At 58.0% G+C, this 111,497-nt stretch carries 115 protein-coding genes and 1 pseudogene (1 of these 116 running past the window's edge); 46 read left to right on the forward strand and 70 right to left on the reverse strand.

The window, feature by feature from the left end:
* The 4 genes from pta to AC2FLU_RS14245 all read left to right on the forward strand — a co-directional run.
* Positions 1 to 993 (forward strand): phosphate acetyltransferase (gene pta, locus AC2FLU_RS14230; protein ID WP_496809464.1); only part of this gene is annotated, 993 nt, incomplete at its 5' end.
* Between the two features lie 90 nt (positions 994 to 1,083).
* Positions 1,084 to 3,903 carry a molybdopterin oxidoreductase family protein gene (locus AC2FLU_RS14235; protein ID WP_496809465.1) on the forward strand — a complete coding sequence of 940 codons (2,820 nt, stop codon included), beginning with the start codon at positions 1,084 to 1,086 and terminating at the stop codon, positions 3,901 to 3,903.
* A 109-nt stretch (positions 3,904 to 4,012) separates the two neighbouring features.
* The gene (locus tag AC2FLU_RS14240; RefSeq protein ID WP_496809466.1) at positions 4,013 to 4,762 is read left to right on the forward strand and encodes a 4Fe-4S dicluster domain-containing protein; all 750 of its coding nucleotides are present in this window, start codon (positions 4,013 to 4,015) and stop codon (positions 4,760 to 4,762) included.
* Positions 4,762 to 5,634, forward strand: coding sequence for a dimethyl sulfoxide reductase anchor subunit family protein (locus tag AC2FLU_RS14245; protein ID WP_496809467.1), 873 nt, complete (start codon positions 4,762 to 4,764; stop codon positions 5,632 to 5,634). The genes AC2FLU_RS14240 and AC2FLU_RS14245 overlap by 1 nt, the downstream gene beginning before the upstream one ends.
* Positions 5,635 to 5,767: 133 nt before the next feature.
* Here the strand turns inward: AC2FLU_RS14245 and dapA are convergent, their stop codons facing one another.
* A complete protein-coding gene (gene dapA, locus AC2FLU_RS14250; protein ID WP_496809468.1) occupies positions 5,768 to 6,640 on the reverse strand; it encodes a 4-hydroxy-tetrahydrodipicolinate synthase in 873 nt (290 codons plus the stop codon).
* A 133-nt stretch (positions 6,641 to 6,773) separates the two neighbouring features.
* Between dapA and AC2FLU_RS14255 the strand changes: the two genes are divergently transcribed.
* Positions 6,774 to 8,747, forward strand: a complete 1,974-nt coding sequence (locus AC2FLU_RS14255) for a lytic transglycosylase domain-containing protein (protein WP_480474110.1) — start codon at positions 6,774 to 6,776, stop codon at positions 8,745 to 8,747.
* Here the strand turns inward: AC2FLU_RS14255 and AC2FLU_RS14260 are convergent.
* Positions 8,721 to 9,590, reverse strand: coding sequence for a DMT family transporter (locus AC2FLU_RS14260; RefSeq protein WP_496809469.1), 870 nt, complete (start codon positions 9,588 to 9,590; stop codon positions 8,721 to 8,723). The two genes, AC2FLU_RS14255 and AC2FLU_RS14260, sit on opposite strands and share 27 nt — an antisense overlap.
* Positions 9,587 to 10,252 carry a tRNA (5-methylaminomethyl-2-thiouridine)(34)-methyltransferase MnmC2 gene (gene mnmC2, locus AC2FLU_RS14265; protein WP_480517800.1) on the reverse strand — a complete coding sequence of 222 codons (666 nt, stop codon included), beginning with the start codon at positions 10,250 to 10,252 and terminating at the stop codon, positions 9,587 to 9,589. The genes AC2FLU_RS14260 and mnmC2 overlap by 4 nt, the downstream gene beginning before the upstream one ends.
* 55 nt (positions 10,253 to 10,307) lie before the next feature.
* Here mnmC2 and AC2FLU_RS14270 point away from each other — a divergent pair, with 55 nt between their 5' ends.
* The gene (locus tag AC2FLU_RS14270; protein WP_480517802.1) at positions 10,308 to 11,342 is read left to right on the forward strand and encodes an NAD(P)/FAD-dependent oxidoreductase; all 1,035 of its coding nucleotides are present in this window, start codon (positions 10,308 to 10,310) and stop codon (positions 11,340 to 11,342) included.
* Here AC2FLU_RS14270 and AC2FLU_RS14275 read toward each other — a convergent pair.
* The 4 genes and pseudogenes from AC2FLU_RS14275 to AC2FLU_RS14290 all read right to left on the reverse strand — a co-directional run bounded on the left by AC2FLU_RS14275 (position 11,334) and on the right by AC2FLU_RS14290 (position 14,294).
* On the reverse strand, positions 11,334 to 12,125 hold the full coding sequence (locus tag AC2FLU_RS14275) for an HTD2 family dehydratase (protein ID WP_496809470.1): 792 nt from the start codon (positions 12,123 to 12,125) through the stop codon (positions 11,334 to 11,336). The genes AC2FLU_RS14270 and AC2FLU_RS14275 overlap by 9 nt on opposite strands.
* 15 nt (positions 12,126 to 12,140) lie before the next feature.
* Positions 12,141 to 12,683 carry an NADPH-dependent FMN reductase gene (locus AC2FLU_RS14280; RefSeq protein ID WP_496809471.1) on the reverse strand — a complete coding sequence of 181 codons (543 nt, stop codon included), beginning with the start codon at positions 12,681 to 12,683 and terminating at the stop codon, positions 12,141 to 12,143.
* 122 nt (positions 12,684 to 12,805) lie between these two features.
* Entirely contained in the window at positions 12,806 to 13,477 is a 672-nt protein-coding gene (locus AC2FLU_RS14285; RefSeq protein ID WP_209505259.1) for a YiaD family glycine zipper/OmpA-like lipoprotein, read from the reverse strand.
* 125 nt (positions 13,478 to 13,602) lie between these two features.
* Positions 13,603 to 14,294, reverse strand: a pseudogene (locus AC2FLU_RS14290) (helix-turn-helix transcriptional regulator).
* Positions 14,295 to 14,398: 104 nt separating this feature from the next.
* Between AC2FLU_RS14290 and AC2FLU_RS14295 the strand changes: the two are divergent.
* Positions 14,399 to 14,590, forward strand: a complete 192-nt coding sequence (locus AC2FLU_RS14295; protein ID WP_480484088.1) for a hypothetical protein — start codon at positions 14,399 to 14,401, stop codon at positions 14,588 to 14,590.
* A 2-nt stretch (positions 14,591 to 14,592) separates the two neighbouring features.
* Here AC2FLU_RS14295 and AC2FLU_RS14300 read toward each other — a convergent pair whose 3' ends face one another.
* Positions 14,593 to 15,240 (reverse strand): RluA family pseudouridine synthase, encoded by a 648-nt coding sequence (locus AC2FLU_RS14300; RefSeq protein ID WP_496812020.1) that lies wholly within the window; start codon positions 15,238 to 15,240, stop codon positions 14,593 to 14,595.
* A 92-nt stretch (positions 15,241 to 15,332) separates the two neighbouring features.
* Between AC2FLU_RS14300 and AC2FLU_RS14305 the strand changes: the two genes are divergently transcribed.
* A complete protein-coding gene (locus AC2FLU_RS14305) occupies positions 15,333 to 15,743 on the forward strand; it encodes a nuclear transport factor 2 family protein (RefSeq protein ID WP_480474118.1) in 411 nt (136 codons plus the stop codon).
* A 4-nt stretch (positions 15,744 to 15,747) separates the two neighbouring features.
* Entirely contained in the window at positions 15,748 to 16,455 is a 708-nt protein-coding gene (locus tag AC2FLU_RS14310; RefSeq protein WP_480555052.1) for an SGNH/GDSL hydrolase family protein, read from the forward strand.
* Here AC2FLU_RS14310 and rarD read toward each other — a convergent pair.
* From rarD to AC2FLU_RS14370, 12 genes are all read right to left on the reverse strand, one after another.
* Positions 16,452 to 17,357 (reverse strand): EamA family transporter RarD, encoded by a 906-nt coding sequence (gene rarD / locus AC2FLU_RS14315; RefSeq protein WP_496809472.1) that lies wholly within the window; start codon positions 17,355 to 17,357, stop codon positions 16,452 to 16,454. The genes AC2FLU_RS14310 and rarD overlap by 4 nt on opposite strands.
* A gap of 259 nt (positions 17,358 to 17,616) precedes the next feature.
* On the reverse strand, positions 17,617 to 20,070 hold the full coding sequence (locus AC2FLU_RS14320; protein WP_496715717.1) for a GcvT family protein: 2,454 nt from the start codon (positions 20,068 to 20,070) through the stop codon (positions 17,617 to 17,619).
* An 89-nt stretch (positions 20,071 to 20,159) separates the two neighbouring features.
* Entirely contained in the window at positions 20,160 to 21,134 is a 975-nt protein-coding gene (locus tag AC2FLU_RS14325) for a GlxA family transcriptional regulator (RefSeq protein WP_480606243.1), read from the reverse strand.
* A gap of 10 nt (positions 21,135 to 21,144) precedes the next feature.
* Entirely contained in the window at positions 21,145 to 22,038 is an 894-nt protein-coding gene (locus tag AC2FLU_RS14330) for a homocysteine S-methyltransferase family protein (protein ID WP_480606246.1), read from the reverse strand.
* A gap of 11 nt (positions 22,039 to 22,049) precedes the next feature.
* On the reverse strand, positions 22,050 to 23,084 hold the full coding sequence (locus AC2FLU_RS14335) for an alcohol dehydrogenase catalytic domain-containing protein (RefSeq protein ID WP_496809473.1): 1,035 nt from the start codon (positions 23,082 to 23,084) through the stop codon (positions 22,050 to 22,052).
* Between the two features lie 14 nt (positions 23,085 to 23,098).
* Entirely contained in the window at positions 23,099 to 25,546 is a 2,448-nt protein-coding gene (locus AC2FLU_RS14340) for a GcvT family protein (protein ID WP_496715719.1), read from the reverse strand.
* Between the two features lie 15 nt (positions 25,547 to 25,561).
* Entirely contained in the window at positions 25,562 to 25,942 is a 381-nt protein-coding gene (locus AC2FLU_RS14345) for a GFA family protein (RefSeq protein WP_480555047.1), read from the reverse strand.
* 4 nt (positions 25,943 to 25,946) lie between these two features.
* Complete coding sequence (locus AC2FLU_RS14350; RefSeq protein WP_496715720.1) at positions 25,947 to 26,570, reverse strand: LysE family translocator; 624 nt, start codon at positions 26,568 to 26,570, stop codon at positions 25,947 to 25,949.
* A complete protein-coding gene (locus AC2FLU_RS14355) occupies positions 26,570 to 27,139 on the reverse strand; it encodes a helix-turn-helix domain-containing protein (RefSeq protein WP_480474127.1) in 570 nt (189 codons plus the stop codon). Before AC2FLU_RS14355 ends, AC2FLU_RS14350 begins: the two co-directional genes overlap by 1 nt.
* A 125-nt stretch (positions 27,140 to 27,264) precedes the next feature.
* The gene (locus AC2FLU_RS14360) at positions 27,265 to 27,783 is read right to left on the reverse strand and encodes a GNAT family N-acetyltransferase (RefSeq protein ID WP_480555044.1); all 519 of its coding nucleotides are present in this window, start codon (positions 27,781 to 27,783) and stop codon (positions 27,265 to 27,267) included.
* A gap of 100 nt (positions 27,784 to 27,883) precedes the next feature.
* On the reverse strand, positions 27,884 to 28,339 hold the full coding sequence (locus tag AC2FLU_RS14365) for a GAF domain-containing protein (RefSeq protein ID WP_496715722.1): 456 nt from the start codon (positions 28,337 to 28,339) through the stop codon (positions 27,884 to 27,886).
* A gap of 76 nt (positions 28,340 to 28,415) precedes the next feature.
* Complete coding sequence (locus AC2FLU_RS14370; protein WP_496715723.1) at positions 28,416 to 29,588, reverse strand: thiolase family protein; 1,173 nt, start codon at positions 29,586 to 29,588, stop codon at positions 28,416 to 28,418.
* Between the two features lie 102 nt (positions 29,589 to 29,690).
* Here AC2FLU_RS14370 and AC2FLU_RS14375 point away from each other — a divergent pair, with 102 nt between their 5' ends.
* From AC2FLU_RS14375 to AC2FLU_RS14385, 3 genes are all read left to right on the forward strand, one after another.
* Positions 29,691 to 30,029 (forward strand): STAS domain-containing protein, encoded by a 339-nt coding sequence (locus tag AC2FLU_RS14375; RefSeq protein WP_496809474.1) that lies wholly within the window; start codon positions 29,691 to 29,693, stop codon positions 30,027 to 30,029.
* 21 nt (positions 30,030 to 30,050) lie between these two features.
* A complete protein-coding gene (locus AC2FLU_RS14380; protein WP_480555038.1) occupies positions 30,051 to 30,500 on the forward strand; it encodes an ATP-binding protein in 450 nt (149 codons plus the stop codon).
* 217 nt (positions 30,501 to 30,717) lie between these two features.
* Entirely contained in the window at positions 30,718 to 32,295 is a 1,578-nt protein-coding gene (locus AC2FLU_RS14385; RefSeq protein WP_496809475.1) for a gamma-glutamyltransferase family protein, read from the forward strand.
* A 35-nt stretch (positions 32,296 to 32,330) separates the two neighbouring features.
* On the opposite strand, the gene hspQ is transcribed toward AC2FLU_RS14385, so the two are convergent.
* On the reverse strand, positions 32,331 to 32,657 hold the full coding sequence (gene hspQ, locus AC2FLU_RS14390) for a heat shock protein HspQ (protein ID WP_209504966.1): 327 nt from the start codon (positions 32,655 to 32,657) through the stop codon (positions 32,331 to 32,333).
* A gap of 80 nt (positions 32,658 to 32,737) precedes the next feature.
* On the opposite strand from hspQ, the gene AC2FLU_RS14395 reads away from it, so the two are divergent.
* Together AC2FLU_RS14395 and AC2FLU_RS14400 are read left to right on the forward strand one after the other, a co-directional pair.
* Entirely contained in the window at positions 32,738 to 33,619 is an 882-nt protein-coding gene (locus AC2FLU_RS14395; RefSeq protein ID WP_496812021.1) for an AEC family transporter, read from the forward strand.
* A 61-nt stretch (positions 33,620 to 33,680) separates the two neighbouring features.
* The gene (locus AC2FLU_RS14400; RefSeq protein WP_209504968.1) at positions 33,681 to 34,262 is read left to right on the forward strand and encodes a transglycosylase SLT domain-containing protein; all 582 of its coding nucleotides are present in this window, start codon (positions 33,681 to 33,683) and stop codon (positions 34,260 to 34,262) included.
* Between the two features lie 15 nt (positions 34,263 to 34,277).
* Here AC2FLU_RS14400 and AC2FLU_RS14405 read toward each other — a convergent pair whose 3' ends face one another.
* From AC2FLU_RS14405 to AC2FLU_RS14420, 4 genes are all read right to left on the reverse strand, one after another.
* Positions 34,278 to 34,874, reverse strand: a complete 597-nt coding sequence (locus tag AC2FLU_RS14405; RefSeq protein WP_496809476.1) for a LolA family protein — start codon at positions 34,872 to 34,874, stop codon at positions 34,278 to 34,280.
* 39 nt (positions 34,875 to 34,913) lie between these two features.
* Complete coding sequence (locus tag AC2FLU_RS14410) at positions 34,914 to 37,838, reverse strand: DNA translocase FtsK (protein ID WP_480517832.1); 2,925 nt, start codon at positions 37,836 to 37,838, stop codon at positions 34,914 to 34,916.
* 14 nt (positions 37,839 to 37,852) lie between these two features.
* The gene (locus tag AC2FLU_RS14415) at positions 37,853 to 39,034 is read right to left on the reverse strand and encodes an aminotransferase class I/II-fold pyridoxal phosphate-dependent enzyme (RefSeq protein WP_480517834.1); all 1,182 of its coding nucleotides are present in this window, start codon (positions 39,032 to 39,034) and stop codon (positions 37,853 to 37,855) included.
* Between the two features lie 108 nt (positions 39,035 to 39,142).
* Positions 39,143 to 40,471, reverse strand: a complete 1,329-nt coding sequence (locus AC2FLU_RS14420) for an amidase (protein ID WP_480539611.1) — start codon at positions 40,469 to 40,471, stop codon at positions 39,143 to 39,145.
* Between the two features lie 52 nt (positions 40,472 to 40,523).
* On the opposite strand from AC2FLU_RS14420, the gene AC2FLU_RS14425 reads away from it, so the two are divergent.
* On the forward strand, positions 40,524 to 41,786 hold the full coding sequence (locus AC2FLU_RS14425; RefSeq protein WP_480517838.1) for an FAD-dependent monooxygenase: 1,263 nt from the start codon (positions 40,524 to 40,526) through the stop codon (positions 41,784 to 41,786).
* On the opposite strand, the gene AC2FLU_RS14430 is transcribed toward AC2FLU_RS14425, so the two are convergent.
* The 6 genes from AC2FLU_RS14430 to AC2FLU_RS14455 all read right to left on the reverse strand — a co-directional run bounded on the left by AC2FLU_RS14430 (position 41,783) and on the right by AC2FLU_RS14455 (position 45,802).
* The gene (locus AC2FLU_RS14430) at positions 41,783 to 41,968 is read right to left on the reverse strand and encodes a Trm112 family protein (protein ID WP_209504973.1); all 186 of its coding nucleotides are present in this window, start codon (positions 41,966 to 41,968) and stop codon (positions 41,783 to 41,785) included. The two genes, AC2FLU_RS14425 and AC2FLU_RS14430, sit on opposite strands and share 4 nt — an antisense overlap.
* A complete protein-coding gene (locus AC2FLU_RS14435; protein WP_209504974.1) occupies positions 41,965 to 42,606 on the reverse strand; it encodes an LON peptidase substrate-binding domain-containing protein in 642 nt (213 codons plus the stop codon). The genes AC2FLU_RS14430 and AC2FLU_RS14435 overlap by 4 nt, the downstream gene beginning before the upstream one ends.
* A 26-nt stretch (positions 42,607 to 42,632) precedes the next feature.
* A complete protein-coding gene (trxA, locus tag AC2FLU_RS14440) occupies positions 42,633 to 43,547 on the reverse strand; it encodes a thioredoxin (protein ID WP_496809478.1) in 915 nt (304 codons plus the stop codon).
* Between the two features lie 75 nt (positions 43,548 to 43,622).
* Positions 43,623 to 44,411, reverse strand: coding sequence for an exodeoxyribonuclease III (locus AC2FLU_RS14445; RefSeq protein WP_496809479.1), 789 nt, complete (start codon positions 44,409 to 44,411; stop codon positions 43,623 to 43,625).
* 73 nt (positions 44,412 to 44,484) lie between these two features.
* Entirely contained in the window at positions 44,485 to 44,877 is a 393-nt protein-coding gene (locus tag AC2FLU_RS14450; RefSeq protein ID WP_480517840.1) for a GFA family protein, read from the reverse strand.
* Positions 44,878 to 45,115: 238 nt separating this feature from the next.
* Positions 45,116 to 45,802 carry a response regulator transcription factor gene (locus AC2FLU_RS14455; RefSeq protein WP_171724917.1) on the reverse strand — a complete coding sequence of 229 codons (687 nt, stop codon included), beginning with the start codon at positions 45,800 to 45,802 and terminating at the stop codon, positions 45,116 to 45,118.
* Positions 45,803 to 45,964: 162 nt separating this feature from the next.
* On the opposite strand from AC2FLU_RS14455, the gene ribA reads away from it, so the two are divergent.
* Both ribA and AC2FLU_RS14465 read left to right on the forward strand, forming a co-directional pair.
* Positions 45,965 to 47,056 carry a GTP cyclohydrolase II gene (gene ribA / locus AC2FLU_RS14460; protein WP_480474143.1) on the forward strand — a complete coding sequence of 364 codons (1,092 nt, stop codon included), beginning with the start codon at positions 45,965 to 45,967 and terminating at the stop codon, positions 47,054 to 47,056.
* A complete protein-coding gene (locus tag AC2FLU_RS14465) occupies positions 47,053 to 47,553 on the forward strand; it encodes a L,D-transpeptidase family protein (protein WP_496809480.1) in 501 nt (166 codons plus the stop codon). Before ribA ends, AC2FLU_RS14465 begins: the two co-directional genes overlap by 4 nt.
* Here AC2FLU_RS14465 and AC2FLU_RS14470 read toward each other — a convergent pair.
* Entirely contained in the window at positions 47,537 to 48,196 is a 660-nt protein-coding gene (locus AC2FLU_RS14470; RefSeq protein WP_496715302.1) for a YggS family pyridoxal phosphate-dependent enzyme, read from the reverse strand. The two genes, AC2FLU_RS14465 and AC2FLU_RS14470, sit on opposite strands and share 17 nt — an antisense overlap.
* Positions 48,197 to 48,295: 99 nt before the next feature.
* Positions 48,296 to 49,315 carry a porin gene (locus AC2FLU_RS14475; RefSeq protein WP_496809481.1) on the reverse strand — a complete coding sequence of 340 codons (1,020 nt, stop codon included), beginning with the start codon at positions 49,313 to 49,315 and terminating at the stop codon, positions 48,296 to 48,298.
* A 281-nt stretch (positions 49,316 to 49,596) separates the two neighbouring features.
* Here AC2FLU_RS14475 and AC2FLU_RS14480 point away from each other — a divergent pair, with 281 nt between their 5' ends.
* From AC2FLU_RS14480 to holA, 4 genes are all read left to right on the forward strand, one after another.
* Entirely contained in the window at positions 49,597 to 50,082 is a 486-nt protein-coding gene (locus AC2FLU_RS14480) for a DUF3576 domain-containing protein (RefSeq protein ID WP_480555066.1), read from the forward strand.
* A gap of 72 nt (positions 50,083 to 50,154) precedes the next feature.
* On the forward strand, positions 50,155 to 52,743 hold the full coding sequence (gene leuS / locus AC2FLU_RS14485) for a leucine--tRNA ligase (RefSeq protein ID WP_496809482.1): 2,589 nt from the start codon (positions 50,155 to 50,157) through the stop codon (positions 52,741 to 52,743).
* A complete protein-coding gene (gene lptE / locus AC2FLU_RS14490; protein WP_496715306.1) occupies positions 52,730 to 53,221 on the forward strand; it encodes an LPS assembly lipoprotein LptE in 492 nt (163 codons plus the stop codon). The genes leuS and lptE overlap by 14 nt, the downstream gene beginning before the upstream one ends.
* Positions 53,218 to 54,246 (forward strand): DNA polymerase III subunit delta, encoded by a 1,029-nt coding sequence (holA, locus tag AC2FLU_RS14495; protein WP_480474149.1) that lies wholly within the window; start codon positions 53,218 to 53,220, stop codon positions 54,244 to 54,246. The genes lptE and holA overlap by 4 nt, the downstream gene beginning before the upstream one ends.
* 4 nt (positions 54,247 to 54,250) lie before the next feature.
* Here the strand turns inward: holA and AC2FLU_RS14500 are convergent, their stop codons facing one another.
* Positions 54,251 to 55,432 (reverse strand): TIGR03862 family flavoprotein, encoded by a 1,182-nt coding sequence (locus tag AC2FLU_RS14500; protein ID WP_496809483.1) that lies wholly within the window; start codon positions 55,430 to 55,432, stop codon positions 54,251 to 54,253.
* A 48-nt stretch (positions 55,433 to 55,480) separates the two neighbouring features.
* Here AC2FLU_RS14500 and AC2FLU_RS14505 point away from each other — a divergent pair, with 48 nt between their 5' ends.
* Positions 55,481 to 55,777, forward strand: coding sequence for an HNH endonuclease (locus AC2FLU_RS14505; protein WP_496809484.1), 297 nt, complete (start codon positions 55,481 to 55,483; stop codon positions 55,775 to 55,777).
* On the opposite strand, the gene AC2FLU_RS14510 is transcribed toward AC2FLU_RS14505, so the two are convergent.
* From AC2FLU_RS14510 to AC2FLU_RS14520, 3 genes are read right to left on the reverse strand one after another with little or no spacing between them, the layout of a single operon-like run.
* Positions 55,778 to 56,515, reverse strand: coding sequence for a VOC family protein (locus AC2FLU_RS14510; protein ID WP_496809485.1), 738 nt, complete (start codon positions 56,513 to 56,515; stop codon positions 55,778 to 55,780).
* Complete coding sequence (locus AC2FLU_RS14515) at positions 56,512 to 57,120, reverse strand: enoyl-CoA hydratase/isomerase family protein (protein ID WP_496809486.1); 609 nt, start codon at positions 57,118 to 57,120, stop codon at positions 56,512 to 56,514. Before AC2FLU_RS14515 ends, AC2FLU_RS14510 begins: the two co-directional genes overlap by 4 nt.
* Positions 57,117 to 57,860, reverse strand: coding sequence for an SDR family oxidoreductase (locus tag AC2FLU_RS14520; RefSeq protein WP_496809487.1), 744 nt, complete (start codon positions 57,858 to 57,860; stop codon positions 57,117 to 57,119). Before AC2FLU_RS14520 ends, AC2FLU_RS14515 begins: the two co-directional genes overlap by 4 nt.
* Positions 57,861 to 58,000: 140 nt before the next feature.
* On the opposite strand from AC2FLU_RS14520, the gene AC2FLU_RS14525 reads away from it, so the two are divergent.
* From AC2FLU_RS14525 to lpxK, 5 genes are all read left to right on the forward strand, one after another.
* Positions 58,001 to 59,515, forward strand: coding sequence for a DUF2125 domain-containing protein (locus AC2FLU_RS14525; protein ID WP_496812022.1), 1,515 nt, complete (start codon positions 58,001 to 58,003; stop codon positions 59,513 to 59,515).
* Positions 59,516 to 59,683: 168 nt separating this feature from the next.
* A complete protein-coding gene (locus AC2FLU_RS14530; RefSeq protein WP_496809489.1) occupies positions 59,684 to 61,030 on the forward strand; it encodes a TldD/PmbA family protein in 1,347 nt (448 codons plus the stop codon).
* Positions 61,017 to 61,817 (forward strand): inositol monophosphatase family protein, encoded by an 801-nt coding sequence (locus AC2FLU_RS14535; protein ID WP_480517865.1) that lies wholly within the window; start codon positions 61,017 to 61,019, stop codon positions 61,815 to 61,817. The genes AC2FLU_RS14530 and AC2FLU_RS14535 overlap by 14 nt, the downstream gene beginning before the upstream one ends.
* Entirely contained in the window at positions 61,814 to 63,052 is a 1,239-nt protein-coding gene (locus AC2FLU_RS14540; protein ID WP_480474159.1) for a 3-deoxy-D-manno-octulosonic acid transferase, read from the forward strand. The genes AC2FLU_RS14535 and AC2FLU_RS14540 overlap by 4 nt, the downstream gene beginning before the upstream one ends.
* Positions 63,039 to 64,040: a tetraacyldisaccharide 4'-kinase gene (lpxK, locus tag AC2FLU_RS14545; protein WP_480474160.1), complete on the forward strand. Its 1,002-nt coding sequence runs from the start codon at positions 63,039 to 63,041 to the stop codon at positions 64,038 to 64,040. Before AC2FLU_RS14540 ends, lpxK begins: the two co-directional genes overlap by 14 nt.
* 37 nt (positions 64,041 to 64,077) lie before the next feature.
* On the opposite strand, the gene AC2FLU_RS14550 is transcribed toward lpxK, so the two are convergent.
* On the reverse strand, positions 64,078 to 64,740 hold the full coding sequence (locus tag AC2FLU_RS14550) for a DsbA family protein (protein ID WP_267365070.1): 663 nt from the start codon (positions 64,738 to 64,740) through the stop codon (positions 64,078 to 64,080).
* Between the two features lie 13 nt (positions 64,741 to 64,753).
* Positions 64,754 to 65,260 carry a DUF721 domain-containing protein gene (locus tag AC2FLU_RS14555; RefSeq protein WP_496715317.1) on the reverse strand — a complete coding sequence of 169 codons (507 nt, stop codon included), beginning with the start codon at positions 65,258 to 65,260 and terminating at the stop codon, positions 64,754 to 64,756.
* A gap of 81 nt (positions 65,261 to 65,341) precedes the next feature.
* Between AC2FLU_RS14555 and mutY the strand changes: the two genes are divergently transcribed.
* Both mutY and AC2FLU_RS14565 read left to right on the forward strand, forming a co-directional pair.
* Positions 65,342 to 66,397: an A/G-specific adenine glycosylase gene (gene mutY, locus AC2FLU_RS14560; protein WP_496809490.1), complete on the forward strand. Its 1,056-nt coding sequence runs from the start codon at positions 65,342 to 65,344 to the stop codon at positions 66,395 to 66,397.
* 61 nt (positions 66,398 to 66,458) lie between these two features.
* Positions 66,459 to 67,595 carry an alkane 1-monooxygenase gene (locus AC2FLU_RS14565; protein WP_496715320.1) on the forward strand — a complete coding sequence of 379 codons (1,137 nt, stop codon included), beginning with the start codon at positions 66,459 to 66,461 and terminating at the stop codon, positions 67,593 to 67,595.
* Positions 67,596 to 67,660: 65 nt separating this feature from the next.
* Here the strand turns inward: AC2FLU_RS14565 and AC2FLU_RS14570 are convergent, their stop codons facing one another.
* The 4 genes from AC2FLU_RS14570 to AC2FLU_RS14585 form a co-directional block, all read right to left on the reverse strand.
* A complete protein-coding gene (locus tag AC2FLU_RS14570) occupies positions 67,661 to 69,043 on the reverse strand; it encodes an adenylate/guanylate cyclase domain-containing protein (protein ID WP_480555015.1) in 1,383 nt (460 codons plus the stop codon).
* Positions 69,044 to 69,182: 139 nt separating this feature from the next.
* Entirely contained in the window at positions 69,183 to 70,286 is a 1,104-nt protein-coding gene (locus AC2FLU_RS14575) for a site-specific DNA-methyltransferase (protein WP_496809491.1), read from the reverse strand.
* A 107-nt stretch (positions 70,287 to 70,393) separates the two neighbouring features.
* Entirely contained in the window at positions 70,394 to 71,011 is a 618-nt protein-coding gene (rnhB, locus tag AC2FLU_RS14580) for a ribonuclease HII (protein WP_496715324.1), read from the reverse strand.
* Between the two features lie 110 nt (positions 71,012 to 71,121).
* A complete protein-coding gene (locus tag AC2FLU_RS14585; RefSeq protein ID WP_480474168.1) occupies positions 71,122 to 71,580 on the reverse strand; it encodes a hypothetical protein in 459 nt (152 codons plus the stop codon).
* Positions 71,581 to 71,756: 176 nt separating this feature from the next.
* Here AC2FLU_RS14585 and AC2FLU_RS14590 point away from each other — a divergent pair, with 176 nt between their 5' ends.
* From AC2FLU_RS14590 to AC2FLU_RS14600, 3 genes are all read left to right on the forward strand, one after another.
* Positions 71,757 to 72,044: a hypothetical protein gene (locus AC2FLU_RS14590; protein ID WP_209505003.1), complete on the forward strand. Its 288-nt coding sequence runs from the start codon at positions 71,757 to 71,759 to the stop codon at positions 72,042 to 72,044.
* The gene (locus AC2FLU_RS14595; RefSeq protein ID WP_267365085.1) at positions 72,016 to 72,717 is read left to right on the forward strand and encodes a winged helix-turn-helix domain-containing protein; all 702 of its coding nucleotides are present in this window, start codon (positions 72,016 to 72,018) and stop codon (positions 72,715 to 72,717) included. Before AC2FLU_RS14590 ends, AC2FLU_RS14595 begins: the two co-directional genes overlap by 29 nt.
* Positions 72,718 to 72,821: 104 nt before the next feature.
* Positions 72,822 to 74,396 carry a DUF427 domain-containing protein gene (locus AC2FLU_RS14600; RefSeq protein WP_496715325.1) on the forward strand — a complete coding sequence of 525 codons (1,575 nt, stop codon included), beginning with the start codon at positions 72,822 to 72,824 and terminating at the stop codon, positions 74,394 to 74,396.
* 76 nt (positions 74,397 to 74,472) lie between these two features.
* Here the strand turns inward: AC2FLU_RS14600 and AC2FLU_RS14605 are convergent, their stop codons facing one another.
* The 6 genes from AC2FLU_RS14605 to AC2FLU_RS14630 form a co-directional block, all read right to left on the reverse strand.
* Positions 74,473 to 75,267 (reverse strand): DUF1217 domain-containing protein, encoded by a 795-nt coding sequence (locus AC2FLU_RS14605; RefSeq protein WP_480606330.1) that lies wholly within the window; start codon positions 75,265 to 75,267, stop codon positions 74,473 to 74,475.
* Positions 75,264 to 75,665, reverse strand: coding sequence for a flagellar biosynthesis repressor FlbT (gene flbT, locus AC2FLU_RS14610; RefSeq protein ID WP_480606333.1), 402 nt, complete (start codon positions 75,663 to 75,665; stop codon positions 75,264 to 75,266). The genes AC2FLU_RS14605 and flbT overlap by 4 nt, the downstream gene beginning before the upstream one ends.
* The gene (gene flaF, locus AC2FLU_RS14615; RefSeq protein ID WP_480555010.1) at positions 75,665 to 76,039 is read right to left on the reverse strand and encodes a flagellar biosynthesis regulator FlaF; all 375 of its coding nucleotides are present in this window, start codon (positions 76,037 to 76,039) and stop codon (positions 75,665 to 75,667) included. Before flaF ends, flbT begins: the two co-directional genes overlap by 1 nt.
* Before the next feature lie 77 nt (positions 76,040 to 76,116).
* Positions 76,117 to 77,328 carry a flagellin N-terminal helical domain-containing protein gene (locus AC2FLU_RS14620; RefSeq protein ID WP_209505009.1) on the reverse strand — a complete coding sequence of 404 codons (1,212 nt, stop codon included), beginning with the start codon at positions 77,326 to 77,328 and terminating at the stop codon, positions 76,117 to 76,119.
* A gap of 210 nt (positions 77,329 to 77,538) precedes the next feature.
* A complete protein-coding gene (locus tag AC2FLU_RS14625; RefSeq protein ID WP_480622558.1) occupies positions 77,539 to 77,898 on the reverse strand; it encodes a flagellar biosynthesis protein FlgN in 360 nt (119 codons plus the stop codon).
* Positions 77,888 to 78,163: a rod-binding protein gene (locus tag AC2FLU_RS14630; protein ID WP_480474173.1), complete on the reverse strand. Its 276-nt coding sequence runs from the start codon at positions 78,161 to 78,163 to the stop codon at positions 77,888 to 77,890. Before AC2FLU_RS14630 ends, AC2FLU_RS14625 begins: the two co-directional genes overlap by 11 nt.
* A gap of 110 nt (positions 78,164 to 78,273) precedes the next feature.
* Here AC2FLU_RS14630 and AC2FLU_RS14635 point away from each other — a divergent pair, with 110 nt between their 5' ends.
* From AC2FLU_RS14635 to AC2FLU_RS14645, 3 genes are read left to right on the forward strand one after another with little or no spacing between them, the layout of a single operon-like run.
* Positions 78,274 to 79,518, forward strand: a complete 1,245-nt coding sequence (locus AC2FLU_RS14635) for a flagellar hook-length control protein FliK (RefSeq protein ID WP_496809492.1) — start codon at positions 78,274 to 78,276, stop codon at positions 79,516 to 79,518.
* 3 nt (positions 79,519 to 79,521) lie between these two features.
* Positions 79,522 to 80,184 (forward strand): flagellar hook capping FlgD N-terminal domain-containing protein, encoded by a 663-nt coding sequence (locus tag AC2FLU_RS14640; protein ID WP_496809493.1) that lies wholly within the window; start codon positions 79,522 to 79,524, stop codon positions 80,182 to 80,184.
* Between the two features lie 50 nt (positions 80,185 to 80,234).
* Positions 80,235 to 81,122 (forward strand): phosphotransferase, encoded by an 888-nt coding sequence (locus AC2FLU_RS14645; RefSeq protein ID WP_480474176.1) that lies wholly within the window; start codon positions 80,235 to 80,237, stop codon positions 81,120 to 81,122.
* Here the strand turns inward: AC2FLU_RS14645 and AC2FLU_RS14650 are convergent.
* The 5 genes from AC2FLU_RS14650 to AC2FLU_RS14670 form a co-directional block, all read right to left on the reverse strand.
* Complete coding sequence (locus AC2FLU_RS14650) at positions 81,115 to 82,419, reverse strand: NAD(P)/FAD-dependent oxidoreductase (RefSeq protein WP_480517897.1); 1,305 nt, start codon at positions 82,417 to 82,419, stop codon at positions 81,115 to 81,117. The two genes, AC2FLU_RS14645 and AC2FLU_RS14650, sit on opposite strands and share 8 nt — an antisense overlap.
* Complete coding sequence (locus tag AC2FLU_RS14655; RefSeq protein ID WP_480474178.1) at positions 82,416 to 83,234, reverse strand: ABC transporter permease; 819 nt, start codon at positions 83,232 to 83,234, stop codon at positions 82,416 to 82,418. Before AC2FLU_RS14655 ends, AC2FLU_RS14650 begins: the two co-directional genes overlap by 4 nt.
* A complete protein-coding gene (locus AC2FLU_RS14660; protein ID WP_496812023.1) occupies positions 83,231 to 84,121 on the reverse strand; it encodes an ABC transporter permease subunit in 891 nt (296 codons plus the stop codon). Before AC2FLU_RS14660 ends, AC2FLU_RS14655 begins: the two co-directional genes overlap by 4 nt.
* Positions 84,121 to 85,248, reverse strand: coding sequence for an ABC transporter ATP-binding protein (locus tag AC2FLU_RS14665; protein ID WP_480474180.1), 1,128 nt, complete (start codon positions 85,246 to 85,248; stop codon positions 84,121 to 84,123). Before AC2FLU_RS14665 ends, AC2FLU_RS14660 begins: the two co-directional genes overlap by 1 nt.
* A gap of 69 nt (positions 85,249 to 85,317) precedes the next feature.
* Positions 85,318 to 86,403, reverse strand: a complete 1,086-nt coding sequence (locus AC2FLU_RS14670; protein ID WP_480474181.1) for a polyamine ABC transporter substrate-binding protein — start codon at positions 86,401 to 86,403, stop codon at positions 85,318 to 85,320.
* Positions 86,404 to 86,543: 140 nt separating this feature from the next.
* Between AC2FLU_RS14670 and AC2FLU_RS14675 the strand changes: the two genes are divergently transcribed.
* Together AC2FLU_RS14675 and AC2FLU_RS14680 are read left to right on the forward strand one after the other, a co-directional pair.
* Positions 86,544 to 87,227 carry a GntR family transcriptional regulator gene (locus AC2FLU_RS14675; RefSeq protein WP_496812024.1) on the forward strand — a complete coding sequence of 228 codons (684 nt, stop codon included), beginning with the start codon at positions 86,544 to 86,546 and terminating at the stop codon, positions 87,225 to 87,227.
* Positions 87,228 to 87,304: 77 nt separating this feature from the next.
* Complete coding sequence (locus tag AC2FLU_RS14680; protein WP_480517901.1) at positions 87,305 to 88,702, forward strand: aspartate aminotransferase family protein; 1,398 nt, start codon at positions 87,305 to 87,307, stop codon at positions 88,700 to 88,702.
* Between the two features lie 52 nt (positions 88,703 to 88,754).
* Here the strand turns inward: AC2FLU_RS14680 and AC2FLU_RS14685 are convergent, their stop codons facing one another.
* A complete protein-coding gene (locus AC2FLU_RS14685) occupies positions 88,755 to 90,071 on the reverse strand; it encodes a lytic murein transglycosylase (RefSeq protein WP_496715332.1) in 1,317 nt (438 codons plus the stop codon).
* A 62-nt stretch (positions 90,072 to 90,133) separates the two neighbouring features.
* Positions 90,134 to 90,847: a helix-turn-helix transcriptional regulator gene (locus AC2FLU_RS14690; protein ID WP_480484146.1), complete on the reverse strand. Its 714-nt coding sequence runs from the start codon at positions 90,845 to 90,847 to the stop codon at positions 90,134 to 90,136.
* 84 nt (positions 90,848 to 90,931) lie between these two features.
* On the opposite strand from AC2FLU_RS14690, the gene AC2FLU_RS14695 reads away from it, so the two are divergent.
* The gene (locus AC2FLU_RS14695) at positions 90,932 to 91,630 is read left to right on the forward strand and encodes a glutathione S-transferase family protein (RefSeq protein WP_480555001.1); all 699 of its coding nucleotides are present in this window, start codon (positions 90,932 to 90,934) and stop codon (positions 91,628 to 91,630) included.
* A complete protein-coding gene (locus tag AC2FLU_RS14700; RefSeq protein WP_496809494.1) occupies positions 91,627 to 92,013 on the forward strand; it encodes a DUF1801 domain-containing protein in 387 nt (128 codons plus the stop codon). The genes AC2FLU_RS14695 and AC2FLU_RS14700 overlap by 4 nt, the downstream gene beginning before the upstream one ends.
* Here the strand turns inward: AC2FLU_RS14700 and rnr are convergent.
* The 3 genes from rnr to dapE are packed head-to-tail and all read right to left on the reverse strand — an operon-like array spanning position 92,004 to position 96,028.
* On the reverse strand, positions 92,004 to 94,262 hold the full coding sequence (rnr, locus tag AC2FLU_RS14705; protein WP_496809495.1) for a ribonuclease R: 2,259 nt from the start codon (positions 94,260 to 94,262) through the stop codon (positions 92,004 to 92,006). The genes AC2FLU_RS14700 and rnr overlap by 10 nt on opposite strands.
* A gap of 47 nt (positions 94,263 to 94,309) precedes the next feature.
* Positions 94,310 to 94,885, reverse strand: coding sequence for a TIGR04282 family arsenosugar biosynthesis glycosyltransferase (locus tag AC2FLU_RS14710; RefSeq protein ID WP_480517911.1), 576 nt, complete (start codon positions 94,883 to 94,885; stop codon positions 94,310 to 94,312).
* A 3-nt stretch (positions 94,886 to 94,888) separates the two neighbouring features.
* Positions 94,889 to 96,028, reverse strand: coding sequence for a succinyl-diaminopimelate desuccinylase (gene dapE / locus AC2FLU_RS14715; protein ID WP_480625265.1), 1,140 nt, complete (start codon positions 96,026 to 96,028; stop codon positions 94,889 to 94,891).
* Positions 96,029 to 96,237: 209 nt separating this feature from the next.
* Between dapE and AC2FLU_RS14720 the strand changes: the two genes are divergently transcribed.
* Positions 96,238 to 97,296, forward strand: a complete 1,059-nt coding sequence (locus AC2FLU_RS14720) for a transporter substrate-binding domain-containing protein (protein ID WP_496809496.1) — start codon at positions 96,238 to 96,240, stop codon at positions 97,294 to 97,296.
* Here the strand turns inward: AC2FLU_RS14720 and AC2FLU_RS14725 are convergent.
* Positions 97,293 to 97,637, reverse strand: a complete 345-nt coding sequence (locus AC2FLU_RS14725) for a DUF8846 family protein (RefSeq protein WP_480474192.1) — start codon at positions 97,635 to 97,637, stop codon at positions 97,293 to 97,295. The genes AC2FLU_RS14720 and AC2FLU_RS14725 overlap by 4 nt on opposite strands.
* Before the next feature lie 116 nt (positions 97,638 to 97,753).
* On the opposite strand from AC2FLU_RS14725, the gene AC2FLU_RS14730 reads away from it, so the two are divergent.
* The gene (locus AC2FLU_RS14730) at positions 97,754 to 98,110 is read left to right on the forward strand and encodes a cupin domain-containing protein (protein WP_480474193.1); all 357 of its coding nucleotides are present in this window, start codon (positions 97,754 to 97,756) and stop codon (positions 98,108 to 98,110) included.
* A gap of 298 nt (positions 98,111 to 98,408) precedes the next feature.
* On the opposite strand, the gene dapD is transcribed toward AC2FLU_RS14730, so the two are convergent.
* The 3 genes from dapD to AC2FLU_RS14745 form a co-directional block, all read right to left on the reverse strand.
* Positions 98,409 to 99,236, reverse strand: a complete 828-nt coding sequence (gene dapD / locus AC2FLU_RS14735) for a 2,3,4,5-tetrahydropyridine-2,6-dicarboxylate N-succinyltransferase (protein WP_480474194.1) — start codon at positions 99,234 to 99,236, stop codon at positions 98,409 to 98,411.
* Between the two features lie 109 nt (positions 99,237 to 99,345).
* On the reverse strand, positions 99,346 to 99,945 hold the full coding sequence (locus tag AC2FLU_RS14740) for a GntR family transcriptional regulator (RefSeq protein ID WP_480517915.1): 600 nt from the start codon (positions 99,943 to 99,945) through the stop codon (positions 99,346 to 99,348).
* Between the two features lie 44 nt (positions 99,946 to 99,989).
* Complete coding sequence (locus AC2FLU_RS14745) at positions 99,990 to 100,901, reverse strand: threonine/serine dehydratase (protein ID WP_480554992.1); 912 nt, start codon at positions 100,899 to 100,901, stop codon at positions 99,990 to 99,992.
* A gap of 79 nt (positions 100,902 to 100,980) precedes the next feature.
* On the opposite strand from AC2FLU_RS14745, the gene AC2FLU_RS14750 reads away from it, so the two are divergent.
* Positions 100,981 to 101,823: an LOG family protein gene (locus tag AC2FLU_RS14750; protein ID WP_480484157.1), complete on the forward strand. Its 843-nt coding sequence runs from the start codon at positions 100,981 to 100,983 to the stop codon at positions 101,821 to 101,823.
* Between the two features lie 3 nt (positions 101,824 to 101,826).
* On the forward strand, positions 101,827 to 102,927 hold the full coding sequence (locus AC2FLU_RS14755; protein ID WP_496809497.1) for a cystathionine gamma-lyase: 1,101 nt from the start codon (positions 101,827 to 101,829) through the stop codon (positions 102,925 to 102,927).
* Here AC2FLU_RS14755 and AC2FLU_RS14760 read toward each other — a convergent pair whose 3' ends face one another.
* Positions 102,928 to 103,311: a hypothetical protein gene (locus tag AC2FLU_RS14760; RefSeq protein WP_267363718.1), complete on the reverse strand. Its 384-nt coding sequence runs from the start codon at positions 103,309 to 103,311 to the stop codon at positions 102,928 to 102,930.
* A 159-nt stretch (positions 103,312 to 103,470) separates the two neighbouring features.
* Here AC2FLU_RS14760 and AC2FLU_RS14765 point away from each other — a divergent pair, with 159 nt between their 5' ends.
* The 3 genes from AC2FLU_RS14765 to AC2FLU_RS14775 all read left to right on the forward strand — a co-directional run bounded on the left by AC2FLU_RS14765 (position 103,471) and on the right by AC2FLU_RS14775 (position 106,449).
* Positions 103,471 to 104,391 (forward strand): DnaJ C-terminal domain-containing protein, encoded by a 921-nt coding sequence (locus tag AC2FLU_RS14765; protein WP_496809498.1) that lies wholly within the window; start codon positions 103,471 to 103,473, stop codon positions 104,389 to 104,391.
* Positions 104,388 to 104,726, forward strand: a complete 339-nt coding sequence (locus tag AC2FLU_RS14770; RefSeq protein WP_480484160.1) for a hypothetical protein — start codon at positions 104,388 to 104,390, stop codon at positions 104,724 to 104,726. The genes AC2FLU_RS14765 and AC2FLU_RS14770 overlap by 4 nt, the downstream gene beginning before the upstream one ends.
* A 64-nt stretch (positions 104,727 to 104,790) precedes the next feature.
* Positions 104,791 to 106,449 carry a U32 family peptidase gene (locus tag AC2FLU_RS14775; protein WP_480493905.1) on the forward strand — a complete coding sequence of 553 codons (1,659 nt, stop codon included), beginning with the start codon at positions 104,791 to 104,793 and terminating at the stop codon, positions 106,447 to 106,449.
* Here AC2FLU_RS14775 and AC2FLU_RS14780 read toward each other — a convergent pair.
* The 6 genes from AC2FLU_RS14780 to AC2FLU_RS14805 form a co-directional block, all read right to left on the reverse strand.
* A complete protein-coding gene (locus tag AC2FLU_RS14780) occupies positions 106,446 to 107,066 on the reverse strand; it encodes a cytochrome P460 family protein (RefSeq protein ID WP_480493906.1) in 621 nt (206 codons plus the stop codon). The two genes, AC2FLU_RS14775 and AC2FLU_RS14780, sit on opposite strands and share 4 nt — an antisense overlap.
* A 286-nt stretch (positions 107,067 to 107,352) precedes the next feature.
* A complete protein-coding gene (rlmN, locus tag AC2FLU_RS14785) occupies positions 107,353 to 108,540 on the reverse strand; it encodes a dual-specificity RNA methyltransferase RlmN (RefSeq protein ID WP_480493907.1) in 1,188 nt (395 codons plus the stop codon).
* Positions 108,541 to 108,633: 93 nt separating this feature from the next.
* Complete coding sequence (locus AC2FLU_RS14790) at positions 108,634 to 109,011, reverse strand: lysozyme inhibitor LprI family protein (RefSeq protein ID WP_480474203.1); 378 nt, start codon at positions 109,009 to 109,011, stop codon at positions 108,634 to 108,636.
* Between the two features lie 108 nt (positions 109,012 to 109,119).
* Positions 109,120 to 109,287: a hypothetical protein gene (locus AC2FLU_RS14795; RefSeq protein WP_480517927.1), complete on the reverse strand. Its 168-nt coding sequence runs from the start codon at positions 109,285 to 109,287 to the stop codon at positions 109,120 to 109,122.
* 555 nt (positions 109,288 to 109,842) lie between these two features.
* The gene (locus AC2FLU_RS14800) at positions 109,843 to 111,210 is read right to left on the reverse strand and encodes a sensor histidine kinase (protein ID WP_480554984.1); all 1,368 of its coding nucleotides are present in this window, start codon (positions 111,208 to 111,210) and stop codon (positions 109,843 to 109,845) included.
* Positions 111,207 to 111,497 carry the end of a response regulator transcription factor gene (locus tag AC2FLU_RS14805; protein ID WP_480505559.1) on the reverse strand. It continues 378 nt past the right edge of the window, so 291 of the gene's 669 nt are visible here — the last part of the coding sequence; its start codon lies beyond the right edge, outside the window; it ends in the stop codon at positions 111,207 to 111,209. The genes AC2FLU_RS14800 and AC2FLU_RS14805 overlap by 4 nt, the downstream gene beginning before the upstream one ends.

Consider the following 111,497-nt stretch of genomic DNA (forward strand, 5'->3'; position numbering starts at 1 on the left):
GTCGAGCTGTTGCGGCAAAACGCTCCGGCCACCCGTCCCATAATCGCCCTCAGCGAAGGCAACGACCCCCGCATCACCAAAGGAGCCCTCAACGCGCAGAGGGCCAATCTGGCCGATATCATTCTGGTTGGCCCGTACGCCGAGGTCGAAGCAGCCCTGAAAGATCAGGGGGCTGCTGCCTCTCACGGAGTTGAGATCCATGACCCTGTGACTTCGGACCTGACCGAAGAATTTGCCCAGACCTTTTTCGAACTGCGCCAGCATAAAGGCGTCGACCGGGCCAAAGCCCGTGCTGCCGTTGAAACACCCCCCGTCTATGCCGCCATGCTGGTGCGCAGCGGACGCGCCACCGGCACCGTAGGAGGGGCCGTTCACACGACCGGCGAAATCGTCCGTGCAGCCATCCAAGTGATTGGCATGGCCCCCGATGCAGGAATGGTGTCATCCTTTTTCCTGATGTACCCGCCGGAAAACGCTCAGCCCGGGGCGCGGGCGATGCTCTATTCCGATTGCGGGCTGGTCATCAATCCGACCGCGGGCGAGCTGAGCAAGATTGCCATGGCATCCGCCACATCGGCCCGGACGCTGCTGCAGGTCGATCCAAAGATCGCGATGCTCAGCTTTTCCACGAAGGGCAGCGCCAAGCATCCGGACGTGGAAAAGGTGATTGAGGCTACAGAAATGCTGCGCCAGGCCGCGCCAGACCTGAACGTCGACGGTGAACTGCAATTCGACGCCGCCTTTGTACCTTCGGTTGGTGAGCGTAAATCACCGGGTTCGTCTGTCGCCGGGCAGGCCAACGTGATGATCTTTCCCAATCTTGATGCTGGCAATATCGGCTACAAAATCACCCAAAGACTGGGGGGCTACACCGCCATCGGACCGGTCTTACAGGGGCTGGCCAAACCCGCCAACGACCTGTCCCGCGGATGCAGCGCCGAGGATGTGACCCAGATGATCGCCGTGACCGCATTACAGGCAAATAGACTGTAACACTTAATTTTCGCACCGCTCCCGGAACGATGTTCTAAAATACCGAGGAAACTGACAAAATCCTCCTGACATAACCAACTGGACCCGCAAATGACCCATCAGCAGCCGATCCTTGATACGTCACCGAAAGTCTCGGACGAAATCCGCAGGACCACCTGCTACATGTGCGCCTGCCGATGCGGCATCAACGTTCACATGAAAGACGGCAAGGTTGCTTATATCGAAGGCAATCGCGACCACCCGGTGAACAAGGGCGTCTTGTGTGCCAAGGGGTCCGCCGGGATCATGCAGGTCAACGCCCCTTCGCGCCTGCGCAAGCCACTGAAACGGGTCGGTCCGCGTGGCTCGGGTGAATTTGAGGAGATCGGCTGGGACGAAGCGCTGGAACTGGCTGTCAGCTGGCTGGAGCCAATCCGTAAAGACAACCCGGAAAAGCTGGCCTTTTTCACCGGCCGGGACCAAAGTCAGAGTTTTACCAGCTTCTGGGCGCAAAATTTCGGAACCTGCAACTATGCGGCGCATGGCGGCTTCTGTTCGGTCAACATGGCCGCGGGCGGCATCTATACGATGGGCGGCGCGTTCTGGGAATTCGGCCAGCCTGATTGGGACCATACCAAGCTGTTCATGTTGTTTGGCGTGGCCGAAGACCACGACTCCAACCCGATCAAAATGGGTATTGGCAAGATCAAAGCGCGCGGCGCACGTGTAATCGGCGTCAACCCCATCCGCAGCGGATACAATGCCGTCGCCGATGATTGGGTCGGCATCACACCGGGAACTGACGGGCTGTTCATCCTGTCATTGATCCATGTACTGATGAAAGCCGGAAAGATCGATCTCGACTATCTGAGCCGCTACACCAATGCCCCGGTTTTGGTGGACGCGTCCGAAGGCGCCGGAAACGGCCTGTTCCTGCGCGACGATGACGGAAAGCCCCTGGTCATCGACCGGAATACAGGCAAGCTGACGGCCTTCGACACGCCTGGCGTTCGCCCGGATTTGTCAGCGATCTACGAAAACGACGGTGTCGTTCATCGCCCTGTGTTTCACTTGATGGCGGAAAAATACCTGTCTGAGGAACACGCGCCCGAAGCTGTTGCCGAAAAATGCGGTATTCCCGCCAAGCGCATTCGCGCGATTGCTGCGGAACTGGCGCGCGTCGCCTTTGACGAGGCGTTCGAGCTGGATCACGAATGGACCGATTTCCGGGGCGAGAAACACACCAAGATGATTGGCCGCCCTGTTGCGATGCACTCGATGCGCGGCGTTTCGGCTCATGCCAATGGTTTCCAGACCTGCCGCGCGCTGCATGTGCTGCAGATCATCCTTGGCACGGTCGAGGTTCCCGGCGGCTTCCGCTTCAAGCCCCCCTACCCCAAACCGATCGAGGCGCACCCGACACCGCATTGCAAGGTGACGCCCAACTCGCCCCTGGATGGCCCGCATCTGGGTTTCGTCCGCGGCCCGGAACACCTTGCGCTGAAGAAAGATGGCAGCCCCGCACGGATCGACAAGGCTTTCACCTGGGAAAACCCGATGTCCAGCCACGGGCTGATGCATATGGTGATCTCGAACGCACATGCGGGCGACCCGTACAAGATCGATACGCTGTTCATGTACATGGCAAACATGTCGTGGAACTCGACCATGAACACCAAGGGTGTCATCGAGATGCTGACGGACAAGGGTGAAAACGGCGATTACGTGATCCCGCGCATCATCTATTCGGACGCCTATTCTTCCGAGATGGTGGCCTACGCGGACCTCGTCCTTCCGGATACAACCTACCTCGAACGCCACGACTGTATCTCGCTGCTGGATCGCCCGATTTGCGAGGCGGATGCGGCCGCTGACGCAATCCGCTGGCCTGTGATCGAACCGGACCGTGACGTGCGCGGGTTTCAGTCAGTATTGATCGATCTCGCAAACCGTATGAAACTTCCGGGCTTCACCCATGAAGACGGCTGCGCAAAATGGGTCGATTACGCCGACTATATCGTCAATCACGAACGCAAGCCGGGTATTGGCCCACTAGCCGGGTTCCGTGGCGAAAATGCCGACAAGGAAGGGCGCGGAGAAGTCAACCCGGATCAGTTGAACCGCTATATAGAGAACGGCGGCTTCTACGTGGCGCATATCCCGCAAGGCGCGGATTACTACAAACCATGGAATGCGGCCTATCAGGAATGGGCCGTGGGCATGGGGCTCTATGACAGCCCGCAGCCATACCTATTCCAACTCTACTCCGAGCCGATGCGCAAGTTTCAGCTGGCAGCCGAAGGCCATGGCGACCGACAGCCGCCTGATCATCTGCGCCAGCGGATCAAAGACACGATGGACCCACTTCCAATCTGGTACGAAACAGACCAGCAGGGCAACGACGGCTTCACTGTCAACGCGCTGACCCAGCGCCCGATGGCGATGTATCACAGCTGGGGCACGCAAAACGCCTGGCTGCGGCAGTTGCACGGGCGAAACCCGCTCTATGTTCCGACCAAGCTGATGCACAAGCACGGCCTGAGCGACGGAGATTGGGCCAAAATCACATCCCCTCATGGTGAGATTACCGTCCCTGTGATGGAAATGGCCGCCCTGAACGAAAACACCGTCTGGACATGGAATGCCATCGGCAAACGCAAAGGCGCCTGGGCCCTGCAGCATGACGCGCCCGAGGCCACTAAGGGCTTTTTGCTCAACCACCTGATCCACGAATTATTGCCGCCAAAAGGCGACGGGCTACGCTGGGCCAACTCCGACCCCATTACTGGTCAGGCCGCATGGTTTGACCTGAAAGTCAAAATCGAAAAGGCCGACGCGCCCGCCGATGCTCAGAGCCAGCCTCATTTTGACCCGATCAAATCACCGGTAGGAGCTGGCCCTGCGAATTTGGCGTGGAAGGTGGGCGAATGACCCGGACCCGCTCTTCATCTGGCCACAAATATCCCGGGGGTGAATTGAGCCGCAGGCTCAAGAGGGGGCTGGCCCCCTCACCCGTCCTCAACAGCACAGGTATCCTGACATGACCCAGCTACCGAACTCCACCGAGCGCAAGATGGGTCTGGTGATCGACCTGGACACCTGCGTTGGGTGCCATGCCTGCGTGATTTCCTGCAAGGGCTGGAACACGGAAAATTACGGCGCGCCGCTGTCCGATCAGGATGCCTATGGCGCCAACCCGTCGGGCACTTTCCTGAACCGCGTGCATTCCTACGAGGTGCAACCGGCGGAAGGGCACGCGCAACTGATCCATTTCCCGAAATCCTGCCTGCACTGCGAAGACGCGCCCTGTGTTACCGTCTGCCCAACCGGGGCCAGTTACAAGCGGGTCGAGGATGGCATCGTGCTGGTCAATGAAAGCGACTGCATCGGGTGTGGCCTGTGTGCCTGGTCCTGCCCCTATGGCGCGCGTGAACTGGATAAGGCCGAGGGGGTGATGAAGAAATGCACCCTCTGCGTCGACCGGATTTACAACGAGAACCTGCCCGAGGTGGACCGGATTCCGTCTTGTGTTCGAACCTGTCCGGCGGGCGCGCGGCACTTTGGCGATCTGGGCAATCCGGAGAGCGACGTCAGCAAGCTTGTTGCGGAACGCGGCGGAATGGACCTGATGCCCGAAATGGGCACCAAACCCGTCAACAAATATCTTCCACCGCGCCCGAAAGACACGGTGGAAGATCAGATCGACATCCTGGCCCCACTGTTGGCACCTGTCGCTGAAGAGCCCAAGGGCTTCCTCGGCTGGCTCGACAAGACGTTGGAGAAACTCTGATGCATCCTGCACCCTCCGTCATCCTCTTCACCACTCTGTCCGGTCTGGGCTTCGGCCTGCTCTTCTTCCTTGGTCTTGGCCTTCCGGCTGTCTCGGGTTGGGTGGCTTTTGTGTTTTTCGCCATCGCTTACGGTCTGGCCGTCGGAGGGCTGATGGCCTCGACCTTCCACCTCGGCCACCCGGAACGGGCCTGGAAGGCTTTTACCCAATGGAAAACCAGCTGGCTTAGCCGTGAGGGCTGGTGTGCCGTGCTCGCCCTGGTCGTCATGGGACTTTATGCGATTGGCGTAGTGTTTCTGGATCGGCATTGGAGCCTGCTGGGTTGGGTCGGAGCGTTGATGTCACTGGCGACCGTGTTCACGACATCGATGATCTACACGCAACTCAAGACCATCCCGCGCTGGAATATGAACCTGACCCCCGCCATGTTCCTGAGCTTCAGCCTGGCGGGTGGTGCGTTGCTGGCGGGCCAGACACGTGTTGCTATTCCGCTTCTGCTGATCGCCGCTTTGGTTCAATTCTTGTATTGGAAGAAAGGCGACATAGCGCTGGAGGCATCCGGAACGGATCTGGGCACGGCGACAGGTTTGGGTAACCGGGGCACAGTCAGAGCGTTCGAACCACCGCATACCGGTACCAACTATCTGCTGCGTGAGTTTGTTCATGTGGTCGGGCGCAAACATGCACAGAAATTGCGGGTGATCTCGTTTGTATTGGCCTTTGTCCTGCCGGTTCTGTTGCTGGTCCTGCCATTCAACCATTTACTGGCCTTGCTGGCGGTGGCATCGCATCTGGCGGGTGTCGCGACCTCGCGCTGGTTGTTCTTTGCGCAGGCTGAACATGTCGTGGGGCTTTATTACGGCAAACGTTGAGGGGGCTCTGCCCCCGCCGCGGCACACCGCGACTCCCCTGGGATATTTTTGGCCAGATGAAGTCTGGATCCTGAAAAAGAAAAAGGCGGCGCTCGGTAGTCGAGGCCGCCTTTTCCGGTTTCTGAAGACCGGGTCAGATGAGGCCCGTGTGTGCTATTGCTGCTTCAATCGCGGCCTTTGTGCTGTCTTCCAGCTCGGTCAGAGGCGATCGGACTTCAGTGCTGCAGAGACCCAGTTTGCTGAGCGCGTATTTGGCGCCGACCAACCCGGGTTCGATAAAGATCGCTTCGTGCAGCGGCATCAGCTTGTCCTGGTATTCCAGTGCCTTTGCATAATCGCCCGACAATGTGGCCTGCTGGAATTCGGCGCAGAGTCTGGGGGCCACGTTTGCGGTAACTGAAATGCATCCGACACCGCCATGGGCATTGAAACCCAGTGCCGTGGCGTCTTCACCGGACAGTTGGCAGAAGTCCTTGCCACAGATCGCACGCTGCTGGCTGACGCGCGCCAGATCGCCCGTCGCATCCTTGACCCCGACAATACGCGGCAACCGGGCCAATTCGCCCATGGTGGCGGGGGTCATGTCGATGACCGATCGCCCGGGAATGTTGTAGATGATGATCGGAATATCCGCAGCCTCGTGCAGGGCTTGGAAATGCGCGATCAGGCCGCGTTGAGTCGGTTTGTTGTAGTAAGGCGTGACAACCAGCGCCGCATCGGCCCCAACTTTTTCGGCGAACTGAACGAACCGGACGGCTTCGACCGTGTTGTTCGACCCGGCACCGGCAATAACCGGAACACGGCCAGCAGCCGTTTTGACCACTTCTTCGATGACCGTTTCGTGTTCGTCATGGCTGAGCGTCGGGCTTTCGCCGGTGGTTCCAACGGGCACCAGCCCGGTCGAGCCTTCGGAGATCTGCCATTCGACCAGATGTTTAAGCGTCTTCAGGTCCAACTCGCCGTTGTTGAACGGAGTGACGAGAGCTGGCATCGAGCCTTTGAACATGACACGCTCCTTAAGGTGCACATTGCGGTTTTTGCGCCTCGGCCTCTCACGTTTCCAGCTTTGTGAGTTGATCCCGCCGGCGCAGGGTTTATCCTCACAGGCTCTATCCTCGGTTGGTTGGGAAATGCAAGGGATGACACGCTTTCTGGCACTGTTGACTGGTGTGATTCTATACGCAGTGACGACACCGCAAGCCGCACGCGCGGATGCGGCCGGTGATTTGCGCGCCGGGCTGTATGAAATGCGCAAGGGCGACTGGAACGCGGCACTGCGCGTATCGGGCCAGCGCGGCTCGGTCCCGCGCGATGTCATTGTCTGGCACTGGCTGCGTGAGGGGTTTGGCAGCTCGGGCGATGTGCTGGTGTTTCTCGAACGCCGCCCGGATTGGCCCGGGCTGGATTGGCTGCGCCGCAAGAGTGAGCCGGTCTTTACCGGGGCCGATCCCGACAGGGTTCTGAAGTTTTACGCTGGCTTGACTCCTCAGACTGCTGAAGGCGCGCTGAACTATGCGGTGGCCCTTAAGGCCAAAGGGCGCATTGGCGAGGCGGAAGCCGACATCGTGACAGCCTGGCGTACCATGCCGATGGGGTCGGGGTTGCAAAAGGACTATCTGGAGAATTTTGCCAAACTGCTGAAGCCACACCATGCCGCGCGGCTGGACCGGATGCTGTGGGATGGCCATTTGGTCAGCGCAGAACAGATGCTGCCCCTGGTCAGCACGGATGAGCGCAAGCTGGCCGAAGCGCGAATCGCGTTGCAGAAACGCCAGCCAGGCGTAGACGGCAAGGTGGCGGCGGTACCGAAGTCGCTGGCAGATGCGCCGGGGCTGGCATTCGACCGTTTTGTCTGGCGGGACAAGAAAGAACTGGATGACAGCGCCGTCGACCTGATGCTGGCACGGTCAACCGGACCGGAGGCTCTGGGCGAGCCTGACAAATGGGCCGAGGGACGCCGCCGTCTGGCCCGGCTCGAGATGCGATCGGGGCGAGCGGCGCGCGCTTATGACGTGGCGGCCAAGCACCATATGACCCCCGAAATGGGATATTCCTATGCGGATCTCGAGTGGCTGGCCGGGTTTCTGGCCCTGCGCAAACTGAATGACCCTGCCACAGCCGTGCGGCACTTCCAGAATTTTTCGAATGCCGTGCAATCGCCGATCTCGAAAGGGCGCGGCGGCTATTGGCTGGGGCGAGCTTACGCCGAGCTTGGGGAAGCAGACAAAGCCTATGAGGCCTATGCGATGGGCGCGGATCATCAGACCTCTTTTTATGGTCTGCTTGCGGCGGAACGGATCGGACGGCCATTTGACAAGGAACTGGCCAATCCGCGTCGCGCGCCGCACTGGCGTCAGGCTGAGTTCGCCGAATCCAGCGTCCTGGAAGCCGGGCTGCTGTTGCTGAAGGCCGGGGAAGACAACTTGTCCGAGAGGTTCCTGACCCATCTTGTCGAAGGTCTTGACCCTGTGCAGGCCAACCAGTTGGGCGACCTTGCAATTGAACTTAAGCAGCCGCATCTGGCTGTGATGATCGCCAAGCGGGCTGCGACCACGGGCACCATTTTGCCTGCGGCCTACTACCCGGTTCATCCGGTGGCCGACATGCGTCTGCCAATGGCCAAGGAAATGACGCTGGCCATCGCACGGCGCGAAAGCGAATTTGATCCGGTTGTCGTCAGCGGCGCGGGTGCGCGCGGCCTGATGCAGGTGATGCCCGCAACGGCCAAGCTGGTGGCCGGAGAGCTGGGGATACTCAGCGGCCATCAGACCGGTCGGTTGACGTCGGACTGGCAATACAACGCCAAGCTTGGCGCCAACTATCTTTCGGGCCTTGCGACCGAGTTCAACGGGAATGTCGTCATGATGGCGGCGGGTTACAATGCTGGTCCAAAGCGCCCGATCTCGTGGATGGAACGCTATGGTGATCCACGCACCGGCGAGGTGGATATCGTAGACTGGATCGAGACCATTCCGTTCGATGAGACGCGCAACTATGTGATGCGCGTGACCGAAAGCTTGCCGGTCTACCGCGCCCGACTGGGGCAGCCCGCCCTGCCGGTTCCGTTTTCGCAGGAACTGATCGGATCATCGCTGGCGGCGTTCGCGCCATAAGGTAAAAAGCCCTGCGGCTACAACAATCGCTGCGCCCGCGACAACTTCAGGGCGCAGTGTTTCACCAAAGATCGAAATCCCCAGAATCGCGCTCCAGACCAGGTGAAAATAGGCAAAGGGTTGGACGGCGCTGGCTTCGGCCATCTCATAACATTTGATCAGCAGCCAGTGCCCCGTTGCCCCGCTGACGCACAGCAACGCCATCCAGAGCCAGTCGCTGCTGGCCATTGGCTCCCAGAACCACATTCCAAACAGAGTCATGGCGACGGCGCCAACGACGCCGGTCCAGAAAAAGCTGGTGGCCGTGCTATCCTGACGTGCGACATAGCGCGTCAGCAGGCCATAGATCGCAAACAAAAACGCCGAGATCAGCGGTATGACGGCCCAAGGATCAAAGACACCAACGCCCGGCTGCAGAATGATCAGAACACCAATGCAACCAACGCCGATCGCGACCCAGCGCCGCCATCCGACCTTTTCGTCCAGAACCGGACCGCTCAGCGCCGCGACAAGCAGGGGATAGCTTATGAAAACGGCCATACTGTCGATCAGACCGAGCACTGTGAAACCAAATACGGCGACGCAGATCTCGGTGGCCAGCAGCAGGCCCCGCAGGATCTGAAGACCCATCTGGTTCGTCTGCATGGCCGCCTTTAACCCGCCTGAGGATCGCGCCGCCAACGCAATGACAAAGGCCGCGAAGAACCAATAGCGGATCATCACCACCATGTAGGTGTTATAGGTTCCGGCCAAATGGCGTGAGATACCGTCCTGCAAGGCAAAGACAATCGTCGCGCCCACCATCAGGGCGATACCCGCACCTGCATTGTTTTTCTGCGTCATGCCTTGAGCGCCCGCGTCATGTGCCTCTTTCGGCCATAACCGGATGTACGGGTGACGGTGAAACCGGCATCCTGAAGCCCGCGTCGAACAAACCCGGCGGCCGTATATGTGGCTGCGGTACCATCGGTGGCTGTATGCGCCGCCACTTGCTGCATCAGATCTGCCCCCCACAATTCTGGGTTCTTGGCAGGAGAGAACCCGTCGAGGAACCAGGCGTTGGCCAGGCCAGTCCATTGCGGCAGGCTGTTGCGCGCATCGCCGATGATCACTTCGCATTGAAGGGTTTCAAGACTGCACGCGCGACCTGTCCAATGGGCCAGAAACCGGCTGCACCACGGGTGCAACTCGGGGAAGGCCTCAAGCGCGTGACGCATATCATCCGTGGCCATGGGAAAGGCTTCGAAACTGGTGAACCGAAGCGGCCCTGTTTGGCCGGATTTCTCCCATTCAGACCAGACCGTCAGCAGGTTCAGACCGGTGCCAAAGCCCAGCTCGGCAATATGAAACCCCGGCGCAAAACGTTCTGGCAGATCATTACCTGCAAGAAACACATGGCGCGTCTCTTCCAGCCCGTTCTGCAACGAGTAATAGGGATCGTCGAAACGGTCCGAGACCGGTATCTGATCCTCGGTCCACGTCAATTCGGCATGCTGGTCTGCCATCGGGGAATCCTGTAGCTAAGCGGCGCGACACTGAACAAGGAAAAGGGAATTGGCAATGATCGATGTGACGGTTCGCGGGGCAGGAATTTTCGGCCTGTCCATCGCCTGGACCTGCGCCCGTCGGGGCGCGAAGGTGCAGGTCGTCGATCCTTTTGGGCCGGGCTCCGGGTCCAGCGGCGGTCTGGTGGGGGCCTTGGCCCCGCACGTGCCTGAAAACTGGAATGCTAAGAAAGCTTTCCAATTCGACAGCCTGATCATGGCCGAACCCTTTTGGCATCAGGTCGAGGGTACCGGCGGCGTTTCTCCCGGCTACGGGCGGCTGGGCCGTCTTCAACCCATTCCTGACGCCCGCAGTCTGGATCTGGCCCGGCAACGCGAAGGTTCAGCCGATCAGCTTTGGCAGGGGCGGGCAGAATGGCGGGTGATCAGCACATCGCAGGCCGGATCGTGGTGCCCGCCCAGCCCCACCGGCTTTGTCATCCGCGATACGCTGACGGCGCGCATGCATCCCCGGCGGGCCTGCGCCGCTCTGGTTGCAGCCCTTGAGGTCATGGGTGTCCACGTTGTCAGTAGCGCTGATGATAAAGGGCAGGTTGTCCACGCCACGGGCCTAGCCGGATTACTTGAACTGAACGACGCCTACGGAAAGACCGTCGGAAACGGTGTCAAAGGTCAGGCCGCCCTGTTGCGCTTTGACGCGGGAGAGGTGCCACAGCTTTTCGCGGATGCGGTCCATATCGTGCCACATGCGGACGGAACGCTTGCAATCGGATCAACGTCTGAACGGGACTATGACGACCCAACCAGCACAGACAGTGCATTGGACGATATCATAGACCGGGCCACGCGCGCGCTGCCGCTTTTGCACGGGGCCGAGGTGATCGAACGTTGGGCCGGGGTGCGTCCCCGCAGCAAAAGCCGCGCCCCGATGTTAGGCCTGCATCCGTTGCATCAGGGTCAGTTCATCGCCAATGGCGGTTTCAAGATCGGCTTTGGCATGGCTCCGAAAGTGGCCGATGTTATGGCCGATCTGATGCTGGAGGACAGGGATTCGATCCCCGATGACTTCCGCCCCGGAGCCTCACTGTGATAGGGCCACAGCTTTCATGCATTGCCGCCCATCCGGGCCGCGCACCCACATGTCCTGACCGTTCCGGCACAGCTGGGCAGTCTCGAAATGCATCAACGGCGAGGTCGCTCGGAAAGAAAACGACTTGAGTGGTCCGCCAAGATCAACTGCAAACAGCATCAGAAGCTGCGCCAGAAGTGGCCCGTGCACAACCAGCCCTGCATATCCTTCCACATCGCGCGCATAGTCCAGATCGTAGTGAATGCGATGGCCGTTGAAGGTCAGCGCTGAGTAGCGAAACAGCAGGGTGGTATCGAACGCAACCGCGCGGATATCCGTTTCATCCGTGCGTGAACGAGGCGGTGTCGGAGTTATTGCGTCCGGCGTGGGGTCTTCACGATAAACAAGGTCCTGCCATTCTGTCAGACAAAGTTGGCCACCTTGCCGTATCTCATGCCGCAACGTGACAAAACCCAACGGTCCGGAGCGCCCTGTTTTTGTGCTTTGGTTTTCAAGAACCGATGTCCTGTCGGCAGTGACTCCTGCGATCAGCGGCGCATGAAACTCCAATTGCCCACCGGCCCACATTCTGCGGGGCAACCCCATATCCGGGATCAGGCCACCCACCCTGGGATGCCCATCCCGGCCCAGCGCAGCAGGCGGTTGCGGCGCCCAGAAATAGAGCTGATGGAAGAATGGCGGCAGAGCTGAGCCTTTGGCAATTGTTGGCTCAGAGCCCAACGCAACCTGAAACGAAGCGGCACGGGCCGGGTCAAGGATATCGCTTTGACTTTGTTCCAACATATGCGCAGTCCAAGCTCAGAAACCGGCCTCGACCCTGAGTTTCTGCATCAGCATGTGCAGTGACTTTTCATACCGTTCGGACAGCAACTTTCCCTGTTCGTCGAATTCATTCGAACTGTCAGCGAGGTGGATTTCCGGACCCTGCAAGATGCGGGGCTGAAAGGGCACCATGCAAGCGCGCAGGATCATCTGCGCCCTTTCCCCACCAGCGCGGCCACCCGCCGCCGACATCACGGCAACCGGCTTGCCCGCCCATGGATTGCCTTTCGTCCGGCTGACCCAGTCCAGCGCGTTTTTCAGAACGCCCGAAGGCCCTTTGTTGTATTCGGGCGTCGAGATGATCACCGCATCCGCCTGCCCGATCTGGTCGGCCAGCATCTGAACAGATGCCGGTATCCCTACGGCATCCTCCAGATCGCCATCATAAAGCGGCAGGTTCAGGTCTGCTTCGGCATAGCTGACAGGGTCGAACAACCGGGCCGCTTCGCGCAGCAGCTTGCGGTTCGTCGCGTCCTTGCGCAGGGAGCCGGACAGGCCAAGCAGGGTCGGTTGAGACATCAGGGACAACTCCGTTTCAGTGTTTCCCAATAGTTAGACCGAGATTGACCCCGACCAAACCCCCATTGACGCACAGTCATTGCGCAACAGCGGCCGGGCCAGACCGGTCCTGCGTTTCAGGATCACGCGTTTCCGCTGGGGACCACAACAATCTCAACCCGCCGGTTTTGCGCTTTTCCTTGCGGCGTTAGGTTGGACGCGACCGGGTTGTTTTCACCCTGACCGTAGGTTCTGATACGGCTGTAGCTGACACCATTGGCTTGCAGGATATCCGCGACCGCGTTTGCGCGACGCTCGGACAATCCCTGATTATAAGACGCGTCGCCGTCGCTGTCGGTATGACCAATGATCTGCACGTTCGAGTTGGGATAGTTGACAAGGTTCTGGCCCACTTTCACCAGATCCGCCCGCAGCGCCGGGCGCACGGTCGAGCTGTCCGTGTCAAACGTAATGTCATTCGGGACGGTCACGATCAGCCGGTCACCCGCATTGACGATTGTAATCCCGTCATTTGCCAGTTGCTGACGCAATTCCGCAGCCTGCTTGTCCAACTGGTTGCCGATCAGACCGCCACCCGTGGCACCAATGGCGGCACCGGCCAGCGCCCCAAGACCCGGGTTCGAGTTATTGGCAATCGCGCCGACACCCGCGCCGATAAGGCCACCCAGAACCGCACCCTGCTTCGTATTTTTGTTGGGGTCGTTCTGAACGGTCAGGGTGCCCGGATCGGTACAGGCCGTCACCGCCATGATTGAACACAGGCCTGTCGCCAGAAAAAACTTTGAAATCGTCATGATATCACCTTCTGCTCCGGTACCCGTTCTTCGGGCTTGATCCATTTCACCCAGTATATCACTGCGCTTGCTCACAGGCTCAAGCAACAATGCGGTGAAATAGGCGAATACCCGCCAAAGGCCATTCATACCGGTTCCGCAAAGGTGCCCGCGTGCTGTTGTTCCTGCCAGAGATCACGCAAAGATTTACCCTGTCCCAGAAATCCTTCGTCAGTGTATTCACTGGACCAGATGCGATCGGTTCTGAAATGGCGAAAGCCGTTTCGCATTTCGCACCACCCTGCCAGCAACGTGCATTCGATATGATAGATCAGCGCCAGCGGGCGCACCACGCGGATGGTTTGTTCGCCTTCACCATCTACGTAAGTGATGCGAATTTTCCGTTCTGCCCGAATAGCTTCGCGATAATGCGAAACAGAAACACATCCCTTCTCGGGATCATCCGCCGGAGCCCCCCAGGGTGAAACCTGCAACCAATCGGTCGGGCTATGCAGTGCATCGATCTTCCGACAGATTCGACTTGCAGCGCGCTGCAAGTGGCTGTCGCCGGTGCGCGCCAGAAGAGACAGGCCAACCCACAGAGCCTCAACCTCTTCGGCGTCGAAATTCAGCGGCGGCAAATCGTAACCACGCCGCATCATGTAGCCGACACCGGCCTCACCTTCGATGGGTGTCGCTGGGCCTGCAATTCGGCAATGTCACGATAGACGGTGCGCATGGACACCTCCAGCCGGGCAGCCAGCGCTTCTGCCGTGACCGGCGCACCTGCGGCCCGCAGAATCTGGATGATTTCAAACAAACGGGTCGAACGGCGCATCGCATTCTCCTGACACTCTGCTGACACCCTAGCACACCCCACTGACAACATGCTGTCAGCAGTGACGCGCGATAATGGGTGGATATCACACAAGGAGCCAAGAAATGCCGCACCTCGACAACCACGTCATGATGACACTGAAGCTTGGTCAATGGTCACAGGATCACACACTGCGTGCCTTCGAGATTGAACGTGAGCTCGCGCAGGAGCGCCATTGCCGCCAGCCGGTTTCGACGAAACGAACAAGACGCATTTCGCTGGGCAACCTGAAGATGCTGTGGGCCGGAATTGTCTGAGATCAGAAATCGGGCTGGGCGCGAAATTTCATCGAGTGCCCGCCCTCGGGATGCTTCAGGCGCAGTTCTTCGGAATGCAGCATCAATCTGGGAAATTCCCTTGCCGCACCTGTTGCATAGAACGGATCGCCCAGAATCGGGTGACCCAATGCCTGCATATGAACGCGCAACTGATGAGACCGCCCGGTTTTGGGAAACAAACGTAGGCGAGAGGTCTCGCCCTCATGTTTCACGACGCGCCAATCGGTGACAGCAGGTTTACCCGTATCATGACACACAATTTGTCTGGGTCGGTTAGGCCAGTCCACGATCAACGGCAGGTCAACGGTGCCGGTCTTTGGCTCCATCCGCCCCCAGACACCGGCAATATAGGTTTTCCGGGTCTGCCGCTTCTCGAACTGCATACTCAGATGCCGCTGCGCATGGGGTGTTTGGGCAAAAACCATGACACCTGATGTGTCCCGGTCCAGTCGATGCACAAGCAACGCCTGAGGGAAAGCTGCCTGCACGCGTGTCAGAAGGCAATCAGCCAGATGCTCGCCCCGCCCCGGCACGGAAAGCAGACCTGACGGTTTGTTCACCACAATCAGCTGCGCATCTTCGTGCAGCACGTCCAGCGCGGTTTGCGGGGGGGCATAGGTTTCGCTCATGCGGGCCTGCCTATCTCAGCACGCACCTTCCCGCAACGTCGTCCTTGCGCGCCCGATCATGTTCGGTGAACTTCTGCGCAGGAGGACAGGACATGCACCCCACAATTGAACGACTGCAAGAGGTTGTCGCCAAGGGCGATGAGGCGCTGATCCACGATCTGCTGGCCGAAGATGTGCAGTTCCTGCCACCAACCTATTACAGCACCTGGACCGGGCGCTCACCTGTGGCTGCCGTTCTTGGTCATGTCGGGCAGGTCTTTTCCGACTTCCGGTATCGCAGGATCATGGGCGCTGGCAACGATTGGGCACTGGAGTTTCAATGCAAGATTGGAGATCTGGACGGCATTGGCGTTGACCTCATTACGCTGAACGAGGATGGTTTGATCCAAATCTTCGAAGTGGCCATGCGCCCCTACAAAACAGTCGGCGCACTACGCGAGGCGATGATGGCGCGCGTGATGACTGACGCTCGTTTTCTGGAATTCAAAAACGCCCTGACGTGACTTGATGATGCGCACTCTGATAGCACCCGACCAGGTTTTACGTGTGCCCTTGTTGCCCATTCTGGCCGCGCAAGCCCTTTTGGTGCGCCGCAATGCCCGACTTTTGCCGGAGCCGACTGGCCCGCGAGCGGGCCGAACAGGGCGTGGCCCCCGCCTGCGTCTGCTGATCACCGGCGACAGCTCGGCGGCCGGAGTGGGCGCGGGAACTCAGGCGCAGGCCTTGTCGGGGCAGCTTGTGGACCGGCTGACCGGACATCATACGGTTGAATGGCAACTTGAGGCCACCACAGGGCACACGACGCTGGACACAATTGACCGCCTGAGGCGCATAAAGGGCGAATTCGATGCGGTGGTCACCGCTTTGGGGGTGAATGACGTCACCCGCGCCGTCTCTTGCCGCACATTTGCGGATCGTCAGGCGCAGCTTATCAACATCCTGACAAAAGACCTGGGGGCGCGTCGCATTATCATCACCGGCGTTCCGCAAATGAACAGGTTTCCGGCCCTGCCACACCCATTGGCCTGGGTGCTTGGCCGTCAGGCTGCGCGGCTGGATAACGCGTTGCAACAGGTTGTTTCCGTCCATTCACACGTGCAACATCTAAGGCTTGATCTGCCCGACGACCCGGCCCTGGCGGCACCGGACGGGTATCACCCAAGCCCCCGGGCCTATGCGCTGTGGGCAGACGCTGCAGCACGCCTGTTGCTTTAGGCCTGAGCCCGCGCCTGCCGGATCATCGGGATCGAGTAAATGACCAAAGCCACCCAGATCAGGGGGAATGCGATCATGCGTCCGGTGTCGATTTTCTCACCAAACAGAGTGATGGCTGTAATGAAAATCATAGTCGGCGCAATGTACTGCAGGATGCCCATGGTCGACAGGCGCACCAGCTTGGCCCCGTTCGCATAGACCAGCAATGGAACCGCCGTGACGATACCGGCGCAGGACAACAGTAGGGTATCAGACATCGCGACCCCAAAATGGCCTGTGCCTTGCACGCCCAGCCAGGTGACATAAGCCAAGGCCGGGATCAAAAGGATCAGGACCTCAAGCAGAAAGCCCTGGTTGGGACCAATTGGAAGGGATCTCTTGAAGAACGCATAGAAACCCCAGCTGACCATCAAACTCAGCGCCGCCCAGGGAAGCCGCCCTGCCTCAAGCACAAGCACAAGAACGCCCAGCGCGGCAAGCCCCACCGCAAACAATTGGGTCCGAGTCAAGGGCTCACGCAGCAGAATTGCGCCCAACGCAATACTGAAAAGCGGGTTGATGTAATACCCAAGCGCCGCTTCCAGCGCGTGCCCCGTCGAGATCGCCCAAACATAAATCGCCCAGTTCACGGAAATCAGCGCCGCCGTCAAAGCCGCCATGGCCAGCATCCGGGGATTGCCCAGTGCAGCTTTCAAGTCCCGGGTACGCCCCAGCGCGACCAGAAGCAAACCTGCAACCGGAACAGACCAGATAACCCGATGCGCCACCACCTCAACCGGTCCAATGTGATCCATCGCCTTCATATAAAGCGGCAGAAATCCCCACAGGACATACGCCGTGATAGCCAAAGCCAGACCTTTGGGCGTGTCCGCATTCTGTGGTGGTAAAGGCGTGTCTGTCACGAATGTTCTCCGGTTGATACCGGTTTCGTTTACGGCAGAACTGAACGGATTGAAAACTCTGAAAACAGTGAAGTGTCACATAACGATTTGTGATAAGTTAGCTGACCGCAGCTGTTGCCGCCAAAATGCGAGGCTCTGCCTCGCGCTCCAGGATATTTAGAGCCAGGTGAAGCAAGGGATCCGCACTTCATCTGGCCCAAAATATCCCGGGGGAGTCGCCCGGCACGGGCGGCGGGGGCAGAGCCCCCAGCCCTGTCTGTCAGACCTTCACCCGTTCGGATTTCGGGTCATACATCGGTTTAAGCGATGCTTCGGCTTTGACCTTCACGCCGCAAACATCGATCTCATAGGTTGAACCCAGAACGTCTGCGGCCTTTTCACCTTCGCACGGTACATAGCCCATTCCGATGGCACCGCCGAGGCTGTGACCGTAGTTGCCGGAACTCAGGTAGCCGACATATTCGCCATCACGCACGATCGGCTCGTTGTGGAACAACAGCGGTTCAGGGTCGGTCAGACGGAACTGTACCAGACGGCTTTTGGGGCCGCTTTCTTTTCGTGCAATCACCGCCTCACGCCCGATAAAATCACAACCTTTGTCCACCTTGACGGCAAAGCCAAGACCAGCATCAACCACGTGATCCTCACAGGTGATATCATGGCCGAAATGGCGGAATCCCTTTTCGATCCGGCAGCTGTCCATCATGTGCATACCACACAGCTTCAGCCCCATGTCCTGACCGGCCTCATGCAGCGTCTCGAAGACGTGGCCCGCCATGTCCGAGGAAACATAGATTTCCCACCCAAGCTCACCCACATAGGTCACACGATGAGCGCGGGCGAGGCCCATGCCGATCTCAATTTCCTGCGCGGTGCCAAAGGGGTTGTTCGCGTTTGTGAAATCGTTGGGCGAGACTTTTTCCAGCAGAGCCCGAGCGTTTGGCCCCATGACAGCGAGAACGCCTTCACCCGCTGTGACATCCGTAATGACCACGTTGAAATTCCCGACATGGCGCATCATCCATGTCTGATCCGCCAAGCGCGTGGCTGCGGGGGTCACGACCAGATAGGTAGTTTCGGTCAGGCGGGTCACGGTGACGTCCGCTTCGATCCCGCCCGTGCGGTTCAAAAACTGCGTATAGACGATCTTGCCGACAGGGACCGAGTAGTCTCCCCCGCCGATGTAGTTCATGAACTTTTCGGCGTCAGGGCCTTCCACGCGAATCTTGCCGAAGGAAGACATGTCATACATGCCCACATTCTCGCGCACGGCTCTGTGCTCGGCAGCGGAATTCTCGAACCAGTTCTGGCGTTTCCAGCTGTACCGGTATTCGCGCTCCTGCCCTTCATTCGCGTACCAATTGGCGCGTTCCCAACCTGCGAGTTCGCCAAAAACGGCGCCTTGTTCTTTCAGGTGATGGTGGAACGGGGTTCGGCGCACACCACGCGCGGTGGCTTTCTGGCGATAGGGATAGTGATCGGCGTAGAGCAGTCCCAACGTTTCCTTTGAGCGTTCAAAAAGGTACTTCTTATTGCCCTGAAACGGCTGCATCCGACCGATATCCACGTCGCCCAGATCAAAGGGCTTTTCACCGGTATCCATCCACTCGGCCAGCGACATGCCCGCGCCACCGGCGGACTGGATACCGATCGAGTTGAACCCGGCCGCGACCCAGACATTGTCCATCTCGGGTGCCAGACCCAGGTGATAGGCGTCGTCGGGAGTAAAGGATTCAGGGCCGTTGAAGAAGGTGTGAATACCCGCCTCGGACAGCATTGGCATCCGGTTGCAGGCCGCTTCGAGGATCGGTTCGAAGTGGTCGAAATCCTCGGGCAGTTGGTCGAACTCGAAGCTGTCTGGAATACCGTTCATGGCCCAGGGTTTGGCATTGGGCTCGAATGCGCCCAGCATCATTTTGCCTGCATCTTCCTTGTAGTAGGCGCATTCATCTGGCACCCGCAGAACCGGCATCTGGCTCAACCCTTCAATGGGTTCAGAGACGATGTAGAAATGTTCGCAGGCATGCAGCGGCACATTCACACCGGCCATCTTGCCTATCTCGCGCCCCCACATTCCCGCGCAATTAACAACCATATCGCAGGCGATATGCCCTTGGGACTGCCCGTCATCACTGACCCAGTCGACACCGGTTGCACGCCGTCCGTGCCGGGAAATCCCGGTCACCTTCACCCGTTCCTTGATCATCCCACCGCGTTGACGCGCACCCTTGGCCAACGCCAAGGCAATATTAGCAGGATCCGCCTGGCCATCGGTCGGCAACCAGACGCCACCTGCCACACCGTCGAGGTTGATATGCTCATATCGCTCTTTGACTTCGGTCGGTGACAGCTCTTCGACCGGCACGCCAAAGGCGCGGGCCATTGCCGCATTTCGGTGAAGCTCTTCCAACCGCTCACTGGTCAGGGCGACCGAAACGGATCCAACCTGACGCAGGCCGGTAGCGACACCGGTCTCTTCCTCGAGACCCAGATAGAGCTCTGCGGAATAGCGCGCCAGTTTGGTCATGTTGGAAGACGCGCGCAGTTGCCCGATCAGGCCCGCCGCGTGCCAGGTGGTGCCGCTGGTCAGTTGCTTGCGCTCTAGAAGAACAACATCAGTCCAGCCCTTCTTGGTCAGATGATACGCGACCGAACATCCGATGACGCCGCCACCGATGATGACCACTCGGGCCTTGCTGGGAAGATCAACCATCCTGAAATCTCCGCTGTGTCAGGTTTGGCGTAAACTGCCACGGAAGATCGACAACAAATGCACCAAAAACGTCACAAGATCAGCAGTTTTCACCGATGTGTCGCGGCCCGCTTTTCACGTCGAACGACAAAAGGCGTGACTCCGAAGAAGCTTTTGTAAACAGAGGAAAACCCGTTCGGAAAACCGCAGGCCAATCCGATTTCGCGAACGCTCATAGTGGTGTTCAGAAGCAGGTTATTGGCCTTGGCCAGCCGCATTTCACGATAGAATCCGTTGGGCGTGGTGCCAAAGAAGGTTTTGAACTTACGCTCAAGCGAGCGGTTCGACAGTTGCAGCGAATCGACGATCTGATTGATCGGCAGAGGGTCTTCGATATTGGCCTGCATGAGCTTGATGCACTGATCCAGCTTCACATCTCCGGTCGCCGTCAACTTTACCCCAGAGAATGGCTGCATCGAGGCGAAATCCCGGATGTTTTCATGCAACATGATGTCCGCCACGGTCATTTTTGCGGGCCCCGAGATATGACGGCCGATCACTGCCAGCGCGATATCTGTTGTCGCCTCCATTCCGGCACAGGTCACAACGGCGCCCTGTTCGGTTGCAATCGACAGTTTGGCTTCAAACCGGGCCCCGCGTTCCCGCAGGAACGAGGCATTCTCCCAGTGGGTTGCCAAGTCGTCTGTACCCTGTTCGTCGATATACCGGCTGGCGGCTTCCGCCAGCAGAAACACCTTGGCATCCCGGAAGGTGTAATCCGACACCACCCGCCCCAAAGACAAGTCCGGGTGATCCGGGTCAGAATTGCCGATCACAAAAAGATAATTCGCCTTGGGCTGCGTCTGCACGCGTTCCGTTTGCACCACCGCGTCGCTGCTGCTGGAGATCGGGCCACCTTTGAGCGACCGATAGGCAAAAGTGAACGGCGGCTTCGGACACACACGATTTGCCAACCTGAGAACCTCGACCAATGAGGCCAGTTCAAGCAGCACAAATCCGGGTGCGACCAAAATATCGAAATGTTGCTGTATCGCCTGCGGTGATTCAGAAGCAACTTTCCTCATCGCTGTCACCTTAGACGATCTCATGCCCGGCAGTACGCAACCGCTTGGCCAGCGCTTCGATGTGGTCCGGGCCGATCTCGCAGCATCCACCGACAATCGTGGCCCCCTGATCGACCCAACGCATGACGTGATCCGCATAGGCATCGGGACCAAGATCATGGCGTTGATCCAACGCATCCACTGTCGGCGCGTCCTTTAGAAACTCATCCGAAATATGTGTAAAGCCGTTGGCATAGGCACCATAAGGCTTGTTCATGCCGGACAGGATGTCCAGAGCAGCTGGGATCGCTTCGGGGCGCGAACAATTAATCAGCAGCGCATCAGGTGAAAACTCTGCAACCAAGGGCGCGACATCCCTGAGCGGTTCGCCGGACCTGAGGCGGCTGCCATCTTCGTCATTGACCGTGAATGACAGCCAGACTGGTTTGCCACATCCGGTCGTTCCACGCAGCGCACCCTCGGCCTCCTGCACCGAAGATACTGTCTCGATCAGAAACAGATCGACGCGCGCAGCCATCAAAGCCACAAGTTCAGCAAACTTTCCCGCCGCATCTGCCGGGTCGGGATTCAGGTCGGGTCGGTAAGATGCAAGAAGCGGCCCCAGAGACCCCGCAATCCGCCCCCCGGTCGAAGTACGAGCACGTTCGGCCTGTGTCAGGGCAGTGTCGATAAGGGCGGGCATCTGGTCCTCCATCCCCACTCGCACCAGGCGTGAACGGTGGACGGCATAGGTATTGGTGGTGGCAACCGTGGCACCACGACGGAAGTAGTCGCCATGCACCGCGCCGACCAGATCAGGGTGGTCGATCATCACACGTGTGGACCATAGTGGCGTCGCCCGGTCTCCGCTGCGTTTGACCAATTCCTGTCCGATTGAACCGTCCAACAGAGTGATCTTTGTCATGTCGTAGCTCCTTAAGGCAGCAGCACGAGTTTACCCGGAAGGGTCTTTGCCTGAAAATCAGCCTGTGCGCGGACGATATCCTTCAACGGGTAGGTTCGGGAAACCAGTGGCTTGATCCGTCCGGTATTCATCAACTCCACTAGGCGGCCAAAGACTTCGGGTGCCTGATGCGTGCAGCCGTGAACGGTGATGTCGCGCAAATAGATGTCCCGCAGATCAGCCTCGACAATCGGGCCGGCGATTGCCCCAGAAACCGCGTAGTGCCCGCCGGGTTTTAGAGCAAGGATCAGCGATGCCCATGCGGGCCCGCCAACAACATCTATAACCGCGTCGAACATATCCTGCGGCGGCAGTTCATCCCGGCCGAATGTGCCCAACGCGCCTTGGGATCTGACGACCTCTGCCTTCTCTGCAGCCGTCACACCCCAAACCGATGCTCCGCGCAGCGCCGCAAGCTGCACCGCCGCCAGACCGACGCCGCCTGACGCGCCAGTGATCAGAACTTTTTGGCCAGACGTCACGCCCGCGCGCGTCAGCAGGTTGTCGGCAGTACCAAAGGCGCAGGGAATGGCCGCAATTTCAACATCAGACAGGGGCGATGCACTTACGTCGTAAAGATCATTTGCTTCAACCAGACAGTATTGGGCAAAGGCCCCATCAATCTCTGACCCGAGCGCAATAAAGCCCTGAGGGTTGCCGGGGCGCGGACGCGGAAGGTTGATCGGGCACGTCACACGCTGGCCCTTTTTGAACCCCGTGTTTGGCCCGACTTCTTCAACGATCCCGCACAGATCGCCGCCCTGAATGCGGGGAAAGTTCAGTGCGCCGCCCCACCCTCCGGCTTCAATATCCTGATCGACGGCATCCGTCCCGCCGGTGACATCCGATGAATACCAGCCGACCCTTGTGTTGATATCCGTGTTATTGACCCCTGCCGCGGCGACCCGAACAAGCACCTGCCCCGGCCCAGGGGCCGGGACAGGGATATCGTCGCGCCATTCCAGCGCCTCTGGTCCGCCATGGCCGGTCAGATAGACGCCGGACATGGTCGCCAAACGCGTCACGCCCGCAACCGCTCGTTCTCGGGGTCCCAGAGCGGTTGATCCAGCTCTACCACGGCGCGGCATTTCTGACCGTAGATTTCGACCTCAAGCTCAGTTCCGGGATTGGCAAACTCGGCCCGGATCATGCCCAGCGCGATGGATTTGCCAACGCGGTAGCCCCATGCGCCGGATGTGGTTTCGCCGATGATCTCATCGCCTTGCCAGATACAGGACATATACGGCGCGTCGCAATCGCCTGCATCAACGGTCAGGGTGACGAAGGACTTTTTCACGCCTCGCTGCTTTTCGTCCAGGATTGCCGCCTTGCCCGGGAAGTCCTGTGGTTTGTCGAGCTTGACGAACCGTTCCAACCCGCCTTCAAGCAGGGAATAGTCGGTCGACAGATCGCCCTTCCAGGCGCGGTACCCTTTTTCGATCCGCAGCGAGTTCAGCGCATACATTCCAAACGGCTTGGCACCGGCATCGATGATCGCGTCGTAGATTGCAGGCATGTGTTCGTTCAGTGCATGCACCTCCCATCCCAGTTCACCGGCAAAGGAAACGCGGATCAGATAGGCGGGTTGGCCGGCGACGGTGGCGGACTGGTGGGTCAGCCATCCCGAAGTCAGATCGGCGTCGGTCATTGACGACAGGATCTCACGCGATTTCGGGCCAGTCACAATCAGCGTGTCGCGCGTGGTGGTGACATCTTCGATTGAGACCCCGGCAGGCATTGCCTTCATCAGGATATCACGATCATGCCATTGCGCAGTCGCCGCCGTGATCATGATGAACTCTTCTTCACCCAGCCGGATGCAGGACATTTCGGTCAGGATGCGGCCACGGTCGTCCGAGACATAGATGAGGTTCATCCGACCGACCTTTGGCAGCCCGCCGGTTGCAAGGCCGCGCAGAGCTTCGGCAGCGCCGTTACCCTTGACCATGAAGCGCGAGAAGCCCGGCAGGTCCAACACGCCACAATGATCGCGCACAGCTTCGCATTCTTCCTTGATCCGCTGTTCCCACGGACCGGACCGACCCCAGGTGTGGGTCGCCTCGAGCGAGGTGTCATCGCCGGGCTGGGCAAACCAGTTGGCGCGTTCCCAGCCGTTATAGGCGCCCATTACGCCACCCAGCGCCTTGACCCTGTCATGCACGGGTGACAGTTTCTTGTCGCGCGCGGCGGGCCATTCATGGTGCGGGAAGTGCATGGCATATTCGTTGCCATAGACTTCCATGCCTTTCTGGTTGCAATAATCCTGATCGGTGTAATCGGTATAGCGGCGCGGATCGACGGCCCACATATCCCATTCGGTCGCGCCATCAACGACCCATTCGGCCAGAACCTTGCCTGCGCCACCGCCCTGCGCGATGCCGAAGGTGAAAGTATGTGCCTCGAACGCGTTTTTCACACCGGGCATCGGGCCGATCAGCGGCAGCCCGTCAGGCGCATAGGGGATCGGCCCGTTGATAACGCGCCCAACACCCGAGGTTGCCATCAGCGGCACCCGTTCCATCGCATCGGTGACGATATCTTCGATGCGGTCCAGATCGTCATTCCACAGCTGAAAGCTGAAATCGTCAGGCATCGGATCGTCTTCGGTCATCCAGTGGCCCTTGCAGTTGGGCTCGTAAGGACCAAGGTTGAAGCCGTTCTTTTCCTGCCGCAGGTAGTAAGAGACATCCACATCACGCAGCAGCGGCAGCTTGGCACCGCTTTGCTTGGTCCATGCTTCGATCTCGGGGATTTCATCGGTCAGCAGGTACTGGTGGCTCATGACCATTGCCGGAACGGTGCGGCCACCGAAGGGCTTGAACCATTCGCCCACACGCTGCGCATAATACCCGGCTGCGTTCACAACATAGTCACAGGCTATATCGCCTTTGTCCGTGTGCACGGTCCAGGTGCCGTCGTCATGCTGTGTCACGCCAGTCGCCGGGCAGAAACGGATGATCTTCTGCCCCATATCGCGCGCGCCCTTGGCCAGCGCCTGCGTCAGCTGCGCCGGATCGATATCACCATCCGTCGGGTCGTAGAGAACACCTTCAAGATCGTGCGTTTCCAGGAAGGGATAGCGCTCTTTCGCTTCTTCCGGAGTCCACATCTCCATGGGAATCCCCTGATACCGGCCCATCGCCATGGCGCGCTCGAACTCCTGCACACGTTCTTTCGAATGCGCCAGTCGGATCGAACCGGTCTGGTGGTAGTTCATCGGATAATCGACTTCTTCACCCAGACGCGCATACAGCTCGGTCGAATAGCGCTGCATGTTCATGATCGCCCATGAGGTCGAAAAGGTCGGAACGTTCCCTGCCGCATGCCAGGTCGACCCGGCAGTCAGCTCGTTCTTTTCCAGCAGAACACAATCGGTCCAGCCCTTCTTGGCCAGATGATATAGCGAGGAAGCCCCCACCACGCCACCGCCGATAATGACCACGCGGGCTTTTGTTGGAAAATCACTCATGCGTTTTGATCCTTGTTACTGTGCCTCTTGAGGCAGATCGTCCGTGATGTCGTAATAATCGCCCTTGTCAGCCACAAAGATGTGCTTTGAGAGCTTTAAACCCGTGGAAGCATCGAGTGCGCCCATGGAGATCGAAATCGTGTCCTCCTGGTTGTGTTGCCAGAAGAGAAACGAGCCACATTTGCTGCAGAACCCCCGTCGGGCGATGTCAGACGCGCGATACCAGCTTAGCGTGTCGCTGGCCGAGAAACTCAGGTTGTCCTGATGGGTTGAGGTCGAAGCCCAGAAATGGCCCGACTGTCTGCGGCACTGTCCGCAATGGCAGACCGAAGGCAGCGACAGGTCTCCGTCAATCGTGAACGCGACCGAGCCGCAAAGGCAGGATCCCTTGTGCATTTGACTACCCCCTTATTGCGGGTGTGGTGCTGGTTCCCAACAACACACCGTAGATGACAAAACAGACCGCCATGATCCGGCGCACCCAGATATTGAACACGGCGCTCAGCGCTGCCCTGCCCATCAAGGCGCCCAGCGCCGTAAAGCCGGTGTAGCTGAGTGTGGTGATGATCAGCGCGGTAGGCATGATAACCCCCATCTGCTGCCAGACCGGGACCTCGGGCTGAACGAACTGCGAAAACGCGGCCAGGTATCCGGCGACGCTTTTGGGATTGATCGTTGCCACTGCCAGCGCGTGCAGATAGACATGTCGCGCCGGACGCTCGGAGGCTGGTGCGGGTTTTGTTGCATTCATCCATCCGCGAATGCCCAACCAGATCAAAAACCCCGCACCAATCAGCTTGGCGACAAAGAACCCGGTCGGCGATGCGGCGATCAGCGCCGTCACACCCAGCGCAGACAGGATCAGAAAGGCGCTGGCTTGCGTGAGAATTGCCAATACGCCCAGCATTGCCTTTGGGAACGGAAGGCTCATCCCGTTCGAGATGCAATTGACCGCATTTGGGCCCGGCGTGGTTACGAAAACCACCCAGAAAAACGCAAATATGGTCCAGGCTTCGAACGACATCAGTAGACCGGCGGGGCGATGACCCAGATGGCCGCAGCGGGCTCGTCGTAAGGGTTGGCCCATTGATAAGGTTCGTGTCGGATCCGAAAACTGTCACCTGGCCCAACCGTGAACGCGCGCGCCCCGATTGTCAGGTCCAACTTGCCCGAGATCATGTATCCGACTTCCTGTGTCGGACGATTGGCCGGTGTCTGCATCTGCGAGTTGGGTTTGAAGGTAGAATGTACCATTTCGAAATCATCGGTCAGATCCGGCGAGAGCAGTTCTTCGATCAACCCTTCCTCGCCCGACCCCATGGGCCGGCGCGAGCCGGCACGCACGACATATCCCTGCTCGTCCGCAGGTGCCGCCGAATGCGCAAACAACATCGACATGGGTACGCCAAGGCATTCGGCGATCTGCCTCAGGTCCGAGATCGACGGCTCAGACATGTCACGTTCGACCTGGCTGAGCCAGCCCACAGACCTGTCCAGCCGGGTTGCGATAGCACTCAGCGTCAATCCACGCGCCTTGCGCAGCGCGCGGATATCTGCACCAAGTGTTGCACTTTGCGGGGCCTGGCTGTTCAAGGGGGCTCCAACTCTCGTGAAAATTTGATCTCGTTTTTCACGATGCCTCGATTCCGTGAAATTTCCAAGCATTTTTTCACGCAAGCCCGTATTCCGGATTGGCTATGCCCTGACGGTTCGGTCACTCAGCTGATATGGCAAACATATGTATCGGTGGTGGCAGAGGCGCGCTCGTGCCAAAGCGTGAAGCCTGTTTTTTGCAGAACGCGGGCTGAACCCGGATTGTCACGCCCGACCCCGGCAATGAGACGCACGGCAGGCCCAGGCGTCAATGCGTCCTGCAAGCCTTGCAACATCTCGGAGGCGTAGCCATTCCCCCAAGCGGATTCTGCAATCAGATAGCCAACGTGAAGGTTTGGAATTGAATCGGCCTCTGTACTCATGGCCAACACGAATAGGCCAATAAGGTGGTTACCGCGGTTATAGCGCGCAAGCAGAATATCGCTTTCAGCACGTCTGTCATCAATCCAGTTCGAAATATCCCGGCCCTGCAACTGCATCGACGGTGGCAGGTGTTTCAGGACCGCAGGGGTCAGAAGCGCGACAAGATCATCTTCAAGCCGAGCTCGCAATCGCGGATCGGTGAGTTCAACCTTCCAGTTGCGAACCGAAAGGCGCGGAGTTCGGAAATGGCCTGGAACCATGGTTAATCCAATACGTATCGGGCTTTCCGGTTTTATCAGGCCCCGAGCGAAATCGAAAAGAGGAAACCGGTAGACGCACCTTGTACGGACCGAGAATCAATCAGGCTTGTGCGAAGGTCTTTGACAGGATCGCGGACAGGTTATCCGCGTCTTCAGTTGAGAACGCATCGGGTTGATTGCTGTCGATGTCGAAAACTGCAATCAACTCGCCCGCTGCGTTCCGCACCGGCAGAACAAGTTCGGACCGGGTTGAACTGGCGCAAGCGATGTGACCCGGAAACGCGTCGACATCCGGCACCAGCTGCACTTCGCCAGTGCGCGCTACCGCCCCGCAGACGCCGCGCGCGAACGGGATGACCAGACAGCCATGCCCACCCTGGTACGGGCCGATTTTCAGCAAACCCGGTTCTGTCACCCGGTAAAACCCGGTCCAGTCGAAACGGTTGTCAGAATAATGGACCTCGCAAGCAACGGTGGCCATCAGGGCAACCTGATCGGTTTCGCCTTCGGTCAATGCTGCAATTGTACTGGCCAGCGTACTGTAATCGACGGTCATAGGTCCCGAACCCCTTGGAAAACCCCCGGGGGCGCTGCCCCCGAAACCCCCGGAGTAATTCGAAAAAGATGAAGGGTCAAATGCGTTCGATCGCGATAGCTGTTCCTTCACCGCCGCCGATGCAGATTGCAGCAACCCCCCGCTTGAGATTTCGTTTCTCGAGCGCGTTCAACAAGGTGACCATTATACGGGCGCCAGATGCTCCTATAGGATGGCCCAAGGCACAGGCACCGCCATTTACGTTCACCTTGTCGCGCGGCAATCCCATCTCGTGCATGAAAGCCATCGGGACAACTGCGAAGGCTTCATTGACCTCCCACAGGTCGACATCATCCTTGTTCCAACCGATGCGGGACAGGAGCTTTTGCGCCGCCGGAACCGGCGCAGTCGTGAAAAGTCCGGGTGCCTGCGCATGGCTGGCATGTCCCAGAATACGGGCCCGAACTGTCAGCCCTCGCGCTTCTGCCGTCTCAGCCGATGCCAGAACAAGCGCCGCCGCGCCGTCGGATATTGACGAGGAATTGGCGGCGGTCACTGTCCCGTCCTTGCGGAAAGCGGGATTCAGCGTCGGAATTTTCTCGGGACGGGCAGATTTGGGTTGCTCGTCAGCCACCTGTACAATCTCACCCTTTCGCGTGCGCACTGTGACGGGGACGATCTCGCCCGCGAAAGCACCGCTTTCTTGCGCGGAAAGTGCGTTGGACAAGGATTTCAAGGCATATTCATCCTGCGCTTCGCGGGTGAACTGATACGCCTCAGCGCAGTCTTCGGCAAAGGTTCCCATCAGGCGGCCCTTGTCATAGGCGTCTTCCAGCCCATCAAGGAACATGTGGTCGATCACCTGACCATGACCGATGCGCGCACCGCCCCGCATTTTCGGCAGCAGGTAGGGCGCGTTGGTCATGCTCTCCATACCTCCGGCGACCATTGTATCCGCATAACCCAATGCGATCTGGTCGAAGGCCATCATCGCCGCCTTCATCCCGGAACCACACATCTTGTTCAGCGTGGTGGCGGGAACCTCCTCGCCCAAGCCCGCCGCGAAACCCGCCTGGCGCGCCGGAGCCTGCCCCTGACCTGCGGGCAGGACACATCCCATCAACACCTCGTCAACCGTCTGTGCCCCTGCCTGCTTTAACGCGGCACGAATCGCTGCGCCGCCAAGCTCGGATGCTGCGACACCGTCGAACATGCCCTGAAAACCACCCATTGGCGTTCTGGCAGCACCTGTAATAACAACATCTCTCATCCGGATAATCCTCCTGCCGTCCGGTCCTTGAATACCGAATGGTAAGAATTCGCGTCTAGCGTATTTCTACGACTCATTTTCAAATTGGAGGGCGGCCGGACCATGGGGCTGACCAGCACATCAGACGGTACGACACAGATTATCACCGTTCACTCTGACCGGATCGACGCTGCGATGGCCATTCAGTTCAAAGAAGGCATGCGCGCAGAGACCGAGGCCTGCGCTGATCGGGTTATCCTTGACCTTTCAGGTGTCGAGTTCATCGATTCAAGCGGGCTGGGCGCAATCGTGGCCTCCATGAAACAACTGGGGCTGAACCGAAGGCTTGATCTGGCAGGCCCGCAGCCCGTGGTGGAAAAGGTCTTTCGCCTGACGCGCATGGATACCGTGTTCAGGTTGTTTGCGACACTGGATGACGCCCTGTCGAAACCGGACAGGTGACAAGAGCAGGAGTGCGACAACATGGAGCCCATTTGTAACGCGACCTGCCTGGAAGTGAGCTTTCCCGCAGCGGAAACAGAAGCCAGCGCGGGGATTGCGAAACTCAGTGCCGGACTGGCGAAACGAGGGTTGCCGCCGCACAAGGCGGACGACGTCAAGATCGCACTGGCAGAAGCAATCAACAACGTTGTGGAACATGCCTATATGGACGTGGCCCCGGCCGGGGTTCAGGTCACATGCCGGTTGGACAGAAACCGCCTGGACATTCTGATCTCGGACACGGGCCATCCATTGCCCGGCTACGAACCACCAGACGGAACACCAGCACCACTGGGAACCCGCATTCAGGATTTGCCCGAAGGCGGGTTCGGCTGGTTCCTGATTCATCAACTTACCAGCGATATCTGTTATGAGCGTCGCGACGGGTGCAATCGGCTATCCTTGCGATTTAACTTTGACAAGAACGGGTAATCAGCCGCAATTGGCCACAATAACGCCATTTTCGAAACATTGTCGCGCCGCAAATCGCCGCCATACAGTGACTCGTAGCTCAGATAGCTTCCCTCGGCGCCAATTATCACAGCCCCCACCCAGTGAACGGCGCCGAGGATCTCCCCCCAACTTGAATTGACTGGACAACCGGCAATCAGAGAATAGCTTTCCCCTGTTTTAAGGAGAAAGAACCACCATGCGTGATCTGCACAAACCTGGCCGGTCGGAAGTTTTTGCAACGCGGGGGATGTGCGCAACGTCGCACCCGCTGGCCGCCAAGGTGGCAATCGATATTCTTGAGCGCGGCGGCAACGCCATGGACGCAGCGATTGCAGGTGCAGTTCTGCTTGGGATTTGCGAACCGCAGATGACCGGGTTGGGCGGCGATTGTTTCGTTTTGTTCAGCCGTGCGGGCGAAAACCGGATACGCGCATTGAACGGATCGGGTCGCGCACCGGCCGCTGCGCGGGCGCAGCCCTTGCGAGACAAGGGTCTGTCATCAATACCGTTGAACGGCCCGGACGCGGTGACTGTTCCCGGTGCCGTGGACGCCTTCTGTCACCTTGCAGAAACCGAAGGGCGATTGGGGCTGGGCGCGATTCTGGAACCCGCAATCCACTATGCCGAGGCTGGCGTTCCGGTGGCCCCTCGGGTTGCATTTGACTGGAAAACAGGGGCGGCCACATTACAGGGCGCTGCGCGTGATCATTATCTGGTCAATGGGCAAATACCCGCAATCGGGCAGATCTTTCGCGCCCCCGGTCAGGCTGAGGTCTTGCGCAGGATCGCCAGCCAGGGACGCGACGCTTTTTATTCAGGAGACATTGCCGAGGATATGATCCGGGCTCTGTCCGCACTCGGAGGTGTCCACACCGCCGAGGACTTCCACCGCACCAAGTGCGCTGAAACGCAGCCCATGCGCGGGGCCTACAAGGGTGTTGATCTGGTCGAACACCCGCCGAACGGCCAAGGTGCAACCGCGATCCTGCTGCTGAACATTCTAAAACAGTTCGATCTGGCCAGTATGGATCCATTTGGAGCAGAACGGGTTCATATCGAGGCTGAAGCCACCAAGCTGGCTTATGACGCGCGCAACCGGTTTATTGCTGATCCCGATCATGTCGCGCGGGCCGAGCGGTTTCTTGATATGGATGTAGCAGTCAGGCTGGCTGCATTGATTGACCCAAAACGCGCAATGCCCGCAGCAGCACCTTTGACGGAAGCCATACACAAAGACACGGTCTATATCACGGTGGTCGACCGCGACCTTATGGCTGTGTCGCTGATCTACTCGATCTTTCATGGCTTTGGGTCAGGGATCGCGTCCGAGAAATACGGCATTCTGCTTCAGAACAGGGGCGCGGGGTTCACGCTTCAGCCGGGTCACCCCAATGAACTGGCTGGCGGCAAACGCCCGATGCACACGATCATACCGGGGATGTTGGCCGAGAATGACCGTGTCTCGATGCCATTCGGCGTGATGGGCGGTGCTTATCAACCGACCGGGCACGCGCGTTTCGTTTCGAACCTTAGGGACTTTGGGCTGGAGCTACAGGAAAGCATCAACGCGCCGCGTGCCTTTTTTGATGGAAGTGTCCTGAAACTGGAGCGGGGCTATTCTGAAGAAGTGGCGAAACAATTGTCTGAAATCGGCCACAATATTGAAATTCCGGAAACTCCGCTTGGTGGAGCGCAAGCGATCCGAATCCGAAAAGACGGTGTTTTGGAAGGTGCCAGCGACCCGCGCAAGGATGGGTGTGCCCTTGGATACTGATCAGCGGCAGTACAATGCCGACCGGTTCGCCAGACCTAGTTCAGGTGGAAATGCAGAGGGTAGGCACCGTCTTCGAATGGGCCGAACATGTTGGAGATATCCGGGTGTTCAACCGGCTCGCCGGAATAGTCTGCAACCAGATTTTGTTCTGAAACATAAGCAACATAGAAAGATTGGTCGTTCTCTGCCAACAGGTGGTAGAACGGCTGTTCTTTCCTTGGACGGCTGTCTTCCGGAATGGCCTGATACCATTCTTCTGTGTTCGAAAACTCTGGGTCCACGTCAAAAATCACCCCTCGAAAAGGGTGTTTCTTGTGACGGACCACCTGGCCCAATCCGTATTTCGCGCGTGTCTTTAACATTGTTTCAGCCCCCACCGCATTTACTAACGGTTTTTGGCCCGAAATGCCAATCATTGATGTGAAATTCAGGGAAACAGTCTGTGAACCTAATACTGACAGTGTTCGAAATCGTGGCCCCGGTTTTTCTCTTGGCAGCCATTGGCTTTACCTGGGTCAAACTGGGGTTCGAATACCGGCTGCAATTTGTGACACGCTTTGCAACGACGCTGGCAATGCCCAGTCTGATCTTTGTTGCGCTCATGCAAACCGACATCCTGGGCGGAGATTTGTCGCGTTTCACATCCGCGACCCTGGTCGCAAATCTTCTGCTGGCAGGGGTGTTCTGGTTGCTGGTTCGCGTCTTGAAACTGGATCAGCGCACGTACCTGTCACCGCTGATTTTCGGCAATACCGGCAATCTTGGCTTGCCGCTATGTATCTTTGCGTTCGGACAGATTGGCTTGGGTTACGCAGTCATCTTTCTGTCTGTAACTGCGCTGTTTTCTTTCACTTATGGAATATACCTAGTCGCCGGAAAAGGCGCATGGGGACAAGTCTTGCGCCAGCCGATGGCGTGGGCGACCATTCTGGGTGCAGTGTTTTTGTGGCAAGGGTGGCAAACTCCGACATTTCTAACCAACACGTTAGAGCTTTTGGGGCAAATGGCTGTTCCGCTGATGTTGGTCACGGTCGGTGTGGCAATCGCCCGCCTGACCTCGCGCAGTCTGGGGCAAGCACTCTGGTTGTCAGTCCTGAAACTTATCGTCTGCTTTGCGTTGGGCTGGGGGATTGGAGTGTTGTTTGATCTGGACACTGTCGCCTTTGGCGTTCTGGTCCTGCAAATTTGTACGCCGGTCGCTGTGACCTCATATTTGCTGGCAGAACGATTTGAGGCCGATTCCGATGCCGTTGCCGGCATGGTCATGGTGTCCACTGTGCTTTCCGTGGCGGCGTTACCCGTAATTCTTGCCATTGTTTTGTAGCGATTGTGATTTCCTCAGAGCTCAATCTACGCTAGAATAAACAAAAAAAGGCATGAGGCACATGAGCAGAATTCTTATCGTACTCTTCGGGGTGCTGCTTTTGGCATCCTGTGGCGGCGGGTCAAAACAACCGCCCAGCAAACTGAACGACGCATGCAGTATTGCGCACGAGCGACCGGATTTTATCAAGGCTTTCAAAAGCACCGAGCAGAAATGGGGTGTTCCGGTTCACGTTCAGATGGCCACGATTTATCAGGAAAGCCGATATCGCCACGATGCACGTACCCCACACCGTTACGTGCTGGGCGTGATCCCGATGGGGCGGCAAAGCAGCGCCTATGGGTTCAGCCAAGCACTGGACGGCACCTGGGATCAATATCAGCGCGAAACCGGCAAGCGTCGGGCCAAGCGGGATCGCATCCGCGACGCGTCGGACTTCATCGGCTGGTATATGAACAAAAGCTATGAGCGCAACGGCATCCACCCCGGCGACACACGCAATCAATACCTGGCCTATCACGAAGGCCACACGGGGTACGCACGCGGCACCCACAACAGCAAATCATGGTTGTTGAGCGTGGCCAATGACGTGGACGCACGCGCGCAACTGTATCAGGCGCAATTAGCGAACTGCCGGTACTGAGTCATACTCAACGGGTCAGCGATTGACTGACCCGCGTCTTTCCTTGTTCGAAAAAAGGCCCTGATCCAGGTCATCGCTTTCCATCAGCGCGCCCAGAAGAACTGTGGTCTGACTGCCCGCGTTGTCATGGATCACCCATTTGCGAAGTTCGACCGGGTTATCGGTGAACATCAATTCAATCCGGCCTGCTTCAGGGTTCTTGGGGTCTTGTGCAGTGACCACTGTGGCCGTGCCGTCAAAGCTGTGGCCGACAACCATATTGGCCTGATCAAGATTCACATTGCGCGCCAGCACAATGGATAGCGGCGTGCGCTTCAGCGGGTATTGCTCGGGCGGCTGGTTCGATTTGGGATCAAAGATCTGTACACTGCCCGAGCGCGCCAGCACCACAGCGCTGTTGGGCGGGTCATATTCGAACCGCATCTTGCCCGGGCGCTGCATCCACAGCTGCCCGGTGCTCAACGAGCCATCATCATTCACCTGCGTGAACGTTGTCTGAACCGTTTTCAATCCATTCAGGTAACTTGAGATTTGCGAAAGCGGCAGTTTTTCCGCCGCCCAGGCGGCTGGTGCAGCCAGTGTCAAAGCAAGGGCAAAAGCAATCTGTTTCATGCCGTACAGATAGGCTGTCTGCCCTTGTTATTAAATATCCTATTGCTCGGGGACGAGGATTTCGCGTTTCCCGACATGATTTGCTGACGAAACAACACCTTCCTCTTCCATCTGCTCAACAAGCCGCGCCGCCTTGTTGTACCCGATGGCGAGTTTCCGCTGAATGTAAGAGGTCGAGCATTTGCGATCCTTGATCACAATTGCCACCGCCTGATCGTACAGCGCGTCTTCTCCGTTCGTGTTGCCACCTGTATTCAGCCCCAGAACGGCGTCAATGTTGTCGACCTTGTCCTCGGCCGGTCCATCCAGAACGCTGCCCACGTAATCGGGCGGGCCGAATTGTTTGAGGTGGTTGACGATTTCCTCGACCTCTTCATCCGACACAAACGGCCCGTGGCATCGGGTGATCTTGGCGCCACCGGCCATGTAAAGCATGTCGCCCTGCCCCAGCAGCTGCTCGGCGCCCATCTCGCCCAAAATGGTACGGCTGTCGATTTTTGAGGTCACCTGGAACGAAATCCGCGTCGGGAAGTTGGCTTTGATCGTGCCGGTGATCACGTCAACAGACGGGCGCTGTGTTGCCATGATCAGGTGAATGCCCGAGGCCCGCGCCATTTGCGCCAGACGCTGGATACACGCTTCGATCTCCTTGCCCGCGACCATCATCAGATCGGCCATCTCATCAACAATGACGACGATATAGGGCATCGCTTCGGGCGCGAATTGTTCCGTCTCGAATGTTGGTTCACCGGTTTCATCGTCAAACCCGGTCTGCACCGTGCGGCTGAACAACTCGCCCTTGGCCAGCGCATCCTTCACACGGCCATTGTAGCCAGCGATGTTGCGCACGCCCATCTTGGACATCTTGCGATAGCGGTCTTCCATTTCGCCCACGACCCATTTCAGGGCCACGACCGCTTTCTTCGGATCGGTCACAACGGGCGACAGCAGATGCGGGATGCCATCGTAAACCGACAGTTCCAGCATCTTGGGGTCGATCATGATAAGGCGGCATTCATCCGGCGTCAGCTTGTAAAGCAGCGACAGGATCATCGTGTTGATCGCCACCGACTTGCCTGAACCCGTGGTCCCGGCGATTAGCAGGTGAGGCATCTTGGCCAGGTTCGCCACCACGGACGCGCCGCCGATATCCTTGCCCAGCGCCAACGGCAGCGCCTGATTGCCATCGCCGAAATCGCGGCTGGCGAGGATTTCGCGTAGAACCACCATTTCCCGGTTTTCATTGGGCAACTCGATCCCGATCACCGAACGGCCGGGCAGTGTCGAAACACGTGCCGAAAGGGCCGACATCGAGCGCGCAATATCGTCTGCCAAACCGATCACACGGCTCGCCTTAAGGCCCGGAGCGGGCTCCAGCTCGTACATGGTCACGACCGGGCCGGGGCGTACGCTGACGATCTCACCCTTGACGCCGTAATCGTCCAGAACGTTTTCCAGCATCCGCGCGTTTTCTTCCAAGGCCTCATCGCTCAGGTGATGGCGCTGGATATTTGCGGGGTTGGACAATAAGCCCAGAGGCGGCAGTTCAAAATCAGAGTGTCGTTCCTCGAAGGACAATGCCGGTTGCGCTTCGGCCTGCGCACGACGGGACGGCAACGGTGTCCGGCGCACGGGCTGCGCCACCACAGGCTTCCGCGGTTCAGCCACTGGGATCTTCATCGCCTGACGCGGTTGCGGCATGGCATCGGCGACATCCTCGAAAACCGATTCATCATCGATATCCAACTCGGACGCGTAGTCGTATTGTTCCGTCCCGGCCTCATAACCCATCAAAGCAAGCTCTGGTGCCTCTGGCGTGTCACCAGTGGACACCTGCGGCTCGGGGCGCAGACCATACGCCGTCACCGGCGGTTCCGGGGGCAATTCGGACAAGGTATGCTGGTTCAGGATCAGCGGATCGGGACGGCGTCCACGACCTTTGGTCAACGGCAGGCTGGGATCTGGCTCGGGTGTCATTTCGCCCACAGCAACCTTGCGATTTCGCACGGCGGCCGAGATTTTGGAGCGGATGCGATCTTCGCCGGGCATGTCGTCAAAGCCCGCGATCGGTTCCGGGTCCACCAGCTCGGGTTCGGGCATTGGATCGGGGCGACGGATAAGCGACGGCATTCGCGCCAACAGGCCCGATTTGACCGGAGGTTCAGGGCGTCCCAATTCAGGTTCTTCAAAAACAGGGTCGGCATAGACCAGTTCGTCGTCAAACATCGCCTCGACCGCTTCAGCCCGAGCAAGCTTGCGTTCTTCCCACTGCGCCCGGCGATCCCGTGCCGCTTGCGCGGCCGAAGCCGCACCGCGCCCCATCAGCGTCATCAGCATGTCATAAGACATCACAAGGCCCAGGATGAAGGCCCGGAAGCCACGTTTCACGTCGGCCTTGGTGAAGCCCAGCACAAAAACACCCAGCGCGGTCATACCGACGGCCATGGCCAGAGACATCAGTTTGACCAGAAAATGCGAGGAGATCGGCAACAGCGTCAGCAACGCGCCCATGACCGTGTCGCCAAACAAACCGCCCAAACCGTAGCTATGCGTTGCACGCCACTCGGCACCGGGAACAAGGGTTGCGGCATAGACCGAGGCTACAGCGATCCAGATCGGGGCAAAGATCAGGCGGGCAATGGCCCGGTCTTCACCGAAATGGCCCGCAAAACGCAGACCCCATCCAGCCAGAACAAGCGCGATGCCCCAGCTTCCCCAGCCCACGATCATGAACAAGGGGGCTGCAATAGACGCGCCCACCCGTCCCATCCAGTTCTGCACCGGTGCATCGGTCGAAACCATCCAGTTGGGATCATCGGGCGTATAGGACCAGATCATCGCAGCCGCGGCCAAGCCCAACAGGATCAGCGCGATACCGATCAGTTCCTTACTGCGTCGCTCCAGGGCTGCCTGTGTTGTGCTGTCCAGCAATGGGTCGCGGTTTCGCGCATTATATGATGCCATTTTGCCCTCGTACCTCACGTATAGATGCAGTCGCGGAGTGTGATCAGACCACGCTGCAACTCTGTTTTTGGGGCTACCAATGCAACCCGGATAAAGCCTTCGCCCGGGTTATTTCCCGGATCGCCTTGTGAAAGATATGCGCCAGGAAGAACCCGAACCCCGGTTTCCTTCCAAACCTTCAATGCCGCGTCCTCGCCATTCTCGACCGGCAACCACAGAAAAAACCCGGCCTCTGGCGACATGTAACCTTGCACGCCCGCAAACACCTCATCAGCAATGGCGTATTTCTCCTGATAGAGCGCGCGGTTTTGCTCGACATGTATCTCATCCGCCCAGACGCGCGCGGCGGCGGCTTGCAAGGGCAAAGGCAGTGGGGACCCGGCATAGGTGCGCAGCTTTTTCACCTGACTGATGGACTTTGGTCCACCTGCAATCAGGCCCGAGCGCAAACCGGCAAGGTTCGAGCGTTTGGACAGGGAATTAAACAGCGTGATCCGTTCGGGATCAGTCCCCAGTTCCTGCGCGACGGTCAGAACCCCCGTCGGGGCTTGGTCACGGTAAATCTCAGAATAGCACTCGTCGGCAAAGATCCGGAAATCATAAGCCTCGGCCAGACGGATCAGGTCAGCCCAATAGTCGCGCGACGCAACTGCACCCTGCGGGTTGGCCGGGGAACAGACATAAGCCACCGCAGTTCGGTTCAGCACATCTTCGGACAGGCTGGAATAATCCGGCAGATGACCTGTCGCAGCGGTTGCAGGGACAAAATAAGGTTGCGCACCCACCGAAATCGACGCGACCATGTAGACCTGATAAAATGGGTTCGGGCACAGGATGATCGGTTGTTTGCCATTCTTCTGTTCCGGGCACAGCGCCATGGCCGCATTATACAGCCCCTCACGTGTGCCGTTCAGCGCCATGACGTTGGTGTCAGGGTCCATTTCGACCCCATAGCGCCGCTTGATCCAGCCCGTGATTGCACCGCGCAGGTCTTCCGAGCCTTCGTTCGGCGGATAGCCCTGAAACCCGGCCGCGTTTTCCATGATGACATCCGTCACCCAGGCCGGAAAGTCATGCGTGGGTGCGCCAATCGTCATATGAACGACGTCACCGCCCGGTTGATGGTGATCCAACAGGGCGCGCAAACGCGGGAATGCATATTCCGGTAGGTTCGAAAACCGCTCGGGGAAATCCATATTACTGCCTCAATATCGGGGTCATTTGCGCCCCGTTTTTTTGGCAGATTACAGCCCGCATACCTCTTCGTCCAGACAAAGAGGTTCCGAATCAGTGGATTGTGGCATTCAAGCCAATGCCGATTCTGCCGCTGACCCCAACCGCAACAGGGCCTCTTCCGAGTTCGGATACCCCATCATCATCAGCCCACAACCGGGCGTTCCGGTGGGCAGGGTCAGCGCCGCAAGCCCCATCAGGTTGCCGATCCGCGTGTTGCGAAGGGCCAGCAGGTTTTCAGTCACGTAATAGTCGTGATCGGTCATCAACCGGTCCAGATTGGGTGGCAGATTGGGAACGGTTGGCGCAAGAACGGCATCGAACCCGGCGGTGGCGGTATCCCATGCCGCGCGACAGGCTTCCAGCTTCGACCACGCAGCGACGTAGTCCGGACCGGATACGTCTTTTCCAGCCCGGAACCGTTCCAGTATCGGAGGATACATTACATCAGGATTCGCTTCGATCACATCTCGCCACAGTCCGTACGATTCGGTGGGATCGACAACACTAGACAGGGACATTGCGTTGTGAAGTTCGGGAACCTCAAGAGGTATAACCTTTGCGCCTGCGTCTCGAAGTCGTTCCAAACCAACCTCATAAGCGACTCGCGGTACATCGCGCAAATCGTCTTTAACCACGTTTTGCAAATCTGCAAAACGGCGGCCTTTCAAGTTTGCACCTCGCAGATCGGCAGGCGTTCCGCCCTCAAGCAAAGCCAGCATATGTGCTGCGTCTTCAACTGAGCGCGCCAAAGGGCCCACCGTGTCAAACCGAAGGCGCAGAGGTACAACCCCTTCCAAACTTATCCGCCCGGCGGTGGTTTTTAGTCCAACCAAATTGTTCCAAGCCGATGGGATGCGTACTGACCCAGCAGTATCGGACCCGATACCCCCAGCTGCCAAACCCCACGCAACCGAAGCCGCCGCGCCTGAAGATGAACCGCCAGGCACGGCGTCCTCATCGTCAATGCAAGGCGGCGTACCAGTGATCGGGTTCAATCCAAGGCCGGAAAAGGCCAGCTCGCTCATATGCGTCTTACCCAGACAGACCGTTCCCATCTGGGTTGCGTTGCGTACCACAAGTGCATCCGCGTCCGGCACCCGGTCTTTCAAAAGCGCCGACCCGGCCTCGGTCGCAGTACCAGCGGTGTCGAACAGGTCTTTCCAGCTAATGGGAACCCCATCCAGCAACGACCGCCGCAATCCCATCTTCGCGCGTTGCTGCGCGGCTTCGGCCTCGGCGCGGGCGCGGTCATGGGTGACGCGGGCATAGATGCGGTCGCGGTGCGGATGGGCGTCTATTGCGGACAGGTAGGTTTCCGTCAATTCAACCGGATCGATCTGGCCCATCCCAATTCCACGGCCCAAATCACACGCCGTCATGGTCAACCAATCCTGCATCCCGCCCCCTCCTGCTTTTTGGCTTGAAAGAACGGTAGCGACAGGACTGCACATGGACAATCCCGAAAGGGCGCGCATATTGCAGGGCATGACACAGGCATCTGACATTCTGATCGTGGGCAGCGGGCTGAACGGCCCGGCTTTGGCATTGGCTCTGGCACAAACCGGACATTCGGTCACAGTGATTGATGCGCTGGAAGAGAAGGTCCGCAAGAATGCGGCATTCGACGGGCGAGCCTATGCGCTGGCCTTGGCGTCACAGCGCTTGCTGGCTGCCATCGGTGTCTGGGACCGCGTTGCGGAACACGCCCAACCGATGCTGGAGATCAAGGTCACAGACGGCCACGCCGGTACAGGCCCGTCACCGTTTTTCATGCATTTCGACCACGCCGAAATAGAAGAAGGCCCGATGGGGTATATGGTCGAAGACCGTCACCTGCGCCGCGCCTTTCTGGACGCTATGGCTGATGAGCCCCGCATCACTCAGCTGAGTGGCAAGACTGTTGTGTCGCAACAAGCCGACACCACTGGAGTGACCGTGACGCTGGACGATGGTTCGACTGTGAACAGCAGCCTGCTGGTTGGGTGTGACGGCCGCCACAGCGGCACCGCGCGCCGCGCAGGTATCAAGCGCACAGGTTGGGAGTATGGCCAGACCGCACTTGTCTGCGCCATTGAACACGAGCTGCCGCATCACGGCATTGCCCATCAGTTCTTCATGCCGCCAGGCCCCTTGGCGATTCTGCCGCTGACCGGCAATCGCAGTTCCATTGTATGGAGCGAACGCACCAAGGCCGCGCAACAGATCAACGCCCTGCCCGAGGGCGACTATCTGCAAGTCCTACGCCCACGGTTCGGCGATTTCCTAGGTGAAATCCGCCTGGCAGGAGATCGTTTCACCTATCCTTTGAACCTGACCATCGCCAATTCCTTTGTCGCTGATCGTCTGGCACTGGTCGGGGATGCCGCCCACGGGATGCACCCGATTGCCGGTCAGGGCCTTAACGCCGGTCTGCGTGATGTCGGCGCGCTGGCAGAGGTTCTGACCTTGGCAGGGCGGCGCGGCGAAGACATCGGGTCGCTTATGGTGCTGGAACGCTATCAGGAATGGCGCAGGTTCGACACCGCTGCTCTTGCGATGGCAACGGATGTTTTCAACAAACTGTTCTCGAACGACAACCCGTTGCTGCGCATTGGGCGAGACGTTGGTATGGGAATTGTCGGCGCACTGCCGGGGTTGCAGCGCGGTTTCGTCCGCGAAGCCGCCGGTTTGACCGGAGATTTGCCCAAGCTGCTGCAAGGGCAGCCAATTTAGTCCAGCTGCCGTGCCTCGTCGACCAGCATGACCGGAATGCCGTTGCGGATGGGAAAAGCCAGACCTGCGGCCTGTGACACAAGTTCCTGCCTTTCGGCGTCATAGCGCAGGGTCGTTTGCGTCTGCGGGCAGACCAGAGCTTCGAGCATGCGGCGATCAAAGGCGTGTTCAGGGTCAGTCATTGCAGTTTTTCCTCATTCGATCCGCCTCGCATTGCGAATTCTATCAATGTCATCAGCGTCTCGCGCCGTGTGCGCAGGCAAGGGGCCTCTAACAAGGCCTGTTTGTCTTCCGGGTCAAAGTCCAGCAACATGGACAGCGAGTTCACCAGCAATTCATCCTCGGCATCTTTCAGAGAAGCCCAATCGGTGGACAATTGCCGGGACGAAAAGAAGCGTTCCAGCAAAGCTAGGAACTTGGTGCGATTGAACCTGTCGTCGTTTTCGGCCTTGCCCAGATCCCTGTCAAAGCCGTCCCACGAAACTTCGCACCGCCGGTATGGCGTGAAAGCGTCCAACTCTGAAACCACGCGGAACCGGGACACACCGGTCAGCGTGATCAGATAACGGCCATCTTCCGTTTCGGAAAACTGGGTCACACGCCCGACGCATCCGATGCGGTGCAGTTTGTTCTCATCATGGGCCGAAGGATTTGGCTGGACCATCGCAATCAGCCGTTCCTTGGTCTTGAGCGCATCGTCCAGCATTTGCAAATAGCGCGGCTCGAAGATGTGAAGCGGCAAGCGCGAGCGGGGCAACAACAGCGCCCCGGGCAAGGGGAACACGGATACGGTGTCCGGCAGATCGGCGGGATGCATCATGTCCCAATTCTAGCTCTGATCAGAAATTAGGCAAATATCATCGAGCTGAGTTTGCGGCGACCGTTCAGAACGATCGGGTCATTGGGCTTGAGCGCATCAAAGATCGTGAAAAGCTGGGTCTTGGCGGCCCCGTCATCCCACTCACGATCCCGGCGGAACAATTCCAGCAATTGCGCCACGGCTTCTTCCACTTCGCCGTTCGCATGCAATGCCTGTGCCAGGTCAAACCGGGCCTGAAGATTTTCGGGGTCTGCTTCAACGGCCGCTGTCAGATCAGCCACCGGACCCGCATCAGCCGCTTGCTTGGCCAGTTGCAATTGCGCATGCGCAGCCTCGACCTCGGCCGAGTTGGATATTTCAGCCGGTGCACCGTTCAGGATGGCCTCGGCATGCTCCAGATCGCCAGTGGCGATATGTGCCCGCACCAGCCCGCCATATGCTGCCGCGTGGTTCGGGTCTTCGCCAAGAACGGCGGCAAAAGTCTGCGCGGCATCTGCCGCTGCGCCGTCGCTCAGCATTTCTTCGGCGGCAATTACCGCGTCATCCAATTGACCACCGGGGCTTTCCCCGCCTGACGCCTCGATCACGCGGTCTACGAAAGCCTTGATCTCGGACCCCGGCAGCGCGCCCTGAAAACCGTCCACGGGTTGCCCTTTAAAAAACGCGTAGACCGTTGGAATCGACTGGATGCGCATTTGCGAGGCGATCATCTGTGCCTCGTCTACGTTGATCTTGACCATCTTCACCGCGCCCTTGGCTGCGGTAACAGCGTCTTCCAGCATCGGGCCCAGCGTCTTGCACGGGCCGCACCAGGGTGCCCAGAAGTCAACAATAACAGGCGTTTCCTGCGAGGCTTCGACCACATCGACCATGAAAGTGGCCTCGGTCCCGTCCTTGATCAGATCGGTGGCTGGGGCGGCTGCGCCGTTCAGGATGTCCATGGCAATCACTCTTTCGTTCGAACTTGCGCTCTATATGCAATCGCTTGTCGCAGAAACCAAGGGCAGAGTTTCAGTTCAGATGTCGAAACTCGCAAAGACCGGCGCATGGTCGCTGGGCTTCTCCCACCCACGCGCATCCCGCAGAATGCGACTGGAATGACCCGCATTCGAAATATCGGGCGTGGCCCAGACATGATCCAGCCGCCGCCCCTTGTCTGCCGCATCCCAGTCGCGGGCCCGGTAGGACCACCAGCTGAAAAGCTGCCCTTCGGGAATATCCTGCCGGGTGATATCGACCCAACCACCCGCGTCCTGGGTCTCGGCCAGATGTTCCACTTCAATCGGAGTGTGCGAGACGATCTTGAGCAATTGTTTGTGTGACCAGACGTCATCTTCACGCGGGGCAATGTTCAGATCGCCGACGAGGATGGATTTTTCCGGCTTTTCTGCGTGGAACCAATCGCGCATGCCCGTGAGATAGTCGAGCTTTTGGCCAAATTTCTCATTCACTTCACGATCTGGCACATCACCGCCAGCGGGGACATAGAAGTTGTGGATCGTGACACCATTCTCCAACCGCCCGGCTATGTGGCGTGCGTGGCCGAGATCTGCGAAATCCATGTCGCCCACCTCCTCTATCGGCAGGCGGGACAGGATGGCGACGCCATTATATCCTTTCTGGCCACGGGCAATCATGTGGGTATAGCCCAGCTCCGCGAACCCTTCGGTCGGGATCTTTTCAACCGGAGACTTGCATTCCTGCAAACACAGAACATCCGGTGCCTCTTCTTCCAACAGTTTCAGCACGATAGGTTCGCGCAGTCGGACCGAGTTGATGTTCCAGGTGGCAAGTGTGAATGGCATGGCGAGGATTCCTCTGTCGCGATTTGGCGAAGGTTAACGCGGTGGGGGGTGGGGTGCCATCAGAAAAGAAAAGCTAGGACGGGTGGCTTTCATTTTGGGGGGCATCGTCGCAAATCTCGTACCAGTCCGGCTTTTCCGAAACAAATTCGTGAAACTGAACTTTCTGCTTTAACCCAGTATCCAATGCGTTTGCAGCGATTGGAAAACTGTCTGCTTCTGAAGTGATTTCGCCCAAAGATGTCCCGCATTTCGTGCAGAAACACCTGCCGTATTTGTAAGGCGGATCAGGCTGGTGCAGCGTTACGTTTTCCCTTCCCCGAACCCACACCAAGTCTTCTTTGTTGACAAATACGACTGTGCTGGCCCCGGCTTTTCTGCATCTTGAGCAATGGCAGGTTCCCATCACGGATGGTTGAGACTTCAGGTTAAACTTCACCGCCCCGCACAAACAGCTTCCTTCGATCATCACGCGCTCCTCCAACCTTTCGCAAGAATTAGAACATTACAGGAACAAAATGGATTTCGCAACGCCTGTGACGGTATAGGCGGCGCATGATCTCGCCCTTCAGAAAAGAAAAAAGCCGGGCCATTCGGCCCGGCAGTCCAACAGGGAGGTGCATGTCATAACCCGGACATGCGCGGGTTGGGAGTAACCTAATTATGAGTACAGGGTATCACTTTGATCCAAGTCAATCCACACCCAGTTAAGACACCAGCCTATATCCACCGGATTCTGTGACCAAAAGGCGCGCATTTGACGGATCGGGCTCAATCTTCTGACGCAGGCGGTAGATGTGGGTTTCCAGCGTATGCGTTGTAACACCGGCATTATATCCCCAAACTTCGTGAAGCAGCACATCCCGCGCCACCACGCCGTCAGTCGAGCGGTACAGGAATTTGAGGATGTTGGTTTCCTTCTCGGTCAGGCGGATTTTTCTGTCCTCTTCCGTGATCAGCATCTTCATCGCCGGTTTGAACGTATAGGGGCCAAGGACAAATACAGCGTCTTCAGACTGTTCGTGCTGGCGAAGCTGCGCACGGATACGTGCCAGAAGCACCGGGAATTTGAATGGTTTCGAGACATAGTCATTCGCGCCGGCATCCAGGCCCAGGATCGTATCGGCATCGCTGTCATGACCGGTCAGCATCAGGATCGGGCTTTTGACACCCTGTTTGCGCATGAGGCGGCACAGTTCGCGCCCGTCGGTATCCGGCAGACCCACATCAAGAATGACCAGATCATAGATCGCTTCGCGCGCGCGCTCCATGGCAGAGTGACCGTCCGACGCCTCGAACACGTCAAAGTCTTCGGTCATGACAAGTTGCTCGCTGAGCGCCTCGCGCAGATCCTCATCATCGTCCACTAGCAGGATTTTCTTGAGTTGAGCCATTTCCCGGTCCTCCAAACGCTTTTCCATCACTTGCGCGTGGAATATGCAATCAACAAGATTTGCTGCAACCGTTTCACGCCTTCGTGTCAGAGTTCGCGGAAATGTTTCACATTTCCTTTCGAAAGAGCTAGGAGAAAGATTGAGCGTTATAGGGTAACATTGATGAGTCTCATCCCCGACATCACGGAACTTCTCGCCCGGGCCCGGGCCGATCTGCGCATGGGCGTTCCCGTTGCACTGACTGATGACAGCGGCTTCAGCGTGCTTGCGGTTTCTGCCGAAACGCTCAGCCCGCAGCGTCTGGCCGACCTGAAAAAACTAGGGAGTCCGGTGGTGGCCATAACTGGGCGACGTGCTGAAACCCTGAAAGCGCGGGCGTACGACGGGGATCTGGCACGTGTATCGATCCCGGCGGATGCGGATATCGCATGGGTACAGGCGGTTGCCGATCCTTCCGACGATCTGAACGCACCCATGAAGGGCCCGTTGATGACCGAGCGGCACGGTAATGCCAATCTCCACCGTATCGCAATTGCATTGGCCAAATCCGCGCGCATCCTTCCCGCTGTGGTCGTGGTACCTGTCGAGGACGGCAGGGCATTTGCCGCGTCGCACGGTCTGACATGCATTGATCACACGCGCGCCACACCTCATCTGGCGGATCGCAGCACTTTGCACGAAGTCGTCGCGGCCCGCCTTCCGATGGAGGTGTCCGAAGCCGGTCGGTTGCACGTATTCCGACCTGAAGACGGTGGTGAAGAGCACTACGCCGTCGAGATCGGACGCCCGGACCGCGACAAGCCTGTGCTGGCCCGATTGCATTCTGCCTGTTTCACCGGCGATCTGATGGGAAGCCTGAAATGTGATTGCGGCCCGCAACTGCGCGGTGCCCTGGAACAGATGGGGGCAGAAGGTGCAGGCGTTCTTTTGTACCTGAATCAGGAAGGGCGCGGTATCGGTCTGGCCAACAAAATGCGCGCCTATTTCCTTCAGGATCAGGGTTTTGACACTGTTGAGGCGAACCACAGGCTGGGTTTTGAGGACGATGAGCGCGATTTTCGGCTTGGGTCGGACATATTGAAGTCGCTGGGCTTCAATTCTGTCCGCTTGCTGACCAACAACCCGGCCAAGATCGCCATGATGGAGCGAACAGGTATCGCAGTAACCGAGCGTGTCCCTCTGAGGGTTGGCGAAACCTCTCACAACCGGGGATACCTGGCAACCAAGGCCAAGAAGTCGGGCCATCTGCTTTGACCCCAAACGATCTTGTTCTGACCCCGCGCGGCATCCGGTTTCTTGGCAGGGAGTTCCCCTGTTCCGTGGGCAAAGGCGGGTTGAGCAACGCAAAACGCGAAGGCGATGGCGCGACCCCAACCGGACATCATCGAATCGTCGGTATGCTGTACCGGGCCGACCGAATGGCCGCCCCCAGCAAATGGGCCCGTGCCATTGGCCCACGGGACTTGTGGTCTGACGACGTGTCTGAAAGCAGATACAACCACATGGTCAGCGCACCCTATGCATTCAGCCACGAAAAGCTGCGCCGCGCCGACCCGTTATATGATCTGATTCTGTTGACCGACTGGAACTGGCCAAACGCGGTTCCGGGCAGAGGGTCAGCGATTTTTCTGCACCAATGGCGCAGACCCGGTTATCCAACCGAAGGCTGCATTGCCTTTCGCCGGGATCATCTGCACTGGATCGCAGGGCGCATTGCCCCCGGATCACGGCTGATCATTCCTGAGGTTTAACCCGTTCGCCAAAGATGGCCGAGCCAACGCGCACATGTGTCGCGCCAAGGGCGATGGCCTGTTCGAAATCTTGACTCATTCCCATAGACAATCCATCAAGCCCGTTGCGTGCGGCGATTTTGGCCAATAGCGCAAAGTGCAAAGTCGGCTCTTCATCGACCGGGGGAATGCACATCAATCCACACACAGGCAGATCCAATGACCTGCACTCGGCAATGAAACCATCCGCGTCCGCAGGAAGGATACCGGCCTTTTGGTCTTCCTCACCGGTGTTGACCTGAATGAACAGGTCCGGACAGGTTCCCATTTCCTGTGCCAAACGCGCCAGTGTCTTGGCCAGTTTGGGTCGATCTACCGAATGGATCGCATCAAACAGTTCCATTGCGTGACGGGCCTTGTTGGTCTGCAACGGGCCAATGAGGTGCAGATCAATACCCTCGAACTGTTCTTTGAACGCGGGCCACTTGCTTGCTGCTTCCTGCACGCGATTCTCGCCAAAACATCTGTGCCCCTGCTCAAGAACCGCCTGCACCCTTTCATTCGGCTGCACTTTGGACACGGCAATCAGTTTGACAGAACCAGCCGGTCTGTCCGACCTGGCTTCGGCTTTGGCGATACGTGCGGTGATGTCTTGCAGCGACATGAGACCCTCATCCTGTTTTGCGCAGAAAAACACCAAGTCGGCGCAAAAGAAAAGGGCGAGTCCGAAGACCCGCCCTTAAACCTTGCGGTTCAGATCAGCTTAGAAGTTGAACTGAGCACCGAAGTCAGCAACCATGGTCGAGTCTGCGCAGATGTCACAGTCGTTGACACCGATACCACCGCGCAGCGATGCACCGCCGCCCAGGTCGTAGATCGCGCCAACAGCAACCTGCTGAGTATCAGCAGACGCGTTACCGTCACCGTAAGCGAAGATCAGGGTTGTTGCGGCGCCAACGTTGTAGGTTGCCGACAGACCCCATGCGGTGCCGTCAGTTGCTGCAACCTGAGTTGCGTCGTCTGCAACAAACAGAGTACCGCCGAAGTCACCCCATTCGCCACCCAGGGTCAGAACGGTCAGGCTCGGATCGCTTACACCAGCAACACCAGCGTCGGTCTGGCCGTAGGCCAAAGCAGCTGTGATGTTGTTGAAGGTGTAGGTTGCGCTGATGTCCCAACGGTCTGCACTAATAGGTGCACCGTTCAGAGCTGCAGTCGCTTGGTCGTACGATGCGCCAAACGAGAAGTCGCCAACCGAGTACTGGAAGAACACGGCGTTCGAACCCGAACCGGTCGACGAGTAACCCAGGAAGCTGTAGTCAACACCCGAGTACTGACCTGCGAACAGCTCAAGACCAACTTCGTTGCCGTAGTAGTTTGCCAGGTTGTCGAAGGCACCTGCAACGTTACCGGCGTCAACACGCAGGCCACCGTAGATGACCGAGAAGCGTGCGCCGTTCAGACCGGCGGAGTTTGCTTCACCGTTGCCGCTGTTTTCGTCAGCTTGCAGACGAACGCGGCCTTCGAAACGAACGCCACCGTCGGTTTCTGCAATACCGTCGATGTTCAGACGGAAGCGCGAGACCAGGATCGCGTCGTCAGTTTGAACAACCGCAGTACCAACGCCTGTGTTGGTACCGGTTGTCTGGACGTTTACAACGGTACCGCTACGATCTTCAACGTAGCCAATACCAAAGCGGCCATAACCGCTGAAGTTAACTTCAGCTGCTGCAACGCCTGCGGTCGCGATCAGCGCCGTCGATGCGAAGAGAACTTTTTTCATCTTGTTTCCCTCGGTTTCAAAAGAGTTATCTACTCGACATATGCCTCGGCACATGTCTCAGCACGGACACCGTTTCGCTCTTTTTGCCCCCTTTGCGCAAGCTTGGCATAAAGACGTCAGCGTCATTGAGGTCAAATTGGTGCAAGGATGCCACAGTCAGTTTTCGCCCCGATGCAGCTGATACACTTACATTTCAGAAGAATGGGCTTGTTGCAGCGGGGGTCCTTGGCTAGGAGTATCCCCTGAATACTGTAGAACATGTGAAACAGGACCTGTTTGCAATGCGCCTGCCGACGATTTTGGGAATGATCCTGCTGACCGCCGCTCTTTCGGCATGTGGGCAGAATCGAAACACTTCGACAACGTACTCCCCCAACCTCGCTGGCGGCAATTCGGACGAACAGGAGCTGAATGACCCCGAGCGGGCAACTATCTGGGACATCTTTGACCGCAGCACCGCCGAACAGACAACAAACGTGAACCGGTATCTTTGGGCGGCTTCGCTGGATGTGCTGAGCTTCCTGCCAGTGCAAGAGGTTGATCCGTTTACCGGTGTAATCGTAACGGGTTATGGCACGCCTCCGGGCGGCGGCCGATCCTACCGGGCAACTGTTCATATCAGCGATCCGGCGCTTGCCGCGCGCTCTTTGTCGGTTGCGCTGCAATCAAGCGGAGGGGCCCCGGTAAGCGCTGCAACATCCCGCGCAGTCGAGGATGCGATTCTGTCGCGCGCCCGGCAACTACGCATAGCAGACAACAAGTTCTAGCAACCCGCCGAAAATCACAATATTACCACGCCGGGTTCCTACCCGGCGTTTTCATTCACGAAGGACCGCACAATGTCGCGCTACTCGGCCACTGAAATCGAAGCAAAATGGCAGGAGGCCTGGGACAAGGCCGGGATCTTCACCGCTAACCACAAGGCGGACAAGCCGAAATACTATGTGCTTGAGATGTTTCCCTACCCGTCTGGCCGAATCCATATGGGGCATGTGCGCAACTATACGATGGGTGACGTGATCGCCCGGCACAAGCTGGCGACAGGCCATAACGTGCTGCACCCGATGGGCTGGGACGCATTCGGGATGCCTGCGGAAAATGCCGCGATGGCCATCGGGGGTCATCCGAAGGACTGGACCAACAGCAACATCGCCGACATGCGCGACCAGATGAAACCACTTGGCCTGTCCATCGACTGGTCTCGTGAGTTCGCGACCTGCGACCCCGAGTATTACGGCCAGCAACAGGCGCTGTTCCTCGATATGCTCGATGCCGGGCTGGTCTATCGCAAAAACGCTGTGGTGAACTGGGACCCGGTCGACATGACCGTTCTGGCCAACGAGCAGGTTGAAAATGGTCGTGGCTGGCGTTCGGGTGCATTGGTAGAGCGACGCGAGCTGACCCAGTGGTTCTTCAAGATCTCGGACTATTCCGAAGAATTGCTGGATGCGCTGGACACTCTGGACAACTGGCCCGCCAAAGTGCGCCTGATGCAGGAGAACTGGATCGGCAAATCCCGTGGTCTGCAATTCGGCTTTGAACGCACAGACGGCGGCGATCCGATCACCGTCTATACAACCCGCCCCGACACGCTGCTGGGCGCATCTTTCGTTGGCATCTCGCCCGATCACCCGATCGCAAAACAGCTTGAAGCCGAAAATCCAGAAGTGGCTGAATTCGTGGCCGAATGTCGCAAAGGTGGCACCACTGAGGAAGCCATAGAAACCGCCGAAAAGCTGGGCTTTGACACAGGCATCAAGGTCAAGCACCCGCTGGACCCGAGCTGGGAACTGCCGGTCTGGATCGCCAATTTCATCCTGATGGATTACGGCACGGGCGCAATCTTTGCCTGCCCTGCGCATGATCAGCGTGACCTCGACTTTTGCCGCAAATACGGCCTTCCTGTGGTCGACACATTCTTTGCACTGGATGACGACGCGCCTGTCGACAAAATTGCATTCGTCCCGCCGAAAACCGAGAAAGTCCGCTGGGTGAACCACTTCGCCGGTTTGACCGAGGCGACAGGCGAAGAAGCCATCAACGCCACCGTCGATTTTGCTGAACAAGCCGGTTGGGGCGAGGGTGTCACCAAATACCGTCTGCGGGACTGGGGCCTCAGCCGTCAGCGCTATTGGGGGTGTCCGATTCCCGTCGTGCATTGCGAAAGCTGCGGCGTGGTGCCCGAGAAAAAGGAAAACCTGCCGGTCCGCCTGCCTGACGATGTCACATTCGACAAACCCGGCAACCCGCTGGACCGCCACCCGACCTGGCGCGATTGTTCCTGCCCCTCCTGCGGTGCTCCGGCCAAGCGCGAAACCGACACGATGGATACCTTCGTCGATTCGTCGTGGTATTTCGCGCGCTTTACCGCTCCGCGTGCGGAAACACCCACCGATCTGGCTGAGGCCGAGTATTGGATGAATGTCGACCAGTATATCGGCGGCATTGAGCACGCGATTCTGCACCTGCTATATTCCCGGTTCTTTGCGCGGGCGATGCACCTCACCGGGCACTTGCCGAAGAAGGCCATCGAGCCGTTCGACGCGCTGTTCACGCAAGGCATGGTGACGCATGAGATTTATGTCACCTACAAAAAAGGTGCGTTCTCATCAGCCTTTAGCGACGGATTTGAAAACAGTAGGCCGATTTATCATCTTCCTGAGGAGGTAGAACGTCGAGAAGACGGCGTTTACCTTAAGGAGACTGGTGAAAAGGTCGAAATCATCCCGTCGGCCAAGATGTCGAAATCCAAGAAGAACGTGGTCGACCCGGTCAGCATCATTTCAGCCTTTGGGGCCGACACGGCCCGCTGGTTCGTGCTGTCCGACTCGCCACCCGAACGGGACGTGGAATGGACGGCCGCAGGGGCCGAAGCCGCCTATAAGCACTTGAATCGCGTTTGGAATCTGTGTGACAGGATCGGCGCCATGGACGCCGATGCAGCGGGCGAAGGCGATGAGGATCTGTTGCGCGAGATGCACAAAACCATCCGCGACGTGACATTGGGTGTCGAAAGCTTTGGCTTCAACGCAGCCATCGCCAAACTGTACGCCTTCACCAATACACTGGCAAAATCCAAGGCCGGTGCGGCGGCTCAGAAACAGGCAATCAAAACACTGGCCCAGTTGATGTCGCCGATGACGCCACATCTGGCGGAAGATATCTGGGCGCATCAGGGCGGTGAGGGCCTTGTGGCTGTCGCCCGGTGGCCCGTCGCGGATGAAGCGATGCTGGTTGATGACACCGTCACCCTGCCGATCCAGATCAACGGCAAGCGTCGCGCGGAAATCAGCGTTCCAAAAGATATGGACAAAGCCGAGGTTGAAAATATCGCGCTCAGCACCGAAGCTGTCCAAAAGGCGCTGGATGGCAACGCGCCGAAGAAAGTTATCGTTGTTCCGGGCCGGATCGTGAATGTCGTTGTTTGATCGCAGAACATTGCTTGTGATGCCGCTGGCGCTGGCTGCCTGCGGCTTTCAACCGGTTTATGCTCCGGGTGGGTCAGGCTCTGCCTTGTTCGGTCGGGTGGCGGTATCTGCGCCAAATACCGTTGAAAGCTATCTTCTGGTTCAGAACCTTGAACAACAACTGGGCCGCAGCGCGGGCTCTATCAGCGATTACGCTCTGGATGTTCAGGTCTCGACCGAAACCCGCGGCGCGGCCATCACCACGACGAACGAGACAACGCGGTACACGATTGATGGACGGGCCCAATACGCGTTGAAATCTAATGAAACTGGACAAGTCGCAGCGTCCGGCACCGTAACCGATTTTGTGGGCTATTCTGCTTCGGGCTCTACCGTGTCGACGCTGGCTGACGAACGCGATGCGAAAGAACGCCTGATGGTGATCCTGTCCGGGCATATAGTGAACCGCCTGTATTCAACACCGGGCTTGTCCAAATGAAGTTGAGCCCGCGCGAGGCTGACGGGTATTTCGCCAAGCCGGATGCGGACAAGACCGGGCTGCTGATCTATGGTGCAGATGCCATGCGGGTGGCGCTTAAGCGGCAGCAGGTTCTGGCCGCCCTGCTTGGTCCTGGTGCGGAAGAGGAAATGCGCCTGACCCGCCTGCCGGGTGGCGACTTGCGCGGCGATCCGGCGTCTCTGCTGGACGCGGTCAAGGCGGTTGGGTTTTTCCCCGGCCCGCGCGCGGTGTTTGTGGAAGACGCCACCGAAACCGCCTCGCCTGCGATTCTGGCCGCACTTGAAGATTGGACCCCCGGCGACGCTCAGATCATCGTGACGGCTGGTCAGCTGAAACCAAACTCGAAAATCCGCAAAGCGTTCGAAGGGCATCCCGCGGCCTATGCGATAGGCATTTATGACGACCCGCCATCGCGTGCAGAGGTCGAGCGGGTTCTGACCGAGGCGCATCTGAATAACATCCCCCGCGATGTCACGTCTGCCATCAACGAACTGGCCAACAGTCTCAGCCCTGGTGACTTTACCCAAACCATTGAGAAACTGTCGCTCTACAAGCGCGGTGACAACTCTGAGTTGACCATGGAAGACATCGAAGCCTGCGCCCCGCGTTCGACCGAGGCGGCGCTTGACGACGTGCTGAACGTGGTTGCAGAAGGCCGCGCCGGTGAGATCGGACCACTGATCCGGCGTTTGCAGGCACAGGGTACCAACGGGGTAACTCTGTGTATTGGGGCAACCCGGCATTTCCGCACCCTTTATGCCTGCGCCTCGGATCCCGGTGGTGCGGCGCAGGGTATCGGCAAGTTGCGTCCGCCGGTTTACGGCAAACGGCGTGACCGTATTCTGCGTCAGGCACAGGGCTGGGGCGCGCCCAAGCTGCAAACTGCTCTGACCGTTCTGACGGATACCGACCTCTCCCTGCGCTCCGCCGGACAGACCGCCCCCTCAATGGCACTGGTCGAGCGCGCAATGATTCGTCTGGCGATGCTTGCGCGGTCGCGCTGAGTTATCAGCCCTGATCCAGCCAATCGGCAGCGGCCCGACCGGCCCAGCGGCCAGTGGCAAGACAGGCTGTCAAAAGATACCCCCCGGTCGGCGCTTCCCAATCCAGCATCTCACCGGCGCAGAACACGCCCGGCATGGTCTTCAGCATCAGCCCGTCACCCAACGCGGATCGTGTCACGCCACCTGCCGTCGAAATGGCCTCATCCATCGGTCGCAGCCCCGCGTGCAGGATTGGCAGTTTCTTGAGGACCGCCACTTCGCCGGGCAGCGGCAGATGACTTCGTTTTGCCATCTCGTGAAACACGGCAATCTTCTGCGGTGACAGATTCAACGACTTTCTCAACCATTGCGAAAGTGTGGTTTTCGATTTTCTGGAAAACCAACGCGCCTGCAAGGACTGCTGTTCCAGGTCTGGCACCAGATCGACAAAAAGTAGCTGCCCTTTGCGCAAAGCAGGGGTGAGAGTGTAAAGCCCCCCTCCCTCCAGCCCGGTTGCCGAGATCGCAGCCTCGCCGCGGCTATCCAGGTCACCGGCCTTCCACCGAACCGACTTCAGCGCCGCCCCGAAATGTGGCTGCATATGAGTGCTCCAGTCCACCGACAGGGCTGAATTCGCAGGTTCAAACGGTGCAAGTTCCACGCCCCTGCCGGAAAGGACTTGCGTCCAATGACCATCCGATCCAAGGCGGGCCCAGCTGGCCCCACCCAGCGCAAGCACGGTTACAGCAGCAGTCAGGTTTTGCGGCCCGTCCGGTGTGTCGAATACCAGCGCATCAGCTTCCCAACCTTTCCATCGCCAACGGGTTTTGATCTCAACCCCGGCTGCGCCCAGTCGCGCAAGCCATGCGCGTAGCAAAGGCGACGCCTTCATGGCCTCGGGAAAAACCCGCCCGGTAGAACCTGTAAATAATGTCTGTCCCAGTCCACGCGCCCAGTGCTGCACGGCTTGCGCATCAAAGGCGGTGATCATCGGGCGCAACCAGTCCGCCGCATCGGCATAAGACCGCATCAGTGTCTCAGGCGGTTCGTCCTTTGTCAGGTTCAGCCCCGATTTACCTGCCATCAGAAATTTGCGCGCAACCGAGGGCTTGGCTTCGGCAACCAGCACGGAATGCCCGGCCTCGGCCAGTTGCTCGGCCGCCATCAACCCTGCGGGGCCTGCTCCGATCACGACTGCCTGCGCCATTCGCACCCTCTTGCCTTCGCCATCCATCGGCGCAAGTTTCAAACCAACATGGCGAACAACGATCCGATCTGCCCGCTCTGCGACCGCCCAATCCCCAGCGGGGGTGGCAGCCTGCATCATCTGATCCCAAAACTCAAAGGAGGCAAGGGCGGACCCACCGTCCTTCTGCACCAGATTTGCCACAATGAAGTGCATGCCACTCTGACCGAGGCCGAACTTGCGCGCAGTTACAACACGGTCGCAGCCTTGCGCGCGCATCCCAGGCTTGAGAAATTCCTGATCTGGGTGCGTAAACGCCCACCCGGATTTCGGTCGAAAGTTCCGGGCAAGCGACGCAACAGGTGATCAGCCCGGCAGAACCGGATCGCCAAAGGCGTCTTTCAAAGGTGCGGCCAACCCCTCGACTTCTATTCCCCGGTAATCCGGTACGGGCGCAAACTGCGCACCCGCAAGATGCTGGAACTCCAATGTCGTATACGGTCGCTTCCACAACCATTCGCGATTCTCGACGTCCCACAAATCGGGGTTTGGAGGGGTTTCGTCGGTAAAGGCGTAGAAATGCAGATCAAAGCCATGGGGGGCCACCTCCTGCATCGACAGCAAGGACATACCTTGCGCGCGCCAAAACGCGTCCTCACCCGCGATATCACCGGTCCGAAGGGTTATCTGACCGATCCGGGCCTGCGCAAACGGAGCATCCGGATCTGCCACCTGCGCCGGTTTGTTGCCTTCGAAATCATGCTGCAGCAATTCGATGACAAACCCTTCGGGATCAGCCAGATGGCACATGTACCCGATATCCAAAAACTGGCTCGGCGCGCTTACCGCAGTACCCAGCGCGCGCAAATGCGCTGCCGCAAGATCGACATCAGGGACGGTAATTCCGATCTTCCAATATCTTTGGCCCCGGTCATGGGTGTATCCGCCGCCACCCGGCAGCAGCAGAAGGTCCGCATCTTCCGAGTTGTAGCCGACGCGGCAACCTGACCCCTGCGGGTAAACCCGCATACCCAGAACGTCGCGATAGAATACTGCCAGTCTTTTCGGGTCAGTGACCCGCAACCGAATGGCCGAAATCCTCATGAACACATCCTTGCGATGTCCTTGGCAATAACGGGGTCAGCGTTCACGCTGTCTGTCACAAGCTCACGCGCGGTTTTCATCAGGTGATCGGATTCGACAATCCGATCAACCAGACCAAAGTCATACGCCTCTTGCGCGGTGATCTTCTGACCTGACATCAGGATCAACTTGGTTCTGGCCGGACCCACCAATGCCGCCAACCGTTTCGGATCGGACGGTTGCGGCAGAAACCCAAGCTTCATCACCGGATAGAAAAACTTGGCCGTTGGCACCGCAATGCGAAGGTCACAGGCCAAAGCCATGCCATTGGCCCCGCCAGCCAGAGTACCGTTCAATGCCGCAATGGTCAGGCAGGGCAATGCGGCGATGGCACCGGACAGTCTTTCCCAGACGTCAGAGGTGGCCAGACCGGCGCGCGCCTCGTCCAGATCGGCCCCGGCGCTGAACACTTTGCCCGCGCCCGTCAGGATCAGCGCCCGCGCGCTGGTTGCGGCCTCGGCAATCCCGGCCAGTTCATTCAGCATCGCTCCGGTCAGGGCGTTTGCCTTTTCGGGATTGTTGATCGTAACGACCCACAGGCCATCCTCTTTCGTCAGGTCGATCATATCAACCCGACCCTTTTTCGGATGTCTTCCAGGCGCAGCGAGATTTCCGTTCCCAAGTATTCGTCCGCGTCCTTGGAACACATCCACAACAGGGCACGTGCTGGCCAATCAGCAGGAATATGCGCTTCCCAATCCAGTTGACTGACCGGATTGATGCCGCTTGCCTTGATGGACCGCTGCATATCCGTGGCAACCGTCCCCGGCGACAGCCCCATTGCGCGAATGCCGTGCTGGGCTTCTTCCAGATGCAGGCATTCCGTCAGCATTTTTGCCCCGGCCTTTGACGCGCAATAATGGCTCCACGCCTCAACCGGGTTGGACGCCGCGCCGGACGAGACGGTCAGAATGCTTCCGCCCCCGGCGGCCCGCATCACTGGCAATGCCGCACGCATCCCGTAGAAAACGCCTTTGAGGTTGATGTCGATGGCTTTGCTCCAGGCCTCAGGATCGGCGTTGGAAAGATGAAAGATCGGATCGATCACACCGGCATTGCCAATCAGAACATCCAGCCCGCCGAACCGATCCACACATGTGGCCACAGCCTGCTCGACCTGCGCGAAATCGCTGACATCGCAGGCCAGCGCGATGGCCTGATCACCCAGTTCAGCGGCCAAGGCGTCTATCTGATTTCGGCTGCGGGCCACCAATGCGACATTGGCACCGGCTGCGGCAAAAACGCGCCCCGCTTCGGCCCCGATGCCGCGGCTGGCCCCGGTTATCAGAACTGTTTTCCCCTGCATTCGCCTCTCCTCACGCATTGTTATTGATCCCGGCAACAGCCGTAACGCGGAAACGGGGAAATGGTCCAGCCCTTGCCCCCTTGACGATAGGTGCCACAACCCCGACCATGCGCCGCAAATTGATCAAGAAGGGTTACCTTATGTCCGTTTTCCTCCACCGCAGCTGCGGTGCTGTTCTGGCCTATGCCGTCGCGACCCAGGGCGCGTTCGCCGACCTTACAGCAAATGATGTCTGGTCCGACTGGCAAAGCTATTTCACATCAATGGGCTACACCGTTACAGGAGACGAAAGCATCGCCGGTGACGTCACCACAATTTCGAACATGACACTTTCTTTGACCTTTCCGGAAGAAGACGGGAAGTTCCAGATGGTCATGCCGGAAATGACGCTGACCGAAAATGGTGACGGAACCGTTACCATCGGATTGCCCGAGAGCTTTCCCATGGAGGTCACGGGAACAGCCGACGATGAAGAGTTTGCAGCCAAAGTGATTTATTCGCACAGCCAGCTTAACATGGTCGTTTCGGGTACACCCGAAGACATGACCTATGACTACACTGCTGACAAACTGGGCATTGCGCTGGATTCGATTGAAGTTGATGGCGAACCGCTGCCGAACGAGGTTTTCAGCATCGCGATCGAGGCAGGTGATCTGGCCGGTCGGTCGCGGATGCAAATCGGCGAACACCGAAACATCACCCAGACATTCAACAGCGATACACTGACCTATAACCTGAACTTTCAGGATCCGGAAAGTGGTGAAAGCGGGCTGATCAATGGCCAACTGGGCCAACTGGCCTTTGAAGGCAAAAACGTGATCCCACTGGATTTTGACATGTCTGATCCGCAGGCGTTTTACCAAGCGGGTTTCGCCTTTGATGGCACGTTTACCTATGCATCCGGCAGCACCGATCTGAGCGGGACCAGCGAAGGCCAGGCGTTCTCGATGAACAGCACCTCGGAGGGTGGGCACTTTGCCGCCAGCATCGACGCCGAGCGCATCGCCTATGACATCGCGCAGAACAGCACCAAACTGGCGGTGACAACAGCGGATCTGCCGTTCCCGATCGAGTTGTCCATGGCCAGTGCAGGGTTGAACTTCGAATTCCCGATCCAGCAATCGGACGAAATACAGCCCTTCGCCTTTGGCCTCAACATGACCGATTTCACCATGTCTGATGTCCTGTGGGGCATTTTTGACCCGGCAGGCGCGCTGCCCCGCGATCCGGCGACAATCGCACTGGAAACGACCGGCACGGCAAAAGTTCTGATGAACATCTTCGATCCAGAAATCGACGTTGAGTCGGATGAGGCTCCGGGTGAGTTACATTCGCTGAAAATCAGCCAGCTTCTGGTTTCGTTGGTTGGTGCCAAACTGACCGGTGATGGCGATTTCGCCTTCGACAATTCGAACACAGAAGAGTTTGGCGGAATGCCTAGCCCAAGCGGCGTGGCAAACCTGGAACTTGTTGGCGCCAATCAGCTGATCGATACGCTGATCGGCATGGGCCTCATTTCGGACGACGATGCGCTGGGCGCGCGGATGATGATGGGTCTGATGGCTGTCCCCGGCGATGAGCCTGACACCCTGAACTCGACCATCGAATTCACGGAAGACGGTCAGATTTTGGCGAATGGCCAGCGTATCAAGTGATACCTATCTGAAAGGGCCGCGCAGTGCGGCCCTTTCCATTCCTGTGAACCTTGTGCCAAACCCGGTAGCGGCATGGATTTATCCCGATCCACACAGCACAATCCGGTCACAGGTCTTGCGGGGCGGGCGGTGCAAGGCTAGGTCCTTGGCAATCAACCCGGAGACCTCATGACCCGCTCACCAGAAGAAATCAGCCAACAATTGCTCGATGTTGCTCGCCGGGCAGGCGCAGAAGCGGCAGATGCCATCGTTCTCGAAGGGTCCTCGGTCTCGGTCGATGTGCGGGGCGGAGCACTGGAACATGCGGAACGCTCGGAAGGCGCTGATCTGGGCTTGCGTGTGTTTCTGGGCAAGCGGTCAGCCATTGTGTCCAGCTCTGACAGGCGCCCGGAAACCCTTGCGGCGATGGCCGAACGCGCCGTGGCCATGGCAAAAGAAGCGCCCGAAGATCCCTATTCCGGGCTGGCGGACAAAAGCCAACTGGCCAGTGACTGGGATATTCAGTCACTGGAATTGCTGGACTCCGCCCCGGCCCCGTCCGCAGAAAGCTTGATGCAGGATGCGCTGGCCGCCGAGGCCGCAGCACTGGCGGTAAAAGGCGTCACGCAGGTGTCGGATGCGGCTGCAAGCTATGGAACGCACCGGGTGCATCTGGCGGCTACAAACGGGTTTTCCGGTGGGTATGAGCGCAGCAGCCGATCCATCTCATGCGTTGCGATCTCGGGTGAAGGCACCGGGATGGAGCGCGACTATGACGGTGACAGCCGGACGTTTCAATCCGACCTGCGCGACGCGGCTGAGATTGGGCGCACAGCAGGGGAACGCGCTGTGCAACAGGTTGGCGCGCGCAAACCGGCGACCGGCAGTTTCCCGGTGTTGTTTGATGAACGTATCTCGTCTTCGCTGATCGGGCATCTTCTGGCCGCCAACAATGGGGCCGCGATTGCGCGCGGCGCGTCTTGGCTGAAGGATTGCCTGGGGCAAGACGTGCTGCCCGCGCATCTGTCACTGATCGAAGATCCGTACCGCCCGCGTATCTCTGGCTCGCGCCCATTTGATGCCGAAGGTCTGCCCACGCAGCGCCGGGTGATCGTGGAAAACGGTGTCCTGACGGGCTGGACACTGGATCTGTCGAGTGGCCGCAAGCTGGGAATGGACTCAACAGGCAACGCTGCGCGCGGTGTGTCCGGCCCACCCTCACCCAGCAACTGGAACCTGAGCCTTACGCAGGGAACCCGCAGTCGCAACGATCTGTTGCGCGATATGGGCACCGGTTTGCTGGTCACGTCCATGATCGGATCGACGATCAACCCCAATACGGGCGACTATTCCCGTGGTGCATCAGGTTTTTGGGTCGAAAACGGTGTGATCACGCATCCTGTCAACGAATGCACAATCGCAGGCAATCTGCGTGATATGCTGCGGCGGATCATTCCCGCCAATGACGCCCGCCCATATTTGTCGCGCGTGGTCCCGTCGCTGTTGATCGAAGGAATGACACTTGCCGGCAACTGATCTGCCCCTTCTGATTGAGGCCGCGATTGAGGCCGGCAAGATCGCTACACGCTATTCCGGGACGCAGGCACAGCGTTGGGACAAACCCGGTGGCGCCGGTCCGGTGACCGAGGCCGATCTGGCCGTCAACGCGATGCTGGAAGAAAAGCTGTGCGCTGCGCGACCGGGCTATGGCTGGCTCAGCGAGGAATCCGAGGATTCGCCCGAGCGGCTGGACCGCAGCAATGCCTTTATCGTCGATCCGATTGACGGCACCCGCAGCTTTACCGAAGGCGCGCGCACCTGGGCGCATTCGCTGGCTGTTGCAGTGGATGGCATTGTGACTTCCGCCGTAATCTATCTGCCGATGCGCGACTTGCTTTATGCTGCCGCGCAAGGTCAGGGCGCAACTCTCAACGGGCAAAAGATCACGACGTCGAAAACGTCTGAGTTATTGCAGTCGCAGGTTCTGGCCGCCAAACCAAATCTGGACGCACAGCACTGGCGCAATCAGAATGTTCCAGCCTTCCACCGCGCGTACCGTCCCTCGCTTGCCTATCGCATGGCGCTGGTCGCGCAGGGGCGGTTCGATGCCATGCTGACCCTTCGCCCAAGCTGGGAATGGGATATTGCCGCTGGCGATCTGATCATCCGAGAGGCAGGCGGCGTCAGTTCAGACCGTTTGGGTCATCCTCTGATCTTCAACAATGCCCACCCCAGGCTGAATGGCGTAATCGCCGCCAGCACCGCAATCCATGCGCAACTGTCTGCTCAGCTGGACCCGATCGGGCCCGGAATCAGCGCATGAGCAAACCGCGCTCATTAAGCCTTGCCGCTTATCGGGTGCTGTCCTGGAGAATGCGGAACGGCGTTGGTGTAAAAACCGACCTGCCACGCCCCGAAGGCGAGGTCGTGTGGATGCACGTCGCCACGCCAGACCGCCTGCGGGCGGTGAGTGATTTTTGTCGCCGGTTGCTTCAGTCCCGATCCAAGCTGCATTTTCTACTGACCGCTCCGCCGGACGCGGATCTGTCTGCCTGGCCGGAATGCAGCTTTCCCCTGATCAACCTGCCTCAGGAACAGAGCGGGGCCGCGCGTGACTTTATCGAATACTGGCGCCCAGGTATCGGGATTTGGGTCGGCGGTGATTTGATGCCCAACATCATAACCCGAGCCGATGAACAGGCTGTACCCCTTGTGTTGTTTGACGCCCAGTTTACCGTTGCACTGTCCCGGAACGCGCGCTGGCTGCCAGACATAACCAGAGTGACCTTTAGCTGCTTTCGCAAGATACTGACTGCAAATTCTGAAACCGCCCGTCACATCCGGAGACTTGGCATCCCGTTTTCAACAGTCGAAGAATCGCCGCCTTTGCGCATCAGCCCAAATCCAAGACCTTGGCCAGAAGACGAGCTGATCGAAACCAACCACACGCTTGCAGGGCGACCTGTTTGGTTGGCTGCCTGGGTGCAGGACAAAGAGTTCATTTCGGTTCTGACAGCACATCGTCAGGCATTGCGCCTTTTGCACCGGCTGGTTCTTGTACTTCACGTCGCCGACGTTCACGAAGCTGCCCCCCTAAAACGGAGGCTGGAGGCGATGGATCTACGCTGTGTCAACTGGGACGATGGCGACTTGATCGAAGACAGCACGCAGGTCGTTCTGACTGCGGACCCAGAAAATCTGGGGTTGTGGCACCGTGTGTCGGCAGTGACGTTCATGGCCAGTTCACTGGAACGCGGTGCAGGCGGTCAGGACCCGTCCGACGCAATCGCGCTGGGGTCTGCCATAATTTCTGGACCATTCGTGCATCGCCATCACGAGCTTTACGCCCACCTGCAACAGGCAGGCGCAGCCAAGGAGGTCAAGTCAGCAACCGAGTTGGGCGATGCCGTCGTACAGCTTCTGGCACCGGACCGCGCCGCTGACATGGCTTTGGCAGGATGGCAGATAATCACCGAAGGTGCGCCGCAGGCAGACACCCTCATCGAAATGGTGCAGGATATTCTGGACGAGAGGAGCGCAGATCATGCGGGCACCTGATTTCTGGAACACTCCTCCGGACCAGCCGGATCTGAGGGCACGGCTGCTGGCCCCGCTGGGCCGCTTATATGCCGCAGCGACAGCCCGCAGGATTGCCTCGAAATCGGGGGAAAATCCCGGTGTGCCCGTGATCTGCATCGGCAATCTGAATGCAGGTGGAACCGGGAAAACGCCCACCGTCATCTGGACCCTCGAACAACTGGGTAATGCCTGGCACAAGCCCCATGTCGTGACACGAGGACATGGCGGGTCACTGGAAGGCCCGGTGCAGGTCGATCCGGGCAGGCATACCGCAGCCGAGGTGGGGGACGAGCCGCTGTTGCTGGCGATGTTTGCCGAGGTCTGGGTTGCCAAGGATCGGGCGGCGGGTGCGCGTGCAGCGGCCGCGGCGGGGGCAACAGTGATCGTTCTGGATGATGGTTTTCAGAACCCTTCGGTCGCCAAGGATTTCTCGATTATCGTTGTGGACGCCCAGCGCGGATTTGGAAACGGATTATGCCTGCCAGCCGGTCCATTGCGAGAGCCGGTCGATACCGGCCTGCAACGGGCCGATCTTGTACTGTCCTTGGGGGAAGAGGCGGCGCAAAAGGTATTTTCCGACAACTGGAAAGGCCGGTTGACCGTTCCTCATGTCACCGGGGCAGTCGAACCCCTGCAAACCGGTATGGATTGGTCAGAAACGCGTGCGTTGGCGTTTGCAGGAATCGGCTATCCCGAAAAGTTCTTCCAAACCCTGCGTCGGTTGGGTGTGGATCTGGTCCGGGCCGAGGCGTTGGACGATCACCAACCGTTGACACAGGCCCTGATGACCCGGCTGGAAAACGAGGCGCGTTTGCTGAGCGCTCAGATGGTCACCACCGAAAAAGACGCCGTTCGCCTGCCGCCCGCTTTCCGAAGCAAGGTGATCACTTTGCCGGTTCGGCTTCAGATTTCAGACGCCGACGTGGTCAGGGACATGCTTTTGAAAACCGTCCCTTCACCAAAGTAACTCAGGCTGGCCCCCGGTGGCGCCAGCCGGGTTCGGGTCAGCTGCCGAGCTCTGCTTCGATCAGCTTTTTGAAGTCCGCGTAGGACTGATTGTCAACTTTCTTGCCGTTCACGATGAAGGACGGGGTTGCCTGAATTCCATCGCGTTCAGCGTTTTCCTGATACCACGCGGCCAATGTCCGCGCCTTGGTGCCATCCTGCAAACAGGCCTCAAGCTGGTCGCCATCAATACCTGCCAGACGACCAATCTTGCGCAGTTCATCGACGATCTCGGCCGGGCCACCTGCGCGCGTCCATTCTGCCTGACCTTCGTAAATCAGATCAGTGATGCCAAAGAATTTCTCGGGGCCGGCACAGCGGGCCACCATCGACGCCCACAGACCGTAGCGATCAAAATAGACCTCACGATAGGTGAACTTGACCTTGCCGGTGTCAATGAAATCCTTCTTGAGCTGTTTATACGCGCTCTTGTGGAAATTCGCGCAATGCGGGCAGGTGTAGGATGCGTATTCGATGATTTCGACAGGCGCCCCTTCGGCCCCCTGAACCATGTCAATGATTGTGGATGTATCCAGGTCCGCCTCTTGCGCCTCGGCGGCACTGACCAGCGGAAAACTTGTGTTGGAATTTGACAGCGACACCCAATAGCCGCCAGCGGCCACGGCGACGGCCGCGCAGATTACGGTTGCAATACGGCTCATTCTCAGCCCTTTCTCAGCGTTTCTGTTTGGATAAAACGTTGCGCCCAAGACGTTCAAGGGCCGCGCGCAAATCTTCATCATTTACACTGCGTGACACTTTGTCTGCCTCGGCAGCAATCTCAGGTGCAATCTCGGGTATTGCCTGTTTCGGTTTATGGTCGAAACTGGCCTGCCCCTCGGCAAATCCGGTCGGAGCGGTCTGGGTGATCCGGACACGGCTGATGGCATTAAAGCCGTAGACCGCGTTCACTTTACCACGCAGCTGTTCCTTCTGCATTTCCAGCATCGGGGCCTGCGGGCCTGTAGTCAGAACGGTCAGGGTCGCGCCGAAACCGCCTTTGCCATAGCCGACACTGACTGGGCGCGCGATGGCGGCGGTATCCTGACCCACGATCTCGGCCCAATGGGTCAACAGACGTGAGACAGCAAAGCCCCGGCTTTCCCCGGCACGCCTGATCTGGTCATTCAGCAAAGACGCGGTGCGCTTGAACCCGCGGGTTGACGAACGTCTGCGTTGCATCTGGTTTCCAACTCCTGCGCCGCTATTGTAATAGGCAGAACACCGGGTGCCAGCGAAACCTGACAGGGAGACGAATAAAACTTGCGTGATTCCTTTGAATTCACCGCCAGCGCTGCGCTTCTGGAGTGGTATGACCACAACGCTCGCGCCATGCCATGGCGCACAGGACCGGCAGAGCGCGCCGCCGGGGTGCGTCCCGACCCCTATCGGATCTGGTTGTCCGAAGTGATGTTGCAACAAACGACTGTAGCAGCAGTGCGGGATTACTTTCTGCGCTTCGTGACACGTTGGCCTACGGTTCAGGCGCTGGCCGCCGCGCCGGATGATCAGGTCATGGGGGAATGGGCCGGTCTTGGCTATTACGCGCGTGCGCGCAACCTCTTGAAATGCGCCCGCGCTGTGACACGGGATCACAATAGTCAGTTCCCCGATACATATGCTGCGCTGCTGACGTTACCCGGCATCGGCCCTTATACGGCTGCGGCAATCTCGGCCATCGCCTTCGATCAGCCTGAAACGGTTCTGGATGGCAATGTCGAACGCGTCATGGCCCGATTTTACGACATCCACGCGCCGCTGCCCGGCTCGAAACCCCTGCTGAAGGAAAAAGCCTCAGCGCTGACACCTTCTTCTCGGCCCGGTGATTACGCACAGGCGGTCATGGATTTGGGGGCCACGATATGCACGCCGAAATCCCCGGCATGTGGCATTTGCCCGCTGCGCGAACCATGCGAAGCGCGGATCGCGGGAACACAGGCTGATCTTCCCCGAAAAACACCGAAAAAGCCCAAACCCACCCGTCGCGGTCACGTTTATATTGTGCGCATGTCAGATGGGGCCATGCTGCTGGAGCGCCGACCGGACAAAGGTCTGCTGGGCGGAATGCTGGGCTGGCCCGGAACGGAGTGGGTTGACGATCCGGTCGAGCACCCCCCGCTTGCGGCAGATTGGAAAATGGTGCCGGGCGAGGTGCGCCACACCTTTACGCATTTTCATCTGATTTTAAGAATCTGGGCCGCGGAAACCACCGGTCAGGATGTTCCCGAACACTTGATCGCAGTGGGAAAGCACAGCTTCCAACCCAGCGACCTGCCCACGGTGATGCGCAAAGCCTATGATCTGTGGAAAGGACAATAAGACCGCTGTGCATTCCTTGGCCTCGCGGCTAGGCTGTTCCCATCTAGCAGGAGCACCAGAGATGAACGCAACAGTCTCGTTGGCACGCTGGCAATCAGCATCACCCTTCTGGGTGTCCCTGCTGTTGATCCCGCTGATCTGGTTCACTGCTTTCGCGGGCGGATGGTGGGTTTTGCTGATCCCGATCTCGACCTGGTGGGTCTTTGCCGTGCTGGACCGGATCACCGGGCTCAACGTGGAAAATGCGGACCCCGAGACGCCGGACGGCGATCTGCAACGGTACATCCTGCTGACCAAGCTTTGGGCACCCCTTCAGTTCCTTACCCTGTTTGGCCTGATCTGGTACGCGAGCCACGGCAGCCAGCTTTCGACGCCTGAGAAAATCGGCCTGTTCTTTGGCATGGGTGTTATCTCGGGTACGGTCGGTATCAATTACAGCCACGAGCTGATGCATCAGAAAAGCCGTTGGGAACGCTGGCTGGGCGATATCCTTCTTGCAATGGTGCTTTATTCTCATTTCCGGTCCGAGCATCTGCTGGTCCATCACCGTTATGTAGGAACGCCACGCGATCCGGTGACGGCGCGATACAACGAAGGGTTTCACCGCTTTTACCCTAGGGTGTTGCGGCAAAGTCTGGTCTCGGCCTTCATCGCCGAACGCGGAAAACTGGCCCGCAAGGACCGACCCTGGACCGACCGCTCCAACCCGTTCTGGCGTTACTGGGCGTTGCAATTGGGGATGCTGGCACTGGCGTCGCTGATCGGAGGCTGGTCAGGTCTGGCCCTTTTTCTGTTGCAGGCCGGTGTCGCGATCTGGCAGCTGGAATTGGTCAACTACGTGGAACATTACGGCCTGACCCGGAAACATCTGGGGGACGGGCGGTATGAACACGTCCTGCCCAGGCATTCCTGGAACGCATCACAGAAGGCTTCAAACTGGTTGCTGATCAATCTGCAACGCCATTCGGATCACCACTACAAACCAAACCGCCGGTTTCCGCTGCTTCAACACCACACGCCCGAAAAGGCACCGCAACTGCCCTTTGGCTATCCCGTCATGACTGTGGCTGCGATGATCCCACCGCTGTGGCGGCGGGTCATGAACCCGCGGGTCCGGGAATGGCGACGCCAGTACTACCCAGAGATCACCGATTGGCACGCCTATAACAAGGCCCTGAACCCGGTACCTGATGCGTAACCGATGCGCAGCCCTGCCCATCAGGCTCGGCGCTTAGGGTGCTGTTCTGGTGGGGTGTACGGTCCTCAGCCTTTCATCACCCAGATATCCATCGGTGTTTCCACGCCGCGCACGGATTGATCGGTAAGCTCTGCAAAACCAGTCATGGCGACCGACGCAGACTGGTTTTCCTCTGCAATCCGCACGCGCACGGCATCACTGACCACGATACGCGCCTGCAAGTCACGCGTCAGCGCCTCGAGCTTGGCTGCGACGTTGACGGCATTCCCGATGACAGCAAATTCAAGCCGGTTCGCACCAATGTCGCCCAATACGACCGAGCCATAATGCACCCCAATCCCGACGCGGATTTCCGGCTCTCCCGTCCGGCGGCGGTCCAGGTTCCATCGATCAATCACGCCGACCATCGCGCGTGCGCATCCCAGCGCATTGCTTGCGTCCAGCGGTGTAGGCACCGGGGTGCCAAAGGTCGCCATCAGACCATCCCCCAGATACTTGTCCAGGGTTCCGTGGTGGCGAAAAACCTCGGTTTCCATGCGGGCGTGAAAGCCTCGCAGCACTTCGATCACATCATAGGGGTCACGCCCGGCCGCGTATTTTGTAAACCCGACGATGTCGATGAACAGAACGGCCACATTCTCTTTTCGGACCCGTTTCAGCGGCTCGTCATTCTGGCTCAGCTCCTCTACCACGTTGGGCGAGAAATAGCGTGACAGGTTGGCCCGTTCCCGTTCCAGCCCTGCGTTGCTCATTAATAGCCGGTTCAGCCGCTGCATCGAAATGCCCAAAGTCACGGCCACCATCATGAACACGATCACCTGCTGGATGCGCTGAGGCGCCATGAAACTGTTCGGATCCAGAAGCTCGGCAACATCTGGGTAGCCTTGCAGGGCGGCTGCAACTTTTTCGCTGATCCCCGGAATAGGCGTTGCGACCCACGACGCAACGATCCAACCGATCGTCCACATCATCGCCGTCCAGGTTCCGATGGCGATCACGGTCCGCCAGGAATAAGCCAACGTGCCTGCGGCCAGAATGACGAAGAAGTACTGAAAGTTGTCGAACCGGTATTGCATGGCCAATGGCCTGACATCATCGCTGAAGGGATTGGGCACGATCATCCCGAGCGTCATGATCAGCAGGTCGACGAAAATCAAAAACAACTCGCCCCGCGATTGCCCGACACGACCTGCACGGCGGATCAACCACCCGTTGCCGCAGATCAGCAGCAGAATGAAGTGATACCAAAGCACCTCCCATTGCGGGTTCAGAAAAATGAGCAGCACCGCAGTCAGCGCCATCGCCACCCATCGCGCACGCACAGCCAGTTCCAGACCCTCGCGCTTGTGCCGTTCCAACGCAGCCTCGGTATATTTGTTGTCCAGATCAAACGCATCGGGCTGGGTGAAAAACAGGCTTCGGCGGGGCTGTGCGGTCGTCTCGGTCATGGCCGTGGTCTTTCTTGCAGAGGCTTGGCAGCCTTATGCAATCACTGTTGAAGGCAAAACAAAAGACCCCGCCGGTTGATCGGCGGGGCAAGGTATAGTGCCATGTGTCAGGCCACAGGCACCGGCGGTGTTCGTGAATTCAGTTGTGCATTTCTGCGCGGATCTGTTGCCGCAGGATGTCAATCGGTACGGTCTTGCCGTCCCGTTTGAAGCACCAGTATGTCCAGCCGTTGCAGGACGGTGCGTTTTCCAGATGCGCGCCGACCTGATGGATTGACCCTTTGACATTGTCGCCCACCAGCGTTCCGTCCGCACGCACCTTCGCCTTGTGACGTTGGTTCATGGAATAGAGCTCTTCACCCGGGCGCAACATTCCGCGTTCGACCAGCTGACCGAATGGCACGCGTGGCTCGGCACGTTTGCTGGCGCTGACTTCCAGAGCTTCGCGATCAAACTTGCGGACCTTGGCGATGCGTTTTTCAGCCACCTTGCGATAGCTTTCCTCTCGCTCGATACCAATGAACTCGCGCCCCAACATCTTGGCGACGGCCCCGGTGGTTCCGGTACCAAAGAACGGGTCCAGCACCACATCGCCGGGGTTGGTCGAGCCGACCAGCACGCGGTGCAACAGCGATTCCGGTTTTTGCGTCGGATGCGCCTTGTCGCCGTTTTCGTCCTTCAGGCGCTCATGCCCGGTGCAAATCGGCAGCACCCAGTCGCTGCGCATCTGCACACCTTCGTTCAGAGCTTTCAGCGCCTCATAGTTGAAGGTGTATTTCGCGCCTTCGCGCTTGGACGCCCAGATCATCGTTTCATGCGCATTGGTGAACCGCTTGCCGCGAAAATTCGGCATCGGGTTCGACTTACGCCACACAACGTCGTTCAGGATCCAGTATCCGGCATCCTGCAGCGCTGACCCCACGCGGAATATGTTGTGATAGGACCCGATTACCCAGATTGCACCATTGGGTTTCAGCAGACGATGCGCCGCCTTCAGCCATTCGCACGTAAACTGGTCATACGCTCCAAAACTTGCGAACTGATCCCAATGATCATCCACCGCATCGACCTGCGAATTATCCGGACGATGCAACTGACCTTTCAATTGCAGGTTATACGGCGGGTCCGCAAAAATCAGATCCACGGACGCCTCGGGTAGACTGTTCATCACATCGATGCAGTCCCCGGAGAGAATCGTGTTTAAAGGGAGCGCTTTTGCGCCCTTTTTGGTGGTTGTTGTCATATCACTGCCTCAAGTGTCCACGGCGCTTTTGCGCTCATTTGGTTGAGACAAGGATGAGTCAAAGTCGATTCGCCGTCAAATTCTTTTTTGAATCAGCGACTTACGATTTACTCTTGATACAAGATATTGTGCACCGGTTTGAACGAACGCCTATGGTGTGGGGTCACGCCAAGATTTCGCAGCGCTTCCTTGTGTTGTTTTGACGGATAGCCCGCGTTGGTTTCCCACCCATAACCCGGATGCTGTTGCGCTAAATCCACCATCACCTGATCGCGCCAGTTTTTCGCCAGGATCGAAGCAGCCGCGATCGACACCGACCGTGCATCGCCCTTCACAACGGCCTGTGACGGAATTCTCAGACCCTGCGGTATCAGGTTGCCATCAATCAGCAGAAAATCAGGTGCCGGGGTCAACGCCTCCACCGCGCGCATCATCGCCAAGTGCGACGCCCTCAGAATATTGACTTCATCAATTTCGGCGACAGAAGCATCGGCTACCGCGAACTCCGCAGTGTTTCGGATCTCAGCGTCCAGCGCAGCTCGGCGTTTTGCGGTCAGCTTTTTTGAGTCATTCAAGCCGTCAGGAAAGTGCTTCGGGTTCAGAATCACGGCGGCAGCCACAACCGGCCCGGCCAATGGGCCGCGCCCGACCTCATCCACACCGGCGATACGGATGTGGCCCATGTCCTGCAGCGCCTGCTCAAGTTCGAAGTTTGGCATTGTCATTCCCTTGGAAAACCGCGTTTCGCGTAGCACCGCAAGAAGAAAAGAAAGGGCGGCCCACACCACCCTCTCTCTCACGGCACTTCTTTGGCGCCCTTCCTGCTCAACCCAAACTACTGATAAACGACGCGGTATCCCTTCTGGCGCAGGCATGCAGGTTCATAGGCCTGCCTGACCTTATTGCCATTCCAGAAACCGACCTTGCACTCTTGCGGCAGGCTATTGGCATGTTTGTAATGTTTCTCGAGACATTTCGGCCCAAGCAGTGGATGATCCTGCGAATACCCATCATAGGTGCGCAGGCAGCGCTGGGGCAGGTCGTAACGCGCCACATGCGGCGGCAACGGGCGCACTGGCTGCGCCACATATGGTGTATGGGAATAGGTCTGTTGACGCGTCGCCCGGTCCTTTTTCTTTTCCTTGTTATAGTAATGAACACCGGCACCTATAATTGCGATGGCCGCAAGCCCCCCTAGAATGTCCTTTGCGTCGGCCGCCTTCGCCTGAGAAGCTGAAACACCGGTAATCGCAACTGCGGTTGCAATGATCAAAGCGATGAATTTCTTATGCATGATGCCTGTCCTTTCGGATGTTCGTGCGACCGTATGACGGACCGCGTGCTGATTGCCCTGAAAGTGGGGACACCTGCCCCAGACAAGCAATAACGGCCCGGTGTTATCGGATATCAGGTGCCGCAATCCCCTTGAGTTATTGAATATCGTGGCAACTCATGCGCAGGATGCGGCCTATGAAACAGATCCTCTCTTCTCTGACCTTTGCGGCCCTGTTATCGCTTGGTTCTGCTGCGACAGCGGCAGATTGTTATGCGGACTACAAAGCCAAGAAGGACAACCCGCTGCGTTTGCATTACGGCGTTATGCAGGTCACAAACTGCGACAAGGGGCAGGCCCGGGCAGAAATCGCCCAGCGCCTGAACGCATCAGGTTGGACCTTGCTTGAAGTGCAGTCCGTTTTCGGGCCGGAAGGGTTGGATCAGAGGAAAGGCAATGCCGGACAATTCTATCTCCGTTTCTGATGCACGCCGGTCGGGTGTCCGCCTGGTTGTGCTGGGCATCGCGGCCATTGTCGTCATTCTGATCACCGCTGCCGTTTTCCTGTTCTGGACCTTGCCGGACGCAAATGCGTTCAACGCTCGTGTCGAACGGCTGTTTGTCGAGGCCGATCTGACGTCACAGACCGAGATTCGCCTGCTTGAAATTCTGGCCCAATCGGGCACCGCGTTTGCTGACACCCTGTCCAGTTACCGGATGGTGATCTATGTGTTGCTGGTTTTTGCCAGCGCGATGATGATCTCGGCGTTGGTCTTTCTGGTGATGCTGGTCTTGTTGAACCGGCGCATGGCGCAGATCGAACGTACCGGCATTCAGGTGACGTCGCTGCTGATCAGTCGCGAAGAAAACACTGTTTACCTTAACAACATGGATTTCAAACTGACACCCGCCGCCATGGAAACCCTGTCGATTCTGGCGGAATCCCGGTTGGATGACGAGGTGTTGTCCGGCGCCCAGATCGAGGCCATGATTTCCGGTCGCGATGCTGCCGATTGTGACGAAGCCGCTGGCGCAACACGGATCAAACGGTTGCGCGATGCGCTTGGCAACCAGATGGTTAGCGAACTGCTGGTCAAGAATATTGCCAAGAAGGGGTACATGCTGTCGATCGAGAAGGACGTCATTCAAATGGTCTGATGTTTTGACGCGTCGCTCGCACCCGGTAAATTCCCGTTGCAGCCTCTTGGAATGTCAGATGGAAAACCCCATTCTAAACAAACCCCAGGCAGAGGAGGTCGCTTATGAACGTCCACGCCGCGCCACAGATGAATGGATATGGAATCTCGGTTGAGTCGCTGGATGGCAGGATTGCCATTTACCGGAACGACATTCTTTTGGCTGAAAGCACAAACGCAAAGGTGATGTATGAAACGCGTTTGCCGCCAACGATTTACGTTCCCCGCGCAGATGTTTGTGTGGATCTGAGCGAAGAAACAGACCTGCAAACATTCTGCCCGTTCAAAGGCACCGCTACTTACCACGACATCCAATTGGCCTCGGGGCCTCTGACCAATTCCGTCTGGGCTTATGAACAAGCCCTGCCGGAAAGCGCGGATATCCGGGGATGTATCGGGTTTGTGTCCGGCGCCTACACCCGGATTGACCTGGGCGACAATCGCCTGCGCGAGCCGGACGACGGCAATATCAGCGGACCTCTGATCGACTGGCTGATGCGCGGTGCTTCGGCCGCGACTACGCCCGAAAGCTTTACCAAGGCATTGGCCGAGAAGATGCTGGAGCACGGCATCGCCATCCAGCGGCTGAGCATTCTGGCATGGTCCTTGCACCCCCTGATCGCGGGCAAACACTATATCTGGGAAAAGGATCAGGACGAGATTCTGACCCGCGCCCCGACCTACGAAATCTATGATCACCCGGCTTTCATCAACAGCCCGTTGCGCCATGTCTCGAACGGGTTAGGCGGCGTACGGCAAAGGCTGAACGACGATAACCCGCATAACAGCTTCCCGATCATGGAGGAGTTGCGGGCCAAGGGTGCCACCGACTATGTCGCGATGCCGTTGCCCTTCTCTGACGGGCGGACCAACGTTCTGACGCTGACCTGTGACCACCCCAACGGCTTCACCACCGAGAATCTGGGCCTTGTGTTCGAATGCTCCTCGGTGCTCGCCCGCTTTTACGAAGTGTTCATGCAACGCGAGAATGCGCAGGTTTTGCTGGAAACATATGTTGGAAAACGCTCTGGCGCACGCGTTCTGGGGGGCGAGATCCGGCGCGGTGACGGGGATGAGATCGACGCGGCAATCATGTTCTGTGACCTCCGCAACTCGACGAGCCTCGAAGAGAAACTGGGTCGGGGCACGTATATCTGTGTTTTGAACGAGTTCTTTGAAACCGTCTCGGGTATCGTTCACGAGAACGAAGGCGAAGTTTTGAAATTCATTGGTGACGCTGTTCTGGCGGTATTCCCGGCAACCGATGAAAACGCCAGCGCGGCCCGTGCCAACGCACAGCGCTCGGCAATCAATATCGTCGAAACATTGGGTGAGTTGCGCAAAGCAGGTACCGGCTTACATTGCGACTGTTCGATTGGCGTGGCTTATGGGCGCGTCACTTATGGCAATGTGGGCTCTCGTGAACGTCTTGATTTTACGGTTATTGGACAAGCGGCCAACATAGCCGCGCGGTTGGGCGAATATGGGAAAACCGAAGGGCATCGCATAGTCGTTTCCGAAGATATCGAGCCTGCCTGTTCCAACGCCTTGCCATTGGGCGCGGTCAACCTGCACAACGTGTCTCGACCCGTTGTATGCTACGCTTTGCACACCACGGCCGACGAGATTTTGAACGGTTAACATGTGGTTTGTGCAGGTTAAACGAGAGACGTCGGATACTTGATTGCGGCCCGGGCTTTTGCCCCGCGTCTTCTGATCACACAGCCCCAAGCAAGATCAAAGCGGTCTGCGCTGGCGAGATCGTACTCTGAAGACCCGCGATTTGACTTCTGGCCAGATAGGTGTCGGTCAGTTTCTCAACTGCTTTCTGGTCCGAAAACTGTGCCAGATCATCCGATCCAGTCAGATGGAATAGCCGGCTTTTGAACTCGACCAATTGTTTGTCGATATCCAGTTGGGCGAATGACTGTGGCAGCCCAAGCGCCGTTTCCATCATTTTGCGCAGTGGTGGCAATCCCATAAGATCGAACCATTTCGTATCTGTACTGCTTCCGCTTTTCGCCAGATCAGACAGCTCGCGCTGGGCATAGAGCGAAATGCGCATCGTCTCATCCGACTGTCCGACCGCAACCTCAAACCGCGCAGACAGATTGGCCTGGGCTATCTTTTCCATATTGGTAACCAGCACCGTTTTTCGAACAGCCCCCGGGCCAAACCCGAAAGCATCCGAAAATTCCCGGTACCGTTTATCCGCCAAACGATTGGACAAAGCGTCCTCCGCCTGTGTTCCATCCTCCAGAATTTTCCGGATAAAGAACCGGTTGTCCACATCCGCCTCCAACCCAAAGGCACCCAAAGCGACCTGCAACAATCTGCGGTTCGAAACCAACTGTTCGGCGGTCTTCACTTTCCCAATGTTGTCCAGGAAATACTTCGTCTCCCTCTCATTCACTGCCGAAGACGAGAAACTTTGAAACTGACCTTGATAAGTACGTTGCAGAAACCGCCAGCCGACGATCCCGCCAGTGGGGATGACCGGTTGAAAGCTCATTGCTGATAAGCCATCAACCGTTCTTCGCGCGGAAGAAGCGAGCGAAGTGACTTGAGGCATTTATAGTATTGCTCGGCCACCAGCGCGTCTGTTGCCTCAGACAACACACGGCGGCTGTCTGTATCTGTTAAAACCTGGCTCAGCTCTTCCACGCTGCGCAACAGGTGTTGACGTGCCCGAACCGGATCCATGTCTCCGGACAGAACAAGCTGTGCGGCATAGCAGACACGGCGCACCGGAGTATTTACTTCATCCGGATGTATCGCATCGCGCAGCCGCAGGACATTGGCCTGCGGCGTCATGATCGAAAACCGGCCACGGCGGTCGCCGTTTTCAATCACAACACCATTGATCAACACCCTTTCCTTCGGGGCGAGTTTCAGAACCAGCCCGCTCATCACGTTGCGCTCATCTGGCGCAATCCGCGCAAAATCGCCGTGTTTATTTCAAGCAATGGTTCGATGGATGCGCCGTCCGCTAAAATGCGGCTGCTGTGCAGTTCCGTAAACTCGGCAAGGTAGAAGATCCTGGCGCGAATATCGTTTGGCAACGCGTTTGCCGAATCCGCGACACCTGTTGCCATCACGCCCCATAACCGGCGGTTCTCGTGAACGGCTTGAACAAACGCTGAGAAATCCGTTGCCTTGCGTGCGGTAGCCGCCTTGAGACGCCGCGTAATCCTGGAAATTGCCTCATATTCAGTGTCACGGGGCGTTCGCGTCGGCGCGGCGGCTTGCGCATAAGTGTATTGAGCGAGGGTTTGCGGGGTCACTTGAATTCCTTCCAAAAAGCCGTCGTCAGGTGGTCACGACCGGGGTGCGATAATCGCGCCCCGGACCGCGTTGCGTATTAGCGGAACAGCGACAGGATCGACTGCGGAGCCTGGTTGGCAATCGAGAGCGACTGTGTTGCCAGCTGCTGCTGTACCTGAAGGGCCTGCAAACGCGCCGAGGTTTCTTCCATGTCAGCGTCGACCAGCGCGCCGATACCGGATTTGAACGAGTCAGAGAGATTCGAAATGAACTCTTTCTGGGTCTCGATACGCCCCTGCGCCGAGCCAAAGGCGGCCGAAGCATCAATCGACGTATCGATAAGCGATTCGACGGCCGCCAACGCAGCGGTTGCCCCCGCACCTGTCGACACATCAATACCTGCCAGCGCGCCCAAACCACCGGCACCCGCATTCACGAACTGAGCCGAGAACGAAATGTCAGATCCTGTGCCGTTTGTAACCGACAACGTACCCGCAGTTCCGGAGTCGTAATCGACGGTCAGACCGGTAATTCCAAGCTCTTCGATCTTCGATTTCAATCCGACGGCAACAAGGTCACCGGTCGTTGTCGCGGCAGCATCTTCCGCAGAAACGGTATAGGACACAACCTGATCGTTAATGGCGACGACAACCTTATCTCCGGCAGCGAAAGCGCCACTGGATTCATCGGTAACCAACGCCGTCGCAGCCGTTGCACCATTGTCAATGGTTGCCCCCACGCGGTCGTTGCCGGTCGATGCACCGGTAGAGCCGTCGAAAACCTGTTTGGTGACATACCCACCGGTCGACAGGTTCTGCCCCGAGACCGAGATTGACGACGCAGTCACCGCCCCGGTGTTGTCACGATCCAGCGATGCAAGGATCGAGGCAGAGCCGGTCGAGCCGTCAACAAGGTTCAGACCGTTGAACTGGGCAGCGCTGACAACCGATGCGATCTGATCCTTCAGTGCGGTCACATCGTCATTGATCTTACCGCGATCAACGTTGTCTTCCTGCGCCGCGACGATCTTGCTTTTCATCTGAGTCAACAGGTCGGTGACGGTTTCAGACGCATTTCGCGCAACAGCTACTGTCGATTCGCCCAGCGCGAGGCTGTCTTTGATCGCGTTGAAGCCCTTGACGTCGGATTCCATCACTTTCGAGATCGCCCAAACCGCCGAGTTGTCCTTGGCTGTCGCGACGTCCTTACCGGTCGAAATCGCGTTCTGGGTCATTGCCAGGTTCTTGTTGACCGACTTGAGAGTTTGCAGCGCAACCATCGCGCCATTGTTTGTCAGAATGCTGGACATAGCTTTTATCCTTTTGCCTTCGGGCCATTTTCGCCCATGTTCACCCCACAGTATCTGCGGGCATTGGTGTCTTTCTGACTTGTGCGACGCGCCGCGTGGCTGTTCGCGCCACCTGATGCTTCCAGGTGCAGCATCACTTTTGAGCCCGATCCCCTAACGGAGTGCTAAAACGCCCGAACCAGAAGTTTCAGATTTGAATCAAACCCAGGCCTATGCGCGCTTTTCCAGCTTTGCCGTGTTACGAACGGGAAATTCACTTCGTTGCCCATCCGCGCCGTAAGTGCTGAATTCCTGCCGAACCCGCCGCAGTTCGGCCATGCGGCTGGCCACGGCCCGAATCCCGTCGGCGGCACTGTTCAGCAATGCCTGATTGCGTTCGACTTTCTGCTGCACCCGCATGAGTGCATCGCTGTTCAGCACCTGAAGGTCGTTGATCGCGCCAATCAGTTTTTCTTTTTCCGGCACCATATGCGTCAGACGATCCAGATCACCCTGGACAAGCGCCGCACGCTCCAGATCCAAAACTTCTTCCAGAGATTTGATCAGTGCCATGTCGGCCTCAGACGTCATCGGTTTTCTCCATCAAAGATTTCAGCAGAATTTCTGATAAGCCCACTCCGCCAGCCCGGGCCAGTTGCCGGGCCTGATGCTGAACTAGAAACGAAGAGAACTGGTCTTCACCGGCCCCGCCACCGAAGGACTGGCGCGTTTTGCCCAATCCGGCGGACTTCATCATTTCGCTGAGGAATGCGGCCTCCAACTCGATGGCCGCGCTTTTTAGTCGGGTCTGGGTCAAGGGCGTTTGAACCGCCTGGGGAAATGTCGAAACCTGCATGGTATTCTCCGAAAATGCTTCGAACTTTCTCGATCAAAGGTGAAAGCGGTTAAAATAAACGTAACTTCCTGCGGGCAGAGTTCTGATCAGTCACACGGAGCCAGAGCAAAATGCCCAAACCACTAACGCTGGCGGCCGCAGCGCCAACAGCAACTGCGAAACCCAATTCGCCCGCAAAAGAACCGGGTCGTGCTACCGGGGTGGGCAGTTTCGAGGACATCCTTGAACAGGGAAACGAAACAAGTCCCGCCACCGACAATACGGTTTTGGACGCTTCTATCGAAACCACCGACGAAACTGCCGAGATTGAGGTGGAGGCCATTCTGCCAAACACGGCTGAGGCATCTGTCGTGGCGATTTCACCTCGGGCACCAGAGTTGGCAGATAACATTTCACCGCAGACCGAAATTGTCGGAACGTTTGAAACGCCTACGGCGAATACGGTGCATCCCGCGCCGTTTATACCTGCTAGGGCGGATATCCCCGCAACGGGCACGACAGAACCGGAACAAACCGTTGCGTCAACGGGTCTACCCCGTCAGACCGACATTCAACCCTTTGTGCCTGGGCATCCAACCGAAAGGCAGGTTCACGCCGCTTCGACCCAGGTCGTGCCTGCCCAAAAACCCACAGAGGCTTTGCCTGTTTTGGGCCAGCCACCCCAATCTAAGGACCAGACAACCGGGGTGAAAACCGAACGGCTCCTTGAAAGCACAAAGGCGGCGCCCGAGACAGCAGAAGTCGCTGCCACGCCCAAGCCGACAAATCCAAACCGCGCGACACCGGTTGCGCAGCTTCAACTGATCCTCAACTCAATCGAAGCGGAACAGGCGACACCGGCGCAGGAGGTTGACGCGGGGTCCATCGCCTTAAACGAACCCGTTCAGCAAGCCCCCCGCAAGGTGGCACAACACACGGCGATGCCCTCTCCGTCCGCCCGTGCTGAAATTGCTCGTGCTATAGCCGGGCAATTGGCGGCAACGATTCAGACCCGACCGGGAACCGGCATCATGGAAATCTCGCTAAGCCCCGAAGAACTGGGGCGTGTATCCATTGTGCTGAACGGTAGGGATGACGGGCTCCAGATGACAATCGCCACCGAACGCCCGGACACGATGGAACTTATACGCCGCCACCTGTCCGTTCTTACGGAGGAGTTTCAGAAACTGGGCTATGGAAACCTGAACATCGATCTGGGGACTCCGTCGGATTCAGGTGCACGGGATAAACCGGCAAATGAATTCGACGCTCAGGCCACACCGGAATCCGAACTGGTTCGGAACGTACACCTCGCGCAAGCCACGCCACATCCACAAACTCCTGCTCCGGTCAGGGGCATCGATATGAGATATTGAAAGATGATCACACCCATCACTGCCACACAGGCTGCCACATCTCAGGAAACTGCCGGTCCGTCCCGAAGTTCTGCGATCACTTCGGATTTCGAAACGTTTCTGTTGATGCTGACCGCGCAAGCCCAGAATCAGGACCCGCTGGAGCCGATGGACTCAACCGAATACGCATCGCAACTTGCGCAGTTTTCGATGGTTGAACAACAGGTTCAAACCAATGACCTGCTTTCCGCCCTGACCAGCACGCTTGGCAGTGTCAATCTGAACGACCTTGCAAGCTGGGTCGGAATGGACGTCAGATCTGCCTCGGGTTTTCATTTCAACGGCCAGCCAGTGACCCTGTTTTCGCGCGCGGATTCTGACGCGGACGCAACCAAACTGGTGATCCGTGATCATGAAGGCACAGTCGTCGACACGGTTTCTGTTCCTACAACGGCGACGGAGTTTGCTTGGGCAGGTGTAAGTTCCTCAGGTGATCCGATGGCTGCTGGCAACTACACCGCGACGCTTGAAAGCTACAAGAATGACCGGCTGATTTCCGAGAAACCCGTCGCTGCCTATAACCGGGTCGTCGAGGCGCAGGTGGGAGAAGATGCTGTTCTGCTGACCCTGCAAGGCGGTCAGGTGATTCCCGCAGATCTGGTCACGGCTGTTCGAACGGGCGCTTGATCTGTTGGGCTGGACGGGCCAAAGGTTGGCAACTTGACTCGCCAGAAGAAGTGAAAAGACCTCTGCCCAACCTGCCTGCCCCCCCTCATGATCTGGTTGAACACCTCAGCTCTCTTGGGCTGGTCAACATGTATGCGCAGTTCGAAATCCTGTATGGCGGTCGGACCAACAGGGTTTGGAAAGTGCTGGGGGACGACGGCGACAAAGTGCTGAAGCTTTACAGCCCGACCCTGCGCAACCCCTTGTTTCGAAATGATGCAAAGCTGGAAACCCTCTGCCTTAAGGCGCTTGGTCCGACCGGTTTTGTGCCAAGGCTGCGCGCCGCAGGACAGCACAAGGACGCGCATTGGGTGTTTTACGACCACGCACCCGGAACACCCTGGCGGAATGGCTCGGACAAGGTTGGTGAACTGCTGCGCAGGCTGCATTCGCTGCCCAACACCATTCCAGCGCCTGCCGGGTGCAACGGCAGCGCGGATCTGATGGCCCATGGGTACAGAATTCTGCAAGGGTGCAGGTCAGAAACCAGAAACGAACTGGCAGTATTGCAACCCTCGATATCTGTCCCTTCCACGACCAAGACTTGCCTGATCCATGGCGACCCGGTCGCTGGGAATATTCTGGTTGCATCCCGCGGCCTGACCTTGATCGACTGGCAATGCCCTGCCTTTGGCGACCCGTGCGAAGACCTTGCGATGTTTCTGTCCCCGGCGATGCAAAGGCTTTACCGGGGCTCACCTTTGTCGGACGCGGAAGAAGTTCAGTTTCTGTCCGCCTATCGCAGACCTGAGATTGTTTCCCGTTATCAACGGCTCAAGCCATGGTATGCTTGGCGCATGGCCGCTTATTGCCTGTGGCGCGCGGAAAACGGTGCACCCGACTATTCCGAAGGCTTGAAACTGGAAATCGAAACCCTGAAACCGAACGAATTCACCTGAGGTCCGAAAGCGCAAACAAGGCGTATGCCGGTGGCATCAATGCGCGACGCCAGCGGCCCAACGGAAACCGTTCAGGAGTTTGCCTCATCGGGGCAGGCAAACGGGCATCCTTGCCCAAAGCCAGCCGTGCCAATGCGCGTCCGCTGTATGTGCCCATAGCGACGCCGTTGCCATGATACGCAAATCCGGCAAACATGCCTGGCTGCATGGGCACGGCACCAACAAAAGGCATCAGGCTTCGCGAGAGGCACACCATACCTGACCAGATATGAGTCGCCTCAACCGCCGCCCAGGCCGGGAACATGCGTTTGAAATCCTGTTGAACCTTTGCCCGGATCGCGGCCTCGGACCGGGGCGACGATAACAAGCCGCCTCTCATTCCGAACAAAAAGCGCCCATCCGGCATCAGGCGAAAATAGTGCAGAAGATTACGCGTGTCGTAACATATCTGGTCCGAGTTCCAGCCCTGCGCCGATAGTTCAGCCTGGCTAAGCGGGCGCGTTACCATCACGGTCGATTGCGCGGGCAAGTAGCGTCCGGACATCCAATCGGGGATGTCTTCGCTAGAATACCCGTTGGTACAAATCAGCACGACCTGAGCGTTAACCTGCCCTGCGCTTGTTTGCAGTCTGAAGCCGGACGTTGTTTTTTCAATGTTCAAAACGGGGCTGTTCTGAAAGAAATTCACACCCGAAGCCGCCGCAGCGCTTGCCAACCCGAACAGGTATTTCCGGGGATTGAGCCCAAAGCCGACCGGCAGAGTATACCCTCCGAAGAATGCACCACACATACCAAGCGCTGGCAAATCAGCAGCTTGGTGCAGAATGCCGGTCTCGTCCGCGTGTCGGCGCAGGACATCCATCGCATGTCGCGAATGGGCCAGTTGGGTCTCACCATTGGAATGCGTATCCGCATCTATCCGATGCCGCGCCAGCAGATCGGCAACCAGCTGGACCGCGTCCTGTTCAGCCGTCTCATAGGCCTGCGCCGCTTCGCGGCCATAGCGGCGCACCATGGACTTTTGCCCTAGCTTCGATCCGCCAAGACAGCAGAAACCGCCATTGCGACCTGATGCGCCCCACCCCGGTGGGCCTGCCTCGAGCACAGCAACCGAGGTCGCGTTTTCAGCCAGATGCAAAGCCGCTGAGACCCCTGTAAAGCCGCCACCGACGATGGCGACATCAACGTTCAGATCGCCCTGAAACTCTGGCCAGTTCGGGTTTGCAATGGTCTCGTCCCACCAGCAACCATCACGAGGACCCGCACCATAGGTGTATTCGGGAAATATCCGTTTCATTCGGTGCGCGCAGCGGCCTGCTCGTCCTGCCGTTGACGCATCATGGCGCGCTTGGTCACAAGTGAGGCCGTTATCACCCCAACCGTCACGACCGCAATCATGATCGTCGACAGCGCGTTTATCTCGGGGCTGACGCCCAGCCGCACGGCCGAAAAGATCTTGATCGGCAGGGTCGTCGCCGACGGGCCCGATGTGAACGACGCTATAACCAGATCATCCAGCGACAATGTGAAAGCCAGCAGCCAGCCCGAGATTACCGCGGGCGCGATAATCGGTAGGGTGACCAGACCAAAGGCCTGCGCGGGTGAACAACCCAGATCCAGAGCGGCTTCTTCCAGCGATTTGTCGAATGTCACAAGCCGTGACGAGACGACAACCGACACAAAACACATCGAGAATGTTGTGTGAGCCAGAACGATGGTCAGGATACCCCGGTCCAGCCCGATCCCGATAAAGAGCAACAGCAGCGACAGGCCGGTGATCACCTCGGGCATCACAAGCGGTGCGTAGATCATGCCGGAAAACAGTGTCCGACCAAAGAACCGCTTGCCCCTGACAAGCACATAAGCGGCCGCAGTCCCCAGAATGGTTGCCAATGTCGAAGAAAACACCGCAACCCGGACCGTGACCCATGCGGCATCCAGAAATGCCTCGTTCTGAACCAGTTCGCCATACCATTTGGTCGAAAACCCGGCCCAAACCGTGACCAGCTTGCTTTCGTTAAAGCTGAAGATGATCAGGATGATCATCGGAATATACAGGAACGCAAAACCCAGCGTCAGCGAAACCGTATTGAACCAGCTTAATCTGTTCATCCGTCAGCCTCCGCCTGTTTCTGCTGGTTGCGCTGGAACAGCACGATGGGAACGACCAGAATAAGCAACAGCACGATCGCGACAGCACTTGCCACGGGCCAGTCTCGGTTCGAGAAAAACTCTTCCCACAACACCTTGCCGATCATCAGCGTACCGGACCCTCCCAGTAGTGACGGGATCACAAACTCGCCGATCACGGGGATCATCACCAGAAAACAACCTGCGATGATGCCCGGTCTGGACAGTGGAACGGTGACCAGCCAGAAGGCTTGTGCCCTCGAGCAGCCCAAATCCTCGGCCGCCTCGATCAGCGAACCATCCATACGTTCCAATGACGAATAAATCGGTAGGATCATGAACGGGAGATAGGTGTAAACAATACCGATATAGACGGCAGTCGAGGTGTTCAGGATCGTCAAAGGCGTCGAAATGATACCCGCCCACAGAAGCAGTTGATTAAGGTACCCTTCATTCGACAGAATGCCCATCCAAGCATAAACCCGGATCAGGAATGACGTCCAGAAAGGCAGGATCACCAGCATCATCAGCGTTGGGCGCCATTCCTCGGGCGCACGGGCCATGCCATAGGCGATGGGGTAACCAACCAGCAAAGTCAGGAAGGTTGAGATCAAAGCGATCTTGACGCTGGACAGATACGCTTTCCAGTACAGGTCGTCCTCGGTCAGCCAGATGAAGTTTTCAAGATCAAGCTGGCTGAAGAACTCTTTGATCCCCGACCAACCAGCTGAAAAATCCAGTGTCGGTGTATAGGGCGGGATCGCAAGCGCGGTATCCGACAGCGAAATCTTCAGAACGATGAAGAATGGCACCATGAACAGCGCCAACAGCCAGACATAAGGTATGGCAATCAGAACAGCACGGCGCATCAGTCGACCAGCAGAACCGCAGCGGTGGCCGTCCAGGACAGCCAGACCGGGTCTTCCCAGGTGAATGAACGGCGCGAGATGCGGCGGGTATTGGCCGTCTGCGCCTTGATGATTGTGCCGTTTGCAAGTTCAACGTGATAAGTGGACAGATTGCCCAGATACGCGATGTCATGAACCTTGCCTTGCACCGCATTCACTGCATCCGCCGGACGCTCAGCCGAGATTGTCACTTTTTCCGGGCGGATCGCCAGATGGCACAACTGACTGTTTTCAAAGTTCTTCGCTGACGCTGCGGTCAGCGGCGCTTGCCCTTCAGCCCAGTCTACCTGATAGGTATCCTCTCCGACAGATGTCGCGCGCCCTTCTATGATGTTCACGTCCCCGATGAAATCAGCGACATAGACCGAGGCAGGATTTTCGTAAATCCGGTCCGGAGTGGCAACCTGCATAAGCTGACCCTGATCCATCACCGCCACACGGCTGGCGACTGTCATGGCCTCTTCCTGATCGTGCGTAACGATCACGAATGTGGTGCCGGTTTTTTCCTGAATATCCATCAGTTCGAATTGGGTATCCTGGCGCAATTTCTTGTCCAGTGCGCCCAGCGGTTCATCCAGCAGCAAAAGCTTGGGTGCCTTGGCAAGCGAGCGCGCCAGCGCCACACGCTGCCTCTGCCCACCCGAAATCTGATGCGGTTTACGGCGGGCGAACTGTTCAAGCCGGGTCAGGCGCAGCATTTCTTCGACCCGGTCTTCCAGATCATGTTTGGGCATTCTGTCCCGGCGCAGGCCAAAGGCGATGTTTTCCCAGACGCTAAGATGCGGAAAAAGGGCATAGGACTGGAACATCATGTTTACGGCACGCTTATTGGGCGGGATTGGGTCGATATCCTTCCCTCCAAGCAGGATTTGGCCTTCGGTCGGTGTTTCGAACCCGGCCAGCATCCGCATCATCGTCGTTTTGCCACATCCAGACGGACCAAGCAGGGCAAAGAACTCTCGCTCGAAGATATCCAGAGACAGGTTGTCGATGGCAGTAAATTCACCAAAACGCTTGGTCACGTTTCGGAACTGGATCAAGGGTTTCGCCTGCGGGTCATCCCATGGCGCAAAGACGTCAGAATTCACTACGGCCCTCGTTCGAATAGCTGAAAAGAGAGGCAAGGCGGCGGCGCCGCCCTGCCGGTGCAATTCGGATCAGGTGCCCGATTTGACCTTGGTCCACAGACGCGTCACGACCCGCTGCGTTTTCGCCGGATAAGGTGTCGTGATGTACAGGTTCTGCATCGTGGCATCATCCGGGTAGATGGCCGGATCGCCGATCACGTCCTCTTCCAGAAATTCCTGAGACGCTTTGTTGCCGTTGGCGTAATACACATAGTTCGATGCCGCCGCCATGTTGTTGGCGTCCAGAATGAAGTTAAGGAACGTGTGTGCGCCTTCGGGATTTGGAGCATCGACAGGAATTGCCATCTGGTCGAACCACATCAGTGACCCTTCGGCGAAGGGGTGATACTCGATCTCCACCCCGTTATCTGCCTCTGCGGCACGGTCGCGTGCCTGAAGGATGTCACCCGACCAGCCAACAGCAACGCAGATGTCGCCATTTGCCAGCGCATTGATATATTCCGAGCTGTGGAATTTCTGGATATGCGGGCGGACTGCTGTCAGAACCGCTTCGGTCTTGCCGATCACGTCCGCGTCGTGGCTGTCAGGGTTTTCTCCAAGGTATTGCAGCACCATGGGAATGATCTCGGCCGGGGCATCCAGGAAATGCACACCGCAAGTGGCCAGCTTTTCCATGTTCTCGGGTTTCAGGACCAAGTCCATGCTGTTCAGGGCAATGTCGTCGCCCAGAACCTCTTTGACCTTACCGACATTCACGCCGATCCCGGTTGTTCCCCACATATAGTTGATCGAATACGCGTTGTCCGGGTCATAACCGGCAGTTCGCTCTTCGATTACATCCCAAAGGTTTCCGGCGTTCGAAAGCTTGCTTTGGTCCAGCTGCTGAAACGCGCCGGCCTGGATCTGGCGCTGAAGGAATGTACCTGACGGTACAACCACATCATAGCCCGAGCCACCGGCCAGCATCTTGGTTTCCAGAACCTCGTTGCTGTCGAACACGTCATAGATCAGGGTCAGACCTGTTTCTGCTTCGAACTTGCTCAGCAGTTCTTCGTCGATGTAGTCGGACCAGTTGTAAACACGCACCTCTTCGGCAAATGCCGCCGAAGTCCCCAATGCGATGACCGCTGTCATGGTCAGCGTTTTGATTGTCATATTCTTCTCCCTGCAAGTGTACGGGTATTTTCCCGTTTTTTTGGATTTGATCAAGTTTTGCGTTTTCCCTCGATCCAGCGTATGGTTTCACGTGGCCAGTCACCTGACAAGTCAGGCTTAGTCGAAATAGGAAGAACCAATTGGATTTGATCAAAAATAAGGCATATGCGCCGTCGACTGAAGGGGGCAAACAACCCGCGCATGAGCAGGTTTACCAAACACTCAGATCACAGATTCTGTTCGGTGAACTGGTCCCAGGTCAGCCCGTCACAATCCAGGGTCTGACTGATTCGCTGGGTGTTGGGATGACTCCGGTCCGCGAAGCGATTCGCCGGTTGATCTCGGATGGAGGGTTGGTTTTCCAGGGCAATCGGCGCGTCAGTGTACCGTTGCTGAACTCCAACGATATTGAAGAGATGATCTTCGCCAGAATTTCAATAGAATCAGAGCTTTCCAGACGTGCAACCGACAACCTGAAAACGCAGGACATTGATCACTTGGAACGCCTGGACAGGCATTTGGATCGCATGATCGCCGATGGAGATGTCGGTGGCTATCTGCGTTTGAACCAGGCTTTTCACGAAACGCTGTATTCTTACGCAAACGCGCCGATCCTCAGTGACCTGGCTGAAAGACTTTGGTTGCGGTTTGGCCCCTCATTGCGTGTTGTCTGCGGGCGCTTCGGCACACAGAGCCTTCCGGATCGGCACAAGGACATTATTGCCGCATTGCGCGTCGGTGACGCTGAAATGACCGCAAAGGCAACCGCCCAGGACATCGAACAAGGCATGGACCTGATGGCGGAAGCATTGACGTCCGTCTGATTCAGCCTGATTCGATTGACACGAAAAAATTTGATCATATTGTGTTCGCCAACTGCGTTCTTGAAGGAGATTCTCCGATGTCTACCATCACCAACCATATGCCGACCGCCGAATTGCAGGCGCTGGATGCGGCGCATCACATTCACCCCTTCTCGGCCAATGGTGCGCTGGGGAAGGAAGGAGCGCGCGTGATCACACGTGCCACTGGCGTTTATCTGACTGACAGCGAAGGCGAAGAAATTCTGGACGCGATGGCGGGCCTGTGGTGCGTCAATATCGGGTACGGGCGTGATGAGCTGGCTGATGTTGCCGCGCGCCAGATGCGCGAGCTGCCCTATTACAACACCTTCTTCAAAACGACCCACGTCCCGGCGATTGCTTTGGCTGCCAAGATTGCCGAACTAGCTCCGGGCGACCTGAACCATGTCTTTTTCGCAGCAGGCGGGTCCGAGGCAAACGATACCAATATCCGCCTCGTGCGCACCTACTGGGCCCAGAAGGGCCAGCCTGACAAGAACATTATCATCAGCCGAAAGAACGCCTATCACGGCTCATCCGTGGGCTCGGCCTCGCTGGGTGGTATGGCCGGGATGCACGCACAGGGTGGCATTCCGATCCCGAACATCCACCACATCAACCAACCCAACTGGTGGGCCGAAGGCGGCGACATGTCGCCCGAAGAATTCGGTCTGGCCCGCGCGCGCGAGCTGGAAGAGGCGATTGAGGAGTTGGGCGAAGACCGGGTAGCCGCCTTTATCGCCGAGCCGGTTCAGGGTGCAGGCGGTGTGATTGTCGCGCCCGATACATACTGGCCGGAAATTCAGCGTATCTGCGACAAGTACGATATCTTGCTGATAGCTGACGAGGTCATCTGCGGATTTGGCCGGACAGGCAACTGGTTCGGCTCTGAAACCGTTGGCATCAAACCGCATATCATGACCATCGCCAAGGGCCTTAGCTCGGGCTATGCGCCCATCGGCGGGTCCATCGTGAACGACGAAATCGCCGAAGTAATCGGCGGTACCGAATTCAACCATGGCTATACCTATTCCGGCCACCCGGTCGCGGCTGCCGTGGCATTGGAGAACCTGCGCATCCTCGAAGAAGAGAAGATCGTTGAGCATGTGCGCGACGTTGCCGCCCCCTATCTGAAAGAGAAATGGGAAGCACTGGCAGATCATCCGCTGGTGGGTGAGGCTAAGATCGTTGGCATGATGGCGTCTATCGCGCTGACCCCGGACAAAGCAAACCGCGCCAAATTCGCATCCGAACCCGGCACGGTCGGCTATATCTGCCGTGATCGGTGCTTTGCCAATAACCTGATCATGCGCCATGTCGGCGACCGGATGATCATCTCACCCCCGCTGATCCTGACGCCTGCGGATATCGACGAGATGTTCGTGCGGATCTACAAGTCGCTGGACGAAGCACAGGCCGAGATCATTGCGCAGGGGCTGATGAAAGCCGCATCCTAACTCAGCGATTTATGCATCTTAAAAGGCGGTCCATATGGGCCGCCTTTTTTTGTCATCGCAACCGCTCCAGCAGGTTTGGCGTGGGGTATCCGTCCGGGACCAACCCTTGCGCCAGTTGATACGCTCGAACCGCGTTGATAGTATTTGGCCCAGTGCGCCCGTCGACACCCTTTGTGTCAAAGCCCGCATCCGTCAGACGTGTCTGAAGTTCCTTTTTCTCGGCAAAGCTCAGCACCCGATCGCCGCGCGGCCAGTCAGATTGAAACGGTGCGCCCCCCGCAAGCCGGTCGGACAGATACCCGATGCCGATCACATAGGCATCGGCCCCGTTATACGCCTCGATCACGTTGAAATTGTCAAAAATCATCAGCGCGACGCCCTGACTTCCAGCCGGAAGCAGGATCGCGGCCTTCCCATGATCCGGCACGACGGTGCCATCCCGCGCCACGACACCCCTTGCAGCCCATTCGGACGGCATCAGCGTAAAATCACGACGGGCTGAGGCGTAATCGAAATCCGTGGGCAGACGCACCTCCACGCCCCACGGCTGACCCTTCGTCCAACCATGCCGCGCCAGATAAGACGCCGCCGAAGCCAGCGCATCCGTCGGGTCATCCGACCAGATGTCGCGCCTGCCATCACCGTCGAAGTCTACCGCGTGATCCAGATATGACGTGGGCATGAATTGCGTATGCCCCATTGCGCCCGCCCAACTGCCAAGCATGTTGCCGGCACTGATATCACCAGCCTGCACAATCCGCAGGGCAGCGACCAACTGCGTTTCAAAGAATTGTGCCCGCCGCGCATCAAAGGCTAGCGTCGCCAATGAACGAAGCGTTGGACTGCTGCCGCGATAAGACCCGAAAGAGGTTTCAAGTCCCCAGATGGCTGTGACCACCTCTTTTTCAACGCCGTATTCAGCCTCGATCCGGTTCAACACCTGCCGATGCCGCTGCAGGGCGGCGCGCCCATTCGACAGGCGCGTTTCCGAAACTGCGGTCTCAAGATACTCCCAGATGGGTTTCGAAAACTCCGCCTGATTGCGATCCCGTTCCAGGACATCTGCGTCATAGCTCATGCCCGAAAACACCTGAGTCAGTGTTCCCTGCGAAATGCCCTGCCGCCGCGCGCGGCCCTGAAACGCGCCAAGCCAGGTCTGAAACCGTGCCGTTGTCGCAGAAGCCACGGGCAAGGCCTCAGTCAACGGGCGCGGGACCGGACGGATCGAAACGGTCACATCCGCCGAAGCCAGTTGCAACGCATCGCGCGATATCCCGCTGTCTGCCCATCTGGTGTTCTCTGTTGTTTCCGCCTGCACTATGGATGCCCACAATGCGACGGTCATGACGCCGCCTACGCATTTTCGCATTCCGTTTTTCCTGATTACTGCTCGGCCACAGGGTAGCGCAAAATCGGAAATTCACAAAGAGCTCAGACGTTCGCCTCACGCTCCTGCGCGGCACGCTCTGCCCGAATGCGTTCCAATGCTTCGCGCAGCAGGGGCACGCGGTTCGGCCTGAAACTTTGTTCCGTCACTGACATGTCCTGCAAGCGATCCAACCGGAAAACGCGAAAATCCTGTCGCAGGTGGCACCAGCCCAACAACACGTTCGAGTGATCCAGATAGACGATGCTCAACGGGTTGACGCGCCTGTGCGTAGCATCGCCTTTCGCGTCCGTATAGAAAAACTCAACCGCGCGCTCATCCCACGTCGCCTGCCGCAGAGTGGCCACGTCAATCGTGGGTTCAGGCGGGCGGTTGAACCGCGTAGCAGCCAGAACCGCATGGCTGAGCCGGTGGGACTGGCGTTGCGGCAAGCGTCCCTGAAGTTTCCGCAGGGCCGTGCCCGCTGCGCCCGACAAAGCCGGATCGCCAATCACCTGAACTTCGCGCAGGCCCAGAACCAACGCTTCAAGCTCATCATCAGTGAACCCCAATGGGGGCAGGGTTGCGTCCTCGATCAGCGTAAAGCCAAACCCCGCTTCGCCATCGATCACGGCACCCAGTCCGCGCAATGCATCAATATCCCGATGAATTGTTCGGGCCGAAACACCCAAATCCTGCGCCAACTGTTCGGATGTTCTGGGCGAAGGGCCAGAACGCAGGGCTTGCATCAGTTGGAACAAACGGGCGGTGCGGGACATGATGTATTATAGCTTATCCCTAATGACAGAAACTGTCATTAGGCCCCGATACTCAGTCAGCACCCCATAACACGGAGCCTTATAATGCTGACCCTTCTCACGTTCCCCTCTGCCTTCGGCCTGTTCAGTGCCAGCCCCTTCTGCGTCAAAACAGCATTGATGCTTCAGCAGTCCGGCCAGACCTGGCAGCGCTCGGACATGCTTGACCCCCGCAAGATGCCCCACCAGAAGCTGCCCGTTTTGCGGACGCCGGAACGCCTGGTCCCGGACAGCGACCTGATCCGTGATTGGTTGGAACAGCAGGGCGCGGATTTCGACAAAGGGTTGACGGATGTCGAAAAGGCGCAGTCCCGCGCCCTGGTGCGCATGGCCGAAGAGCATCTGTATTTTCACATCGTTCTGGATCGCTGGGGCAATGACCAAGTCTGGCCAATCTTACGCGATACGTTCTTTACCGGAATTCCGGCTTTGATCCGAAAACCCGCATCCAATGCGATCCGGAAATCCGTTCTGAAGGGAATTACGTCACAGGGAATCGGGCGATTTTCGCTGTCCGAACGGCTGGACCGGATCGAACGTGACCTCGAGGCGATCTCGGCCTATCTGTGGCAATCCTCTTTCCTGCTTGGGGACCGGCCGACATCGGCTGACATGAGCGTTGGTCCAATGCTTGCCGCTATGCGCGCCACACCTGCGGACACCCCCCTGACCCGCCGGATCAAACAGGATAACCTGCTAAACAGCTACGTGGATCGGTTGGAACAGGCGATACCAATTGCGTGAAACCTTTTGAAAACCCTTTGGTCGCTTCGGCCTTTGAAGCCCTGCCCCCGCAAACCCGTGCGGGGGCTCTGGCCTTGCGGGCACTTGTGTTTGACACGGCAGCCTCTCTGCCTGCCGCCCCCACGGTGCGAGAGGAACTGCGCTGGGGTCAGCCCGCCTATCTTGCACCCAAAAGGTCAACGATCCGGCTGGGCGCGCACAAGTCGGCAAGTTTCGCCTTGTTTGTGCACTGCCAAACCCGGTTGATAAGCGATTTCACATACGCCTTTCCGGGCGAGGACCAGATAGATGGGAACCGTGCCGTTCTGTTTGATGACACTACACAAATCGATCCAACACGCCACGGATGGCTGATTGCCCGGGCGTTGACCTATCACCTCTGACGGCGTTTGCGTTCGACCTTGCGCTTGATCTTGTCCTTCTTGCGCTTGGTGCTGATCGCTTTGCGCCGGGATGATCGCCCTTTTGGCCCCTGTCCGCGCGGCAGGGCCTGGTCGTCAATGGACAGCAGCTCCAGCTCCAACCCGCCGGTCACTGGTGTCGCTTCGGTCAGTCGAACGGTGACACGTTGACCAATGGCGATAGTCAGCCCCGTGTCCGCCCCCATAAGTGTCCCGGCCTCGCGGTCGAAATGGAAAAACTCGCGCCCAAGTGATCGCACCGGAACCAAGCCATCCGCACCGGTTTCGTCCATTTTGACAAAAGCACCAAACCGGGCAATGCCGCTGATCCGGCCCGTGAATTCATTGCCAACCCGTTCGCTCAGATACGCGGCCAGATAGCGGTCAGTCGTGTCCCGTTCAGCCATCATCGAGCGGCGCTCGGTGTCCGAGATATGAGTGGCCGTTTCTTCGAGCCGGGTAATCTCGTCTTCTGTCAAACCGTCTGTGCCCCAATCGTGGGCCGAGATCAGCGCCCGATGCACGACCAGATCGGCATAGCGCCGGATAGGAGAGGTGAAATGCGCGTAGTTCCGCAGCGCCAGCCCGAAATGGCCGAAGTTCTCAGGGTTGTAATATGCCTGTGCCATTGACCGCAGGGTGGTCAGGTTGATCAGTTCCGCATCCTCGGTCCCGGCGGCGGCGTTCAGCAGCGCATTCAGGTGGCGGGTTTGCAGCACCTGCCCCTTGGCGAGGTTCAATCCGGCAGCCTGCGCCGTTTCCCGCAGGCTTTCCAGTTTCTCGGGCGCGGGTTCCTCGTGCACGCGGAACAGCAGCGGACGGCGCTTGGCGATCAGTGTCTCCGCAGCCGAGACATTGGCGAGGATCATGAACTCTTCGATCAACCGATGCGCATCCAACCGGTCACGGAACGCCACGCTTTCAACATGACCCGTTTCGCTGAGCACGATCTTACGCTCGGGCAGGTCCAGTTCCAGCGGCTGTCGCACAGCCCGCGCTTTCTTCAGCGCGGCATAGGCGGCATAAAGCGATTTCAAGACCGTCTCCACCAATGGCCCGGTGCGGTCGTTCGGGTTGCCGTCGATGGCCTCCTGCACTTCGGCATAGTTCAGCGACGCGACCGAACGCATCAACCCCCGCACGAAACGATGACCAATCTTGTTACCGTCCGCGTCAATCTGCATCCGCACAGCGATACAGGCACGCGGGACGCCTTCATGCAGGGAACACAGATCACCCGACAGCCGATCAGGCAGCATCGGGACCACTCGGTCAGGGAAATAACTTGAATTGCCCCGCTTGCGCGCCTCGCGGTCCAGGGCCGAGCCGGGCAGCACATAAGCAGCAACATCGGCGATAGCGACCCAGATCACATGTCCGCCGGGATTCTTCGGGTCGTCATCCGCGTGCGCGTAGCAGGCATCATCACGATCACGCGCATCCGAGGGGTCGATGGTCAGCAGCGGCATGTCCCGCAGGTCCTCGCGGCCCTTCAGGCCAACGGGTTTGGCATTGTCTGCTTCGGCTATGACCTTGTCGGGAAAGTCATCCGGGATACCGTGCTGATGGATCGCGATCAGCGAAACAGCCTTGGGCGCGGTCGGATCACCCAACCGTTCAACAATGCGGGCGCGTGGCAGGCCCATGCGATTTTTTGGCCCGGCCTGTTCGGCCTCGACCAATTCGCCGTCTTTGGCACCATGCACCGCGCCATCGGCAACCAGCCATTCGGTCTGGCCGGCCTTGTCGATAGGGACGATTCTGCCCCCTTCGGCCCCTTTACGGAATATGCCCACGATCTTGCGCGGGTTGGTTCCGATCCGGCGGATCAGACGGGCTTCGTAATTGTGATCTTCCTCGTGCACGACGGTCAGGCGGGCCAGAATGCGGTCACCCTCACCCAGGGCCGGGTCGCTGGCCCGCGCGATGATGAGAACGATGGGCTCGACCCCTTCGCCATGCCATTCCAGTGGTCGGGCGAACAGATCACCATCGGCATTCGGCTCTTTCACCTGCAAGACACTGACAGGTGGAAGACGGTCCGGATCGCGATAGCTGCGTTTGCGTTTTTCAAGATGCCCTTCGGCCTCAAGCTCTTTGAGGATGCGCTTGAGGTCAATACGATCCGCGCCCTTGATGCCAAAGGCTTTGGCGATATCGCGTTTCGAGGTCAGGGTGGGGTTCGCCGAGATCCAGTCAAGGACCTCCTGCTTGGTGGGGATGCGAGTCATGCTTCCGGCGTAGCACGCGTTTGCGACCGCGTCATGACCAAAAAATCTCAGGGCTTCAGATCAGCGACCGTATCCACATCGCGCAGCTGGTCCAGCAGGGTCACACGGCAGTTTGGGATTGAGGCAAGTGTGTCGGCCAATGCATGTTCTGTGGACCAGCGCACATCGTGGAACAGACCTGCGGGCAGCGCGCCATAGCGCTGCGCACCGACCAGCCAATAGCCGCCATCCGGCGCGGGGCCGAACACCATCTGGGTTCGCCTAAGCGCACCAAAAGCGCGGGCTATATGTGCACGCGAAATACCCGGAATATCCGCTCCGATCAGGCAAACCGGCCCCTTGGGCATTCCGCGCAACATCCGTCTCATCCGGTCCCCCAGATCGCCGGACCCCTGCGGCGCGCGCGGCAGATCAACGGGCCAGATACGGCTTGCAAGACCTTCTGCATCGGGCGACACGGCCAGCACGATCTGCCAGCGAGGGTCACGCAGCTTTCGGATCAAAGCGCGGGTCTGGTGCCGAAACCACCACGCGGCACCAACCATGCCGATATCACGCCCCAGCCGCGTCTTGACACGGCCCGGTCGAGGTTCCTTGACCATGATCACCAATGTGCGCTGCATGGATCAGGCGAAATAATCCGTCAGGATACGGGTATAGATCGATTTGAGTTGCTTGATCTGCGCAACCTCAACGCACTCGTCCACCTGATGCATCGTGCGCCCGACCAAGCCGAACTCCACCACCGGACAATGGTCTTTGACAAAGCGCGCATCCGAGGTGCCGCCGGTTGTCGACAGTTCAGGCGTAACGCCGGTTTCGGTTTCGACCGCTTTGGCCACCAGATCGGACAAAGGCCCTGGTGGGGTCAGAAAACTTTCACCCGATATGCTGATCGTGACACCGATGTCGACACCGTATTGGGCTGCCACCTGATCCGCCTCTGATTGCAACCAGTCACTCAGGCTGGCCCCGGAATGCAGATCGTTAAAGCGGATATTGACCGCGCCGCTGCATTGCGACGGGATCACGTTGGTTGCGGCGTTTCCGGTGTCGATAGTGACAACAGCCAGTGTTGAGGCGTCGAAATGGTCCGTGCCCTGATCCAGTTCATGGCTGGCAAGCCGATCCATCAGCCGCGCCATGGCGGGCAGAGGGTTTTTGGCCCGATGGGGATAAGCCGAATGTCCCTGAACACCTGTAATCTTAAAACATGCAGTCATTGAGCCCCGACGGCCGATCTTGATCATCTCGCCCATTTTGTTCGGGCATGTTGGCTCACCCACCAGACAGACCGACATACGCTCTCCGGCGCCTTCCATGTAATCGAGAAGCGCAGTGGTGCCGTCCAACGCATCGCCTTCCTCATCACCGGTAATCGTCAGGACAATTGCCCCATCCGGCGGGGTGTCACGCACGAAATCCACTGCGGCAGCCGCAAAAGCCGCAACACCGGATTTCATATCGGTAGTACCGCGCCCATACATCACCCCATCCCGCACTTCGGCCCCGAAGGGCGGCGCAGTCCAGGCAGCTTCGTCGCCGACAGGGACGACGTCTGTGTGACCGTTAAATCCGAAACTACGCGCATGACCTTTCTGCCCCCAACGCGCGAACAGGTTACTGATGCCGCCGCGATCGACACGCGAGCATTCGAAACCTGCCTCCGACAGCACTGTCTCAAGCAAAACAAGTGCTCCGCCCTCTGAAGGTGTGACCGAAGGGCAACGGATCAGTTCGGCTGTCAATTGGACGGGATCAGTCATGCGGGGACCTCTGAAACTGTGTCTGACGCGGGTTCGCGCACAGATTCAACGATTTGGCCGGTTTTCCAACCCCAATCCGTAAAAAAACGGTCATCCGAATATGTAGATGTCAAAGCGGCACCCCAATAAAACATGGAACTTTACCCTGCGACCACCTTGCCGCCCGCCACAAATTCGCGTTACAGGGCCGCGAAACAGGTGAATTGAATATGAAGCGCGCCTTCTTCGCACTGATCTGCCTGACTTTCGCCGTCATCGCACAGCAAAGCCTGGCACAGTCCCTTTCGGTCACAACCGTGACCCGCCCGCCATTTTCCTATGTCGAGGATGGCGCCGAAACCGGTTTCTCTATGGATTTGCTGGCGGCCCTGGCCGAGGCTCTGAACTGGGACTACACGGTCAACCGCGTCGACGCGTTTTCTGACATGTTGGGTGCCGTGCAGAGCGGATCTGCAGACCTTGCCATCGCCAATATCTCGATCACCGCCCTGCGCGAAACGCAAATGGACTTCTCTCAGCCGATCTTTGAAGCGGGTCTTCAGATCATGGTGCCCTCGGACGCGGTACGAAAACCTTCGATTTTGCAGGCTCTGCTATCGAAAGAACTTTTTATCGCTATCGGGCTGGCCTTTGCCATTCTCCTCGGTGGCGGCATGCTGATGTGGGGCTTTGAACGCCGTGCCCAACCCTATTTCGACCGCAACCTTAACGAGGCGTGGTTCCCATCGTTCTGGTGGGCACTGAATTTGGTTGTGAATGGCGGGTTCGAAGAACGAATGCCGCGAACACCGTTCGGTCGTATGCTGGGGGTTACCCTGGTGGTGTCTTCCTTGTTCATCGTGTCGGTGTTTACCGCCCGCATCACCTCGGTCATGACGGTGGACGCCATTACCGGCAGCGTGAATTCGGTGAACGACCTTTACGGCAAGAATGTCGGGACAATCTCGGGGTCTACAGCGGCGAGCTTTCTGAACCGGCGCGAGATCGAATTCACCGGCTACCCCGGACTGAACGAGATGCTGGACGCCTTCAAAGCCGAAGAACTGAATGCCGTCGTGTTCGACGCGCCGATCCTGTCCTACTTCGCAGTTCATGAAGGGCGGCGGATTGCATCGATGACAGGTGGCGTCTTCCTGCGCGAGAATTACGGCATCGCATTTCCGACCGGATCACCGCTGGTCGAGGATGTAAACCAGGCATTGCTCGGCCTGCGTGAAGACGGAACCTATGACGAAATCTATCGCAAGTGGTTCGGGTCGCGAAACTAAGCTTGTGCTTCGTCTTCGAAAAACGGTGTCATCTGCGCGACGATCACTGCGTTTTCATCCAATGCTCTTTGCATCAGCGCACGTTCGTCCGGCTCGATATCGTGGCCTTGCGCTTCACGCTCGGCCAATGTGCCATATCCGGTGACATCCAGCGGTGCGGTGTCTGCCTGCTTCAGGATCGCAACCGTCTCACGCACGGCCTCGGCCTCATCCACGCCGCTGGCATAGCACATCAGTGCCGCGCCGGTCGCCCCATCAGGCAGGCCGTCGCCCTCCTTGCGGCCAATCTGGACCAAAAGGGTATAGACTTGCTGACGTGAGGGTTTCTTTTGCTTCTCCATGCACCGGGCCATAGCCCCGCGCCGGTTCGCGGTCAAGCAGCCAACAATTGCAGGAGCCCCGCCTTGCGCCCATAGTACCCGGAATAAACCGATCCCGGATACCAAAGGACGCCTTCATGCCCTACCCAGATTTCATAACGAGTTTTCCCAGCCTCGACGTACCGTTCCCCGACGACGTGGTGCAAACGGCCGTGATCCGGTCGGATGCAGGGTTGGTGGCGTTCTTTACTTTTCTTCAGGATTTCGAATTGCCCTTACATTCTCACAAAGCCCAATGGGGCACAGTGGTCGAGGGTGAGGTTGAATTGACCATCGACGGGCAGACCCTAACCTACCGCTCTGGCGACAGTTATTCGATCCCGTCAGGCGTGGAACATGGCGGCAAAATCAAGGCTGGCACACGGGTTATCGATGTTTTCGAGGAACCGGACCGGTATCCGATCAAGGGATTAGCTGGGCGAGAGACTCAGTGAACGCGAGTCTCGGCCTCCCTCATTGATTGAAGACCTCCGGCCCGAAAAGCTGTTGAGTTGAATCCGGCGGCGATGGTGAAACCGAAGGCAACGGTGAATCCGAAGGCGGCAGCGAAACCGAAAGTGCTGAAGTAAACACAGGAAGCACTGAAGTCGAAGCCATGCAGGGTGAGAACCGCTAAGCAGCACTTCAAAGCTGATCGCGGCCACGAACTTCGTATCTGGTTCAGTCGGCTTGACCCAAAAAACAAATAGGCCGGAGCAGTTATGCCCCGGCCTTGCGCGTTAATCAGAACGATCAGTCCCGCAGCAATTCGTTGATGCCCGTTTTCGAGCGGGTCTTTTCGTCAACCCGCTTCACGATCACAGCGCAATAGAGGCTGACGTTGTTCTTCGACGGCATGGAACCCGCGACCACAACCGAATAGGGCGGAACCTCGCCATACATGACTTCTCCGGTTTCGCGGTCCACGATCTTGGTGGACTTACCAATGAACACGCCCATCCCCAGAACCGAGCCTTCGCGGACGATACATCCCTCCACCACTTCCGAGCGCGCGCCGATAAAGCAATTGTCTTCAATGATGGTCGGGCCAGCCTGCATCGGCTCAAGCACTCCGCCAATACCAACGCCGCCCGACAGGTGCACATTCTTGCCGATCTGTGCGCAGGATCCGACGGTGGCCCAGGTATCAACCATCGTGCCTTCGTCAACATAGGCCCCAAGGTTCACGAAAGACGGCATAAGCACCACGCCCGGTGCGATGTAAGCGGATTTGCGGACAACGCAGTTTGGAACCGCGCGGAACCCGGCAGACCGCCACTGGTTTTCACCCCAACCGGCGAACTTGCTGTCCACCTTGTCCCACCAGCCGCCGTCCTGCGGACCGCCCGGCTGGATTTCCATGTCCTTGATACGGAAGCCCAGCAGAACCGCCTTTTTGGCCCATTGGTTTACGTGCCAGTCACCGGATTCCAGCTTTTCCGCCACGCGCAACGAGCCACTGTCCAGCGCATTCAGCGTATCCTCGATCGCCTCGCGCTGCTCGCCTGTGGTGGCGGGCGTGATGGTCTCGCGTGCCTCCCAGGCGGTTTCGATGGCGGCTTCCAGTTGCGCGTTGGACATGGGGTGTCTCCCTACAGAATCTGTTCACGTTGATTTGGCCTATACGCAAGCCCGACCCATGGCGCAATGCGACGTAGACGAGCCCAATTACGTCTGAGGCTCAGGGTCATCAGCTTGCGCGCCGGATATGGCGGGTCAGGATCGCCGTTGCTGTGGCCATTTCCTTGCGCTTCAACGCTCGCGCAATGGCCGCATGATCCGTGTCAGCCCGCTGCACCCATTTCAACCGCCATTGCGCGAACAGATGGCGTGCGCTTGCGATATGCAGATCGTCAATTGCGTGCAAAAGCCGAGGCAGCCCGCAAGGTGTCAGGATGGCGCGATGGAACGTTCTGTTGAGGGCCTCCCATTGCGGCATCGACTGCGCCTCGTCACAGGCGATGCGTGCGTTCTCGATCTTTTCCAACGCGACCGGAGACATGTTTTGTATCGATTGCTGCAACGCCAGCGTTTCTAAGGCCACACGCATTTCGATCACCTCCCGAACCTCTGCCGGGTCTAACGCTGTAACACGCATTCCCTTGCGCGGTTCATGCCGGGCCAACCCATGCGCCTCAAGCCGCAACAAGGCTTCGCGCACCGGAACATGGCTGGTATCGAAGGTTCGGGCAATATGGTCCTGCCGCAGCTTTTCACCGGCCGCCAGCTCTCCGGTGATGATCCGCTGGCTAAGGCTTTGGTAAATCGTGTCGGAGATCATTGCAGTCATGGATTATAGATAAAATCCACCATCCACATCCACAACCCGATAATTCACTCAGCGAACGGGTCCGGCGCGATATTTGCACCACAAACCAGAACGGCCACGCGCTCACCCGGTTCAGGTCGATACGCACCCGAGGTCAAGGCGGCCAATGCGGTCGCGCCCGCAGGCTCTACCAGAATGCGATGCGCGCGCCAAAGCGCTTGCTGTGCCGCCGCGATGGCATCGTCTGACACCAGAACCGAACTCATACCCTGTGCCAATTCAAAACAAATTTCGCCGATCCGCCGCGCGCCCAGCGCGTTTGCGGCGATGCCCGACACGGAAACATCAACCGGCTCACCAGCGCGCAACGCTGCATTCAACGCGCAGGACGTTTCCGGCTCGACCGCCACAACCTTGCGCGCGCCACCGAACCAGGCCAGCGCCCCGGCGATCAGCCCGCCGCCACCAACAGCGACCAGTACCGTATCCGCCTGCAAGCCCTGGGCGTCCCATTCCGCAAAACAGGTTCCTTGCCCAGCCACCGTGGCCGGGGCGTCATAAGCATGGATCTGCATTGCCCCCGTCGTCGCCTCATGCTCCTGCGCTGCGGTCAGCGCGTTCGCGTATTCACCGGAAACAACGCTCAGGTCGGCGCCGGTTTGCCGGATCAGTGCGATCTTGGAAGGGCCTGCCAGTTCCGGCACAAATATCTTTGCAGGATAACCCAGCGTCTGCGCTGCATAAGCCGCCGCCGCACCATGATTGCCACCGGATGCGGCGACCACACCCGCGGGCGGCACATCCGAGCTGAGCAGCGTATTGAACGCACCCCGCGCCTTGAAACTGCCAGTATGCTGCATGTGCTCGAGTTTCAGCTCAACCGGATAGCCGGGAATGTTGCTTTCCATAACCGGGGTCACTTGCGCATATCCCGCGATGCGGTCCCGTGCTGCCGATATTTCACTTTTCCAATTCATTCTCGTCTTTCCGTGACTGGCACTCTGCCCGCGAACCCTATAGCTGTTTGTCAAACACGCAAGCAGGGATCGATCACCGATGAGAGAAGACCGTCACAGTCCGTTTCGCGATGCGCAGACCGACCGCTCGACCGCGAAAGAGGTTCCGGACACACCGCAAACACGCTCTCCGGCCTACCGTCTGGCTTTCGCGGATGACGAGTTTCTGTGCCGGGACGAGCTGCGCCCTGTACGCTTGCAGCTTGAGTTGCTGAAACCCGAAATGATCATGACCGAGCGTGAGATCGCGTCGACCATCGTAATGTTCGGCGGCGCCCGCATTCCCGAACCCTCGCAAAAGCACACCGCGCGGACAGAGACTCTGGCCAGCCTGTCGAAATATTATGATGAGGCGCGCGAGTTTGCCCGGCTGATGACCGTAAAATCAAAAGAAACCGGCTGCCGCGAGAATGTGATCGTCACTGGCGGCGGCCCCGGTGTGATGGAAGCTGGCAATCGCGGTGCACACGAAGCGGGCGGGTGCTCGATCGGGCTGAACATCGTGCTTCCGCACGAACAGGCGCCAAACAGTTTCGTGACGCCAGAGCTCAGCTTTAATTTCCACTATTTTGCGATCCGCAAAATGCACTTCCTGATGCGCGCCCGCGCCATCACCATCTTTCCCGGTGGGTTTGGGACGCTGGATGAACTGTTCGAATCCCTGACCCTGATCCAGACCGGCAGAATGGATCGCGTGCCATTCCTGCTGTTTGGCCGCGCGTTCTGGGAGAAGGTTATCAACTGGGACGCACTGGCGGATGCCGGTACGATCTCGGAGGAGGATTTGGACCTGTTCCGCTTTGTCGATACCGCGCAGGAGGCGGCCGAGATCATCGAGAACTGGGAACCCGCCCCGCCCCGCGACGAAATTCCGGGGCGCTGAGCGATGAAACCCCCAAAGACAGGCGAAATGCTCCACCTACGTGGCAACGCGTTGTCAAAAGGCGAACCCGTCGCCCTTCCACTGACGCAAAGCAGCATGTTCCATCTGCCGGGCGTGCCGGACGGTCACCCGACCTATGGCCGTGTCGATAACCCCACCTGGGTACATCTTGAGCATGTTTTGTCCCATCTGGAAGACGCGCCTTGCCTCAGTTTTCCTTCAGGGATGGCCGCAATTTCTGCGGCTCTTTTTGCAACGGTGCAAGCCGGGTCGCGCCTTCTGATTCCTTCGGACGGGTACTATGTCACCCGTCTGCTGGCCGACCGGTTCCTTTCGCGTCTTGGCGTGACAGTTGAAGAGCGCCCGACCACTGCGTTTGCCGCAGGTGGTTTTGACGGGTTTGACGTTGTGTTCGTCGAAAGCCCTTCGAACCCTGGTCTGGACATGATTGACCTGAAAGCCACAGCCGAACAGGTGCGGTCTGCTGGCGGGGTGACGATTGCCGACAATACGACGATGACGCCGTTGGGTCAGCGCCCGTTGGATTTGGGCATCGACGTGGTCGTGTCGTCCGACACCAAAGCGATGGGCGGGCATTCCGACATGCTGATGGGCCATGTGGCCAGCCGCAACAGTGACATCATGGAACGGGTCGAGGAATGGCGGAAGGTCTCCGGCTCGATCCCCGGACCGCATGAGGCATGGCTGCTGCATCGCGGGTTGGAAACGCTGGATGTCCGGTTCGACCGGATGTGCAACTCGGCTCAGGTAATAGCAGAACGGTTGGCAGGTCACCCAGCGGTCAAACAGGTCCGCTATCCCGGGCTGGCCAATGATCCATCACACGCACTGGCGCAGGCACAAACGGCACGGTTCGGATTTCTGCTATCCTTGACTTTGGAAAGCGAAGACAAGGCCGAAGCCTTCATCAACACCTGCCCGCTTTTGCGCCCCGCCACATCCTTCGGAGGTGTTCACAGCTCGGCCGAACGCCGCGCGCGCTGGGGCGATAGCGTCGACCCGGCCTTCATCCGACTGTCCGTTGGATGCGAACCGGTGGACGAACTGTGGCAGGCGATCGAGGTCAGCCTGAACGCGCTGTGATTACTTCTTCGCGGCACGCAGATCCTTGAAAACGTAGATCGGCAGCACCACGCTGGCGATCAGCGCCCCCAGCCAGACAAGCAGCGTCGCCGCCAGCAGGTTCGAGATACCACCAACGGTCAGCCCCGACGCGATGAGGTCGGTCACCAGCAGGCCCACAAATGTCACGACCAGGGCTATCCCGCCTTTCAATGCGGGCGCTTTCTTTTCGCCAAGCTTCAGTATCAAGGGCTCGGCGATCACCTGAACGACAGTGAAAACGATCACAACCACTATAAATGAGATCGGTTTGATCGCGAAACCGGACAGTATCAGCGAAGCCAGCAACAGCCCGATGGCATTGCCGGCCAGCAGGGCCAAAGCGGATTTGATTCTGCGCGACATGGGATGGCCTCCGTCAATCTACAATCAGAAATATGAAGATATTAGCAGGCTTCTGAGTTTTTTCGAGACAATTCAATCGCCTCTTCCTTTTGACCCGTTGAAAACACGTGGTAGAACACTTTCATCAAGATCAGACCTGCCCTGACCCGCGAGTGTGAGATGAGCGACGATCCCTATTCCGTCCTTGGCGTCCCGAAAGACGCCAGTGCCGACGAAATCAAGAAAGCCTACAGGCGTATTGCCAAGGAGTGCCACCCGGACCTGAAACCCGGCGATGCCAAGGCCGAGGCCAAATTCAAGGCCGCCGCCGCCGCGTATGACTTGCTGAAAGATCCTGAAACCCGCGCCCGCTACGACAATGGCGAAATCGACGCATCAGGTCAGGAACGCCCGCAACAACACTATTACCGGGACTATGCCGAGGCCGCTGGAAACCCCTATCGCGGGCGTCAGGCGGACCCGGACGACATGTCGGACATCTTTGCCGAATTCATGCGCGGCCGCGGTGGATTTGGCGGCCAGCAAAGACATGAGTTTCATGCGCCAGGGCATAACCTGAACTATTCCCTTCAGATCAGCTTTCTGGATGCCGTGTTTGGCGCCAGCCAGAAACTGACCCTACCGGACGGTAACCGGATCGAGGTCAAGATCCCCGCCGGTATAACCGAGGGTCAGACCATCCGTCTGCGCGGCAAGGGTGCTCCGGGTTATGGCGAAGGCCCTCCGGGGGATGCGTTGGTGACCGTCACGGTCGCCAAACATCCGGTGTTTGACCGTCAGGGCGACGACATCCATATTACGCTGCCTATCAGTATAGATGAGGCCATTCTGGGCGGCAAAGTCGCCGCCCCCACAATCGATGGCGGTGTAAACGTCAATGTTCCGGCGGGCACCAGCAGCGGTAAAACCCTTCGCCTGCGCGGCAAGGGGGTGAAGAAACGCGGCTCATCCCAGCGCGGCGACCAACTGATCGAATTGACTGTCTCGATGCCCGACAAGATCGATGATGACCTCAGGCAGTTCATGGAGACTTGGCGCGAAACGCACCGCTATGATCCACGGAAAGGAATGTCGTCATGACCCTGACCGAAAAGGAACTGATCGAAACCGTCTCGCGCCTGACCTCTGACCGCCTGACCGAATATCTTGCGGCCGAGATCGTGATCCCTGAACAATCGGAGCAGGGGCTGGTCTATCACAGTATCGACGTTGCCCGGCTGGAACTGGCTTGCGAGTTGCACGAGCAATACGACATGGAGGCCGATGCGCTGTCGATGATGATCTCGCTGATTGATCAGATGCATGGGCTGCGCGCCGAACTGCGTGAGGTTCTGAACGCAGTCGAGGCGCAACCCGAGCCGGTGCGCCAACAACTGATCGAAGTTATCGGCACAGCGCGATTCCGTCGCAGATAACAGGGTTTTGGGCGCAATGATTATGGCGTAGAAGGCCGCCTTGATCCTTTGTCAGGTAGCTTCCATGACCCAGCCCAGATCCGAGTTGCTGATGCCTGCGGGCAATCTGCGCAAACTTAAACTCGCCATCCTCTATGGGGCAGACGCCGTGTATCTGGGCACGCCGGATATGTCGCTGCGCACCAAGTCCGAGTTTTCGCTGGACGAGGTAATTGAAGGGGTCGAGTTCTGCCACAACCATGGCCGGCGCGCCTACCTGACACTGAACCTGTTCTCGCATAACAAAGACATCCCGAAACTGGACGAATACATCGACACGGTGCGCAAGGTGCAGCCCGACGGGTTGATCATCGCCGATCCGGGCGTATTCCAATACGTCCGCGAGCGCGCGCCCGAACTGCCGCTGCATATCTCGACCCAGGCCAATATCTGTTCGTGGTTGTCGGTGAAGTTCTGGCAGGATCAGGGGGCCGAGCTGGTGGTTCTGGCGCGTGAGGTTTCCTATCCCGAACTGGTCGAGATCCGTGAGAAATGCCCTGATATCAAGTTAGAAGCCTTCGTGCACGGCGCTATGTGCATGACCTATTCGGGCCGCTGCCTGCTGTCGAATTTCATGGCCGAACGCGGGGCCAACCAGGGCAACTGCGCCAATTCCTGCCGCTGGAACTACGGTCTGAAACTGCGCCTCAAGGATGGTACGCATCAGGAATTGCGTATCACCGAAGAAAACGCCGACCTATTCGAATTCCTGCTGGAAGAAGGCTGTCGCCCCGGTGACCTGATGCCCGTCGAAGAGGATGATCGCGGCTCGTACATCCTAAACTCACGCGACCTCTGCATCATGCCGAAGCTGGACGAGTACCTGAAAATCGGTGTCGACAGCCTCAAGGTCGAAGGGCGCGGCAAATCGGAATACTACGCCGCGATCGTCGCGCGGGCCTATCGTATGGCCATCGATGACTATTTCGCGGATCCCGAAAACTGGGACCCCAAGCCTTACATGCGCGAGCTCGAAACCGTCGGAAATCGCGGCTATACGCTGGCCTTTCACGAGGGTCGGCTGACAAACTATGCACATGATTACGAACACACGGCCTCGATCTCGCAATGGGAATATGCCGGGATCGTCACCGAAGTGACCGAGGATGCCTTTCTGGTTGAGGTGAAGAACAAGCTGGAACCGGGTGATGTGCTGGATTTCGTCTCGCCAGTCGCACGCGACACGGTTCTGCTGCGGGTCTATGATTTCGAATGCGCCCATGATGGCGCACGGTTGGACGTGGTTCATGGCAGCACAAAAACCATCATCCGGTTGCCTTTCACCCTGTTTGATCACGAGGATATCGACGATCTGCGCGCCCGTTTTCCGGTCTATTCAGTGCTGCGCAAGGAACGCGCCCTGACCGACGAACACTGGAGCCGCATTCGCTTTGACAAGCTCGTGCAGGGATTGGAAACCTCCGGTCGCGACAATTCAACAGCTTATGCACGCCGTCGCGATGATCTGGTTGAAAAGATTGGCGAAGACGGTAACGAACGCCGGTTCAAGACAAACCGCATCGGCACGGAAGGATGCTGCGGCAAGGGCTGCAACGGATGCCTGATCTTCTGGCAGGATGACAAATACGCGTTGGCCCGCGAGGTACTGTCCAAACGAAAACAAGGCGAACAGCTCAGCCGCCGTGAGGCGACAGAACTCAAGCTGCCGGGTGAACCGGCTTAGTTTCCCACCCGATATTCTTCGGGGATAAAGAACGTATAGTCGCGATCCGCCACTTGCTCGTGACAGACATGGCAGTACGCGACCTCACTGGCGCGGTCCCCCATAGTATCCCCGAACACCGACCCGTCCGGCAGCACCATTATATAACGCCAGTCAGCGGTGATCGGGCTGGTACCGTCTGGCAATTTTTCCATTATGAACATGGCGCCTGGATGTATGTGACCTTCATCGGTCACCGTCATGCTGTCCTTGGCAAGCACCGATCCCATGGGAAGTTTTTCGCCTTGCTGCAATGTCCCGTAGTTATGTGCCATTCGGTTGGCATACGAGTTTACGTAACGCTGCCCGTGCGTGGCCGAGATATAAGGCGCGTCGTTAAAAAGCGGCCAGCTTTGGTAGTTGAGGATCAGATCCAGTTGCGCCGCGGCATACCCCCGTGCCATGCGACGGCTTAGTGAATGGTAGTGGGCCGCGGCCTCATCCTTGCTCAGCTCTGCCGGATTTTCGATCGCGATATGAGCGTTGTGACCATCCGCCGTTGCCAGTCCTGAAGAAATCAGAAGTATCGCGCACGCAATGGCTTTGTGCTGGAGAATTATTCGTAGATAGGAGTCCATTATTACGACCCACCTGAAAATCAGTTCGCCTGAGCGCCACGTGACGACAGAGTTCTTATTCTAGCGGCTCTGGGATCTCTTACCAGCTCAGGTCCCAGAATCTCACCGCCTTGTGCTTCGATTTGAACCTGCATCCTGCGGCATTGAATCTTTAAAATATAGCAAATTATGCATATTGAATCAGTATCTGAAACATTAAGTTTACAGGCACACTTCATGCGTGCAGGCGGTCATTTTGGACAATCAAAGCACGACCACCCAATCCATGATGAACCCGACAGAAAAACTACCGGGTTAAACCGGCTTCGGACTCAATCTGTTTGCGCGATTTGCGGGCACGTTCGGTTGCCGATTTCAACTGGCCGCACGCCGCCATGATATCCTCGCCCCGTGTCTTGCGAATGGGAGAGGCGTAGCCTGCCTGATAGATGATGTTGGCAAAAGCGCGGATGCGGTTGTTCGAGCTGCGCTTGTACGGTGCACCGGGCCATTCGTTGAACGGGATCAGGTTGATCTTGGCCGGAATCTTGTGGTGCTTGATATGGTCGATCAAACGATGGGCATCCTCGTCACTGTCATTCACACCGTCCAGCATCACGTATTCGAACGTGATCCGCTCGGAGTTCGAGGCATTGGGATAGCTGGCCAGCGCCTGCAACAACTCATTGATATTCCAGCGCTTATTGATCGGGACCAGAACGTCGCGGGTTTCATCCGTGGTTGCATGGAACGAGATCGCCAGCAGACAGCCGATTTCCTCGGCGGTGCGTGCAATTTCGGGTACCACTCCGCTGGTCGACAGCGTGATGCGGCGGCGCGACAGGGATATCCCCTCGGGGTCCATCGCGATCTTCATCGCGTCGCGGACGTTTTCGAAATTGTAAAGCGGCTCACCCATTCCCATCAGAACGATGTTCGACAGAAGGCGCGTTTCATCCTTTGGTGCACCAGGGGTCGGCCATTCGTCAAGATCGTCGCGCGCCATCATGATCTGCCCGACAATTTCGGCAGATGTTAAATTACGTACAAGTTTCTGGGTGCCGGTATGACAAAACGAACATGTCAGTGTACATCCGACCTGAGACGATATGCACAGCGTTCCGCGATCTTCCTCGGGGATGTAGACCACCTCGACCTCGTGCCCACCCGCGATCCGGCACAGATATTTGCGGGTGCCGTCCTCGGACACCTGTCGGGTCACGACCTCAGGGATCTCGACCACAAAGTTTTCGGTCAGTTGCGCACGGTACGCTTTGGCGAGATTCGTCATCTGGGAAAAATCGCGCACGCCCCATTGATAGATCCACTGCCAGATCTGACCGGTGCGCATCTTTGCCTGCTTTTCAGGCGTACCATGTTCGATCAGGACCTCGCGCAAACGGTCGCGGGTGAGACCGACAAGGTTCACCTTCCCCTCGGGCAATTTACGAGGGAGAGTCATGACGTCTTGAGTGATCGGCGCTTTGGGCGACATTGTGGTACCTGCTGAGGCGTATCTTCAAGGATTCTGGCTTGGGATGCGCCTCTATATAGGAACCTGTGCAAAGATCAAAAGGAATCGTTTCAGTCAGTCTGCAAAACTCAACAGTTCTTCAACGCGTGCCCGCCCTAAATTCACTCGGCATGATGTGATTGCGATACCTGTACCCGATCCGCCACCAAACGACGCACCGACGGCGGTGCAATGCGTATCGCGATAGGTTTCCCAGGCTTGTTGCGCCGCTATGAGGGCAGGTTCAGCCACTATCCGCCCGGTGACCTCATCCAGCTCCTTGGCAGATTGTACCGCCAAATCAAAACTCACCTGCAGCGCACGCGACACCCGTGTTTCCATCTCTCCGACGCAGGATCCGATTTCGACTTGTGATCCGGCGTCGGAACATTCCAACGCCGGGTCGGCGGTTGCAGTGGCTGGCAAAAGCAGTGCAATCAAGATCAGACGCATGGCCGCCTCATTCATCTATTCAGCAGGGGTCAGGCCAGAGTAACATGTTTTGCCAGAAAGGTTTAGATGCAGGTTGGCCCCCTGAATCAACGGAAATGCGGTTCCGCGTCAGACACCCGCGGGTGGGACATAGCAATCTTCGGCATCCAGGGTCTTGACAGGATCGTTCGGTCCGCATTGTTCGCCGGTTACGGGATAAGTCTGGCCCTTGTTTTCACAGGCGCTCAGCAGCATGGCTGATATCATCATCAGCGCAGCAAGAGATTTGTTCAGCATGGTGGCAACTCCTTGGTTTCTCTTGAACTGATTAGTTCAGAAACCGTCAAAGCTCACTTTGACACGGATCAAGTAAACGCGTTGATCCTGCGTAAAGTTACAACCCACGCTCTAGAGGGAATTACAGTACTGGTCCACGTTGTGATTGAGTTCTGCGGTGTTGAAGGTTCCCCATCTCAGAGGGTTTAAACATAGCTACGACGGAAGCGCTTGTGTGGCATACTGTTTGAATGTGGAGCGTACCGAAAGCGGCGCTTGGTGATACTGCATCCTGACAGGCACGAATAAGAAAAGGCTTACGCAGACCGGTCAACATCGCAGTCTTGGCCTTCAACTCGCCGCGCACAACGCGAGCGGATTGGGTTGATATGCGAACGATCAGTGACCGCAACGCGGGACCAAGCGCCATTTCGCTGCAAAAGGCTTCAAAGTCCGGTGAAGACGTATCAAGACCACCGTGCCCGGCACCTGGGGTGGAAACCGGTCATTCGCTGTAATCGAAAAACTCTCTTTGATTGTGACAGGTTTCGGGTTCCGATCAGAAATTGAAACAAACTACAGGGCTATGGGAAGCTGAAGCGTGACGCTTGCTCCTTTTTCGACTTGGTTGATCGCGGCCACTCCTCCGTGGCGCTTCGCTACAGCTGAGACAATCGACAACCCTAAACCGCTGCCTTCGGAATATTCCAGCTGCGAAAATCGACTGAAAACGGCTTCGCTTTGTTCGGGTGAAAGGCCGGTTCCGTCATCGGATACGGTAAGCTTTACGTTCTCGCCATCAGAGCGCAGCGCGACTGAAATTTGGCTCAACTTAGTCCCACCGTGCTTAACTGCGTTGTCCAGCAGGTTTTTGATGGCCTCAGTTAAAAAAACCTGATCTCCTGAAACCGGAATTGTCGAGTCCGGCATCGTAACATCAAACTCGATCCCTTTTGCGAGGATCTGTACACCCATGTCAGCGCAGGCTTCTTCCACAACCGCACGGAAATCAATCTTGTCCATCTGATCCTGATGCGTAGGTTGCCGCAACCGCTCCAACGACAATAGCTGCTCGGCCACCGTGGCGGAGTTTTTCGCTGCCGACACAAGCTCGATAATCCGTTTGTCCTTGTCCTCATCCGATCTTGCGTCCCGCAACGCCTCGGCCATGGACTGGACCGCTGCCGCCGGATTTCGCAGCTGGTGCGCGGCTTCTGAGATAAACACCTGATGGGCGTTGATGCTGTGCTCGACCTGTCCAAACAGCCGGTTCAGGGTCTGAACAATACCATAAACCTCGACCGGGACCGGGCGTTTGATTTCGCTCAGGTCGTCAGGTGAGCGTAGGTCGATCGCATCCTGCAAATCCAGCAAGGGCCGCAACCCGCGTGCGACCCCGAACCACACGACAACAGCAAGGGTGGCCAGCAAGATACCCATCAGGATCGCCGCGCGGATCGACAGTTCGTTGGCAAAGGCGTTGCGATCGGCAACGCGTTGCCAAGCTGTTACTGTCGCATCGCCCACCAGGTTATCAAGTGTGACGCGCTCGGTCATTTTCAGTACGCGCACCGGCTCATCCCGATAGATCGCCTCGAAAAACCTCGGCTGGTACGCGTCTTGCTCAGACGGGTTTGCAGCGGCCGGAGGGTATGCATACCCTGTGACGTAGATGCCACCGGGTCCGGTCACGTGATAAAAAATCTCTCCGCCCGATGCGTCGCGGATCAAGCTGCGCGTGGTGGGCGACAGGGCATCGCCTTCTGACACCGCCACATCGCGAGAAATGGCCAGACCGGCGGACAATAGGCTGTCGTCAAAAAGCTCCTGTGCCGTTTGTTGAGCAACCGTGTAGCGCCAGTATCCAAGCAGGATTGCGAGCAGCACCAATGGCGTCAGGATCAGAATGAAAAGCCTGAGCCTGAGTGAGCCGTGCCGGATCACTTCTGCACCTCTAGCAGATATCCAAGGCCACGGGCGGTCTTGATCCGGATGCCAAGGTTCTGAAGGCGTTTTCGCAGTCGTGACACATGCGGCTCGACGGCCGAATCGTCGACATCGGCTCCCACGCCGTAGACGTAGTCGATCAACTGACTTTTGGGGACGATCCTGCCGCGACGTTCCAGCAGGCATTCAAGCACAGCCATTTCCCGACGCGGCACATCGAGAACTTGGCCCTTTGCGCTCACCTGCCGGGCGGTGCGGTCGAATTCCAGGTCTCCGATCGTTTC

The sequence above is a fragment of the Ruegeria sp. SAZD013 genome, from assembly GCF_059612525.1.

Excerpts from the sequence above, each read along its gene's own strand:
- AC2FLU_RS14680 (WP_480517901.1), top strand. The coding sequence starts at position 87,305 with ATGTCTACCATCACCAACCATATGCCGACCGCCGAATTGCAGGCGCTG.
- AC2FLU_RS14730 (WP_480474193.1), top strand. The coding sequence starts at position 97,754 with ATGCCCTACCCAGATTTCATAACGAGTTTTCCCAGCCTCGACGTACCG.
- AC2FLU_RS14320 (WP_496715717.1), bottom strand. The coding sequence starts at position 20,070 with ATGGTTGATCTTCCCAGCAAGGCCCGAGTGGTCATCATCGGTGGCGGC.
- AC2FLU_RS14695 (WP_480555001.1), top strand. The coding sequence starts at position 90,932 with ATGCTGACCCTTCTCACGTTCCCCTCTGCCTTCGGCCTGTTCAGTGCC.
- AC2FLU_RS14375 (WP_496809474.1), top strand. The coding sequence starts at position 29,691 with ATGGGGCTGACCAGCACATCAGACGGTACGACACAGATTATCACCGTT.
- AC2FLU_RS14260 (WP_496809469.1), bottom strand. The coding sequence starts at position 9,590 with ATGACGCAGAAAAACAATGCAGGTGCGGGTATCGCCCTGATGGTGGGC.
- AC2FLU_RS14240 (WP_496809466.1), top strand. The coding sequence starts at position 4,013 with ATGACCCAGCTACCGAACTCCACCGAGCGCAAGATGGGTCTGGTGATC.
- AC2FLU_RS14285 (WP_209505259.1), bottom strand. The coding sequence starts at position 13,477 with ATGACGATTTCAAAGTTTTTTCTGGCGACAGGCCTGTGTTCAATCATG.
- AC2FLU_RS14710 (WP_480517911.1), bottom strand. The coding sequence starts at position 94,885 with ATGCAGCGCACATTGGTGATCATGGTCAAGGAACCTCGACCGGGCCGT.
- AC2FLU_RS14540 (WP_480474159.1), top strand. The coding sequence starts at position 61,814 with ATGAGCAAACCGCGCTCATTAAGCCTTGCCGCTTATCGGGTGCTGTCC.
- AC2FLU_RS14790 (WP_480474203.1), bottom strand. The coding sequence starts at position 109,011 with ATGCGTCTGATCTTGATTGCACTGCTTTTGCCAGCCACTGCAACCGCC.
- AC2FLU_RS14340 (WP_496715719.1), bottom strand. The coding sequence starts at position 25,546 with ATGAGTGATTTTCCAACAAAAGCCCGCGTGGTCATTATCGGCGGTGGC.
- AC2FLU_RS14555 (WP_496715317.1), bottom strand. The coding sequence starts at position 65,260 with ATGCAACGCAGACGTTCGTCAACCCGCGGGTTCAAGCGCACCGCGTCT.
- AC2FLU_RS14335 (WP_496809473.1), bottom strand. The coding sequence starts at position 23,084 with ATGTCCGGCGTCTATCTGACCGGCCATGGCGGACCAGAGGCGCTGGAA.
- AC2FLU_RS14765 (WP_496809498.1), top strand. The coding sequence starts at position 103,471 with ATGAGCGACGATCCCTATTCCGTCCTTGGCGTCCCGAAAGACGCCAGT.
- AC2FLU_RS14740 (WP_480517915.1), bottom strand. The coding sequence starts at position 99,945 with ATGACTGCAATGATCTCCGACACGATTTACCAAAGCCTTAGCCAGCGG.
- AC2FLU_RS14565 (WP_496715320.1), top strand. The coding sequence starts at position 66,459 with ATGAACGCAACAGTCTCGTTGGCACGCTGGCAATCAGCATCACCCTTC.
- AC2FLU_RS14770 (WP_480484160.1), top strand. The coding sequence starts at position 104,388 with ATGACCCTGACCGAAAAGGAACTGATCGAAACCGTCTCGCGCCTGACC.
- holA (WP_480474149.1), top strand. The coding sequence starts at position 53,218 with ATGAAGTTGAGCCCGCGCGAGGCTGACGGGTATTTCGCCAAGCCGGAT.
- AC2FLU_RS14420 (WP_480539611.1), bottom strand. The coding sequence starts at position 40,471 with ATGCAGGATTGGTTGACCATGACGGCGTGTGATTTGGGCCGTGGAATT.
- AC2FLU_RS14415 (WP_480517834.1), bottom strand. The coding sequence starts at position 39,034 with ATGGATTTCCCCGAGCGGTTTTCGAACCTACCGGAATATGCATTCCCG.
- AC2FLU_RS14670 (WP_480474181.1), bottom strand. The coding sequence starts at position 86,403 with ATGACAATCAAAACGCTGACCATGACAGCGGTCATCGCATTGGGGACT.
- AC2FLU_RS14750 (WP_480484157.1), top strand. The coding sequence starts at position 100,981 with ATGAGAGAAGACCGTCACAGTCCGTTTCGCGATGCGCAGACCGACCGC.
- AC2FLU_RS14720 (WP_496809496.1), top strand. The coding sequence starts at position 96,238 with ATGAAGCGCGCCTTCTTCGCACTGATCTGCCTGACTTTCGCCGTCATC.
- AC2FLU_RS14425 (WP_480517838.1), top strand. The coding sequence starts at position 40,524 with ATGGACAATCCCGAAAGGGCGCGCATATTGCAGGGCATGACACAGGCA.
- AC2FLU_RS14480 (WP_480555066.1), top strand. The coding sequence starts at position 49,597 with ATGCGCCTGCCGACGATTTTGGGAATGATCCTGCTGACCGCCGCTCTT.
- AC2FLU_RS14235 (WP_496809465.1), top strand. The coding sequence starts at position 1,084 with ATGACCCATCAGCAGCCGATCCTTGATACGTCACCGAAAGTCTCGGAC.
- AC2FLU_RS14280 (WP_496809471.1), bottom strand. The coding sequence starts at position 12,683 with ATGTCTCAACCGACCCTGCTTGGCCTGTCCGGCTCCCTGCGCAAGGAC.
- AC2FLU_RS14365 (WP_496715722.1), bottom strand. The coding sequence starts at position 28,339 with ATGACCGTCGATTACAGTACGCTGGCCAGTACAATTGCAGCATTGACC.
- AC2FLU_RS14470 (WP_496715302.1), bottom strand. The coding sequence starts at position 48,196 with ATGTCGCTGCAAGACATCACCGCACGTATCGCCAAAGCCGAAGCCAGG.
- AC2FLU_RS14725 (WP_480474192.1), bottom strand. The coding sequence starts at position 97,637 with ATGGAGAAGCAAAAGAAACCCTCACGTCAGCAAGTCTATACCCTTTTG.
- flbT (WP_480606333.1), bottom strand. The coding sequence starts at position 75,665 with ATGAGCGGGCTGGTTCTGAAACTCGCCCCGAAGGAAAGGGTGTTGATC.
- AC2FLU_RS14370 (WP_496715723.1), bottom strand. The coding sequence starts at position 29,588 with ATGAGAGATGTTGTTATTACAGGTGCTGCCAGAACGCCAATGGGTGGT.
- AC2FLU_RS14550 (WP_267365070.1), bottom strand. The coding sequence starts at position 64,740 with ATGAGCCGTATTGCAACCGTAATCTGCGCGGCCGTCGCCGTGGCCGCT.
- dapD (WP_480474194.1), bottom strand. The coding sequence starts at position 99,236 with ATGTCCAACGCGCAACTGGAAGCCGCCATCGAAACCGCCTGGGAGGCA.
- AC2FLU_RS14655 (WP_480474178.1), bottom strand. The coding sequence starts at position 83,234 with ATGAACAGATTAAGCTGGTTCAATACGGTTTCGCTGACGCTGGGTTTT.
- AC2FLU_RS14745 (WP_480554992.1), bottom strand. The coding sequence starts at position 100,901 with ATGAATTGGAAAAGTGAAATATCGGCAGCACGGGACCGCATCGCGGGA.
- AC2FLU_RS14530 (WP_496809489.1), top strand. The coding sequence starts at position 59,684 with ATGACCCGCTCACCAGAAGAAATCAGCCAACAATTGCTCGATGTTGCT.
- AC2FLU_RS14630 (WP_480474173.1), bottom strand. The coding sequence starts at position 78,163 with ATGCAGGTTTCGACATTTCCCCAGGCGGTTCAAACGCCCTTGACCCAG.
- AC2FLU_RS14380 (WP_480555038.1), top strand. The coding sequence starts at position 30,051 with ATGGAGCCCATTTGTAACGCGACCTGCCTGGAAGTGAGCTTTCCCGCA.
- AC2FLU_RS14520 (WP_496809487.1), bottom strand. The coding sequence starts at position 57,860 with ATGCAGGGGAAAACAGTTCTGATAACCGGGGCCAGCCGCGGCATCGGG.
- AC2FLU_RS14525 (WP_496812022.1), top strand. The coding sequence starts at position 58,001 with ATGTCCGTTTTCCTCCACCGCAGCTGCGGTGCTGTTCTGGCCTATGCC.
- AC2FLU_RS14635 (WP_496809492.1), top strand. The coding sequence starts at position 78,274 with ATGCCCAAACCACTAACGCTGGCGGCCGCAGCGCCAACAGCAACTGCG.
- AC2FLU_RS14640 (WP_496809493.1), top strand. The coding sequence starts at position 79,522 with ATGATCACACCCATCACTGCCACACAGGCTGCCACATCTCAGGAAACT.
- AC2FLU_RS14330 (WP_480606246.1), bottom strand. The coding sequence starts at position 22,038 with ATGACAAAGATCACTCTGTTGGACGGTTCAATCGGACAGGAATTGGTC.
- trxA (WP_496809478.1), bottom strand. The coding sequence starts at position 43,547 with ATGGACATCCTGAACGGCGCAGCCGCCCCAGCCACCGATCTGATCAAG.
- AC2FLU_RS14350 (WP_496715720.1), bottom strand. The coding sequence starts at position 26,570 with ATGTCGTTCGAAGCCTGGACCATATTTGCGTTTTTCTGGGTGGTTTTC.
- AC2FLU_RS14605 (WP_480606330.1), bottom strand. The coding sequence starts at position 75,267 with ATGAGCTTTCAACCGGTCATCCCCACTGGCGGGATCGTCGGCTGGCGG.
- rnhB (WP_496715324.1), bottom strand. The coding sequence starts at position 71,011 with ATGACAATGCCAAACTTCGAACTTGAGCAGGCGCTGCAGGACATGGGC.
- AC2FLU_RS14685 (WP_496715332.1), bottom strand. The coding sequence starts at position 90,071 with ATGCGAAAATGCGTAGGCGGCGTCATGACCGTCGCATTGTGGGCATCC.
- AC2FLU_RS14590 (WP_209505003.1), top strand. The coding sequence starts at position 71,757 with ATGAAACAGATCCTCTCTTCTCTGACCTTTGCGGCCCTGTTATCGCTT.
- AC2FLU_RS14360 (WP_480555044.1), bottom strand. The coding sequence starts at position 27,783 with ATGGTTCCAGGCCATTTCCGAACTCCGCGCCTTTCGGTTCGCAACTGG.
- AC2FLU_RS14650 (WP_480517897.1), bottom strand. The coding sequence starts at position 82,419 with ATGAAACGGATATTTCCCGAATACACCTATGGTGCGGGTCCTCGTGAT.
- AC2FLU_RS14305 (WP_480474118.1), top strand. The coding sequence starts at position 15,333 with ATGCACCCCACAATTGAACGACTGCAAGAGGTTGTCGCCAAGGGCGAT.
- AC2FLU_RS14500 (WP_496809483.1), bottom strand. The coding sequence starts at position 55,432 with ATGGCGCAGGCAGTCGTGATCGGAGCAGGCCCCGCAGGGTTGATGGCG.
- AC2FLU_RS14760 (WP_267363718.1), bottom strand. The coding sequence starts at position 103,311 with ATGTCGCGCAGAATCAAATCCGCTTTGGCCCTGCTGGCCGGCAATGCC.
- AC2FLU_RS14430 (WP_209504973.1), bottom strand. The coding sequence starts at position 41,968 with ATGACTGACCCTGAACACGCCTTTGATCGCCGCATGCTCGAAGCTCTG.
- AC2FLU_RS14345 (WP_480555047.1), bottom strand. The coding sequence starts at position 25,942 with ATGCACAAGGGATCCTGCCTTTGCGGCTCGGTCGCGTTCACGATTGAC.
- AC2FLU_RS14445 (WP_496809479.1), bottom strand. The coding sequence starts at position 44,411 with ATGCCATTCACACTTGCCACCTGGAACATCAACTCGGTCCGACTGCGC.
- AC2FLU_RS14585 (WP_480474168.1), bottom strand. The coding sequence starts at position 71,580 with ATGCATAAGAAATTCATCGCTTTGATCATTGCAACCGCAGTTGCGATT.
- AC2FLU_RS14435 (WP_209504974.1), bottom strand. The coding sequence starts at position 42,606 with ATGATGCATCCCGCCGATCTGCCGGACACCGTATCCGTGTTCCCCTTG.
- AC2FLU_RS14775 (WP_480493905.1), top strand. The coding sequence starts at position 104,791 with ATGACCCAGCCCAGATCCGAGTTGCTGATGCCTGCGGGCAATCTGCGC.
- dapA (WP_496809468.1), bottom strand. The coding sequence starts at position 6,640 with ATGTTCAAAGGCTCGATGCCAGCTCTCGTCACTCCGTTCAACAACGGC.
- AC2FLU_RS14475 (WP_496809481.1), bottom strand. The coding sequence starts at position 49,315 with ATGAAAAAAGTTCTCTTCGCATCGACGGCGCTGATCGCGACCGCAGGC.
- rlmN (WP_480493907.1), bottom strand. The coding sequence starts at position 108,540 with ATGTCGCCCAAAGCGCCGATCACTCAAGACGTCATGACTCTCCCTCGT.
- AC2FLU_RS14275 (WP_496809470.1), bottom strand. The coding sequence starts at position 12,125 with ATGTTGGAACAAAGTCAAAGCGATATCCTTGACCCGGCCCGTGCCGCT.
- AC2FLU_RS14270 (WP_480517802.1), top strand. The coding sequence starts at position 10,308 with ATGATCGATGTGACGGTTCGCGGGGCAGGAATTTTCGGCCTGTCCATC.
- AC2FLU_RS14600 (WP_496715325.1), top strand. The coding sequence starts at position 72,822 with ATGAACGTCCACGCCGCGCCACAGATGAATGGATATGGAATCTCGGTT.
- AC2FLU_RS14510 (WP_496809485.1), bottom strand. The coding sequence starts at position 56,515 with ATGAGGATTTCGGCCATTCGGTTGCGGGTCACTGACCCGAAAAGACTG.
- AC2FLU_RS14310 (WP_480555052.1), top strand. The coding sequence starts at position 15,748 with ATGATGCGCACTCTGATAGCACCCGACCAGGTTTTACGTGTGCCCTTG.
- AC2FLU_RS14625 (WP_480622558.1), bottom strand. The coding sequence starts at position 77,898 with ATGACGTCTGAGGCCGACATGGCACTGATCAAATCTCTGGAAGAAGTT.
- dapE (WP_480625265.1), bottom strand. The coding sequence starts at position 96,028 with ATGACTGATCCCGTCCAATTGACAGCCGAACTGATCCGTTGCCCTTCG.
- AC2FLU_RS14295 (WP_480484088.1), top strand. The coding sequence starts at position 14,399 with ATGCCGCACCTCGACAACCACGTCATGATGACACTGAAGCTTGGTCAA.
- AC2FLU_RS14620 (WP_209505009.1), bottom strand. The coding sequence starts at position 77,328 with ATGTCCAGCATTCTGACAAACAATGGCGCGATGGTTGCGCTGCAAACT.
- leuS (WP_496809482.1), top strand. The coding sequence starts at position 50,155 with ATGTCGCGCTACTCGGCCACTGAAATCGAAGCAAAATGGCAGGAGGCC.
- AC2FLU_RS14505 (WP_496809484.1), top strand. The coding sequence starts at position 55,481 with ATGGCGAACAACGATCCGATCTGCCCGCTCTGCGACCGCCCAATCCCC.
- ribA (WP_480474143.1), top strand. The coding sequence starts at position 45,965 with ATGAGTCTCATCCCCGACATCACGGAACTTCTCGCCCGGGCCCGGGCC.
- AC2FLU_RS14690 (WP_480484146.1), bottom strand. The coding sequence starts at position 90,847 with ATGTCCCGCACCGCCCGTTTGTTCCAACTGATGCAAGCCCTGCGTTCT.
- AC2FLU_RS14450 (WP_480517840.1), bottom strand. The coding sequence starts at position 44,877 with ATGATCGAAGGAAGCTGTTTGTGCGGGGCGGTGAAGTTTAACCTGAAG.
- AC2FLU_RS14795 (WP_480517927.1), bottom strand. The coding sequence starts at position 109,287 with ATGCTGAACAAATCTCTTGCTGCGCTGATGATGATATCAGCCATGCTG.
- hspQ (WP_209504966.1), bottom strand. The coding sequence starts at position 32,657 with ATGTTAAAGACACGCGCGAAATACGGATTGGGCCAGGTGGTCCGTCAC.
- AC2FLU_RS14385 (WP_496809475.1), top strand. The coding sequence starts at position 30,718 with ATGCGTGATCTGCACAAACCTGGCCGGTCGGAAGTTTTTGCAACGCGG.
- lptE (WP_496715306.1), top strand. The coding sequence starts at position 52,730 with ATGTCGTTGTTTGATCGCAGAACATTGCTTGTGATGCCGCTGGCGCTG.
- AC2FLU_RS14410 (WP_480517832.1), bottom strand. The coding sequence starts at position 37,838 with ATGGCATCATATAATGCGCGAAACCGCGACCCATTGCTGGACAGCACA.
- AC2FLU_RS14515 (WP_496809486.1), bottom strand. The coding sequence starts at position 57,120 with ATGATCGACCTGACGAAAGAGGATGGCCTGTGGGTCGTTACGATCAAC.
- AC2FLU_RS14660 (WP_496812023.1), bottom strand. The coding sequence starts at position 84,121 with ATGCGCCGTGCTGTTCTGATTGCCATACCTTATGTCTGGCTGTTGGCG.
- AC2FLU_RS14575 (WP_496809491.1), bottom strand. The coding sequence starts at position 70,286 with ATGACAACAACCACCAAAAAGGGCGCAAAAGCGCTCCCTTTAAACACG.
- AC2FLU_RS14455 (WP_171724917.1), bottom strand. The coding sequence starts at position 45,802 with ATGGCTCAACTCAAGAAAATCCTGCTAGTGGACGATGATGAGGATCTG.
- AC2FLU_RS14400 (WP_209504968.1), top strand. The coding sequence starts at position 33,681 with ATGAGCAGAATTCTTATCGTACTCTTCGGGGTGCTGCTTTTGGCATCC.
- AC2FLU_RS14755 (WP_496809497.1), top strand. The coding sequence starts at position 101,827 with ATGAAACCCCCAAAGACAGGCGAAATGCTCCACCTACGTGGCAACGCG.
- AC2FLU_RS14570 (WP_480555015.1), bottom strand. The coding sequence starts at position 69,043 with ATGACCGAGACGACCGCACAGCCCCGCCGAAGCCTGTTTTTCACCCAG.
- AC2FLU_RS14255 (WP_480474110.1), top strand. The coding sequence starts at position 6,774 with ATGACACGCTTTCTGGCACTGTTGACTGGTGTGATTCTATACGCAGTG.
- AC2FLU_RS14405 (WP_496809476.1), bottom strand. The coding sequence starts at position 34,874 with ATGAAACAGATTGCTTTTGCCCTTGCTTTGACACTGGCTGCACCAGCC.
- AC2FLU_RS14245 (WP_496809467.1), top strand. The coding sequence starts at position 4,762 with ATGCATCCTGCACCCTCCGTCATCCTCTTCACCACTCTGTCCGGTCTG.
- mnmC2 (WP_480517800.1), bottom strand. The coding sequence starts at position 10,252 with ATGGCAGACCAGCATGCCGAATTGACGTGGACCGAGGATCAGATACCG.
- AC2FLU_RS14300 (WP_496812020.1), bottom strand. The coding sequence starts at position 15,240 with ATGAGCGAAACCTATGCCCCCCCGCAAACCGCGCTGGACGTGCTGCAC.
- AC2FLU_RS14325 (WP_480606243.1), bottom strand. The coding sequence starts at position 21,134 with ATGAGGAAAGTTGCTTCTGAATCACCGCAGGCGATACAGCAACATTTC.
- rnr (WP_496809495.1), bottom strand. The coding sequence starts at position 94,262 with ATGACTCGCATCCCCACCAAGCAGGAGGTCCTTGACTGGATCTCGGCG.
- AC2FLU_RS14780 (WP_480493906.1), bottom strand. The coding sequence starts at position 107,066 with ATGGACTCCTATCTACGAATAATTCTCCAGCACAAAGCCATTGCGTGC.
- lpxK (WP_480474160.1), top strand. The coding sequence starts at position 63,039 with ATGCGGGCACCTGATTTCTGGAACACTCCTCCGGACCAGCCGGATCTG.
- AC2FLU_RS14595 (WP_267365085.1), top strand. The coding sequence starts at position 72,016 with ATGCCGGACAATTCTATCTCCGTTTCTGATGCACGCCGGTCGGGTGTC.